Here is a 114,380-nt window from a genome sequence, read left to right on the forward strand (position 1 = left end):
CCCAATTGCCGTTGCACAATCGGCTGAAAAAGCAGCTGGAATCGTCATCAGGGCGGCTCAGGTCGGATCTTTTCAGCATCGATTTTTTTCCAGGCGGCCGGAAACCGAAGGTGAAGGCGGAATTTTCAACACCCTGCTAGAGCGCAGAAAATGCATTAAAAGGCGCTGGCCTTTCCGACTTGCGAAAGATGGCTTGCCGGACGCCGACGCTTCACTTCGTTCATTGGGCGCGGCCCTTGCAAGACGAGTCCGGACGATTCGGCCTCTCTCCGCCACCGCAAAAAAGTCAAACAAGCAATGAGTTACGAAGCCCGGACCTCCGGGCTTTTCCGTCGTTTCGCGGGCTCGGACCGGCGATCGCCTTTGCCCAACGAGTGCGAAAGTACCTGTGCGGCATCCTTGCCTCGGCACATACCCGCTCAACGCCAGCGTCCCCTAAGGCGTCAACAACCCCCACAAGGTGATCAAGCGCAGGCCGCGGCTTCCGCGACTCAGCCGATTTCTTTCTGAAGCGCAAAGCGGCTTTCCCCGCAAAGGCGCAATGACCCTCTTTTTTCGACGATTCAGTGCGCATGGACGCCACCCCAGGCACGCGCGCCCGGTCCCATCGCGGAATGAGCGACTTCCGCCCGAAAGTTTTCCCGTCCCGTTTTCCCGTCCCGAACTCCTTGTAATCCCCGCGGCATCCCCGCTAGGCCGCAGCCGGGCGGGCATTCGGTTTGCACCGCCATGTCCTGCATGAACCACACTTGGCGACGGTTATGACGACGCAGCGGAAGGACGACGACAAGGATCGCAAGGACAAGGAAGAGAAGGAACGTAGGGAAGAGAAGGACCGCAAGGAGAAGGAGGACAAGGAGCGCAAGCAGGAGAAGGAGCGCGCGGAAAAGGAAAGGAAGGACGAGAAGGAGCGCGCGGAAAAGGAAAGGAAGGACGAGAAGGAGCGCAAGGACCGCGACGACAAGGATCGGAAGGCGCACGATCGCAAGGACGAGACGCGCAGCGAGCACGACCACAAGGACGACGACCGCGAGCGCAAGAGCCGGGACCGAGATGACGATGAACGCGAGCGCAAGGGCCGGGAGCGCGATAGCGACGACGAGCGGTCATCCCGCGATCGCGGTGACGAGCGCGGCGCGCGGAATCGTGATGACGAGCGGGCCGGGGCGGGGCGGGGACGCGGTGGAGACGACGACGCGGGCCGCGGAGGCGGCGAACGCACGGTACCGAATCCGATCCAGATCCAGAAGTTTCTCGGCGGCCTCGACTATCCGGTCGCTAAGCAGGATCTGCTCGATCGCGCGCGCAGCAACGGCGCCGACGACAACGTGATGGATGCGCTCGAACGGATTCCGGATCGCGAATACGACAGTCCCACGGCGGTCTCGCGCGAGGTGGCGGATCTGCGCTGAGGGCCCGGCCTTCGATTAATGCCGCACTGGAAAAGCCGCGCGTGATCCAGTATACTGCCCGACTTTCGTGCCCGCGCCGCGGCCCGGGGTGCTTAGCTCAGTTGGTAGAGCGTCGCCCTTACAAGGCGAATGTCGGCGGTTCGAGCCCGTCAGCACCCACCAGTAATACGAACAAAAAGCGCAGTACGCAGCAATCTTGAAGGCCCGCCTCGTGTGGGCCTTTTGTTTTTCTGCTCGCTGCCGATGCTTCGCCCTGACGGGGACGATCCGCAGCGTCTTCCACTGCGCCGGGACAACCGGGCGCGCGACCGAAAATCCTGGCGACGACCACTTCGTACGTAACGATGGCTGTCGGCCGGCAGCAAGTTCCGCTCGGTGAAAAATTCCTGCGACGAACCGTAGCTGCGGGCGAAGTCTCGCGAACTACCGGGGTGGGCTTGCCGCGCGGGTAGCCGTCGCGGCAGTTCCGCAGCTTCCTTCCGCCTTCCCCGATTCTGCTTGTAAAAGTTGCGGCCACGCGTAGGTTTTCCAGCCGCGCCCGACCGGGTGCTTTGCCGCGCCTTGGCCCGGTCGGCGGGCATCGGGTTTGCACCTGTCGGCCTCGCACGACTTCAGGAGGCAGTCATGGCAAGCCAGCAGAAGCGCGAGGATTCGGAGCGTACGGTGCCGAACCCGGTGCAGGTGAGGAAGTTTCTCGGCGGGCCTGATTATCCCGCCGGCAAGCAGGCGCTTCTCGACCGCGCCCGCGAAGAAGACGAAGACGCCGACGAGAACGTGGGGCTCGTATGTGTTCCCGATCACGTGTGCGACAGCCTGACGGCCGGGTCGCCGGAGGTGGGCAGACTTGACTGACATGACCGGAATGCTCGGCTCGGGCATCGCGATCGCGCGCCCGGTGTTCGACGTCGAGGCCCGCCTGATCGTCGGGTTCCACGACCGTTTTCTCGCCGGTGAGGCGTGCGTTCCTCAGACTGGCTCGCCCGACGTCTGGCAATGGATCGAGGCAAATCACCGCAGCAATTCGGCGCTGTGGCGAGAGGAGGACAAGGCTCGCCGCACCGATTTGCCGGACGCGCAGATCGTCGGCTGCAAGCGCAGCATCGACGCGCTGAATCAGCGGCGGAACGATGCCGTCGAGGCGCTCGACAACTGCATCCTGCTCGCGCTTGGCCAGCTCGACGGCGAGGCTAACGGCCGCCAGTCGAGCGAGACCGCGGGCGCGATGGTCGACCGGCTCTCGATCCTTGCGCTGAAGATCCATCACATGCGTTTGCAGACGCAGCGGCAGGATGTGGACGAAGCGCACGTGCAGCGTTGTGCCGACAAGCTCGCGACGCTGATCACGCAGCGCAACGATCTGGCCGCGTGCTTCGACCGGCTGCTGTGGGAGGCTCGCTGCGGCGCCGCGCATTTCAAGACCTACCGGCAGTTCAAGATGTACAACGATCCATCGACGAACCCCGAGCTTTACGGTCGCCGCGATCGCACGTCCGGGAACGCCGCTGCGGGCGCAGTCGACGTGCTGATCCCGACCTGCGACCGTCCGGCGGCGCTCGCGGTGACGCTCACGTCGCTGTTCGCGCAGAGCCACCCCGACCTGCGGATCGTGATCTCGGACCAGGGTGAAGTCCGCCGCGTCGACGAGGCCGCTGAGGTCACCGCGGTGCGACGCCTCCTCGTCGCGAAGGGTTGCGACGTCGAGGTGCACCGTCACCTGCCGCGGCGCGGGCTCGCAGAGCAAAGGCATTTCCTGCTCGCCCAGGCGCGCGCGCCGCATGTGCTTTTCCTCGATGACGATGTCGTGCTGGAGCCGGATCTCGTCGCGCGCCTGCTGAAGGCGATCCGCGAGCAGGACTGCGGTTTCGTCGGCAGCGCGCTGATCGGCATGAGCCATGCGGGCGACAACCGGCCGCAGCAGCAGCGCATCGAGTTCTGGGACGGCCCGGTCGAGCCCGAGGAGATCGCACCCGGCAGCGCGGCGTGGGAGCGCCACCACCTGCACAGCGCCGCGAATCTCTATCACGTGCAGAACCGGCTCGGCTTGCGGCCCGAGGACCAGCGCCTCTACCGCGTCGCGTGGGTCGGCGGCTGCGTGCTGTTCGACACCGAGAAGCTGCGTGCCGCGGGCGGCTTCGACTTCTGGGATGAGCTTCCCGCCGAGCATTGTGGCGAGGACGTGTACGCGCAGTTGCAGGTGATGGCGCGATACGGCGGCTGCGGCGTGATTCCGTCGGGCGCGTATCACCAGGAGCTGCCGACCACGATTCCGCACCGCGAGGTCGACGCTCCGTTCGCGCTGTGTCGGGGAGGGGCGGCGACGTGACCGCACGTGCAGGCAACGGCGCCCGTGATCCGGTTCCGGAGGTCGCATCGATCGCGGTGCTGCGCCCGAACCAGATCGGCGATTTCATGTTCGCGTTGCCGGCGCTCGCGGCGCTGCGCGAAACCTATCCGGCCGCGCGCATCGTTTATCTCGGGCGCGAGTGGCACAAGGCGTTTCTCGACCGGCGCACGCCGCTGGTCGACGAAGTCGTCGTGTTGCCGCCGGTCCCGGGAGTCGGCGCGCCGCCCGACGTCGCCGTCGACGCGGAGCTGATCGAGTCCGCGTGCGCGGCGCTGCGCGAACGGCGCTTCGACATCGCGTGCCAGTTCTATGGTGGCGGGCGCCATTCGAACCCGTTCATCCGGCGGCTCGGCGCGCGGATGACGGTGGGCGTGCGCGCGGCCGACGCCGAACCCCTCGACCGCTGGCTGCCGTACGTGCCGTGGCACAACGAGCGGCTGCGGCTGCTCGAAGCGGTCGGACTGGTCGGGGCGCGCACAGCGGAGCTTCAGCCACTGCTCCCGGTCCTGCCGCGCGACCGCGACGAACTCGCCGCGAAGCTGCAGCTCCCGGGCGACCGGCCGCTCGTCGTGCTGAGTCCGGGTGCGAGCGACCCGCGCAGGCGTTGGCCGGTCGAGAAGTTTGCCGTCGTCGCGGACGTGTTCGCTCGCGAAGGGGCGTGTGTGGTCGTGCAGGGCGGCGGGACGGATGAGCTCGAACTCAGCGCAAACGTCGTCGCGGCGATGCGCGAACCGGCGATCGATTCCGGCGGACTGCTGTCGCTCGACGGCCTCGCGGCGCTGCTTCAGCGCGCGCGCCTCGTCATCGCGAGCGACAGCGGGCCGCTGCAGCTCGCACAGGCGCTCGGGACGCCGACGGTCGGCATTTTCTGGTTCGTCAACCTGCTGATCTCCGGGCCGCTGACCTCGCACCGCAACCGCTGCGCCGCGTCGCTGATGCGCGCGTGCCCGGTCTGCGGGCGCGACAACCTGAAGTCGCGCTGCGAACACGACCCGTCCTTCGTCGCGGACGTCAGCACGGAAGAGGTGACCGAGCTCGCGCTCGACCTGTGGAGGCAGGAGGAGAGCGCTTCATCAGCGTCCGAGCTTCCCGCAATACTTCGCTGAGCCCGCAGTCACCCGGCGCCCAGACCGGCCGGTGTAGCGTCCGGTCGAGCGGCGCCCAGCGCGACATTTCGGATGCACGGAAAACGATCACCGACGGCAGTTTCAGGGCCGCCGCGATGTGCGCGACGCCGGTGTCGTTGCAGACGAGGAGCCGGGCGTCGCCCAGCAGCGCGGCGAGCGCGCCGGCCGAGATCGGCGCCGCCGCGTCGATCGCCGGCGCGCGCATTACCTTCCGCACCGCCGCGGTCAAGTCGGTTTCGAACTGCGAGCCGGTCAGCACCAGCGGCAGTCCGTGCGCTTCGTACAGCCGGTCGCCGACCGCGGCGAAGTGCTCCGGCGGCCAGCGTCGGGCTTCGGAGCGCGCGCCCGCGTGCAGACAGATGTAGCGACCCGGCGCGAGGCCGTTGGCAATCCCGCTGTCGAGCAGCTCGGCATCGTCGGACGTGGTCAGCGGAAATTCCAGGTGATCGCCTTGTGCCGGCGCGCCGAGGAAGTCGGTCAGTGTGAGCAGGCGATGGATCTCGGCGCCGTGCTCCGGATAAGGCAGGAAGCCGTCTGCGCCGCTGCCCGGCGCCGCCTCGAAGCCCGCGGTCCATCCGGCGCCGAACTCCCGCGCCAGACCGTTCGTGATCCGCCCGTCGCCGTGCATCTGGATCGCGAGATCGAAGCCGCGTCCGCGCACATCGGCGAGGAAGCCGGGATACGCCGCGGTGTCCGCAAGCTGCTCCGGCATCCCGGGAAAGCCCGGGAAAGCGATGAAGTCGTCGAGATAACGAGGGAAGCGGGCAACGAGCACTTTCGCCCACGGCAGCCCGATCAGCGTGACTCGGGCATGGGGACATGCGGCGCGCAAGGCGCGCAAGGCAGGGGTCGCGCACAGCATGTCGCCCAATTGCAGCGCGCGGAAAATCGCGATGCTTTTGGGCTGCAGGGTCGGGAGCAGGGGTTTTTCCATGGGCGTCACCGGCAGGGAAGACGGCCGTGACCGCAGCAAACGCGGGACCGGGAGCCCATGCGCGCACCTCGCCGGGACAGAGGGCTGCCGCGACGGTGCATATGCGCGCTTCTTACACGGTTCTTGTATCCGTTTCATGCCTGCGACGTCCTGACCCGTGCGCGGGATCGCCGGGGGCAGGTCTTTCATTTGCTGGCAAAGCGACAAGGGCGACGAATCCGTCGTACCCGCAGCAACAGGAGATCGCCATGAATATCAAGACCAAACGCAAACTGATCGCCGCGATCGCGGTTTCCGTCGTCGGCCTCCCGGGCTATGTCGCGTACGCCGCTAGCACCCCGACCGGTGAATCGGGCAAGGCCCCGCCCGCGGCGGCCGCGAAGAGTACTGCCGAGAAGGCGCATTACTTCGCGCGAGCGAGCAAGTTGATCGGCACCGAAGTCCGCAATCCGCAGAACGAAAAGCTCGGCAAGATCGAAGACCTGATCGTCGACACGAAGGGCCACACCGCGCACTACGCGATCCTTTCCTTCGGCGGCATCGCCGGCATCGGCAGCAAGCTGTTCGCGTATCCGGTCGAAATGTTGCGACGCACCTCGGACAAGGACGAGTTGCTGCTCGACATCGACAAGGCGCGCCTCGAGAAGGCGCCCGGTTTCGAACGGAACAACTGGCCGGATTGGGGCACCGATTCGTATCGCCGGGGCGTCGACAAGTACTTCGGCGTGGACCGCGGCGATAAGGCCGGAGCGCAGCCGGCGCTGATCCGTGCATCGAAACTGATCGGTATGGATGTCGAGGACAACGAGAAACGCAACGTCGGCGAGATCAAGGACGTCATCGTGAGTCTCAGCGACGGGCGGGTGCCGTTCATCGTGATCGACTTCGACAAGGCATGGAGCCCGGACGACAAGCTGCTGCCGGTTTCCCCGTCTTCGCTGACCTTCCCGGCGACGGACAAGGACAAGGCGCTGATCGCGACGTCACGCGACAAGCTCGAGATGAAGTACGGCTTCGACGAGAAGAAGTGGCCGGATTTCAACGACCTGACGTATCAGCGGGAGCACGAATCGCTGTATCGCGACTCCGGTCGAGTGCGAGGCGCGGATTGAGCTTCTGCAGTCCGGTCGGCGGAACGAGGGCGGCGCCGTCGCTCCCGACCGGACAAGGCTTGGTCGCCCGTCTATCGAAAATCGGATTGCGGGTGCAAGGATATGGCTTCGGCACGGAAAGTCGATGAACGCTTCAGCCTCCTCTCGGTTTCGCCCACGGTGCGCACCGCGTCCCGGCAGCCGGCCGGAGGCGGTGCGGAGAAGCGTGCCGAAACCGGCCAGGAGCCGGCCGGGCAGAAGGACCGCGAGGCGCACTTCGACGCGTCGTGGCTCGAAACGGATCTTCCCGAGGACGCGCTCATCCTTCTGCCCGTCCGGGACCTCGTGCTCTTTCCCGGGCTCGTGACGCCGATCGTCGTGCGGCGTCAATTCTCGGTTCTCGGCGCGCAGGTCGCCGTCCGCTCCGAGCGCCTGGTCGGCGTGGTCCTGCAGCGCGACGAGAAGTGCGAAGCGCCGTCGCTGTCCGAGCTCGAACCGGTCGGCACCGTCGCCGCCGTCGTGCGCTACCTGACGACACCGGACGGCGCCCACCACGTCGTGTGCGAGGGGCGACAGCGCTTCCGGCTGCTCGAATTGCTCGACGGCTACCCTTTCTATGCGGCGCGGGTCGAGCGCCTCACCGAGCCCGACGTCTCGTCGCCCGCGATTGAGGCGCGGGTCGCACGGCTGAAGGCGCTCGCCGGCGAGATCCTCGAGCTCCTTCCGCAAACGCTCCCCGAGCTCGCGTCCGTCGTCGAGACGATGGCGTCGCCGTCCTTGCTCGCGGATTTCGTCGCGGCGCTGATGGACCTCGACCTGCAGGAAAAGCAGGACATCCTCGCGACCCTCGAGGTCGAGCCGCGGCTCGACAAGGTCGTCGATGCGCTCGCGCGGCGCGTCGAAGTGGTGCGTCTGTCCGAGGAGCTCAACCGTCAGACCCGCGACCGCATCGACGACCAGCAGCGCGAGTTGCTGCTGCGCGAGCAGCTGAAGACGATCCAGAACGAGCTCGGCGAGGCCGACGACGATGTCGACGGCGTGAAGGCGCTTGAAGACGCGATCACCCGCGCGCGGATGCCCGAGGACGTCGAACGCCACGCACGCAAGGAACTGCGTCGCCTCGCGCGGATGAGCGAAGCGGCGGCGGACTATTCGATGCTGCGCACCTATGTCGAGTGGCTAACCGAGCTGCCGTGGTCGGTCAGGACCGAGGAACGCATCGACATTGCCGAGGCGCGGCGGATTCTCGACGAGGACCACTACGGTCTCGACAAGGTGAAGCGGCGCATCCTCGAATATCTCGCGGTGCGCAAGCTCAAGCCGTCCGGGAAGAGCCCGATTCTGTGTTTCGCCGGTCCTCCGGGCGTCGGCAAGACGTCGCTGGGTCAGAGCATCGCGTGCGCGACCGGACGCAAGTTCGCGCGCGTGAGTCTAGGCGGCGTGCACAGCGAGGCGGAAATCCGCGGCCACCGTAGGACTTACGTCGGCGCGCTGCCCGGGAACGTCATCCACGCGATCCACAAGGCGGGTGCGCGCAACTGCGTGCTGATGCTCGACGAGCTCGACAAGCTCGGCAGCGGCATCCAGGGCGATCCGGCCGCGGCGCTGCTCGAAGTGCTCGACCCGGAGCAGAACGGGAGCTTCACCGACAACTACCTCGGCGTGCCGTTCGACCTGTCCGAAGTGATGTTCCTCGCGACCGTGAACCTCATCGACAGCGTGCCCGCAGCGCTGCGCGATCGGGTGGAGGTCATCCAGTTGCCCGGCTACACTGAGGACGAAAAGGACCGGATCGCCAGTCGCTTCCTCGTGCCGCGCGAGCTCGCGGCGAACGGGTTGACCGACGCGCAATGCGCGCTCGGTGAAGGCACGGTGCGGGCGCTGATCCACGGCTACACGCGCGAAGCGGGCGTGCGCAACCTCGAACGCGAGATCGGGCGGGTTTTCCGCCATGCGGCGATGCAGGTCGCCGAAGGCAGCGCGACGCGGGTCGACATCGGCACCGGCGATCTCGAAGGCATCCTCGGCGCCGCCGAATACGAGAGCGAGATCGCGATGCGCGACAACCTGCCCGGGGTCGCGACCGGTCTCGCGTGGACGCCGACCGGCGGCGACATCCTGTTCATCGAAGCGAGCATGACGCCGGGAAGTGGCAAGCTGATCCTCACCGGTCAGCTCGGCGAAGTGATGAAGGAAAGCGCTCAGGCCGCGCTGACGTTGGTGAAGGCCGAGGCGGCGAAGATCCCGGCCGGCTGCGCGAACTTCGACAGGAGCGACGTCCATGTCCACGTCCCGGCCGGTTCGATCCCGAAAGACGGTCCCAGCGCCGGCGTCGCGATGTTCGTCGCGCTGGTGTCGCTGGTGCGCGAAACGCCGGTGCGCGCCGACCGCGCGATGACCGGGGAAATCAGCCTCCGCGGCCTGGTGCTGCCGGTCGGAGGGATCCGCGAGAAAGTGCTCGCGGCGCTGCAGGCGGGGATCACGACGGTGATGCTGCCCGCGCGCAACCGTCGCGCGCTGGAGGAAATTCCCGAGGACGCCAGGCGAAAACTGCGATTCGTGTGGCTCGAAACCGTCGAAGACGCGCTCAGCGAGGCGCTCGCCCCGCTGGTCGATGAACCCCGCCTGGTGGAGGACGCCCCTTGAATCTCGATCCCGCAAGCATCCTGTCGGTCGCCGCGAGCGAGCCGCCCTTCGAGTCCGACGCCGCCGATTTCGCGCGCGCCCTGGTGTGCGGCCTGCGCGCCGTGCCGAAACGCGTGCCGTGCAAATATCTGTACGACGCCGCAGGGTCCGCGCTGTTCGAGCGCATCTGCGACCTGCCGGAGTACTACCCGACGCGGACCGAACTCGGGCTGCTCGAACATCATGCCGGCGAGATCGCGCGCCACATCGGCGACGACGCGGAGCTGGTCGAATTCGGCGCCGGCTCGGGCGTCAAGGTCCGTCTGCTGCTCGATGCGCTCGCCCGGCCGCGCGCCTACGTGCCGATCGACATCTCGGGGCCGCACGTTCGCGCGGCGGCGGGCCGACTCGCGGCCGATTACCCGGGGCTCGCGGTGCGTCCGGTCGTCGCCGACTACACGCGGCCGTTGCAGCTGCCCGCGGTTGCGGGCGAGGCCAGACGGCGCGTCGGATTCTTTCCGGGCTCGACGATCGGCAATTTCGCGCCCGACGAAGCGGTCCGCTTCCTGCTGATGGCGTCTCGCGTGCTGAAAGGCGGCGGGCTGCTGGTCGGTGTCGATCTCGTCAAGGATCCGGCGGTGCTGCACGCGGCCTACAACGATGCGGCGGGCGTCACCGCGGCGTTCAACCGCAACGTGCTCGACCGCGCGAACCGCGAGCTCGACGCGGATTTCGACCTCGACCGCTTCGCGCATTACGCGTTCTACCACCCGCTCGCGCAGCGCATCGAAATGCATCTCGTCAGTCTCGACCGTCAGCACATTCACGTGGCGGGCGAGCGATTCGTCTTCGCCGCGGGCGAAGCACTGCACACCGAAGACTCGTACAAGTACACCGTGGACGGTTTTCGCGCGCTCGCGGTGCGCGCGGGTTTCGTGCCCGCCGCGGTATGGAGCGATCCGCAGCAGCGGTTCAGCCTGCACTGGCTCGAATCGCTGTAAGGGCGAGGCGGGCGGGAGTCCAAACCGGTCGAGTCGAGCTTGTCGGAGCAACGCCCTTCGACGGACTAGGGGCGGAGGGTTGGATCGGGTTGCCGGGTCGGTAGGGATGGATTGTCGGGCGGGCGGAGCCTCTCCGTCCCACGGCAGGCATTTTTCCGCTTCGCGCCAGGGCATGCCGATTGCTGGCCCGAGCCGGGCGGGAACGCCGGAGCCTGCGGCGGACGACCGCGACGGAAAGCTCATGGAGGGTCAGTCATGTTGTCATCCACGGTAGACCGGGTACCGCAGCACACCGCGGCGCATGTCAATCAGCGCATCCAGCAGCAGACGCGCGAGAACATCGACCGCGCCGCGCTCGGTGGGGCGGAACAGATCGAGCGGCGCCTGCAAGAACTCGACAAGGAGTGGGACGTCGAGCGCGCGCTCGAAGCGAACGCGGCGTCCGTCGTGCTGATCGGCTCCGCGCTCGGCTTCGTCGCGGACCGACGATTCTTCGCGCTGCCGGCCTTCGTCGGCGCCTTCCTGTTGCAGCACGCGCTGCAGGGCTGGTGTCCGCCGCTGCCGATCATGCGCCGCCTCGGCATCCGCACGGCGGCCGAGATCGAGGAAGAGCGCCGCGCGCTGAAGGCGATGCAGGCGCAGCTCGCGACTTTCCACCTCCGGCCGGTCGAGCGCGGCGCGGCGGTGCGTCCGAGTTGAGCCGGCGGGGTGTCCGGGACGATGCCGAACACGAAGAACGCGACGCGCAGTCCGCTGACCGACCACGATATCTACCTGTTTCGTGAAGGCACGCACGGGCGGCTGTACGACAAGCTCGGCTCCCTGCTCGACGCGGACGGCGCGCATTTCGCGGTGTGGGCGCCGAACGCGCGCGCGGTGTCGGTGGTCGGCGAGTTCAACGCGTGGCGTGGCGATGCCGACGCGCTGCGGCCGCGGGACGATCACTCGGGCATCTGGGAAGGCGATGTCGAAGGCGTCGCGCACGGCGACATCTACAAATACCGCGTCGTCCGCCGTGACGGCTCGGTGGTCGACAAGGCGGATCCGTTCGCGGCGTTCGCCGAAGTGCCGCCGTCGACCGGGTCGCGCGCGTGGCGGATGGAATACCGCTGGAACGATGCCGAGTGGATGAAGCGGCGCGCGCGGGCGAACGCGCTCGATGCGCCGACGAGCATCTATGAAGTGCATCTCGGGTCGTGGCGCCGGCCGGACGGCAGGCTGCCCGGCTACCGGCAGATTGCGCCGCTGCTCGCGCAATACGTCGCCGACTGCGGCTTCACCCACGTCGAATTCATGCCGGTCACTGAGCACCCGTTCTACGGTTCGTGGGGCTACCAGACGACCGGTTACTTCGCCCCGACCTCGCGCTACGGCACGCCCGAGGATTTCATGTTCCTCGTCGATACGCTGCACCAGGCCGGCATCGGTGTGATCCTCGACTGGGTGCCGTCGCATTTCCCGAGCGACGCGCATGGCCTCGCCGAGTTCGACGGTACCTCTCTCTACGAGCACGCCGACCCGCGCCAGGGTTACCACCCGGAGTGGCACTCGTGCATCTTCAACTACGGACGGCACGAGGTCTGCGCGTTCCTGCTGTCGTCGGCGCTGTTCTGGCTCGACCGTTACCACGTCGACGGCCTGCGCGTCGATGCCGTGGCGTCGATGCTGTACCTCGACTACGGCCGCAAGCACGGCGAGTGGATCCCGAACTCGCACGGTGGCCGCGAGAACCTCGAAGCGGTCGCGTTCCTGCGGCAACTGAATGAGGCGGTGTACCGCGACCACCCCGACGTGCAGACGATCGCCGAGGAGTCGACCGCATGGCCGATGGTGTCGCGGCCGACCTGGCTCGGCGGCCTCGGCTTCGGCATGAAGTGGAACATGGGCTGGATGCACGACACGCTCGACTACCTGCGCCACGATCCGCTGTACCGCCGCTTCCACCACGGGCGCATCACGTTCTCGCTGGTCTACGCGTTCCACGAGAATTTCGTGCTGCCGCTGTCGCATGACGAGGTCGTCTACGGCAAGGGCTCGCTGATCGGCAAGATGCCCGGCGACAACTGGGTGCAGTTCGCCGGGATGCGCAGCCTGTTCGGCTACATGTGGGCGCATCCGGGCAAGAAGCTGCTGTTCATGGGCGGGGAGTTCGGCCAGCGGCGCGAATGGACGCACGAAGGCGAACTCGAATGGTGGGTCGCGTCGCAGCCGGAGCACGAAGGGCTGCGCCGTTGGGTCGTGGATCTGAACCGTCTCTACCGCCAGGAACCCGCGCTGCACGAGCTCGACTTCGACGGCGGCGGCTTCCAGTGGGTTGACGCCGACGACAGCCAGGGCAGCGTGCTGTCCTTCCTGCGCAAGGCGCGCGACGGCAGGACGGTGCTCGTCGTCTGCAACTTCACGCCGGTGCTGCGCCCGAACTACATCCTCGGCGTGCCGCGGCCGGGCGCATGGCACGAAGTGCTCAACAGCGACGCGACGGTCTACGGCGGCAGCGGCGCCGGCAATCTCGGCGTCGTCGAGGCGACGCCGGTGTCCGCGCACGGCCATTTCCATTCGCTGACGCTGACGCTGCCGCCCCTCGGCGTGCTGTTCCTGGTCCCGGAGGACGGCGATGCGGACCGCTGAACTGCCGCCGGAAGGGCGGGTGCGCGCGGTCATCGAGTCGGTGACGCCCCAGGTCGACGGCGGCCGCTTCGCCGCGAAGCGCGTGGTCGGCGACGAGGTCGTCGTCGAAGCGGACTGCTTCTCGGACGGCCACGACGCGGTCGTCGCGGTCGTCTGCTGGCGGCGCGACGGCGCCGAGAACTGGCACGCGACGGCGATGGTGCCGCTCGGCAACGACCGCTGGCGCGGGCAGTTCAAGGTGGGCGAGATCGGTCGCTGGTGGTACACGGTCAGCGCCTGGGTCGACAACTTCCAGTCGTGGCGGCGCGATCTCGCGCGGCGCGTCGACCCCGAGGACATCCGCATCGCGGCGCTCGTCGGCGCGCAGCTGATCGATGAAATTGCGGCGCGCTCCGACGGCGCCGACCGCGAGGCGCTCGTCGCGTGGGCACAGCGCCTGCGCGACGACGCCGCGCAAGCCGACGGGGATCCGGAGGCGCTGAAGGCAAACGGCCTCGACGCGGCCCTCGGCGAGATTGCCGCGCGCCGCCCGGACCGGCGCTTCGCGACGACGCACGCCGCGCTGCCGCTCGACGTCGACCGGCCGCTCGCGCGCTTCGGCGCGTGGTACGAGCTGTTCCCGCGCTCGGCCGGCCCGGTGCAGGGCGCGCACGGCACGTTCCGCAACCTCATCGACCGCCTGCCGGAAATCGCAGGGATGGGCTTCGACGTGCTGTACCTGCCGCCGATCCACCCGGTCGGGCGCAAGCGCCGCAAGGGGCCGAACAACGCGCTCGTCGCCGGGCCCGACGACGTCGGCAGCCCGTGGGCGATCGGCGCGGCCGAAGGCGGCCATACCGCGATCCATCCGCTGCTCGGCGACGCGGACGACCTGCGCGAGCTGATCGGGCGCGCGAAGGACGCCGGGCTCGAGCTCGCGCTCGACGTCGCGCTGCAGTGCGCGCCCGACCATCCGTGGGTCGAGGAGCACCCCGAGTGGTTCCGGCGGCGGCCCGACGGCTCGGTGCAGTACGCCGAGAATCCGCCGAAGAAGTACCAGGACATCTACCCGTTCGACTTCGAGACCAGCGACTGGCAGGCGATGTGGGCCGCGCTCGCCGGCATCTTCCGCTACTGGATCGGCGAGGGCGTGCGTATCTTCCGCGTCGATAACCCGCACACGAAGGCGTTTCCGTTCTGGGAGTGGGCGATCGCCGACATCCGCCGCGACCATCCCGATGTGATCTTCCTCGCCGAAGCCTTCACGCGGCCGCGCGTGATGCACCGGCTCGCGAAGCTCGGCTACACGCAGTCCTACACGTACTTCACGTGGCGCAACACGCGCCAGGAGCTGACCGAATACTTCATGGAGTTGGCGCACGGCCCCGGCGTCGACTACTTCCGGCCCAACGTGTGGCCGAACACGCCCGACATCCTGCCCGAATACCTGCAGGTCGGCGGCCGGCCGGCGTTCGTCGCGCGGCTCGTGCTCGCCGCGACGCTCGCGGCGAGCTACGGCATCTACGGACCTGCGTTCGAGCTGATGGAACACGTGCCGCGCGAGCCCGGCAGCGAGGAATACCTCGACTCCGAGAAATACCAGCTGCGCCACTGGGACCGCGCCCGCGCCGACAGCCTCGCGCGGCTGATCGGTCGCGTGAACCGGATCCGCCGCGAAAATCCCGCGCTGCACGACAACGTGTCGCTGCGCTTCCTGCCAACCGACAACGACAACCTGATCGCCTACACGAAGACGACGCCGTCGCGCGACAACCAGATCGTCGTCGTCGTGAACCTCGATCCGCACAACCCGCATTCAGGCTGGCTCGAGCTCGACCTCGACGCGCTCGGCGTCGAGCCCGGCACGAGCTTCCAGATGCACGACCTGCTCTCGGATGCGCGCTACCTGTGGAGCGCGGCGCGCAACTACGTGATGCTCGACCCGCAGCGCATGCCGGCGCACATCTTCCGCGTGCGCCGCCGCGTGCGAACCGAGCGCGACTTCGACTACTTCCTCTGAGGCTGCCGACCATGGACCTCCTTCCCGCTTCCGCCGCGCCGGACAAGGAGACCGACGACGAGCTCTGGTACAAGGACGCGGTGATCTACGAGCTGCACGTCAAGGCCTTCTTCGACGGCAACAACGACGGCATCGGCGACTTCAACGGCCTGACGCGCAAGCTCGACTACATCCGCGACCTGGGCGTCAACACGATCTGGCTGCTGCCGTTCTACCCGTCGCCGCTGAAGGACGACGGCTACGACGTCGCCGACTACCACGGCGTGCTGCCGGCCTACGGCACGCGCGCCGACTTCCGGCATTTCGTGCGGGAGGCGCACCGCCGCGGCTTGCGCGTGATCACCGAGCTCGTCATGAACCACACGTCGGACCAGCACGCGTGGTTCCAAGCCGCGCGCCGCGCGCCGCCGGGGTCGGCCAAGCGCGACTACTACGTCTGGAGCGACGACCCGACGCGCTACAGCGGCACGCGCATCATCTTCACCGACACCGAGACGTCGAACTGGACCTGGGACCCGGTCGCCGGCGCGTACTTCTGGCACCGCTTCTTCAGCCATCAGCCGGACCTGAACTTCGAGAACCCGCGGGTGCTGCGCGCGGTGCTGCGGACGATGCGTTTCTGGCTCGACATGGGCGTCGACGGCTTCCGGCTCGACGCAATCCCGTATCTGCGCGAGCGCGAAGGCACGAACAACGAGAACCTGCCCGAGACGCACGAAGTGATCCGCGAGATCCGCAAGGTCATCGACGCGAATTACCGCGGCCGCGTGCTGCTCGCCGAGGCGAACCAGTGGCCCGAGGACGTGCGCGAGTACTTCGGCGACGGCGACGAATGCCACATGTGCTACCACTTCCCGCTGATGCCGCGGCTTTTCATGGCGGTCGCGCAGGAGGACCGCTTCCCGGTCGTCGACATCATGCGGCAGACGCCGGACATCCCCGAGAACAGCCAGTGGGCGATCTTCCTGCGCAACCACGACGAGCTGACGCTCGAGATGGTCACCGACCGCGAGCGCGACTACATGTGGCAGTTCTTCGCGCGCGACCCGCGGATGCGCATCAACGTCGGCATCCGCCGCCGGCTCGCGCCGCTGCTCGAGAACAGCCGCGACCGCATCGAGCTGATGAGCTTTCTGCTGCTGACGATGCCCGGCTCGCCGATCGTCTATTACGGCGACGAACTCGGCATGGGCGACAACGTGTTCCTCGGCGACCGCGACGGCGTGAGGACGCCGATGCAATGGAGCTGGGACCGCAACGCCGGCTTTTCGCGCGCCGACCCGCAGCAGCTCTACCTGCCGCCGATCATGGACCCGGTGTACGGCTTCCAGGCGATCAACGTCGAGGCGCAGGCGCGCAACCCGCATTCGCTGCTGAACTTCACGCGGCGGCTGATCACGATGCGAAACGGCTCGAAGGCATTCGGTCGCGGCACGCTGCGATTCCTCGAACCGGGCAACCGCAAGGTGCTCGCTTATCTGCGCGAGTACCGCGGCCAGAGCGTGCTGTGCGTCGCGAACCTCGCGCGCACACCGCAGGCGGTCGAGCTCGATCTGTCGCGTTTCGAAGGCCGCGTCCCGGTCGAGATGGTCGGCCAGGTGTCGTTCCCGCCGATCGGCAAGCTGCCCTACCTGTTGACGCTCCCCGGGCACGGCTTCTTCGGGTTCGAGCTGTCGACGACGGCGTCGCCGCCCAACTGGCACGAGGAACGGCTGCCGCAGTCGGAGCTGCCGATCCTCGTGCTGACCGAAGGCTGGCGCACCTTCTTCCGCGGCAACCAGGGCGGCAGCGCGGTGCGGCGCGCGATCGCGACACGCAGCCGCGAACAGTTGCAGAGCGAGGTGCTGGTGCCGTACCTGCAGGCAAGGCGCTGGTTCGCTGCGAAGGGCGAGACGATCACGCGCGTCGAGGTGGTGGACGAGCAGGAATGGGCGGCCGGCGGCGGCACCTGGCTGCTGGCGCTGCTCGAAGTCGGCCTTGCGCGCGGTGATGCGCATCAGCCATTGACCGACGCCACGAGCGCCGAGGCGCCGGCCTCGCAGACGTATTTCCTGCCGCTCGCGATCGCGTGGGAAGGTCCCGGGGATGATCCGGCTGACCGCTTCGGCGCGGCCGCGCTCGCCCGCGTGCGCGAGAAGGCGCGGATGGGCATCCTCTACGACGCGTTCATCGACCCCGCGTTCTGTCGCGCGCTCGGCCGCGCGATGCGCGAGAACCGGACCTATCCGCTCGGCAACGGCAGCCTGCGCTTCTCGTCGGCGCCCGACTACGACCGGCTCGCCGACGCGCTCGACGAGGACGTGCGCCAACCGTCGCTGGAGCAGACCAACACCGGCGTGTTCTTCGGTTCGCGGCTCTACCTCAAGGGCTACCGCCGGCTGCAGTACGGCATCAATCCGGAACTCGAGATCGGCTACTTCTTCGCCGCGCGCGGGCATTCGGCGCACGTCGCCGCGATGGCCGGTGCGATCGAGTACGTCGGCCCCGACGGCACGCCGGCGGCGCTCGCGCTGCTGCAGGAATACGTCGATAACCAGGGCAACGGCTGGGAATACACGCTCGATCACCTGAACCGCCTGTTCCCGCAGGACATCCAGCCGGCGGTCGCCGACGACGCGGACGCCGACAGCATGGACCGGGTCTATCTGACGCAGATGGAGACGCTCGGCCGGCGTGTCGGCGAGATGCACGCCGCTTTCGCCGACGGCGGCGAGAATCCGGCGTTCAAGCCCGATCCGCTTGAAGAGCACGAGGTCGCACGCTGGCGCGCGCGCGTCATTGCCGACATCGATCTGACGTTCGGCAGGCTCGAGACCGCGGCCGCGCGAACCGACGAGCCGCGCCTCGATGCGCGCTTCCGCGAAGAGGCGGGGCTGGTGCTCGCGGCGCGCGAAGCGATCGTCGGCGCGATCGAGGCGCTGAACCTCGACCCGCGCGGCGTCGTGAAGACGCGACTGCACGGGGATCTGCATCTCGGGCAGGTGCTGATCGTGCCGAACGATGTCGTGATCGTCGATTTCGAAGGCGAGCCCGCGCGTCCGATCGACGAGCGCCGCGCCAAGCACTCGCCGCTGCGCGACGTCGCCGGGATGCTGCGTTCCTTCGACTACGCCGCGCGCATGGTCGCGAATCGCCACGCCGTCGCGCATCCCGAGCACGGGGCGGCTGCGGCTGCGGCGCTTGCCGAATGGAAGGAGCGCGTCGTCGCCGCCTTCATGAACGCATACGGCGCGGCGGCCGCCGGACTGCGGTCGGTGCCCGCCGACGGCGTGATCGCCGGCGACTTCCTGACGCTCTTCGTGCTCGAAAAGCTGCTCTACGAGCTGCGCTACGAACTCGACAACCGCCCCGACTGGGCGCGCGTGCCGCTCGCGGCGCTGCTCGAGTTCGCGCAACCGGCGCTGCCCGTCGCCTTGCCCGAGTGATACCTGCCGCAAGCCATTCGCGCGCAGAGCGATCGCGGCGGTGGTGCTTCGACAGGCTCGGCCCGAGCGGTTCAGCTGAACGGAGTCGCGGGAACGACAGCGATCCCGCTCTCCGTCGCCGGCTCAGAAGCGGTGCCCCAGCACCAGCTGCAGCGCTTCGAGACCCGGGTTCGGTTTCTTGATGCCCGCGTTCGAGTAATGCGTGAAGCGCAAGCCGACCCAGGTTTCGTTGGTGCCGCCGGTGTTGCCGCCCCACGCGACCCCGATTCCGATGTGCTCGCCGAACTGGAAGCGCGTGCTGAAGTCCTTCGAGCCGAGGTCGCCGCGCGAAAACACGTTCGCGCCGAGGCCGGCTTCGAGGTAGGGGCGCATCCGCGCGTGCGCCGGGTCGACGCGGAAAGTCGCGAACACGCCGCCTTGCCAGAGCTTGTCCCCGTTCAGTTCATGCCGGTTGACCTGCAGCTCCGGATAGCCGACGACCCGCCAGCCGCCCCGTTCGGCGCGAAACCAGTCGTCGAGCACGACTTGCAGGCCGACCGTTTCCACGCTGTCGTATCTCCCCCCCTGGAGCACGACCCCGGGCTCAGCGGCGCAGCCCAGTGCGGCGCCCGCGAGGACCACGCCGCCGAGCGCCCGGGCGCCCGAGAGGGGGCGGCCGGCACTGCGCGGCCCGCGTTTCGGGTCGGGAACGGGCGGAAGGGTGTCGACGTGATCGGCGCCGGGACTCGAACCCCCGCCGGCGACGAAAGGACGACGCAGTGCGACCGCAAAAGTGCGGCCGATCGGGCGGGCGGACGTTCGATGAGCTTTCATGGGCAGGGTCTCCTGTTTGAGGCTGTTTTTTGTCGATGCTGCGGCGAAAGCGAAAAGCGCAGATTCACTCTAGCAATCGGATTGCCGCAGCGCATCCCGCCGGCCTTTCGGTTCCCGGCGCTTGGGGCTGCCTCACGGAAGTACTTCTTACGACTGGCTGTAATTCCTACCGCCGATCGGCGAGTTTTCCCCGGGCTCCGCGCGGGCTGCGGGCGTAACGGGGGTTCGGCGCTGTGGCGTTTTTTCCCACAACGCCGGGCGCTGCGGCGCAGCGAGCCTTGTTGCAGTGCGGTGAAGCTCGCGTGGGCCCGGGAATTGCATCGGACCGCAGGGGAGGGGCGCGCGACAGGGACTTGCGAGTCCTCGACGAGAATTTTTTCCACTGGGGACAGCAGTAATGGATCTTTTCGCGAACAGGGGAGTGCCGCTCGAGAAGCAGGCGTTCACGTGGAAAGAGATGGTCGGCAAGCCGATCAGCAAGCTCGACGACGAGGCCTTCACGCGCGTGCGCGTCATCCTGATGAACGGCCTCGAACGCGACGCGCTGCGGCTGTCCCACATCGGCGCGCGAATGAACGGCGAGCTGCGCCGCCCGCTGGCCGAGCTTCGGCGCGCCGAGCAGCATCAGGCGACGACCGTGAACTCGCTCCTTTCGGCCGACCATTCGCCGCTCGAAACGACGATCGCGCACGAGCAGGTGGCCGTCGAGGTGACTGCCGAAGTCGCGCAGCGCGAACCGGACGCATATCTCGCCCAGGTGTACCGTTTCGGGCTGCTTGAAGACCTCGACCATCTCTACCGTTACTCCGCGCTGCTCGACAGGCTCGAAGGCAAGGATTCGAACAACATTCTGCAGGGGCACACCGACATCGTTCCCGGCCGGCCGGCCGTAGACGAACACCGTGCGCCGTTCGACGACGTGCGGCGGCCGTTCGACGCCGACGCGCCGCTCGCGTCGAAGCTCTTCGCGACGCTGATCACCGCGGCGGAATACCAGACGCACGACTACTACATGACGATCGGGCCGACCTTCGCCGACCCGATCGCGCGCCAGTTGTACGCCGAGATCGCGTCGATCGAGGAGCAGCACGTGACGCAGTACAGCTCGCTGCTGAATCCCCGCCTGAGCTTCCTCGAACTGATGCTGCTGCACGAGGCGACCGAGGTTTACGGCTATTACAGCTGCGCGCAGACGGAGAGCAATCCGCGGCTGCGCGCGCTTTGGGAGCGGTTCTGCGACTACGAGCTCGGCCATCTGCACCTCGTCGGCGACCTGATTCGCAAGTACGAGCGGCGTGATCCGGCCGAGGTCCTCGACGGCGTGCTGCCGGCGCCGCTCGAATTCAAGAGCCAGCGCGACTTCGTCCGCGAGGTGCTCGAAGCCGAGGTGAACCTGCGCGCGAACGGTTACGACTTCGTGCCGCGCGAGCGCGAAAGCGACGCGACGCTCGCATATCGCCTCCGCGTGAACGCCGACGGCTCACCCTCGACGCAGGTCGCGACGGCGTACCACTGGACGTCGGGGACCGAACTCAACCGTTCGATCCGCCGCGTCGCCTGAGGCCGCGACCCCACCGACACGAATCGAACAGGATCCGTTCATGGAAAACACGACCGAACTCGGCTTCAACCGCACCGGCGCGCAGTCGTCCCCGCTGTCGGTGCACAGCATGCAGATCTATGCCGACGAGCAGTCACCGCATGCCGCGCCGACGTCCGATGGAATGCCGGACGGCAAGGCGATCGCGTCGGTGCGCTCGCTTTACGTCGCCGAGGCCGAACGGGTCGGCTCCGTGCCGATGCCGGGGACCGTGACCGGCGCGTTCAACACGGTGCTGTCGCACCTGCGCGGCCGCAACCCCGAAGTGCTCGTCGACAAGCTCGGCGAGCGCCTCGCGTTCGAGCGCACCGGCGTGCGCCTTTACCAGGCGCTGATCGACAAGGCGACGGTGCTCGGCGGGCTCGAGACCTTGCCGTTCACGATCGCCGACCTGCAAAAGATCCGCGGCGAGGAGCTCGAACACATGCATATCGTCGCATCCGCGCTCGATTCGCTTGGCGCCGATCCGACCGCGCAGACACCGTCGGCCGACGTCTCGGCGGTCGCGTCGATGGGCGTGATGCAGGTGCTGACCGATCCGCGGACGACGATCGCGCACGGCCTCGAAGCGATCCTGATGGCCGAGCTCACCGACAGCGACAGCTGGAACCTGCTCGTGGCCCTGACCGAGCAGGCGGGGCAGGACACGCTGCTGCCGGACTTCCGCCGCGCGATGCAGAACGAGAACGCGCATCTGCTGAAAGTGCGCGGCTGGCTGCGCAGCGTCGTGCTCGGAGAAGGGGCTTAAGCCCGTCGACGAGCCGGGCCCGCGGCTTGCAGCCCGGAGGCACCGGACGACTGCAAGGAGACCGAGCATGGCTGACCCGCGCCACGTCGAGCAGATCCCGCCCCAGCACCAGGACACGCAGCCCGGGCGCGTGGCGCCGATGGAGCCGCAGCCCGAGGACTTCATGAGCGGCTATCGCGGCACCGGCAAGCTCGACGGCGAGGTCGCGATCGTCACCGGCGGCGACAGCGGCATCGGCCGTGCCGTCGCGATCGGCTTCGCGAAGGAGGGCGCCGACATCGTCGTCGTCTACCTCGAAGAGCACGACGACGCGCGCCGCACCCGCGAGGAGATCGAGAAGCAGGGGCGCAAGTGCCTGCTCCTCGCCGGCGACGTCGGCGACGAGAGTTTCACGAAGAGCGTCGTCGCGCGGACGATGGAAGCGTTCGGCCGGATCGACGTCCTCGTGAACAACGCCGCCGAGCAGCACCCGCAGGACGATTTTTCGGCCGTCACGCGCGAGCAGCTCGAACGCACTTTCCGCACGAACCTGTTCGCGATGTTCGACCTGACGCGCCATGCGCTGCCGCACCTGAAGGAGGGTGCGCGCATCGTCAATTCGACTTCCGTCACCGCGTATCGCGGCAGCGCACACCTGATCGACTATTCGGCGACGAAGGGCGCGATCGTCTCGTTCACCCGCTCGCTGTCGTCGGCGCTCGCGCCGAAGCGGATCCGCGTCAATGCGGTTGCGCCGGGCCCGATCTGGACACCGCTGATCCCGTCAACCTTCGATGCCGAGCACGTCGGCAAATTCGGCGAGAAACAGCCGCTCGGGCGCGCCGGCCAGCCCGACGAGATCGCGCCGTCCTACATCTTTCTCGCGAGCAGCGATTCGAGCTACATCACGGGGCAGGTGCTGCATCCGAACGGCGGCGAGATCGTCAACGGCTGACGGCCGCCGGCCATACCCGCGACGCGGACCCGCGGGTCCGGCCCGGAAGGAGGAGTCGAGAATGTTCCTGCCCGTCGACCCGAACCTCGCGCCCGAAGCGGCGAGCGCCGATGCGATCCGCGAGCGGCTCGGCGCACTCGGCGACAACTACCGCCGCCGCATGGAAATGCTGCACCGGCTGCAGCGCCGGCGCTGGCAGGAGCGGTTCAACGCGTTGTCGCGCGCGGCGCCGAGGCGTCCGCCGCTGGTCAACGAGATCCGCGACTACCTGCGCGACTCGCTGCGGCGCTGGGCGCTGACGCTCGACGTGCTGAGGCGGCGCGGCAACGAATTCATCGAATACGAGCGCAGCGGCCAGCCGCCGCTGCTCGCGTTCGACTACGAAGTGCTGATCGACGGGCGCGATCTGCCCGAACCGGTCAATTACTGTCTCGTGCGCATCATTCCGCCCGCCGGCGTGACCGTCGATCCGACGAAACGGCCCTACCTGATCGTCGATCCGCGCGCGGGGCACGGCGCGGGCATCGGCGGCTTCAAGCAGGAATCGCAGGTCGGTGTCGCGCTGCGCGAAGGCAACCCCGTTTATTTCACGGTCTTCTATCCGAAGCCCGAACCCGGGCAGACGCTCGCCGCGGTGATCGCGGCCGAGCTGCGCTTCGTACGCGAAGTGGTCGGACGGCACCCGAAGAGCCCGAAACCCGCGCTGGTCGGTAATTGCCAGGGCGGCTGGGCGGTGATGGGCCTCGCCGCGATCGACCCCGAGATCACCGGGCCGCTAGTGCTCAACGGCGCGCCGCTGTCGTACTGGGCGGGCGTGCACGGCAAGAACCCGATGCGCTACCTCGCCGGGCTCGCCGGCGGAAGCTGGCCGGCGTATTTCCTCAGCGATCTCGGCAATGGGCGCTTCGACGGCGCATGGCTCGTGAGGAACTTCGAGAGCCTCAACCCGGCGAACACGTACTGGACGAAGTACTACCGGCTGTTCGCGAACATCGACACCGAAGCCGAGCGCTTCCTCGAGTTCGAAAAGTGGTGGGGCGGCTTCGTGCAGATGAGCGGCGAGGAGATGCGCGCGATCGTCGACGACCTTTTCGTCGGCAACAAGCTCGCGAACGGCGGCTTCGCGACGAGCCGCGGCACGACGCTCGATCTGCGCCGCGTGCGCTCGCCGATCGTCATGTTCTGCTCGCACGGCGACGACATCACGCCGCCGCAGCAGGCGCTGAACTGGATCGCGGACACCTACCTGTCGGCGCGCGAGATCAAGGCGTACGGGCAGACCATCGTCTATGTCATCCACGCCGACGCGGGCCATCTCGGGATTTTCGTGTCGGGCGCGGTCGCGCGGCGCGAGTTCTCGCAGATCGCCGGTACGCTCGCGTCGATCGAGGCGCTGCCGCCCGGGCTGTACGAGCTGACGATCGAGGACACGAAGGTCGACCGGCGCGGGCTGCCGCAATACGCGGTGAGCCTGCACGAGCGCGAGATCGAGGACATCCTCGCGCACGACGACGAACGCGAGGACGAGCGGCCGTTCCGCATCGTCGCCGCCGTGTCGCAGTTCAACGCGCGGATGTACGAGAGCTTCGTGTCGCCGTGGGTGCGCGCGGTGTCGCACGACTGGTCTGCGAGCCTGATGCGGCAGTTCAACCCGCTGCGCTTGCAGCGCTACCTGTGGAGCGACCTTAATCCGCTCACGTGGGCGCTGCCGGTCGTCGCGAAGCAGATCGCCGAGGTCACGCGGCCGGTCCCCGCCGACAATCCGATGCGCTGGCTGCAGGAGCTGTTCTCCGAATCCATCGAAGGGCTGTTCGACAGCGCGCGCGACATGCGCGACGCCACGCTCGAGAACGCCTTTCACTTCGTGTACGGGCTGCTCGACGCGGTGCAGATCGGCGAAAGGCTCGCGCAGCCGGCGCGCGAGGTCGCCGTGGCGAAGGAAGAACCGGCGGCGCGCGCGCTCGCGGCGATCGCCGAAGGCGGGGTGCGCGAGGCCGTGATCCGCATGCTGCTGTTGCTGATGAAGGCGAGCGGATCGGTGCGGCGCGCGACGCTCGATTCGGTGCAGGCGCAGCTCAGCGAGTCGGACGCGTTCGAGGACAGCGACGCGCACGCGCTGCACGCGATCGTCGCGACGCAGAGCGTCATCGTCGCCTACGAGCCGGAGGCGGCGCTGCAGACGCTGGAGAAGCTGCTCCCGACCGCAGAGCAACGCAGCGAAGCGTTGCAGATCCTCTGCTCGGTGCTGCCGCAGGATGTCCTCGACCGTCCGGTGCTGCGCGGCGTGATCGCGCGCTTCGAGGAAATCCTCGCAACGGGAGTGAAGGCCGCCTGAGCCCTGACCCGCGGAACGGCGCTTGCAGCGCCAGTTCGTCGCGGGCCGCGTTCGGGCCGCGTTCACGGAGGTTTCCAGGATGACCCAGGTTGCGCTGTCGCATGAAATGCTCGAATGCATCGAGCTATGCCGGCGATGCCATCTCGTGTGCCTGAACATGGCGACGGGACATTGCCTCGAGAAGGGCGGGCGGCACGTCGAGCCCGAACACCTGAAGACGATGCTCGTCTGCGCCGAGATTTGCCAAACGGCCGCGAACGTGATGATCACCGGCTCCGGATTGCATCGTCAGATGTGCGCGGTGTGCGCCGACGTCTGCGACGCCTGCATCGCAAGCTGCCGCGACCTCGACGAGATCGAGGAATGCGTCTTCGCGTGCGAGCGCTGCAAGAACAGTTGCGAAGCGATGACGACGGTGTGACGCGGCAATGCGCCCACGAAGGCCTGGCCCACGCGCTGCATTCCCGATTTCTCTTGCTTCACTCGCCCGACGGCGCCGGTTCGACGTGCCGCCCAGGACGCAGGCGACGGGCGATCGTCGATGGCGACGCATGCACCGGCTTGGCGGCCGGCAGCCGCACGCCGACACATGCGGCAGGAATTACAGCCGGTCGTAACAAATTCCGGTCCGGGCGGGCTGCGAGCCCCGCGCTGCCCGGATTGGGGCGCGGAACACAATTTGCATCGGCTCGTCACCTTTGCAGGAGGGTATGAATCATGGAAACCGTATCGGAAACACGCGTCACCCACTCACCGGAGATCGAAATGGAGAGCAACCCGCTGTACAGCATCCGCTGGAGCGCGATCTTCGCCGGCCTCGCGGTCGGCCTCGGCATCCATCTGCTGCTGATGCTGATCGGTGTCGCGGCGGGGTTCGCGGTGTTCGGTGCCGGCGAGCGGCCAGGCGGCGGCACGCTGTCGATCGCCGCGGCGGTGTGGAACACGTTGAGCATGCTCGTGTCGGCGCTGATCGGCGGCTACGTCGCGTCGCGCGCATCGGGGCTGCGGCGTACTTCCGACGGCATGCTGCATGGCGTCGTGTCGTGGGGCGCGACGGTGATGGCGTTCGCCTTCATCACCGGCTCGGTCACCGGCAACGCGCTCGGCAGCCTGTTCGGCGTCACGACGACCGCGGCGACGCAGGCGGCGGTCACGCCGGGCGGCCCGGAGGCGAGCATTCCCGAGCTGTTGTCGAGCATCCAGCGGGGTGACCGCGCCGCGACGGTGCGCATGCTGCAGGAACGCTTCGGCATGACGGCCGAGCAGGCCAATCGAGCAGCCGACCAGGCGGCGACGATGATCGGACGCAGCACGGCGCCTCAAGGCACCGAGTCGCCGGCCGTCACCGACACCGCGCAGGCCGCGACCGCCGCGAGCGTGTGGCTCGCCGCCGCAATCCTGCTGTCGCTCCTCGCGGCCGCCGGCGGCGGGCTGATGGGCGCGCACGGTGCGCAGCGGCGTTCGATCCCGCATCTGCAGCGCCGTCACACCGGCGACACGACGCGCGTCGTGCGGCGTCAGATTCCGACCGCGGGCTGATTTCCCGGCCGCCGGCTATTAACGCGGCAAGGAATACCGCCGTTCGCCCGGAGCTTGTCGAAGGGCGGTATTCGGGCTGTGTTTCGACTGGCTCAGCCCGAACGGTAGTTGGCTACCGGCTCAATAGTCGTCCGTCAGCGCCTGTTGCAGCGAGGCGACGACGGCGGCGCGCAGTGCGTGCCACGGCGCTCCGCCTTGCTGGACGTGGCGCTGGTTCACTTCCAGTTCGAGCCCGATGTAGTTGTGCGTGCGCACGCGCCGGCGCATCCCGGCGCAGAAACCGTCCGAGCGCCCGGTGTAGGGGTAGTTGCGCCGCACCTTGAGTTCGGGTGCGGCGAGCCGCAGCGCGGCGTACCAGCGCATCGCCAGTTCCACTTCGCCCGGCCGCCGCGGGTCGTACAGCAAGCCGATGTCGGCGTTGCGTACCTGACCTTCGAAGACCGGCGTGAAGCTGTGGCTGGAAAGATGGAAAACTTTGCGGCCGGCCGCGAGCGAGCGATCGACAAGGGCTTCGACTGGCTCGCGGTAAGGCTGATAGTGGTCGGCGAGCAGTTCCTCGCGAAGCTCCCGCGGCGCGTCCGCGGTGAATTCCGAAAACAGGTCGCGGTTGCCGAGCGAGCGGTTCAGGTCGATCAGCAGCCGCGTCGTCGTGCTGGAGAAGAACGGCGCGCCGAGGGCGTCGGCGAGTTCGCGGCCGAGTTGCAGCGCGCCGGCGTCGTGGCCGCGGTGCGTCTGCAGCACGTCTTCGCGGCCGGCGAAGAGGTTCCGGTAGCGCTCGGGGACCTCGTTGCCGCCGTGTTCGCAGGTGATGACGACATCGAGCGCGCGGCCAGCGGCAGAGGGGGGCGGCGCCGGCCGCGTCAGTCCGTTCCCCGGAACAGCCGGTCGTCGTGCAGGCATTCGGCGAGCTCCCGGTAGACGTCGCGCAGCCGGTGCGCGTCCGGTGCGTCGCCGACCGCGGCGACCAGGCGTCGCGCGAGCGGGCCGCGGTCGAGGATAAGGCGCAGCGGCGCTTCCCAGGTCGCCGCGAGCGCGCCGGTCGCCGCGAGCGGGTCGATCAGGTTCGTCCACACCTCGTCCGCGCGCCAGCGTCCGCCGTCGAGCCCGAGCTGCGACAGGTAGTGGTCGTCGTCGATGATCGCGCGCTCCGCGTCGCGGATGCAGTCGCGGAAGATGCGCGCGAGCGTCGCGGTGTGGTTCGTCGCGTCGACGTCCGGCTCGTCCGGCATCTCGTCGTACAGCCGCCGCACCAGCGCGACCACCGCCGCGGCGATCGCGATGTCCGCGGTCGGGCATTCCTGCACGTCGAGAACGCGGATTTCGATCGCGTTGCGCTCGAAGCGCGGGATCGCCGCGCGCACGTTGAGCCATTCGTGCTGCAGCACGCCGCCGTCGCCGTACTCCGCGATCTCGCGGTACATCGGCGCGAGGATCTGCGCGCGATATTCGGCGGGCGACGCACTCGGCCGCGGGATGCACTCGCCGGCCGACGACGGCAGCAGGTTCTGGTGCTCGCGATAGACTTCGAGGCGGTAGTCCATGAAGCCGGTCGCGCGGCCTTCGGCGAACGGCGAACTCGCCGCGAGCGCCGGCAGCAGCGGCAACACGAGCCGGACCGCGGCGTGCAGCCGCGCGAACTCGGCGTCGTCGCCGAACGGCAGATTCAGGTGGATGCTCTGCAGGTTGCCCCAGCCGTGGCGGCGGCAATCGAAGATGCGGTCGTAGGTGCGGTAGATCTGGCTGTTTTCATGCGTCCACAGCCGCGTCTCCGTCGTCGGGTCCATCCACGGGTGCATCCCGGCGGGCATCAGCCGCGCGCCCATCGGTTCGAGCAGCGCGTCGATCGCGGCGATCTCGTCGCGGAACGCCTGCGGCAGGTCGTCGAGCGACGCGTCCGGCGCGCGGTTCTTGACCTCCAGCAGATGCAGCGCGAGCTCGTTCGACCAGCCCATGCGCCCGCGCTCGACGTCGTTCGCCGGGCGGCCCGCGGCCTGGCACAGCACCTGGTCGGCGAGGGGGCGCACGTCGAGCGTCTCGCGGTCGACGATCATGTATTCGATTTCCACCCCGTAACCTGCGAATGCCGGCAGGACGACAGTATCGGTCATGCGGGATTGCCTCCTCCCCGGCGCTGTTCGAGTCGGCGAAGGAACACGCCCATGACCTCGCGGTACAGAGCGTCCTTCAGCACGCCGTCCTCGTTGCCGGCGTCGACGTTGGGGTTGTCGTTGATTTCGATGATGCAGTAGCGGTTGCCCGTCTGCTTGATGTCGACGCCGTAGAAGCCGTCGCCGATCAGCTTCGCCGCTTCGAGCGCGACGGTGACGACTTCCTCCGGCGCTTCGCCGACCGTGAGCGCCTCGGTCGGCCCTTCGCTGCGGCCGTGCTCGCCGTGGTGGTCGATGACCTGCCAGTGCCCCGTCGCCATGAAGTACTTGCAGACGAAGATCACGCGCCCGTCGAGGATGCCGACACGCCAGTCGAACTCGGTCGGCAGCCACTCCTGCGCGATGATCAGGTCGGATTTCTGCAGCAGCTCGGCGACTTTGGTGCGCAGCTCCCGCTCGTCCTCGACCTTGTCGACCCCGATCGAGAACGAGCTGTCGGGCTGCTTCAGCACGCAGGGCAGCGCGAGCAGCGGGACGATCTGGTCGATGTTGTCGCGGTGGATCAGCAGCGTGCGCGGCGCCGGAAGGTTGTGGTGCGCGAGGAGCTCCGCGAGATAGACCTTGTTGTTGCACTTCAGGATCGAGTCCGGGTCGTCGATGACGACGAGGCCCTCGGCCTTCGCCCGCCGCGCGAAGCGGTAGGTGTAGTGGTGCACGAAAGTCGTGTCGCGGATGAACAGCGCGTCGAATTCGGGCAGGCGTTCGTAATCGGACGGCCGGATGAAATGCGGCCGCATCCCGAGCGCCGTTGCGGCGGCGGCGAACTTCTCGAGTGCGCCGGGGTTCGACGGCTGATCCTCGTCGTCCGGGTTGTGCAGGATCGCGATGTCGTAGTGGCGGTCGCCGCTCTTCGGCCGCGCGCGGCCCGCGAGGTAGCGGTTCGCGGCGTCGAACGCGAAGTCGCGGTGCTCTTCCGGGACTTCGCGCAGGCCGATCAGGTCGATCGCGCGCATCTGCCACTGACCCTGCTCGCGCTCGAACTGCACGCGCAGCAGCGGCGCTTCGAGCAGCTTGAATAGCTGTCCGGCGAGCACGTTGTAGCGCTGCGCGACGTTGAGGCCGAAATACACCGAGAGCTCGAAGTGCTTCGACTTCAACGGCGCAAGCGTTTGCTCGACCAGCTGCGACAGTTCGCTCGTGAGCACCTGCACGAGCGTACGCGATTGCAGGTCCTCGATCGTGCCGGCGCGCGGACGCGGGGAATGGCCGCGCGCCTCGGCGAGCAGCGAGACGTAGTAGCCGAGGCTCTGGTATTCGAACGAGCGGCAGAGGTTCAGCACGCGGGCGGCGCGGTCTTCGCCGTAAGTCGAGTCGGTGAGATAGGTCCGGGCGGGCACGACGGGAAGGCCGAGCCCGCCCAACGGCCAGTCCCCCGGGTCTTCGACGACGATCATCGTGTTCATGGCGCCTCGGTCGGCCGCGACCCCTTGCGGGGCGAGACGATCAGCAGGTTCGCGTCGTGCGTGACGATGCCGAGCAGGATCGCGTTGACGACGCGGTCCATGCGGATCCAGTACTCGCGCGTGCCGCCGTAGGGATGCGGTTCGTACGGGTCGACGACGAGAAGCCGGCGCGCCTTGCGGTCGTAGCCGGAGATGATCACGAAATGCCCCGACGGTGTGCCGCGCACGTCGTCCGGGATGTCCGACGGGCCGTATTCGCGCGCAGCGCGGTACAGGAAAGTCGAGCTGAGGCCGGTGAGGATCGGGTAGCGCCGACGCAGCAGTCCGCGCAGCAGCGGCGGCGACAGGTCGCTGAAGCGCAGGCGTCCGCCGAGACGCAGGAAGTCGAGGTAGCCCTCGGTCGCGTGATGCAGCCGCGGGTCGTCCTTGAGCTCGCGCTGCGCCTGCAGCCGCTCGGCGATGTCCATCCGGCGCCGAAACCACGTCGGGTCGAACATCGTGAGGTTGTATGTGTAGATGGTCGCCTCGTAGCCGTTCGCGAGCGCATCGCATGCGAGGAACACCGCGATCGTGCCGCCGTGCGCCATCGCGCGCGTGCGGGCGATGACGCCATCGAGCGAGATGTCTTCCGACCAGTAGCGATAGACGGCGTGCAGGCAGGTCGGCCCGCACGTCGTCTCGGTCGGCTGCGGGAGCATGTCGACGTTCAGTCGCAGCGAAGCCGGCAGCATCGGCGGCGTCCTGTCGGCCGGTCAGCGCGATTGCGGCGCGGTGGAGAAGCCGCCGCCCGACGCGGCGGTGCCCGATCCGCCCGCGGCAACGCCGTAGGCGCCGGTGCCGGAGGTCGGCGCGCCCGGCGTGCTGATGCCCGACGTGCCCGGGGCCATCTCGCTCGATGCCGCCCGCGCGATCGGCGCGACGGACGAAGTACCGGCGATTTCCTCGATCTCGCCCGGTTCGGCGCTCGCGTCACTGTAGCCGAGCGTCGACGAGCGCCACGACCCGCGACGACCGCCGTCGGTCGCGCGGGCGCGCTTCGGATCGAGGTAGTAGTAGGCGCTTGCCCCGAGGGCGAGCGCACCGAGCGCGAACAATGCCGATTTCATTCTGACCTCCGCTTTGGCGTGTTGACCCGACCTCGGTGTTAGCAAAGCGCGTGCCGCTTGGCACAGCGGAGATCGGGACCGCGGCGCTCCCGCGCGGCTGCCCGCGGCGGGCAGTTCTTACCGGCATCTGAAATCTTTACGAGGCGTTTGCGAGCCGGCCGAAGAGCCCAGACGCAGCTGGCCCGCCTATAGCAGTGGCGGTGCGCTGCCCCCGCGACGCGGGCGCACGCAGGTATGGGTTTTGCAGCGACCCGTGACACAGGTGAACCCTGTGATTCGAAGGAGGTGAAATCATGCAAGTACGCGAAGCAATGACGACCGACGTACGAACGCTCGACCCGGACCAGACGCTGCAGGAAGCCGCCCGACTGATGGCCGAATGCGACGTCGGCTCGCTGCCGATCGACGAAGGCGGGCGCCTCGTCGGCATGGTGACCGACCGAGACATCACGATCCGCGCGGTCGCGCAAGGCAAGGCCCTGGACACGCACGTGCGCGACATCATGACGAAGGACGTGAAGTACTGCTTCGAGGATGAGGACATCGCGCACGTCGCGCGCAACATGGGCGACATCCAGGTGCACCGCCTCGTGGTCCTCGACCGCAACAAGCAGCTCGTCGGCATCGTCGCACTGGCCGACATCGCGAACACCGAGGGTGCCGACCCCGCGGGCGAAGCGGTCTGCGGCATTTCCGAGCCGACCGGTTCGCATACTCATTGACCGACGCGGTCGAGCGGCCGGAAGCGCCGCGCCGCGAGGCGGAGCCGCCGACAATTGCCGGCGGCGATGTGCGTGGTCGGCGCAATCGGCTCCACGCATCCAACAAGCGACCTGCACCAACGGCCGCTACAAAAAAACCGGGCTCTGGCCCGGTTTTTCGTTTCTTCGTCCCGGCAACGTGACGGCACGCTCCGGGACGGGTTCGAGAGAAGCGGCGGTCGTCGAGGCGCTACAGGTATCCGATCAATAGCAGCACGAGAACGATGACCAGCACGAGGCCCAGCAGGCCGCTCGGGCGGTAACCCCACGAGGAACTGTACGGCCACGAGGGGAGCGCGCCGATCAGCAGCAGCACCAGCAGGATGATGAGGATCGTCGATAGCGCCATGATGGTGGTCCTTGGGATGCGGCAGTGCCGCGGTACCGGGTTATCGGCAGCTTTCGTGCCCGGACCCGGGACGCCTGACGGGAGGATGGTGTGAAATATTTACCGCTTCCGCCCGCTTTTCATCGCGCTGCCGGCAGGCGCGGCCGCGTGCATCCCGCAAAACCCCAGCAATTCAGCGCGGCACGGCGTTTGCAGCGAGTCAATCGCTACGAAGGGCTGTTCCATTCAATCGCGCCTGGAGGTGTGCCATGTTGTATTACGCCGCAATATTCCTGGTGATCGCACTGGTCGCCGCGCTGTTCGGTTTTGGCGGGATTGCCAGCGGTGCCGTCGGTATCGCGAAGATCCTGTTCTACATTTTCATCGTCGTTGCGCTCGTGTCGCTGGTCCTCGGGCTGATACAGAGGTAGCGGTGGGAGGTCCCGTGATGGATTTCCCGCGGCTACTGGTTCCGATCGCGATCGGCGCCGCCCTCGCGGCCTGCTCTCCGGAGCCGACAGCGGGGACGACGCCGGAGCGCGCGCAAGGTCCCGCCGCCGACACGGCGGCGACGACCGATCCGACCGCGCAGCACCGGCCGCCGAGCAAGGTCGCGCGCGCCGTCGACGATGCCGCGCTGTCGACGAAGGTGAAATCGGCCCTCGTCGGCGACGCGAGCGTCAACGGCGGCGACATCTCGGTCAGGTCATCTGCCGGCGAAGTCACGCTGAGCGGCACCGTGCCGGCCGAGCAGATCACGAAGGCCGATGCAATCGCGCGACGCGTCGAAGGCGTCACCGAGGTGATCAACTCGCTGACGCCGGCCGAGCCGCTGAACAAACCGCCGTCATGATTCCGCGACGGCTCGCGTCCCGGTCGGTGCGGCACGCGGAGGATTGGCCACGACGGCCGGCGGCGCCCCCGGGATGGGAGCGGCGCCGGCTTTTCCGCGCCATGCGTCCGCGTGCAGCGCCGTCCCAGAATTCCCCCGCGCGATCGTGCGGGGCTGTCCGGAGTCGGACGGGTGCATGATGATTTCGCCGTCGACACCGAGCCGCGCGAACAGCGGAGAGGCGCCGCGCAAGCGGACGTCTGACCGCGGCCGCGCCGAGCTTGCGCGGGTCGTGCCAAGGTTCCCGCGCCTTTCGACGGGCCCGCTTTATTCCCATCATTTTTCCGTCCTCGCGTTGCCAGGGCTAGCGATGCTGCTCGCCGCGTGCGCGACCGGTGGCGTCGTTCATGTGCCGGCCACCGAGAACTCCGCGTCCGGGGGGCAGGTGCGTGTCGTCAACGAGCGCGGCGCGGTGTCTCCCCAAGCCGCGCGGCGGATCGAGCAGGAAGGGCCGACCGATCTGCTCGCGCATCATCTCCGCGAGGTCGAAGGGGTGATCGAGTCGCCGCTCGTGCTCGGCAACGACGCGCACCTGCTGATCGACGGACCGCAGACGTACAGCGCGATGTTCGAGGCCATCGAGCACGCGAAAAGCCGCGTCTTTGTCGAGACCTACATCATCGAAGCCGGCAAGGTCGGCGGTGACCTCGCCGAGCTTCTCGCGAAGAAGCGTGCGCGTGGCGTCGAGGTGCGGGTGCTCTACGACAGCGTCGGCTCGCGTCCGACGCCGGCCGAGTATTTCGATCGGCTGCGCGGGGCCGGCATCGCGGTATGCGAGTTCAACCCGATCAATCCACTGAAGCTCGCGGGCGACGCCGATCTCGGCATCAACAATCGCGACCACCGCAAGGTCCTCGTCGTCGACGGCCGCGTCGCCTTCACCGGCGGGATCAACATCAGCGGCGTCTATAGCGCCGGATCCTTCGGCAGCCGCCGCAAGGCGCCGACACGCGAGGAGGGCTGGCGCGACACTCACGTGATGATGCGCGGGCCGATCGTCGCTCAGTTCGAAGGGCTCTTTGCGAACTCCTGGAACGGGCAGGCGTGCGACGACGACGTGGCGCTGCCGGCTTCGGCGCGCCCCGGTCCGGCCGGCGACATGGCGATGCGCGTCGTCGTCGCCGACCCGGCGTCGCAGCGCAGCGAACTCTATGTCGCGCTGCTGTCCGCGGTCGAGCACGCGAAGGAGCGGATCTGGCTCACCTACGGCTACTTCGTCCCGGACCACCGCGTGCTGGATGCGTTGCAGGACGCCGCGAAGCGGGGCGTCGACGTGCGCCTCGTGCTGCCCGGCTTCAGCGATTTCTGGGCGCCGTTCCACGCCGGGCGCTCGCATTACACCGCGCTGCTACGCGCCGGCGTGCGTGTGTTCGAGCGGCGCGACGCGCTGCTGCATGCGAAGACCGCGGTCATAGACAGCGTCTGGTCGAGCGTCGGGTCGACGAACCTCGACTGGCGCAGCTTCGTGCATAACTACGAAGCCGATCTCCTGGTGCTCGACCGCGACTTCGCCGGCGAGATGGAGGCGCTCTTCAGCATGGACGAAAAAGCGTCGCACGAGGTGAAGATGGTCGAGTGGAAGAACCGCGGCCTGAAAGCGCGCGTGCTCGAATGGTTCGCGCGTCGCTGGGAATATCTGCTGTGAGCCGACGCGCGGGCCCGCGATGCCGCTGCTGAAACTTCTCCACTTCGCGGCGCTGCTCTGCTGGTGCGGAGCGCTGCTCTATCTGCCCGCGCTGGTCGCGGCCGCCGGCGACGAGAACTCGCAGTACCGAGTCGATCGCGCGTGGATGGCGCGCCAACTCTTCATCGTGTTCGCGACGCCGGCTGCGTTGGTCGCGATCGGCACCGGCACGGCGCTGTTCCTGCGCGATGGCATCGTCGCGCCGTGGCTGGTGCTCAAGCTGGTCGCGGTCGCCGGGATGACGATCTGCCACATCGGCTGCGGCGGGCTGATCCTGCGCATCGAACGCCACCTCGAACTCGACCAGCCGCCGGCGGGCATCTGGCTCAGCGTCACCACCGGAATCCTCTCGGCCGTCTTCATCGGGGCAACGCTATGGCTCGTGCTCGCGAAACCGGGGGTTTAGCTGGGAAACGGGCTCACTTCGTCGCGCGCACGCCGACCGCGTGCTCGTACACCAGCTGCCCGCCGATCAGCGCGGTCAGCGCGATCAGCACCGCGGTCAGCACCGACAGCAGCGGGCCGCCGGCGGAGAATTCGGTGACATGGTCGGCATAGCGCACCAGCCAGTTCAGCGTCGCGATCGACAGCATCATCACCGCGAGGATGCTGTGGCACCACGCGGTGATCTTCTGCCGGATGCGCGCGACCGTCAGCAGGTCGACGAGGCCCGCGATGCTCGCGACCCAGCCGCCGATCGAGCCGACGCCCGCGAGCCACAGCCCGGCGCGCGCCCAGAACGGGTCCGCCGTGACCCAGTACGCCGCATCGGTCGCGACGAGGCCGAGCAGCGCCGCGACCGGGAAGTGGATGATCATCGGGTGGATCGGGTGGCCGCCGATCGACGCACGGCTCGCGATTGGTTCGGAGACGGCTGGCTGCATCGAGAGTTCCTCCAGCACAGGTCGGGACGCGGGGCGCGCCCGTCGCGATCGTTCGTCTCGGTGTGGACCGCCCTCGTGGTCGCAGTTCCCGCGCTCGGCGCGTGTGCCGGGCCGCAGTCGATCCTCGACCCGGCGGGGCCGGCGGCGTGCGACGCGGCCGGCCTGTGGTGGGGGATGTTCGCCGTCGCCGTCGTCGTGCTGCTCGGCGTCACCGCGACGTGGATCGTCGGGATGGGGCGGCGGCCGCCGACGCTGGAGGACGCGCGCGAGAAGCGGGTCGTGCGCCGCTGGATCGTGCTCGGCGGCGTGCTGCTGCCGTCCTCGTGCATCGTCGTGCTGCTCGTGTTCGGCATCGCCGCGGGACGCCGGATGCTGCCGCTTCCGCGCGCGGGCGAGGCGCCGCTGCGCATCGACGTGACCGCGCGCCAGTGGCGCTGGGAAGTCCGTTACGGCGGCGGCGCGGCGCTGATCAACGAGCTGCGGCTGCCGGCCGGACGGCCGGTGGACGTGCATGTGCAGAGCCTCGACGTGATCCATTCGTTCTGGGTGCCGCGGCTCGGCGGCAAGATCGACGCGATTCCCGGCCGGACCAACGTCGTGCGCCTGCAGGCCGACGCGGCGGGCGAGTATCGCGGCCAGTGTGCGGAGTTCTGCGGCACGCGCCATGCGCTGATGGTGCTGCGCGTCACCGCGATGGAAGCGGGCGAGTTCGCCGGCTGGCTGGAGGCGGCTTCCCGATGACGCGCCCGCGTACGCCCGAGGCCGACCGCATCCACGCCGACTTCGACGAGGTGTGGGGGACGCCGCCGGGCTGGCGCGCGCTGACGGTCGTCAACCACACGACGATCGGCCTGCGTTTCATGCTGACCGGGATCGCGTTCTTCCTCGTCGGCGGCCTCTTCGCGATGCTCGTGCGCGCGCAGCTCGCGCTGCCCGGGCTCGACGTGCTGACGCCGGAGCTCTACAACCAGGCCTTCACGATGCATGGCACGGTGATGATGTTCCTGTTCGCGGTGCCGATCATGGAAGGGCTCGCGGTGTACCTGCTGCCGAAAATGCTCGGTGCGCGCGACCTCGTCTATCCGCGGCTGTCGGCGTTCGGCTACTGGTGCTATCTCTTCGGCGGGCTGATCCTGATGTCGAGCGTCGTGCTCGGCGTCGCGCCGGACACCGGTTGGTTCATGTACACGCCGCTGTCGTCGGTGCCGCATTCGCCCGGTCCGAACCCCGATTTCTGGCTGATCGGGATCACCTTCGCGGAGATCTCGGCGGTGTCGGCGGGCGTCGAGCTCGTCGTCGCGATTCTGCGCACGCGCGCGCCCGGGATGTCGCTCGACCGCATGCCGCTCTACGCGTGGTACATCCTCGTGATGGCGATGATGATCGTCGTCGGCTTTCCGCCGCTGATCCTCGGCAGCATCCTGCTCGAACTCGAGCGCGCCGCGGACTTCGCGTTCTTCGACGTCGCCCGCGGCGGCGATCCGGTGCTGTGGCAGCACCTCTTCTGGCTGTTCGGCCACCCCGAGGTCTACATCATCTTCCTGCCCGCGGCGGGAATCGTGTCGACGCTGCTGCCGGTGTTCGCGCAGCGGCCGCTCGTCGCCTACACGCCGGTCGTGCTCGCGGTGCTCGCGACCGGCTTCATCAGCTTCGCGCTGTGGGTGCACCACATGTTCACGGTCGGTATCCCGCAGCTCGCGCAGGCGTTCTTCTCCGCGGCGAGCATGCTCGTCGCGGTGCCGACCGGCGTGCAGGTGTTCGCGTGGCTCGCGACGCTGTGGCTCGGGCGGCCGCTGTGGAAAGTGCCGATGCTGTGGCTCGCGGGCTTCCTGTTCGTGTTCGTCGCCGGCGGCCTCACCGGCGTGATGCTCGCGCTGGTGCCGTTCAACTGGCAGGTGCACGACACGCAGTTCGTCGTCGCGCATCTGCATTACGTGCTCGTCGGCGGCATGTTCTTCCCGCTCGTCGCCGGCGTGTATTACTGGCTGCCCCATTTCTCCGGGCGGATGCCGTCGGCGCGGCTCGGCCGCTACGGGTTCTGGCTGGTGTTCGTCGGCTTCAACCTGACCTTCCTGGTGATGCACTGGACCGGGCTCCTCGGGATGCCGCGCCGCGTCTATACGTACGAGGAAGGGCTGGGCTGGGACCTGCCGAACCTCGTGTCGTCGATCGGAAGCTTCGTGATGGCGATCGGCGTCGCGACGGTGCTTATCGACATCGCGCTGCATTTCCGCTTCGGCCGCCGCGCGACCGCGAATCCGTGGCACGCCGACACGCTCGAATGGGCGACCTCGCTGCCGCCGGGTCCGTACAACTTCGCGAGCCTGCCGCAGATCGATTCGCGCCATCCGCTGTGGGAGCGCGACGGCCTCGCCGACGAGATCGCGCATGGCCGTCACGGCTTGCCCGGAATAGCGCACGGGCGGCGCGAGACCTGGGGCGTCGAGCCGCTCTCAGGGCGGGTGCGCGAGATCATCCACCTGCCCGGCAACACCTTGCTGCCGTTCGTCGTCGCGGTGCTGCTCGCCGTGGTCTGCATCGGCCTGCTCGCGAAGATTTACCTCCTCGCCGTGGCGTTCGCGCTCGCGGCGACGGCCGGCGTGCTGCGCTGGTCGTGGGAGAACGGCGCCCATCCTTGCGCGGCCCCCGATGCGACGACCCCGCCCGACCATCCGCCGCTGCATTCGCGGACCCGCGACGGCCCGGGCCTGTGGGGCATGAACCTGACGCTGCTCGCCAACGGCGCGCTCTACCTGTCGCTGCTGTTCAGCTGGTTCTACCTGTGGACGGTTGCGCCGGCGTGGCAGATCCCCGCGAGCGGGGCGGCGCGCGGGGGCGGGCTGCTGCTCGCGAGCACCGTGCTGCTGACCGTTGCGTCGTTCGCGCTGCGACAAATCGTGCTGCGCCTCGCCCGCGGGATAGGCGCTGGAGCCGTCGGAGGCTTTGTCGCCATCACGGCGCTCGGTCTGGCCTCGGCCGGACTGCTGGGCTACGCCTTGCTCGACCCGCGGCTTGCGCCGACGGCTACCGCGCACGACGCGCTGGTCGTGTTCATCCTCGGCTACAGCCTGTTCCACTGCGCGCTCGCCGCCCTCGCGACCGCGCTGCAGGTGGGGCGCCTGCGCGCGGGCTATGTCGGTGCGGGGATGCCATATGAACTGCTTGTCGTCGCGCGGCTCTGGTATTACGCCGCCGCGGTCGGCTGGAGCAGTTACGCGGCGCTGGTGCTGTTTCCGGCGGCGTGGGGTGCCGCATGAAGCCGTCGCCGTTCCATCCGCTGCAGATTCCGCTCGGCCTCGTCGTCTGGAGCGTCTGGTTCGTCGCGCTCTACGCCGGCCTCGCGGTCGCATGCGAGGTCGCGCGACCCGCGCCGGGCGAGGGCGCACCGCTGCTCAACGTCGGCTTCGGCGTCTTCACGCTCGCGACCGCGGGGCTGCTCGCGCTGTCCGCGTCCGCCTGCCTGCGGGCGCTGCGCCGCGAACCGGAGCGTCCGCCGCGCGATCGCTTCGTCGCGCGCGTCGGCGCGGCCGTCCATCTGATCGCGCTCGCGGCGACGCTGTTCATCGGCGTGCCGCTGCTGGGGCTGCCGCCGTGCGTTTGAGGGGTCGGACCATGTGCATGTTGCGCGATGTGAAGTCTCTCGGTGCGAAGCGGCTCATGCCGCGCCGACTTTTGGCGGCCGCGCTCTTGGCGGTCGCCGGCGCCGCGTCCGCGCACGAAGCCGGGGCTCTCGCCGATGCGAGTTTCGCGGCGCTGGCGCCGGCGCTGTTCGGCGCGCTCGTGCTCGCGTTCGGGTGGGCGTCGTACCTGCGCGGCCTGCGTCGCGTCTCCGCGCCGCGCGCGGCGCAGGCGGCCTTCCACGCGGCGATGCTGCTGACGCTCGCCGCGGTGTTCGGCCCGCTCGACCGCTGGGCGGAGACGAACAGCGGACTGCACATGGTGCAGCACATGCTGCTGATCGTCGTCGTCGCGCCGCTCGGCGCGCTCGCCGGTGCGCTGCCGCAGTTCCGCGCGGCGCTGTCTGACCGCTGGCGATGGGGGTGGAACGCGCTCGCCGCCTGCGGGCAGCGGCCGCTCGCGATGGCGGTCGTGCATGGCGTTGCGATCTGGCTGTGGCATGCGCCGGGGCCGTACCGGTTCGCGCTCGACAACGGGTGGTGGCACTGGCTGGAGCATGCGAGCTTCGTCGCGAGCGGCTGGCTGTTCTGGTGGGCGGTGCTGCACGCCGGACGCGAGCGCCTGCCGCAAGCGCTGCTCGCGTTGCTGCTGACGCTGATGCACACGGGACTTCTCGGCGCGCTGCTCAGCTTCGCGCGGGTGCCGCTCTACGGGGAAGCGGGGCTGCAGAACCAGCAGCTCGCGGGCCTCGTCATGTGGGTGCCGGGGGGCGGTTTTTATCTGGCAGCGGGGGTATGGGTCGTGTGGCGATTGCTGGCAGCGTCTCCTCGTCCGCGCGCAGCGTCTGCACCATCACCAGGGCGATAGCGGTCAGCGGCGTCGCGAAGATCACGCCGAGCGCGCCGAGCATCGCGCCGAGGAGCACCTGCGCGCTGATCGTCAGCGCGGGCGGCAGGCTCACGCTGTACTGGTCGATCAGCGGCGTCACGACGTAGTTCTCCGCGGATTGAACCGCTAGGTACAGCAGCAGCACCGAAAACACTTCGCTCGTCCCGCCGGTCATCCCGACGAGCAGCGCCGGGAGGAACGCGAGGACCGGGCCGAAGTACGGGACGAAGTCCAGCACGAACGCGATCAGGCCGAGTGCGAGCGCGAGCGGGATATCCATCAGCCACAGACCGAAGGTGACGAGCAGGCCGACGACGCTCATCCGCGCGAACGTGCCGATCAGCCACCAGCGCATCGTCGTGCCGATCGCGTTGAGCACCGCGCCCGTACGGGGCCGCTCTTCGGGCGGCAGCAGCAGCAGGAAGCCGCGACGATAGACGTGCGGCGTCGCCGCGCCGTACAGGCCGATGAAGATCGCGATCAGGAGGCCGGCGATCGCGCCGATCGTCATCGAGAACGCGCCGGTGACGCGCTCGACCCACTTGTTGTCCTCCGGGAGCAGCGCGCGCAGGTTGGTCTCCGAGAACACGATGCGGCCCCACTCGTAGCGGTATACCTCGTCGAGCATCTTTTCCCATGCCTGGTGCATCCGCGGACCGAGTGCGTCGAACTGCGTCGCGAGCTCGGAGCCGAGGAAGTAGCCGCCGAACCCGAGGATCGCCGCGACCGTCGCGACGACGACCGCATACGAGGTCTTTTCACCGAGACCGAGGTGACGCTGGACGCTGCCCGACAGGCCGGTCAGGAACGCGGCGAAGAGGCCGCCGGCGAAGATCACGAGCAGCACGTTCGCGAACGCCCAGACGAGGAGGCCGATCGCGATCAGCAGGAATACCGTCGCCATCGTGGCGAGGGAGCGCCGGTGGCGTTGCGCGTCGTCGTCGGACTTCCGTTTGCCGGCTTGAGAACGGGCGTCGCGCCCGCGGGCGGACCGCCGCGGGCGGGGCTGGGGAGCAGGGCGCGCGATCAAGCCCGATCTCGTCGCGTGAGGGAGGGATCGACCAGCGCGGCGGTGAAAGCCGCCGAACCGGCTGGGCGCCCGCCCGTGTCCGCCGGGCCGGCGACAGAACTCGTGCCCTGGTCGGCCGCACGCTCGATGCGGACGACGAGCAGCGGCCGGCGCTCTTTTGTTTCCGGCGAAGGCTGCGCGGCCTGCGGCACCGCGCCGCCGCGACCGAGGCCGATCACCCGGCCCTTGAATTCCCGCAGCGGCTCGGCGGGACGCACCGTGATCGAATGCGTGTCGGAGAGACTGTAGGGGTTCATGCGCATCACGCCGTCCGCGCTGATGATCCAGCCCGAGCCGAGGCCGCCGATGTCTCGGGGGGAGCCCGGGCCGAGTTCGCCATCGAGATCGCAGCCGCCGTCGTGCCGATCGATCCCGTCGGTCGGCTCGTCCGGCGCCGCGTTGTTCGGCGCTGCGTTATTCGGCGGCGGCGACGCGTCGTTGCCTGCAAGCAGCACGACTCCGCTGCCGGCGCCGCCGTCGGGACTGACAGGCGCAAACGGCGCGCAGTCGTGCAGCATCGGCGCCACGCGGACGACAGCCTCGGCCGACGGTGCGATCGGCAGCAGATGCGACGCGGGCAGTGCCGCGGAGCGGGACAACATGGCGACGGCGATGGCGCCCGCGAACGCGGCGGCTGCCGTCGCACCGGCGACGCTCGTAGCGGACAATGCGTTCATGACAACGTCTCCCATTCGACCCCGATCGGGTATCCGCGCTGCAAGCGCCGTGCCCAGGCTCTAGGGCGTCCACGGGAACGTGTCTTGCTCGCGGAATGCCGCGAGTCCGGCAGGGACGGGCCGCACTTATGCCGTGGGGACGCCTCGCGAGGCGCGCAGGCGGCATTCTTCGACGATCGACAGGAGGTGCAGCATGAACACACGGCGATTCCTGCTCGCGACGCTGGTGACAGGCGCGACGGCGCTGGTTCTTCCATTCCAACTGAATGCTGCGGAAGGTGGCGGTCCGAGCGAGGGGCAGCCCCAGGGCCAGGTGCATCGCGACGCCGGACGGTCCGGCGAGTACATCAACGATACGATCATCAACGCGCGCGTGACGACGGCGCTCGCGAACGTGAACGGGATCGAACCGGCCGACATCAAGGTCGAAACGCAGAACGGCATGGTCCACATCACCGGCTTCGTCGCGACGCAGTCGGCGAACGAGGAGGCGATGATCGCGGTCCGACAGATCGACGGCGTGCGCGACGTCAAGAACGACATGAAGGTCCGGCCGCCGCGGAAGTGACCGAGGTGGTCACGGAAATGGCGGGTACGGAGGTGACGGTCACCGAAGTGTTACGAAAGTGACGTCACGCACGTGCTACGGAAGTGACGAAGTGGCGGTCATGGAAGTGATGCTTGCGCAAGTGGAGTCACCGAAAATCGCTTACGCGGCAGTTCGGAATGCACGGCCGCCGAGGGACGGGCAGGGCTCCGCGTTTGTGCCGGGAGCCGCGCGTTGATGATGCAGGGTCGGCCGGCGCGCATTGAAAAACTTCCACCCTGAGGTAATTCCTCCCGATTTCACCGGTCGTTCACGCAACAGGAGTCGAAACTATGCTCAAGTGGGCAATCATCTTTTTCGTCATTTCCGTGATCGCCGGAATTTTCGGTTTTACAGGCGTCGCGTCCGGCGCGCGCGGCATCGCGAAGGTGCTGTTCTTCATCGCGCTCGCGATCTTCCTGATCGTCCTCGTGTTCGGCGTGATGCTCGGCGTGCTGGTGTTCTAGCGGCGATGTCCGACTTCCTGTTCTTCGTCGGACTCGCGCTGTTCATCGTCGTCTTCGGGCTGCTACCGGGCTTGCTGCTTGTCCCGTGAATGAGTTCCGCTGCTCGGTCGGGAGTGTCCGGCGCGGGCCGGCGTCAGCCGCCGGAGAAGGCCGACACGGCGGCGGCAAGCCGCGGGTGTCGGAGGTCGATGCGCTCAGTCTGCTCCTGTGCAGAGGTTTGTTGTCATCGACAGACTCGGTGCAGGCGGGCGTGCGTCAAAGGCGACAGCCGATGCGGTGGTGAGCGGCAGTCGCGGTGGGTCGGACATCGCTTCGGCGGCGCCGACCCACGCCTCGGCCGCCCGGCGCGAGCTCCGGGTCAATGCAGCTTCACACGCGGCTGCGAGCGATGGGTCAGCCACTGGCCGACGGTGATCAGCACCGTGCGCAGGCCTCCGAGCAGGACTGCGAGGTGGCGGTGGTACAGCGCCCAGTAGCTGAAGCGCGCGAGGTTGCCGCCAACCCGCAGGCGCTTGCCGCTCCCGGGGGTGTTCAGGCTGCCGACGGCCTCATCCTGGCCGAGCGGAATCAGCGCGCCGCGCTCCTTGTAGCTGAATTCGATCGGCGGCTTGCCGGCCAGGCGGCGGCGCAGCGAGCGGGCGAGGAGCTTCGCTTCCTGCTGCGCGACCTGGGCTTTCGGCGGGACGGGTTTGCCGCCTTCGGGCGTGAAGCTCGCGCAGTCGCCGATCGCGAAGATGTCGGCGTCGCGCGTCGTCTGCAGCGTGGGGCGCACGACGAGCTGGCGCTGCCGGTTGGTCTCGAGCCCGCCGAGGCCGTTCAGCACTTCCGGCCCCTGCACCCCGGCGGCCCACACCGTCACGTCCGCGCCGATCACGTCGCCGTTGCGCAGGATGACGCGGCCGCGTTCGACTTTCGCGACGCTGTGATTGACACGCAGGTCCACGCCGCGGCCGACGAGGTCGTCGTGGACGCGCTCCGCGAGCTCCTGCGGCAGTCCGCCGAGCAGCCGCTTGCCGGCTTCGACGACGCAGATCCGCACCGGCCGCTTCATTTGCTGCAGCTGCGAGCCGTAGGACGCGATCTCCTCGACGGCCTCGGTCAGTTCGGCAGCGAGTTCGACGCCGGTTGCGCCGCCGCCGACGATGACGATGTTCACCGGCGCCCCGGTCGTCAGCTCGGCGCGGGTGCACAGCGACAGCAGGCGGCGGTGGAAATGCTCGGCTTCCGCGGGGCTGTTCAGCGAGATCGCATGTTCGCGCACGCCCGGCGTGCCGAAGTCGTTGTCGGTGCCGCCGATCGCGATGACCAGCGTGTCGTACGACAGCGGTCGCCGCGGCGCGATTTCGAGGCCGTCGTCATCGACGAGCGGCGCGAGCCAGATCTGCTTCGCGCGCCGGTCGACATCCTGCAGCCGGCCCAGATGAAAGCGGAAATGGTGCTGCCGCGCCTGTTGCAGGAAGTCGAGCTCGTTGTCGCGCGGCGCGAGCGTGCCGGCGGCGACTTCGTGCAGCAGCGGCTTCCAAAGGTGGGTCGCGACGACGTCGACGAGCACGATCTCGGCTTCGCGGCGGCGCCCGGCGGTGTTGCCGAGGCGCGCGGCCAGCTCGAGCCCGCCGGCGCCGCCGCCGACGATCAGGATGCGGGGCAGCGTCTCGCTCGCGGTCGCGCCGGCGGGTGCGAGGTCTGACGTCGCCTTGCCGTCGCGCTCCTCGTCCTCCGGCAGGTTGTGGTCGCCGGGGGTGCCGAGAAAGTGCATCAGCGGCGCCGACGGCTGGCGCGGCTCGCGGAGCAGGGGGATCGTGCCGCAGTTCATGAATTCCGTTTGCATCGAAAATGCTCCCTTTCGCAAGTCCTGGCGGGGCCGCGCGCGAGCCCGCGGCTTCGGTGTTCCCGTGCCGGGCTCGCGCGGCCCGGCAGCGCCGCAGGCGGCCGTTAACGTCTGAACCGGTTCCGCGCTTACCCGTTCCCGACCGGGAACAGGCTGTCCCAGCTTTCCTTCACCGACGCGATGACCACTTTCGCCGCGTCGGGGTCGCCGTGAAGCATCGCCGACAGGTACGCGCGCGCCTGCTTCGTGGTGATGTGCGGCGGCAGCGGCGGCACGTTCGGGTCGGTGACCATTTCCAGCACCGTCGGCCGGTCGGCGGCGAGCGCAGCGTCCCACGCGCGCCCGACTTCGGCCGGATCGGCGACGCGGATTCCCCCCAGGCCGAGCATCCGGGCGTACTCGGCGTACGGGAAGTCCGGAACGTCCTGCGCGGTCGAGAACTTCGGGTCGCCTTCCATCGCGCGCTGCTCCCAGGTCACCTGGTTCAGGTCGCCGTTGTTCAGCACCATGACTACGAGCCGCGGGTCGCGCCAGCGCTGCCATTCGCGCGCGACCGTGATCAGCGAGTTGATGCCGATCATCTGCATCGCACCGTCGCCGAGCAGCGCTATCACCGGGCGGCCCGGGTGTGCGAACTTCGCCGCGACCGCGTAAGGCATCGCCGGACCCATCGTCGCGAGCCCGCCAGACAGCGACGCCATCATCCCGCGGCGGATCTTCAGGTCGCGCGCATACCAGTTCGCCGCCGAGCCCGAGTCGCAGGTCAGGATGCAATCGGCCGGCAGCCGCGGCGACAGCTCCCAGAACACCTGCTGCGGGTTGATCGGATCGGCGCGGTTCATCGCGCGGCTCTCGAGCACGCGCCACCAGCGATCGACGCCGCTCTCGATGACCTCGCGCCAGCCGCGCTGCTCCTTGCGCACCAGCAGCGGGATCAGCGCCGCGAGCGTCGCCTTGCTGTCGCCGATCAGCCCGAGCTCGACCGGGTAGCGCAGGCCGAGCATGCGGCCGTCGATGTCGATCTGCACCGCGTGCGCCTGGCCTTCGCGCGGCAGGAATTCGGAGTACGGGAAGCCCGAGCCGACGATCAGCAGCGTGTCGCAGCGCTCCATCAGGTCCCAGCTCGGCTTCGTGCCGAGCAGCCCGATCGAGCCGGTCACGAAGGGCAGATCGTCGGGCACCGCCGCCTTGCCGAGCAGCGCCTTCGCGATGCCGGCGCCGAGCAGCTCGGCCACTTCGATAACCTCGTCGGTCGCCTTCAGCGCGCCGGCGCCGACCAGCATCGCGATGCGCTCGCCGCGGTTCAGGATCTGCGCCGCGCGGCCGAGCTCGTCGGGCGGCGGCACGCTGCGCAGCGACGGGTAGCCGATGCTGGTATGTACGGTGCCGTGCTGGCGCGGCGGTTCGGCGGCCGGCATGTCCTGGATGTCGTTCGGGAAGATGATGCAGGTGACGGTGCGACGGTCGCGCGCGATGCGCATCGCGCGGTCGACGAGGTGTCGCACCTGCTCGGGCGTCGTCGCCATATGGACGTACTCGTGCGCGACGTCCTTGAACAGCGACAGCAGATCGACTTCCTGCTGGTAATCGCCGCCGAGCGCCGTGCGCGCCTGCTGACCGACGATCGCGACGACCGGCTGGTGGTCGAGCTTCGCGTCGTACAGCCCGTTGAGCAGATGGATCGCACCGGGACCGGAGGTCGCGAGACAGACGCCGACTTCGCCGGTGAACTTCGCGTGCGCGCAGGCCATGAAGGCCGCGAGCTCCTCGTGCCGCGCCTGGACGAAGTCAATGCGCCCATTCAGGCGCCCGAACGCGCCCATGGTCCCGTTGATGCCGTCGCCCGGAAAGCCGTAGATGCGCTGTACGCCCCAGCTGGCGAGTCGGTCGAGCAGGAAGTCTCCGACAGTCATCGTCACCGTTGTTACCCCCATCGTCGCAGTGCATTGCGGTGACGGGGCAAACACCATTCCTGCCTCCGGCGCGGGAAAATTTTTCAAAGTGCCACGCAGTGTGACGGAAATGCGACAAGTGTGGCGTAAGTCCTGCCGAGGTCGAGCCTGCAACCGGGCACCGCCCCCGATCGGGCTCAAACCCTTGCGGTGCCTGATGGTTGTGATCTTTTGGAGGGAATCGTCATCCTCGCGCTGCACGTTGGGGAGCGACGCGGCTCGATTCCTGCTTTCATTCCACTGTGAAAAAGTCGCGAATCGTGGCGGATCGCCGAAAGGCGCCCGGCGGAGAGCGGGAGGCGCCCAGCCGCCCACGCGTCGACACTGCGGCCCGGATGCTCCGGGCGAGAGCCTCGAGGACTGTCATGCCCTGTTCTGTTTACTGTCTCGTCAGCCATGCCGAGGAAGTGCAGCCCGCGATGGAGAGGCTCGCGTCGGCGGGTGTGCCGAACGAGGAAGTGACCGTGATCTTCCGCGCCGGCGAATCGTGGCTTGCGCGCGACGCCCCCGAAGTCTCCTTCCTCGCATCCGCGTCCGTCTGGTCCGGCCCATTCACGTCGCTGTCACTATGGTGGGCGCTTGCGTCCGTCGGATTCGGCGCGCCGACAGCGGCGGCGCAGCAAAAAAAACGACGCCAGAGCGTCGTCGTCCCTTCCGCGGTCTTCGAAGCCCGACGCCTGCGGCGGCCGGCGAGCTGATCGTCCGAGCCGACACCCGAGATTCGAATCCTCCTCAAAGTGCCGCGGCTCGACGTCGCGGGCGTCGGCCTACGCCTCCGGGAACCTGGTCCGCGTTGTCGGGCGCTACAACCCGACCGCAAGACGTACCAAACGCCGGGATAGCGGAAGCGCCTGCCCGATCACAGCGGAGCCAGTGCTCTCGGCTCCGGTGTGATCGGGCTTTTGTGCACCGGACCGCCGAGTCCGCGATTTTCCGCGGAGCCGCGGTCCGGGGGGACCTTACGCCGCCCGGTTCGAATGGGCACGATCCGCGCCTTCCGCTACCGCGCCGCGCATTTCCTCGCCGGCTTGCCGCGTCGCCTCGCCGACGCGTTCCGCCTCACGACGGGCTGCTTCGGTCTGGCGGTCGATGACCTCGCGGCTGCGCTCGAAGCCCTGGCGGACCGTCGCGCGGAACTGCTCGCCGCCTTCGCGCAGGGTTTCGCGCGTGACGTCGGTTAGGGACTCGGTCGCCATCGCCATTTCGTCGGCCTGCTGGCGCACCAGCTCCTTGAGCTCGTTGAGGCTCTCGGACCCTTGCGCCTGCAGCTCCTCGAGGCCCTGGCGCCAGGTTTCGGTGATGTCCATCGCCTGCTGCTCCCAAAGGCGTCCAAGGTGTTGCTGGATCTCGCCGTTGGTCCGACCCGCGTGATCGGCCGACTGCAGCATCGTTTCCGTCGCGGTCGAGAAGATCCGCATCGTGCGGTCGTCGGCAATTTCGAACATGCGCGAGTAATCCGGCAGGCCCCAGGCCGAGTACGCCCGCGCCTGCGCTCGCATCACGACGCGGGCGGTGGCCGCCTGCATGTCATACAGCTGGCCGAGATTGCGTAACGCCGTTGCCGTCAGGTTGATGCCCAGCGTCTGCCGGCCCTGGTTCGGACCGGATTGGCGCTGGTTGCCCTGATTTGCTTGAGCACCCTGATTGCTCTGTGTCCGTGGTGCAGCTTGGCGCCCTTGCTCGGGACGTTCCTGGACTTCGCCCTGGGTCCGGTTGCGAACTTCGTCCGCTGCCCGTTCCGTCCCGCGCGTGTCGTGTTCGGTCGTGCGTTCCACGGGTTGTCGTCCTTGTGCCATCGTTCTACTCCTGTCGAGATTTGAAAAAGCAAAAAAGACTGCTTCCCGGCCGATCCGGGTTTCGTCGCAAGTCTCTTGTTGCGCCCTCGGAAAGCCCTCGTGGGGCACTGTTGCATAGCAACATCGGGGCCAGCGGAGCGGCGGGACGGATGTGTCTGGCCGCATCCCGCGAGGGCCGCGGGATCGAGAGAAGGGGGGGACGCTTGAATCTTCCGGTCCGCGCAGGGCGGTGGGGAAAGATTTGCACGCTGCCGAAAAAAGTACGCGTTCTCCCGATTCCGCCTCGCGCGGCCCCTTTTCGGACGGGGAGCGCAGCCCTGGATTGGCCGGGCGGCGGATCGTGTGTGGATCGACGTGTACCCCCGGGAAAGGCCGGCACTGGAGCTTCCGGAAACCGTGAACGTTGGACGTGGCGGCGCTCGGTCCACTCACTCTACGGGTCAGCCCTGCGTTGGCGGGGCGGCCGTCGGGCGGCGCGTGCCGCAGGCGAAGGCCGGCGCGCAGCCTGGCTCCACAGCCGGTTCGGCAACGCATGAGCCGTCACGAATACGGCCGGCAGGCGAGGGCAGCGATCGACGAGGCGCGGGCAAAAGCGGCATCGGCGGTCGGTGCGCACGCGACCGAGGTGGGCGCCCACGCGGTGGTCGGTTCAGTCCTGCTTCTTGCTGATCGCCCGCGCGAGGTCTTCCTTGCTCATCGTCGAGCGGCCGCGGATGCCGAGTTGCTTCGCGCGCTCGTAGAGTTCCTGGCGGGTGTGGCCGAGGACGTCGACGCCGCCGAAGGTTTCGCCCTTGCCGCGGCGCTTGTCGGCGGTCGATTGCAGCGCGCGGGGGTCGGACGGGCCCGGGTGGGCTTTCGCTTCCCAGTGGTCGCCGACCTTTTCGAAGCTGTGCTTGAGCGCGGCGATCGCCGTGCGACTCGCGCGCTCGCCGGGGCCGTATTCCTTTTCGGCGCTTTCGAGCACTTTCGCGTAGGTGCGCTGCGCCTTCGTCGGCGAGCGCTTCAGGGTTCCGGGCAGATTGTCTTGCTGGCGTCTGGGCATGGTGGTGGCGGCCTCAGATTTCCGCAGGTTGTTCGGCGGCGCGGCGTTGCGCGGCGGGGTGCGCAATCACGTCGTGCACGGCGCGCTGATGCGGCGTCGGGTGCGGTCCGGCGGCGATGATCGCCTTCACCGGCAGGTGGTCGGAGGCGATGCGCGAGTCGGCGCTGCGGTGCGTTTCGAACGCGAGCAGGTTGTGGCGCGGCCGGACCCAGACGCGGTCGAGCGCGAACAGCGGCAGCCGCGCCGGGAACGAGCGCTCGGCCGGAGCGTGTCCGAAGATGCCGTGCAGCCATCGCAGCGGCCGGCCGAGCGGCAGCCATTCGTTGATGTCGCCGAGGACGACGACCGTCTGCTCGACTGGGAGATCCCGCAGCAGCGTGAGCATCTTCTGCACCTGGTAGCGGCGTTCGGCGGGCATCAGGCCGAGGTGCATCACGATCACGCGCACGATCTCGTCTTCGACGTCGAGCGCGACGTCGAGCGCCCCGCGGGGTTCACGGCTGCGATAGCTGAGGTCGTGCTGCTGCACCGACAGAATGGGCCGGCGGGTGAGCAGCGCGTTGCCGTAGTGCCCTTCGTGCCGGATGATCGTGTGGCCCGCGATCGGGGTCATTCCGGTCACCGCGGCGATGAAGTCGAGCTGCATCGAGTCGTGTCCGCCTTCGGGCCGGTTGTCGACTTCCTGCAGTCCGACAGTGTCGCAGTTCAGTTCGGCGATCACGCGCGCGACCCGTGAGGCGTCCATCAGTCCGTCGCTGCCCACGCAGCGATGGATGTTGTACGACGCGATTCGCAGGCAATCGGCGCCGAGCACCTGGTCGAGGTTGCGCCAGCTAGCGAGCCCGGTGGTCTGTGTGGCCATGGGGGACGTGTTGCTTTTGCTGTTTCACGAGCCAGCGCCGCACCGCGAGCGTCAGCAGCGTCACCGACAGCACCGCCGCGGCGAGCAGCTTGTAGTCGATCCGCTCGGGGTCGTGCAGCGCCGCTTCGAGCTGGTCGCCGAAGATCGTCGTCGCGAGCGTGCCGGGCAGCATGCCGAGGAAGGTGCCGAACATGAAGTGCCACAGCCGGATGCCGATTGCCGCGGCGACCAAGCCTTCGATCGCGAACGGCGCGAGCGGCACGAGCCGCAGCGCGGTGACCGCGATCAGCCCGCGGCGCCGTAAGGTGTCGATCACGCGGTGCAGGCTGTGGCCGGCGAGGCTGTGCACCCGGTGGCGCGGCAGCCGCAAGCCGGCGACGTAGGACAGGAAGGCTGCCAGCAGGATGCCCGAGATCCCGTACGCGAAGCCGAGATACGGGCCGAACGCGACGACGGCGGCGAGCGTGATCAGCGGGCGCGGGAACATCACGATGCACGCGGGCGTGTAGGCGAGCAGGATCACGAGCGGCGCCCACCAGCGGTTCGCAAACTCGCGCGCCCACGCGGTGACGACCTCGCCGTCGACCCATTCGGCGAGCGGCGTGTAGCGCCACAGCGCGGTCAGCGCGCCGACGACCAGGAAGAAGAGGCCGATCTTCGCCGCGACCCGGCGCACGAGGGCCATCCGGCCGGCTTTCCGCTCGCGGTAGTCGGTTTCCTCGTGCTCGAGTTCCGGACTGAAGTCCTCGATCAGCTGGTCGACGAGCACCGGCCCGCTCGGGTCGCCGACGCTCGCGAGCTCGATGACGGCCTGCGGCCAGTCGGGCAGCTGCTCGATCCGCTTCAGCGTGCGGCACTTGCCGGCGAGCTCGTCGATCGCGCCGTGCAGCGTGCCGTTGCGCTGCACCGCCGCTTCGACCTCCTGCGGCTCGGCGTCGAGGTGCTCGGCGAGCAGGCGATTGCGGAAGTGCCGCATCGCCGCCGCCACGCGCCGATTGCCGCCCGCCTCGATCGCCGCGTCGCACTCGCTGTCGAAGCCCATCGAGCGGTTGCACAGGTTCGCCGAACCGATGCGCAGGATTTCGTCGTCGACAATCATCAGCTTCGAATGCAGGTCGATGCAGATGTTCTCCGCGAGGCCGTCGATGTGCGGGTAGTAGATGTGGAAACGGCCGTAGCGATCGGCCTCGCGCAGGCGCTGGATCAGGCGCGTACGCAGCACGTGCATCGTGTGCTCTTCGAGCCAGCCGTGGCTGAACAGCCGGACGACGACGACGATCTCCGGGCCGTCCGGTTCGGCGAGCCGCTGCGCGAGCGCCTCGCCGATGCCGTACGCGGTGAAATACTGGTTTTCGGCGTAGATGCGGTGTTTTGCCGCCCGGATCATGTCGAGGTACAGCGCCTCGACTTCGTGAATACCGGGGCGGGTCGTCGACTCCGGCAGGGTGCGCGCGAACGCGACGTCCACGTCGGTGAGGTCGCAGTGCAGATGCGGCGGCCACGGATCGCCGGCGAGCGCGGGGATCGGTGGCAACTTGCGGCCGGTCGCCGCCTCCCACCGGGCGCGTGCGATGCCGGACAGCGCCTGCGCGGCTTCGCCGTCGACGGCCATCATCAGGTCGTGGAACGGCGGGTAGGGGGTCTCGCCGCACATCCGCCGCTCGTCGTCGGGCCGATGCGCGCAGGTGTCCCAGCGCCGCTCGGTGAGATCGAAGCCGCCGATAAAGGCCATCGCATCGTCGATGACGACGATCTTCTGGTGGTGCGATCCGCTGACCGGGTGCGTGTTGTCGTATGCGATGTGCACCCGGTGATGCGGCTTCCAGCCGAAGCCGAGGCTGTGCGGCAGCTCGCGGTCGGCGCCGAACACCAGCGGATAGTCCCAGTCCAGGATATGGATCTCGAGGCCGCGGCGGCGCTTTACGAGCCAGTTCAGGAAATCGCCGAGACGATTCGGCGTCCCGTTCGCCGGGCCCTCGTCGAAACGCAGCCGCGCGTTGCTGTTGTAGTCCCAGGCCAGCACGACGATCGAACGCGTCGCGCGCTGGGCCGCATCCATGAACGCGCGGAAATACGCTTCGCCGTCGACGAGGAGCGCGACCCGGCCCGCGTTCGCGACGGTGCAGCAGTTGCGCCCCGGCTCGAAGAGGCTGGGACGGCCGACCCATTCCTCGGTGTGGCCCTCGTCGAGGTCGATCGTTACGGTCGGTTGCAGCGACGAACCCATCAGACTCCCCGGCCGCGGTCCCCGATCTGCTGGATCAGGCTCAGCAGCTCGTCGGCGTGTTCTTCCTCGACCGCGAGCACGCTCTCGAACAGCCGCCGCGTCGTCGGGTCCGACGTGCCGATGTACTGGATCGACTCGCGATAGCTCTCGATCGCGATCCGTTCGGCAACGAGGTCTTCCTTGATCATCTCGATCAGCGATTCGCCGGGGATGTACTCGGCGTGGCTGCGCGTCGTCAGCGTGTCGGGCGAAAAATCCGGCTCGCCGCCGAGTTGCGAGATGCGCTCGGCGAAGAGATCCGCGTGTTCCTCCTCCTCATGCGCGTGCTCGAGGAATTCGTCGGCGATGCCGGCGGATGCAAGGCCCTTGGCGGTGAAGTAGTGGCGCTTGTAGCGCAGCGTGCAGACGATCTCGGTCGCGAGCGCTTCATTGAGCAGGCGCAGGATCGTCTCGCGGTCGGCCGAATAGTTCTCCGTCAGCGCGCCTTCCTCGATGTGGCGCCGCGCCCGTTCGCGCAGCGTGCGGACGTCGGACAGACCCGGCGTGACGGGAGGTTGTGGCGGCTGTGGCTGGATGGTCATGAGCGGCTCCTTGCCGACGATAGGGTTCCCGGACAACAGCAAGCGCTGTGCCGCTCGCGACCGCACCGGGGCTTCCCTTGCGGCATCCGATACGGCTGCAGTTTTGACATTTGCGTGTAAGTTCTTCCGCCGGAGGCCGCGAGCGCCGCGGCTTCCGGTGGAGGTCTGCGGCGCTGCCCGGAGGAACGCCATTACGGGCTCCCGATGAGCCGGTCCGCGCATCTCGAGGGTTCCGCGCCGTCGAACGCCGTGCGACCGGGCGCGGGATGCCGGACCGCAGCAGCCGTGGCGCCCCGAACGCTCATCGGCCTTGTCGGCGCGGTTTCGTCCGCCGACGCCCTCTTAGGGCGAGGGATAAAAAAGCGCCGGCGGGGGGCCGGCGCAAAGGGGGAGATACACGGAGACAAGAATGCAAGGGCGACCGAACGGCGGGAGGACGGCCGGGCTCGTACCGCGTCCGCAGAGCAGATGCGGCATGCCTCGGTGCCGGGCCATCCTCTTCCTTTCGGAGCCCTCGCCGACCTACGTGCGAACGGCGTGCCTGCCTCGTGCCGCGGAGCGCGACGCGCGCGGGAAGCGGCGGGGGATAAGGGCGGAGGTGGCGGCAAGAGGGCGGGGCCGGAGAGCGTCGGAAGGGGGGATGGTGGCGGACGGCCGGAAGGACGCGGAAGGCGGAAGGCGGAAGGCGGAAGGCGGAAGGCGGAAGGCGGAAGGCGGAAGGCGGAAGGCGGAAGGCGACGTAAAGGGACGTAAGGAACGGTAAGGCCGGACGGGGACGGACGGGGACGGACGGGGGACGGACGGGGGACGGGGACTGAGGCGGGAGGAGGCGGGCGGCGGAGGACGGGAGACGACCTGATGGACGGCCGGACCGACACGGCCGGAAGCCATCGGACGATTCATTTGCTACAACACGGATAGTTCCATCTGTTCCCGACACTATCCCATCCGGGCACGCGGCTTGCCCCGTCGCGTCGCTGCCGGGCCGGTTTCGTGCGCGTTGCGCGGGCCGGGAGCGCGGTGAAGGAGCCTTCGAATGACATTGCCGCTGTCCGTCGCCGTGGTTACCGAAACCTATCCGCCGGAGCTGAACGGCGTGTCGCTGACCGTCGAACGCGCCGTGCGCTTCCTGCGCGAGCGCGGGCACCGTGTGTCGCTGGTGCGGCCGCGGCAGGCGGACGACGTGGGCGACGGCACGGACGCTATCGACCGGCGCGACCTGCTGCTGACACGCGGCCTGCCGCTGCCGCGCTATCCCGGGCTTCAGTTCGGGCTGCCGGCGCCGCTGCGGCTCGTGCGGCAGTGGCGGCGTGTTCGGCCGGACGTCGTGCATATCGTCACCGAAGGCCCGCTCGGATGGTCGGCGCTCGTCGCGGCGCGCCATCTCGGCCTGCCGGTCACGAGCGACTACCGCACGCATTTCCAGAAGTACAGCGGCTTCTACCGGCTCGGGCTGTTCGCGGACGTCATCAACGGCGCGCTGCGGCGTTTTCACAATCGCACCGACACGACCTTCGTCGCGACCCCCGCGCTCGCAGCCGAGATGAGCGCGCTCGGCTACCGGAATCTCGCCTGCGTTGGTCGGGGCGTCGATGCGGAGCTGTTCTCCCCGGCCCGGCGCAGCCAGGCGCTGCGTGCGAGCTGGGGCGTCGGCGAGAGCGACCTCGCTGTGCTCTACGTCGGCCGGCTCGCACCCGAGAAGAGCCCGGCCGTCGTACTCGACGCGTTCCGCGCGCTACGCGAAGACTTTCCGACGGCCAAGCTCGTCTGGGTCGGCGACGGCCCGCTGCGCAGCGCGCTCGCTCGCGACGCGGACGGGCAGGTGTTCACCGGCGTGCAGCGCGGCGAAGCGCTTGCCGCGCATTACGCGTCGGCGGATCTTTTCCTGTTCCCGAGCTTGAGCGACACCTTCGGCAACGTCGTCGTCGAAGCGATGGCGAGCGGGCTGCCGATCGTCGCGTTCGACGCCGGTGCGGCGCGCCAGCATCTCATCGACGGCGTCAGCGCGAGCGTCGTGAGGCCGCCGGAACCTCGCACCTTCATCGACGCCGCGCACGCGCTCGCCGGCAACGAAGCGCTGCGGCGATCGTTCGGGCACGCTGCGCGGGAAGAAGCCGAACGGCTCGCGTGGCCGGTGATCCTCGCGCAGTTCGAAGCGCGGCTTGCGCTGCACGTCCACCATCCGCTCGCGACCGCCGATGTCGCCACGGCGGCCTGACTGCGTCGAGCGGCTGCTCGCGTACGACCGCGCGTGCGTCGTCACGCTCAACCGCGCGCTCGCGCATCGGCCCTGCCTGCTGCTCGCGCGTGCGATCAGCCGGCTCGGCGACGGCGAACTGTGGGTGGGGCTGATCCTCGTGCTCGCGCTGCTGCATGACGGCGCCGGCGCGCGCTGCGCGCTGCATCTCGCGGCCGCGGCGGGCGGCGGCCTGCTCGTCTATCTCGCGGCGAAGCGGCGGGCTGGCCGGCACCGGCCGTACGTGCACCTGAAGGAATTGCAGCTGTGCGCGCGGCCGCTCGACGAATTCAGTTTTCCGTCGGGCCACACGCAGCACGCGGTGGCGTTCGCGATCATCGTCTCGGCGTATTTCCCGGCGCTCGCGCTGCTGCTCGTGCCGTTCGCGGTGCTGACCGGTGTCGTGCGCGTCGTGCTCGGGCTTCACTATCCGAGCGATGTGCTCGCCGGCGTCGTGATCGGAAGCGGCGTCGCCGGCCTGTCGCTCATCGCGCTGCCGGTGCCCTGAACGACCTCGGCGTTGCATCGCGCCGATGATGCGAGCGGCCGGAGCGTCCCGCTATTAATCCGCCAAATTGATACAACCGTTCGCCCTGAGCTTGTCGAAGGGCGTTGGCGGCCTTCGACAAACCTCGTCCCGAACGGTATTTGGCTGCCGCGTCGATAGCGCCGCGGTCTGCAGCGACGCGGGTGGCGGGGAGGGCGGCGAAGTCGCGCGCGTGCCCGTGGGTCGCGCGAGGATCGCGGGCGGCCGCAGCGCCGTCGCGAATGCGAGCTTCGTCATCGCCTTGCGCTCGCGCAGCAGCAGTTCGAGCAGGTGCAGCGCCTGGCGGACGACGTCCGGGTACAGCGCGTCGTCCGGGTGGAGCGCGATCCGGACGAGCGGCGGATCGTACGGGACAGGGCGCAGGCCATGCCATGCCAGCGACAGCGCGCGGCGCAGACGGCTGCGCGTGCTCCACGCAATCGCCGGCGCCGGAATGCCCTGCCACGGATGCAGCAGGTGGAAGTGGGTCGAGGTCGTCGTGTAGAGGAAGGGCGAGTTCGACAGCGCGTGCCATGCGCCGCGCCCGAGCAGCCACGCCGGGGCGACGAAGCCGTCGACCGGCCAGGCCTGGCGTTCGAACCACCGGCGTCCGCCGTACAGCCGCCGCCGCGCGATCGGCGCGGGCAGCGCGGAAAACTCGCCTTCGCTCGCGGTCAGGATGCGGCGGCGGCACCAGTCGGCGAGCGTCGTTGCCCGCGGGCCTTCATCGACGTGGAAGAAGCCGTGTAGCGCCAACTCGTCCCCGGCGGCAATGCGGGCGGCGAGCGCGTCGCGGTACCACGTCGGCACGCCGGGGTTGCGGCGGTGATGGTTCGGCACGACGAGCAGCGTCACCGGCACCGGCGCGACGCGCGCGACGGCTTCGAGCAGGCGTTCGCAGCGCGGCCACGTCTCCGGCGCGACGTCGTGCATCGCGACGCACACGGCCGGCGGCGGGAAAGCGGCGGGCTTCAACTTCGGAATTGCGCGGACGAGGCCGGCATCGCGACCGCCGGTCCGCTCGGACGCGTCGGCATCGCGCCGCCGCGCAGCGCCGCATAGCGCGCGACGATCTCGGGCAGCACCCGTTCCCAGTCGTACTGCCGCGCGCGGCGTCGTGCCGCGGCGCGGACCGGTCCGGGGTTACGGGCGAAGAGTTCGGTCACGGCGGCGGCGAGCGCGGCGCCGAAGCCCCGGCCGGGTTCGGCGGCCACCGCCGCACCGACCTCCTCATCGACGAGCTCCGCGAGCCCGCCCGCCTGCGCGGCGATGACCGGCACGCCGCAGGCCATCGCTTCGAGCGCGGCCAACCCGAACGTCTCCTGGTCGCCGGCGTGAACGAAGCAGTCGCAGCTTGCGATCAGGCTCGCAAGCCGCTCGGCGTCCGAGATGAACGGCACGACGCGCACGTCACTGCGGCGGGGCAGCGCCTTGCCGGCGCCGACGAGGACCAGCAGGTGGCCGGGGCCGAGACGGTCCATCGCGTCGTAAAGGTCGGGCAGGTTCTTCTCCGGCGCGAAACGGCCGACGAACACCAGCAGCCGGTCTTCGCGCTTCGCGCCGAGTCTCAGGCGCCACGTCGGGCTGCGGCGCTCGGGATGGAAAGTCCGCGTGTCGACGCCGAGCGCCTGCCGCGCGACGCGCGCAACGCCGAGTCCGCGCAGGCGGTCCGCCATGCACTGGCTGGGCGCGAGGACGAGGTCGAACTGCGAATACAGGCGGCGCACGTAGGATTCCGCGAGCCGTTCGCCGCGCGGACCGCAGAGCTTGCGCACGACGCGCGGCAGATCGGAGTGATAGAAGCCGACGACCGGCACGCCGAGCGCCTGGCCGGCGTCGAGCGCGGCCCACGCGAGGTGGTAAGGGTCGCCTGCCTCGATGATGTCGGGCGCGAGGCCGGCCAGCGCGCGCACCGCCGGACCGCGCGCGAGCGGCAGCCGGTAGCCCTGGGAGAACGGCAGCGGCACGCTCGGCAGCTCGACCGCGGATTCGCCGCGCTCGACCGCGAGCCGCGGCAGCACGAGCGTATGACGGAACGGCGGGCGCGCCTCGAGCCAGCGGCGTTTTTCCTGCAGGTAGCGGCGGATGCCGCCGCTCTGCGAAGCGTAGAACATCGTCACATCCGATACGTGCATCAAGACCCTCCGGATGGCCTGTCGAAGCGCTGCCGTCGCCCTTTGGATGCTGGGGGCGAACGCTAGTTTCATATTCAGTGGCGAGCGTCGCGACAGGGGTTCAGCGCGTACTTTGCGACAGGTGCGGGGCGAACGGCTGTAACTGATTGCCCGCCCCGCTATTACGACTGCGACTGCGCGGCGGCGCTACGGTTCGGCGCGCGGTTGCGGAATCGTCTCCGGCGCGCGCGAGAACAGGATTTCGGCGGGCGTGCGCGCCTCGCAGTCGATGCACTCGCCGTCCGCCCAGGTGCCCTGTTCGCGCTCGATCTGGCGCGCGTTGTGATCCTTCAGCACATCGACCGCGCCCGGCTCGGAGCCGCTGCGGTCGACGCAGACGGCGATCGCCGGTCCGCCGGGCGGCACGACAGGATGTTCGGCCGTCGCGTCCTCGACGCGCGGCTCGTGGGTCTTGCCGAGCGCACCGGCGAGCGATCCGACGTAGGCGCCGACGCCCGCGCCGGCCAGCGCGCCGATCGGTCCGGCAATGCTGCCGATCGCGAGCCCCGCGGCGCCGCCGACCGCGGCCGCGGCGGTTGCGCCCTTGCCGGCGGTGCTCGAGCCCTCGTCGCTCGACGCGTCGCCGCCGAAGCGGCGCAGGCCGTGCTGGCCCGGCGGGTTGAGGTAGAAGGCGCTCACTTCATCGGCCGCAAAGCCCTCGCGCGCCAGCGCGGCGACGGCGCTGTCGCGTTGCTCGACGTGCTCGAAGTGGCCGACGATGATCGTGGACATGGCGGTTCTCCTTGCTCAGGCGTGCCCGACGGTCGCCCTCGGGGCGAGCGGGCGGGTTGCGACCCGGCGCAGCTCGACGCTCGGCACGCGCATCAGGGTCCGGTACTTCGTCACCGTGCGCCGCGCGAGCCGCAGCCCCTGGTCCGCGAGCAGGCGCGCGAGTTCGGCATCGGACAGCGGGTTCTTCGGGTCTTCGGCGCCGATCAGCTCCTTCAGCAGCGCCCGGATCGCCATCGCGGAGCACGTGCCGCCGTCGTCGGTCGCGAGCTGGCGCGAGAAGAAATACTTGAATTCGAAAAGCCCGCGCGGCGTCGACATGTACTTGCCGTTCGTCACGCGGCACACGGTCGATTCGTGCAGGCCGAGTTCGCGCGCGATGTCCTTCAGCGCGAGCGGCTTCATCGCGACCTCGCCATAGCTGAAGAACACGCGTTGGTGATTGACGATGGCGTCGGCGACGCGCTGGATCGTCGAGAAGCGTTGCTCGACGTTGCGCAGCAACCAGCGCGCTTCCTGCAGCAGGCGCGTGAACGACGCGTCGCAGCCGTGCCGGCCGGCGGCGATGTCGGCATACGCGCGGTTCAGGCGCACCTGCGGCTGCACCGCCGGGTTCAGCGTCGCGATCCATTTGCCGCGCGAGGACGACACGATGATGTCGGGGACGACGTAGCGCGTGTTGTCGGGCGCGAAGCAGCGCCCCGGGCGCGGGTCGAGGGTGCGGATCAACGCGCGTGCGGTATGCAGGCCGCGCTCGTCGCAGCCGACGAGTTGCTGCAGGCGCGTGAACTCGCGGCGTGCGAGCACGTCGAGATGCTCGGACACGATCGCGAGCGCGACCGTCCGCCCCTCGGTTTCGTCGGGCAGCGCCGCGAGCTGCAGCATCAGGCACTCCTGCAGGCTGCGGGCGCCGATGCCGGGCGGGTCGAGTTGCTGCACGAGTTTCAGCGCGGCGCTCAGTTCGCGCTCCTCGACGCCTTCCTCCGGCAGGATCAGCGCCGCGAGTTCGGACAGCGGTGTTTCGAGATAGCCGGCGTCTGTGAGCTCGTCGACGATCATGTGCGCGAGCGTGCGGTCTCGATCGCTCATCGGCGACAGCCGCAGCTGCGCGCGCAGGTTCTCGCGCAGGCTGGTCGGCGCTTCGGTCCATTCGGTCCAGTCGCTCTCGCCGTCGCGCGGCGCGCTGCTGCGCGCTTCCTCGTAGATGTGGCTCGGCCCGGGTTCGTCGTTGCCCGCGGACTGGGGCTCGGGCGCTTCCACGGCGGCCGGTTCCGACTCCGGCGGGCCCGAACGGATGGGGGCCGGGTCGGCGTTTTCCTCTAGGAACGGGTTCTTCGAGACCGCTTCTTCGACTTCCTGCGCGAATTCCAGGGAAGACAGTTGCAGCAGGCGCAACGCTTGCTGGATTTGCGGCGTGATCGCCAGGTGCTGGCGAAGTCTTAGCTCCATTCCGACGGTCATCTGATCTCCTTTGGCGCGAAGCCGGCACGCGCGGAGCGGCGAGGCCGGCGTCGCGGTCGGTTGCAGTACCGTCGATCTGTCGCGCAAGAGCCGTGCCAACGGGCGGTCGCCTGTTGCTCAAGGGTTTAGACGTCCGCACGGCATTAGTTTTGCCGGAACGTTTTACATGACGTCAGTAAGAATTGCGCCCGGCGGCACCGCGGGGGCGCCCCTTCGAATGGCGGTCGAAAAGCCCTCGAATGCGCGGCGTACGGCCGCGAAAAGAGACATATGAAGCCGGCGCACCGGAGCGGCCGCCCGCTCTGGGCGCAATCTTGCGGCGTGCGCGGGAGGCGTTGGAAAGCCGCGCGGGCACGTCGACTGCTTGTCGGTGTTCTGCTGGCCGTGCCGGGAAGCCGACACGGCCAGCGGGCGAAGCCGCGGCACCCGCTGCTGCTCCGGCAAGCGCGTGCACTTCCCCGCACGGCAGGTCCCGCCCGCGCAGCGGGGCGCCGCGGCGATCCTTTGCCTTCGGAGTGCAAGCGGACCCCGAGCGCGCGAACTGGAAAAAGGAGCACCCATGCGAACAAGCCCGATTCCCGTCTTGACTGCGACCTTCGCAATCCTCATCGGTATTGCCGGTTGTGGTCGCGACAAAGAAACGCCCCCTCCGCAGCCGACCGAAACTCCGACGGTGCCTACGCCCGCGGTCCCCGAAACCGTGCCCCCGCCGGGCGCCACGAGCGAGCCGGGCGGCACGATCCCGGCACCCCCGCCGACGGACGCGACCGCCGGGCCGGTTGCGGGGGCCGACCGCGCCTTCGTTGCCGAAGCGATGACGAGCGGCCTCGCCGAATCCGAAGCCGGAAAGATGGCGGCGGAAAAGGCCAGCGATCCGCAATTGAAGGCGTACGGCGATCACCTGCAGAAGGATCACGCCGAGGCGAACATGAAGCTCGCGCAACTCGCGAGCACGAAGGGCATCACCGTGTCCTCGACGCTCGAGGGAGACGCGCGCACGCAGCTCGACGAGCTTGCCAAACTGTCCGGCCCCGAGTTCGACCGCGCGTTCATGGAGCGCTTTGGCGTCTCCGCGCACGAGAAAACGATCGCGCTGTTCGAGCGCGAGGCGAAGGAAGGACAAGACCCCGACATCCGCGCGTTTGCCGAGCAGGCGCTTCCGACGCTGCGCACGCATCTCGAGTCCGCACAGCAGCTCGCACAGGGCGCCAAATGAGGGGGAGGCTGTTGAACCGGCAATCCGTTGCAACCACTCGCCCTGGACCTGTCGGAAGCGTTCGCGCCGAGCCTGTCGAAGGGCGGTGGAAGCGCTTCGACAAGCCCGTCCCGAGTTTGCCGAAGGACTCGGCACGGACGGTAACCGGTTGCCGAGTCGAGCGCGGGTGAGCTTGCCGAATGAAGCGGCCGAATCATGCCGTCCGATACATGAGGTGCGAATGACATCGACTTTCCGGCCGCGTCGGCAGCCTTCGGGGCGGCGGTCGGGGCGACGCACAGGGGAAAACGCTGCGGGAAGGAGGGCGACCGGCCGTCCCTCCCGGGGGACCACGGCGACATGACCGAGTTACTCGAAAGATTTCCGTGGCTGAGCGTGGTGCTGCAGTGCGCGGTGGCCGCCGCGATCGGCGTCGCCTTGCATGCGGTACTCCATGCCGTCGCGAAGCGGGCTGCGCGCCGCTTCGCGCTCGCCGACCGCATCGTCGCGCACACGCGCCAGCCGGCGCAGTGGCTGATCCCGCTGCTGCTCGTGCATCTGGCGCTCTCCGATGGGGGCGAGGGCGCGCTGCCGGCCGGCGTGCTCGCGGGGCTGCGTCAGGTGTTGTCGATCGTGATCATCCTGCTCTTCACCTGGCTCGTCGTGCGGCTGATCGCGGCGGCGGCCGACTTCGTGACGATGCGCCATCCGGTGACGGTCGCGGACAACCTGCGCGCCCGCACCGTGCAGACGCAGGTGCGCGTGCTCGCGCGCACCGCGATGTTCGTCGTCGGCCTGCTCGGGGTCGGCTCGGTGCTGATGACCTTCCCGAACGTGCGCCAGATCGGCGCGAGCCTGCTCGCATCGGCCGGTCTCGCCGGCATCGTCGTCGGCTTCGCGGCCCGGCCGGTGCTCGGCAACCTGATCGCCGGCCTGCAGATCGCGCTGACGCAGCCGATCCGCATCGACGACGTGCTAATCGTCGAGAACGAATGGGGCCGCGTCGAGGAGATCACCGAGACCTACGTCGTCGTGCGGATCTGGGACGACCGGCGCCTGATCGTGCCGCTCGAATATTTCATCCAGAACCCGTTCCAGAACTGGACGCGCACGAAGTCCGAGCTGATCGGATCGGTGTTCCTGTGGGTCGATTACCGGATGCCGATCGAGCCGCTGCGCGACGAGCTGAAGCGCGTCGTCGACGGCGCGTCCGAGTGGGACAAGCGGGTGTGCGTGCTGCAGGTGACGGACGTCACCGATCGCGCGATCCAGCTGCGCATTCTCGTCAGCACGCAGGACGCGGGCCTCGGCTGGGATCTGCGTTGCAAGGTGCGCGAGCAGCTGATCGCGTTCATGCAGAACGAATTCCCGCAGTATCTGCCGCAGGTCCGCACGACGCTGATGCACGACGGCGAGCGGCGCGAAGAGGCGGCGGCGCCGCGGCACGCGACACGCGGCGCGGTCGTCCGCACGGAGTCGATCACGCCATGAAGACCTTCTACTGCGGGCATTGCGGCTATCTCGCGTTCTTCGAGAACACGGTCTGCGGCAACTGCGGCAGCACGCTCGGCTTCGTGCCCGAGGAGATGGACTTCGGTGCGTTCGCGATCGAAACCGACGGCCGCTGGCGCCGGCTCGGCGAGCCGCGCGGCGACACCCATGCATGGCGGCCGTGCCGCAACTACGCGGTCGAGCGCGTGTGCAACTGGATGGTCCAGGGCGCGGCCGAGCAGCTGTGCTGCTCGTGCCGGCACACCGAAATCACGCCGGCGCTGCGCGCGCCCGAAAACCGCGAGCGCTGGCGCCGGCTCGAAGGCGCGAAGCGGCGCCTCTTCTATTCGCTGTACCAGCTCGGCCTGCCGGTGCCACGGGGCGGCGGCGGGGGCGACGAGGTCGGCCTGAGCTTCCGCTTCGTCGAGGACGATGCGTGGCCGCCGCACGTCGGAGCGGAACGCGGGTCCGGCGTGATTACGCTGAATCTCGCCGAGGCCGACGGCGCGCGTCCCGCCGGGAGCGTCGCCCACCGGCCCGAGTCGTACCGCACCGTGCTCGGCCACCTGCGCCACGCGGTCGGCCATTTCTATTGGGATCTGCTGATCGCCGACAGCCCACGGCTCGACGCCTTCCGCGCGAAATTTGGCGACGAGCGGCGCGACTACGCCGAGGCCGCCGCCGCGTACGAGCGCGACGGCCCGCCGGCCGATTGGGCGGAGCGGCGGATCAGCGCGTACGCGGCGATGCACCCGCTCGAGGACTGGGCCGAGACCCTGGGGCACTACCTGCACGTGATCGACGCGCTCGACACCGCCGCGCACTGGGGCTTTGCGCTGCATTCGGACCAGGACGACGGCGGCCCGGCCGACCTGCCGGGCCTGGGCGGCACCGACCTGCCGTTCCGCGAAGTGCTGATCGAGCAGTGGCTGCCGCTGTCGCAGTTCCTCGACAGCATGGGGCGCAGCTTCGGCGAGGGCGACATCTATCCGTTCGTGATCGCGCCGGCGGTGCTCGACAAGCTGTGCTTCGTCAATGACGTCGTCGCCGCGTCGCGGGTGGGTGGCACCTGCGGCTACGGCAGCGAAAACGGCGTCGACGCCGAAGGCCCCGCAGCGGCCGAAGTGGCGAAGCGTGCGCTGCCGGGGCCGGAGTCGCCGACCGCGGTGGACGCCGGCAGCGCCATTCCCGGCGCGCCGCCGACGACCGACGAAATGTCCCGCGCCGCGGACCGCGCGGAAGGCAGTGCAGTGGACAGGGAGAAGGGCAGAGACAAGGGCAGCGAGAAGGGGCGAGACAAGGGGGTGGCCGGATGATCTCGGGATCCTCGGGCCTGTCGGCGCTGATCAAGCCGCTCGAAGAAGGGCTGGCGTATCCGCTCGGTGCGACCTGCATGCACGGCGGGATCAACTTCGCGCTGTTCTCGGCGCACGCGAGCCGCGTCGAGCTGTGCCTGTTCGACGAGGCCGGGCGTAGCGAGATCGCGCGACTCGAGTTGCCCGAATTCACCGACGAGGTGTGGCATGGCTTCCTGCCGGGCGCGAAGCCGGGCCTCGTCTACGGTTACCGCGTCCATGGTCCGTACGAGCCCGAAGCGGGCTACCGTTTCAACCCGAACAAGCTGCTGCTCGACCCGTACGCGCGCGAGCTCGTCGGCAAGCTGAAGTGGGGCGCGCCGATCTTCGGCTACGAACTGCGCGGCAAGAAGCCGGGCCAGGGCTTCGACAAGCGCGACAGCGCGCCCTTCGTGTTCAAGGCGCGCGTCGTCGAGCCGCTGCCGGACCTGCCGCTGCCGCGCGGGCCGCGCGTGCCCTGGGATCGCACGATCATCTACGAGGCGCACGTGCGTGGGATGACGCGCCTGCACCCGGCAGTGCCGCCGCGGTTGCGCGGCACCTTCGCCGGCCTCGCCGACGACGCGGTCGTCGAGCACATCCGCTCGCTCGGCGTCACCTCGGTCGAGCTGCTGCCGACGCACGTGTTCGTCGACGACACGCACCTCACCGACAAGGGGATGCGCAACTACTGGGGCTACAACTCGATCGCGTTCTTCGCCGCCGACCCGCGCTATTTCGCCGAAGGCGGCCGTGCCGAATTCCGCGACATGGTCGCGCGGCTGCACGACGCCGGGCTCGAAGTGATCCTCGACGTCGTCTACAACCACACCGCCGAAGGCAACGAGTGCGGCCCGACGCTGTCGTTCAAGGGCATCGACAACAAGTCCTATTACCGGCTCAACCCCGACGACAAGCGCTACTACATCAACGACACCGGCACCGGCAACACCTTCGACCTGACGCACCCGCGCGTGCTGCAGCTCGTGATGGACAGCCTGCGCTACTGGGTGCTGCAGATGGGCGTCGACGGCTTCCGCTTCGACCTCGCGACCATCCTCGGCCGCGAAGCCGCCGGCTTCGACCACAACTCCGGGTTCTTCTACGCGTGCCGGCAGGACCCGGTGCTGTGCCGCGCGAAGATGATCGCCGAGCCGTGGGACTGCGGGCCCGGCGGCTACCGGCTCGGCGGCTTCCCGCCCGGCTGGGCGGAATGGAACGACCGCTTCCGCGACACGGTGCGCGGCTTCTGGAAAGGCGACGAAGGTCAGGCGCCCGAGCTCGCGACGCGGCTCACCGCGTCGGCCGACCGCTTCAACTACTGCGGCCGCCGGCCGTCGGCGAGCGTGAACTTCGTCACCGCGCACGACGGCTTCACGCTGCACGACCTCGTCTCGTACAACGACAAGCACAACGAGGCCAACGGCGAGGACAACCGCGACGGCCACGACGACAACCGCTCGTGGAACTGCGGCGCCGAGGGGCCGACGGACGACCCGGAGGTGATCGCGCTGCGCGAGCTGCAAAAGCGCAATCTCCTCGCGACGCTGCTGTTCGCGCACGGCACCCCGATGCTGCTCGCCGGCGACGAGTTCGGCCGCACGCAGCGAGGCAACAATAACGCCTACTGCCAGGACAACGAGATCAGCTGGATCGACTGGTCCGCGATCGACGCCGACGGCGAGCGCCTGACTGCCTTCGTTCGTCATCTGGTCGAACTGTGCGAGGCGCTGCCGGTGCTGCGTCCGGGGCGCTTCTCGACCGGCGAGATGAACGCGGAGTTCGAGACGCGCGACGTCGCGTGGCTGACCCCGGACGGCCCCGAGCTGCAGCCGGAGCAATGGACCGACCCCGAGTTGCGCTGCTTCGGGATGCTCGCCGACGGCCGCGCCCAGCACTCCGTCGTGCCGCATCGCGGCAGCGACCTCGTCGTGCTGCTGATTCTCAACGCGTGCCATGAGGGGGCGCGCTGGACGCTGCCGCGGGTGTCGGGCTGCGGCCCGTGGACGCGGCTCGTCGACACCGCGCTGCCGCCCGGCGACGCGTTCCCGACGCTCTCGGCCGGCCGGCCCTACATGGTCGGTGGACGATCGCTGGCGCTGTTCAGCGCGGCGCCCGGGCGCGACGCGGCGGCGTTTCTCGACGGCCTCGTCGCACGTCTGGCGATGCATGGTGTGCACGAGCCCGCGGCGCCACCGCCATCTGAAATACACGGGGAGTCCGAAGGCGATGAGCAACCGGACTGAAGAGCTGCAGGCCTACTACTTGCGCCGCATCCCGCTCGACGGCGGCGGTTTCCGCTATGTCTGGCCGGACGGCAAGCCGTACGACGAGCACATCGGCCTCGCGCGCATCGCGTCGCTCGCGGTGCCGCCGGCGTGGACCGACGTGTTCGTCAGCCCCGACGCGGACGAGGAGCTGCAGGCGTTCGGCCGCGATGCGCGCGGCAGGCTGCAATACCGCTACCACCCGGACTTCGTGCAGTCGAACGCGGTGCGCAAGTGGCGGCGGCTCGCGAAGTTCGCCGAATCGCTGCCGGCGATGCGCGACACGACCGCCGCCGACCTGCGGCTCGCCGGGCTGCCGCGCCGCAAGGTGCTCGCGCTGCTGACGCGGCTCCTCGATCGCGTCCATTTCCGCGTCGGCAGCACGAGTTACGTACGTCAGTACCGCAGCTACGGGCTGACGACGCTGTGCAAGCGCCACGTGAAGCTCGAAGGCACGCGGGTCGTGTTCTCGTACCGCGGCAAGCACGGCGTCGCGCAGCAGAAGGTCTTGCGCGACCGCGCCGTCGTCGCGAACGTCGAGCGCCTGCTGGCGCTGCGCGGAGCGGCGCTGTTCCAGTACGAGGACGACGAAGGCGTCGCGCACCCGATCCGCGCGATCGACCTCAACGCCTACATCCGCGACTCGATCGGCCCCTTCACCGCGAAGGATTTCCGCACCTGGGGCGGCACGCTGAAGGCCGCCGAATATCTCGCCGGGGTCGGCCCGGTCGAAGGCGAGCGCGCCGCGGCGCGCGTACTCGTGCAGTGCGTGAAGGCGGTCGCGGCCGAGCTCGGCAACACGGCCGCGGTGACGCGCGGCAGCTACATCTGCCCGGTGATTTTCGACCGCTATCTGGAGGGGCGCGTGCTCGACGATTTCGCGCCGCGGGACGAAAACGATAACGACGGCGACGGCGACGGCCTGTCGCCGAGCGAGCAGGCGCTGTGCCGGATGTTGCGCAGCCGCGGGCGGCGGCCGCGGACCGCGGTGCCCGGCGCGCGCGGCGGCGACGGACCCATTTCAAGCGACTCGACGACTGCGGCGCGCAAGCCGCGCATCCGCCGCAACTTCGCGGTCCGCGCGGCCGATGCCGCCGGACATGCAACCTGGAGGTGAAACATGATCGCCGGCAAATCCGTACTCGCGTTCGTCATGGCGGGCGGTGAAGGCAGCCGACTGCATCCGCTGACGGCGGAGCGATCGAAGCCGTCGGTGCCCTTCAACGGCCGCCACCGGATCGTCGACTTCGTGCTGTCGAACCTCGTCAATTCCGAGATCTTCTCGATCTACCTGCTGGTGCAGTACAAGTCGCAGTCGCTGATCGAGCACATCCGGCGCACCTGGGTCCTGAGCCCGCTGATCCCGCACCATTTCATCACCGTCGTGCCGCCGCAGATGCAGCACGGCCCGGAATGGTTCCAGGGCACCGCGGACTCGGTGTACCAGAACCTCCACCTGATCGATCTGGTGAAGCCGGATCTCGTCGTCGTGTTCGGCGCCGACCACGTCTATCGGATGGATATCCGGCAGATGGTGCAGTTTCACGTCGATACGCGCGCCGACGCGACCGTCGCCGCGCTGCCGGTACCGCTCGACCAGACGCGCTCCTTCGGCATCATCCGCACCGATGCGGCGGGCCGCATTCGCGACTTTCGCGAGAAGCCCGAGACCGCCGAGCCGATGCCGGGGCGTCCGGGCCATGCGCTCGCGTCGATGGGCAACTATATTTTCAGTGCCGACCTGCTCGTCGAGGCGCTGCGGCGTGCGCACAAGAAGGAAGGGCACGACTTCGGCAAGGACCTGCTGCCGGCGATGGCGGAGACGAACCGCGTGATGGCGTACGACTTCGCGACGAACCGCGTGAAGGGTATGCGCGAGTTCGAGGAGGACGCGTACTGGCGCGACGTCGGCACGATCGACGCGTACTACGAGGCGAACTTCGACACGCTCGGCGAGCGGCCGAGGTTCTGCATGCTGAACGGGCAGTGGCCGATTTTCGCGGCGCCCGACCACACGGAGGCAGCGCAGGTGCATGACGGACATATCCGGACGGCGTCGCTCGGCGCCGGCGTCGTGATCCGGCGCGCGGTCATCGAGCGCTGCCTGCTGCGCCGCGACGTCTCCGTTGACGAGGGCGCCGAGGTGAGCCAGTCGATCATCATGGATCGCAGCGTCATCGGCCGCGGCGCGCAGATCCGTCGCGCGATCATCGACCAGTACAACCACGTTCCGCCCGGCATGCGCATCGGCTACGACCTCGATGAGGATCGCGAGCGGGGCTTCCATGTCAGTGAAAACGGCATCGTCGTCGTCGGCAAGGGGCAGCTCCAGCCATGAACAGTCCGTTCCACGAACACCTCGCCGCCCAGGGCGTTCTCGCGCGCGCGCCCGGCATCCAGCGCGGCGAGGCCAGCCGCGGCCACCGCCATCTCCACCGCATGCCGTTCGGCCCGCAGCGGGTCAGCGAGCGCGACCCGGCGGAAGGCTATCGCTTCCGCCTGTGGGCGCCGGTCGAAAAGCGGGTCGAGGTGTGCCTGATCGGCGCCGACGGCGTCAAGCATTACCACCCGTGCGCGAAGTCCGAAGGCTGGCACTGCTGCGAGATCCGCGATGCGAAGCCGGGCGACCTGTACGCGTTCCGGCTCGACGGCCAGCTCGAAGTCCCCGATCCGGCATCGCGCTTCAATCCGCGCGATGTGCATGGCCCGAGCCTGCTCGTCGACCCGACGAGCTTCGAATGGGACGCCGGCTGGCGCGGCCGCCCGTGGGAAGAGGCCGTGATCTACGAACTGCACGTCGGCACCTTCACGCCCGAAGGCCGCTACGACGCCGCCGAGCGACGGCTGCCCGAGCTGGCCGAGCTCGGCATCACCGCGATCGAGCTGATGCCGCTCGCGGATTTCCCCGGTGGACGCGGCTGGGGCTACGACGGCGTGCTGCTCTACGCGCCCGACGCCGCCTACGGCACGCCGGACGAACTCAAGCATTTCATCCAGGCCGCGCACCGGCTCGGGATGATGGTGATGCTCGACGTCGTCTATAACCACTTCGGCCCGGACGGGAACTACCTGCACGTCTATACGCCGCAGTTCTTCACCGCCGCGCACGTGACGCCGTGGGGCGGCGCGATCGACTTCGAGGGGTCCGCGAGCGCGACGGTGCGCGACTTCTACATCCACAACGCGCTGTACTGGCTCGACGAATATCGCTTCGACGGCCTACGCCTGGACGCGGTGCAGACGATCTTCGACGCGTCGCCGCGGCACATCCTCGAAGAGATCTCGATGTGGGTGCGGGCGCGCGCCGCGAAGCGCCATGTGCACCTCGTCCTCGAGAACCTCGACAATCGCGCCTGCCGGCTCGCGGCGCCCGGCACGCCGGGACGCTACGACGCGCAGTGGAACGACGACTTCCACCACGCCGCGCACGTGCTGCTGACGGGCGAGCGCGACGGCTATTACGCCGACTTCGCGGACCGGCCGGCGCATCATCTCGTGCGCTGCCTTGCCGAAGGCTTCGCGTACCAGGGCGAGCATTCGAAGTTCCATGACGCGCCGCGCGGCGAGCCGAGCGCGACGCTGCCGCCGACCGCGTTCGTGAACTTCCTGCAGAACCACGACCAGATCGGCAACCGCGCGTTCGGCGAACGGCTCGTGACCTTGACCGACACGCACAAGCTGCGCGCGCTCGTTGCGATCCAGCTGCTCGCGCCGGCGACGCCGATGCTGTTCATGGGCGAGGAGGCCGGCGCCGAGACGCCGTTCCTGTACTTCTGCGATTACGGCGAACCGCTCGCGAGCGCGGTGCGGGACGGGCGCAAGCGCGAGTTCTCCGCGTTCGAGCGCTTCAGCGGCGGCGGCGACAGCGTCGACGACATCCCGGACCCCTGCGCGCCTGCGACTTTCGACGATAGCAGGCTCGACTGGGACGCGCGCCGCGGAGACAGGCAACGCGAATGGCTGGGGTTCTACCGCGAGTTGCTCGCGCTGCGCCGCGCCGAAGTCGTGCCGCGCGTCGCGCTGCTGGTGCCCGGTCGCGCCGCGCGTACCCTCGTCGGCGACAGCGCGTTCGAGGTCCGCTGGCCCACCGTGGGCGGCGAGGTGCTGATGATGCGTGCGAACCTTGCGGACGAGATGTCGCTGCCGTTCCCCGCCGCGGGTGTCGCGCCGTTTGCGAGCGTCGGCGAAGGCGAGGGTGCCACCCAGCTCGGTCCGTGGTCGGTCCGCGCCTACGTGCTGTCGGCTCCGGAGGTGCGCCGATGAGAGCAGTCCGGCGAATGACTCGCTGCCCGCGCATGGCCGCTCCGACCTTCCGGGAAGGGAGGGCGCTGCGATGAACGGGAGCGCGCTCGACGCGCTGTGCGCACACCTCGGCATCGGGCTCGACTACCACGACGCCTGGGGCACGCGCACCGTCGTGACCGACGACTGCAAGCGCGCGGTGCTCGCGGCGCTCGGCTGCAAGGTCGCCGACGATGAAGCGGCCGCGGACTGCCTCGCGCGGCTGCGCGCCGAGGAGAACGAGCGCGTGATGCCGTCGCTCGTCGTCGCAGACTTCGACGCCGAGCCGCTGGCCGTGCGCGTGATGTTGCCGCCGCGGCTCGCCGGCCGCGTGCTGCCGTGGCGCATCGTGCTCGAGGACGGCGGACTGCGCACCGGCGTCGTGCTGCCGCGGCCGGTGCGCGGCAGCGCTTCGCGGCAGGAGGAGCAATTCTCGGGTGAGGGCGAACAGACCGGAGACGGCGGGGATCGTCGGTGCACGCCGAAGGACGCGCCGGTGCGCGCAGTGCTCGACCTCTGCGTCGACGTGCCGATCGGTATCCACCGCCTCGTGCTGTACGAGCCGGGGCAGCCGCAGCGCGCGTTCGCCGACGCGAGCCTCGCGGTCTGCCCGCGCAAATGCTTCGCGCTACCGCCCGGCGGCGCGGGCTGCAGTCGCGACCGGCTGTGGGGCCCGGCGGTGCAGCTGTACGCACTGCGCTCGTCGCGCAACTGGGGCATGGGCGATTTCGGCGACCTTTTGCGCCTCGTCGATCTCGCGGCCGACGCCGGCGCGCACTTCGTCGGCGTGAATCCGCTGCACGCGCTGTTCCCGCACGACCCGGAGCGCGCAAGCCCGTACAGCCCGTCGAGCCGGGAATGGCTGAACGTGCTGTACATCGAGGTCGAGACGATGCGCGATTTCGGCGAGTGCGCCGAGGCGCGCCAGCACGTCGCCGACGAGGACTTCCAGCAGCGGCTCGAAGCGCTGCGCGCCGCGCCGCTCGTCGACTACGCGGGCGTCGCCGCCGCGAAGTTCGCGGTGCTCGAACTGCTGTACTGCCATTTCCGCGACTTCCACCTCGACCGGAACACGCAGCGCGCGGGCCTTTTCCGCGATTTCCAGCGCGAAGGCGGGCGCAGCCTGCGCGCGCACGCGCTGTTCGATGCGCTGCAGGAGCACTTCCACAACGCGGACCGCAGCGTCTGGGGCTGGACCGTGTGGCCCGAGACCTACCGCGACATCGACGGCGCCGCGGTCGAAGCCTTCGCGCTCGCGAACGAGGAGCGCGTCGAGTTCTTCGAGTACCTGCAGTGGCAAGCCGAAGCCCAGCTGCGGCGGGTCGCGGCGCGCGGGCACGCGCGGGGGATGGCGGTCGGGCTGTACCGCGATCTCGCGGTCGGCGTGAACGAGGGCGGCTCGGAGACGTGGGCGAGGGCCAGCCTGCACGCGCTCGACATCCACGCCGGAGCGCCACCCGACGAGCTGAATCCGAACGGGCAGGACTGGGGTTTTCCGCCCGCGATCCCGCAGCGCCTCGCGGCGGAGGCCTACGCGTCCTTCCTCGCGGTGCTGCGCGCGAACATGCGCCACGCGGGCGCGCTGCGCATCGATCACGTGATGAGCCTGATGCGCCTGTTCTGGCTGCCGCCCGACGGCGAGCCGCGCATCGGCACTTACGTCGCGTATCCGTTCGAAGAGCTGCTCGGCCTCGTCTGCCTCGAAAGTCGCCGCCTGCATTGCACCGTCATCGGCGAGGACCTCGGCATCGTGCCGCCGGAAATCCGCGCGGCGATGGCGCACCACGGGCTGCTGTCGTATCGGCCGCTGTATTTCGAACAGCAATGGGAGGACGTGCGCTTCCGTGCGCCGGCCGAATGGCCCGCGGAGGCGCTCGCGACCGTCGGCACGCACGACCTGCCGACGCTGCGCGGCTACTGGGCGGCGCACGACCTGAAACTGCGCGACGAGCACGGCATGTACCGCGACCCCGAGCTGCGCGAGCGGCAGTACCGCCGGCGGGACGCGGAGCGGCGGGAGCTGCTCGCGGCGCTCGATCGCGAGGGGCTGCTCGCGGACGGGCTCGGCAGCGACCCGGCGACCGTCACCGACCCCGACCTGCGGCTCACGGTCGCGGTGCACCGCTTCATCGCGCGAAGCCCCGCGCAGATGGCGGCGGTGCAGCTCGAAGACGTGCTCGGGCAGCCCGAAGCGGTGAACCTGCCCGGCACCAGCGAGGCCCAGTACCCGAACTGGCGGCGCAAGCTCCCCGTCGGGCTCACCGACCTCGAAGTGGACCCGGCGTGGCGCGCGGTGACGACCGCGATGAATGCCGAGCGTCCGTGCCCGCTGCGGCATGTCAGCGGCGGCCCGCCCGACTTCCACCCCGAGACCGCCGACGTCCCGCGCGCGACCTATCGGTTGCAGTTCCACGCCGATTTCGGTTTTGCCGCCGCCGAAGCGATGCTGCCCTACCTCGCGCAGCTCGGCATCAGCCACGTCTACGCCGCGCCGTTCCTGAAGGCGCGTCCGGGCAGCCGCCACGGCTACGACATCATCGACCACCAGTCGGTGAACCCGGAGATCGGCAGCGAGGAGGATTTCGACCGCTATTGCGCGCGGCTGCGCGAGCTCGGGCTCGGGCAGGTGCTCGACATCGTGCCGAACCACGTCGGCGTGCTCGGCGCCGACAACGAGTGGTGGCTCGACGTGCTCGAGAACGGCGCGGGGTCCGAGCACGCCGAGCACTTCGACATCGACTGGGAGCCGCCTTTCGGGGAGTTGCGCGGCAAGGTGCTGTTGCCGGTGCTCGGCGACCAGTACGGCGCGGTGCTCGAGGCGGGCGAATTGAAGCTCGAGTTCTCGCCCGCGAGCGGGGAATTCTGCGTGCGCTATTTCGAGCACCGCTTCCCGATCGATCCGATCGATTACCCGACGATCCTCGTCGAGCAGGCGCCGGTCGCGAGCGAGTCCGAGATCCTGTCCGACCCGGACCTGATGGAACTCGAAACCCTGCTCGCGGCGCTGCGCCATCTGCCGCCGCGCGACGCGACCGACGCTGCGCTGATCGCCGAACGGCGGCGCAACAAGGAGCTGTTCAAGCAGCAGCTTGCCGCGCTGCACGAGCGCGTGCCGGCGGTGCGCGATCGGGTCGCGCAACGGATCGCGGATTTCAACGGCCGAGTCGGCGAGGCGGTCAGTTTCGACGCGCTCGATGCGCTGCTGTCGCGTCAGGCCTACCGCCTCGCGTCGTGGCGTGTCGCCGCCGACGACATCAACTACCGACGCTTTTTCGACGTCAACGATCTGGCCGCGCTGCGGATGGAGTCGGAAAAGGTATTCGAGGCGACGCACGCGCAGATCTTCCGCTGGATTGCCGCGGGCTGCGTGTCGGGGCTGCGCGTCGACCATCCCGACGGTCTGTCGGACCCGGCCGCGTATTTCGACCGCTTGCAGTCGCGTTACGCCGAAGTGCAGCGCGACGCCGGCGGGAACGACGGGCCCGCGCCGGCGCTGTACGTCGTCGTCGAGAAGATCCTCGATGAATTCGAGGTGCTGCCTTCGGACTGGCGCGTGCACGGCGAGACCGGTTACCGCTTCGCGAACCTGTGCAACGGGCTGTTCGTCGACGCGGCGCAGGAGTCGCGCTTCACGCGCGTCTACCGCTCCTTCACGCACGAGGCGCGCAACTTCAGCCAGGTGATGCGCGAGGCGAAGCGGCTGATCATGACGCACTCGCTGCCCGGCGAGCTCGGCGGGCTGACCTTCATGCTGCACGACATCGCGCAGCGCAACCGGCGCACGCGCGACTTCACGCGCACTCGGCTGCGCGGCGCACTGACGGACTTCGTCGCGGGCTTCCCGGTGTATCGCAGCTACATCGGCCCGAACGGCGTCTCCGACACCGACCGCCGCTATCTCGACCGCGCGCTTGCGTACGCGGTGTCGCGCACGCGCGCCGGCGACGCGTCGGTGCTGCATTTCGTCCGCAACGTCCTCGCCTCGGCGCCGTCCGAGCCGGACGCGGAGCTGCGCCGGATGAAGCTCACGTTCGCGCGGCGCTTCCAGCAATTCACCGCGCCGGTGATGGCGAAATCGCTCGAAGACACCGCGTTCTACCGCTACAACCGGCTGCTGTCGCTGAACGACGTCGGCTCCGATCCGCATACCTTCGGCCTGTCGACCGAGGACTTCCACGGCGCGAACGAACGCATCGCGGCGAGCCATCCATACGGGCTGCTCGGCTCGTCGACGCATGACAGCAAGCGCTCGGAGGACGTGCGCGCGCGCATCGACGTGCTGTCCGAAATCCCCGGCGCGTGGCGGCTCGCGCTGCGTCGCTGGCGGCGGATCAACGAGCGGCTGAAGTCGCGCGTCAATGACGAGCTCGTGCCGTCGGCGAACGACGAATACCTGCTGTACCAGACGCTGCTCGGCATCTGGCCGATGCTCCCGCCCGACCCCGACGAATTCGCCGAACTGATGCGTCGCGTCGACGACTACATGCTGAAGGCGGTGCGCGAAGCGAAGCTGCACACGAGCTGGATCAACCCCGAGCCGGCGTACGAAAAGGCGCTGTCGCGCTTCGTGCGGCGCCTTTTCGCGGGTGGGCTCGACAACGCGTTCTTCACCGACTTCGTCCCGTTCCAGGCGACGCTGTCGCGCTTCGGCGCATGGAACAGCCTCAACATGCTGCTGCTGAAGCTCGGCGCGCCCGGCGTGCCCGACATCTACCAGGGCTGCGAGACCTGGACGTTCACGCTGGTGGACCCGGACAACCGCCGGCCGGTCGACTTCGCGATGCGCCGCGAGCAGCTCCTCGCGCTGCAGCGCGACGTCCCGCCCGACGCCGCGCCCGATCACCTGCAGGCGCGGCTAGCGGCGATGGCAACCGACCTCACCGACGGCCGGCTGAAGCTCTACCTGCTGTGGCGCGGCCTCGCGGTGCGGCGCGAGTTCGAGCGCACGATGCGCGACGGGCGCTACATCGCGCTGAGGACGAACGGCCCGGCCGCGCAGCACGTCGTCGCCTTCGCGCGCGTCTGCGACGACGAAGCGGTGATCTTCGTCGGCTCGCGGCTGCTGCTGAGCCTCACGGCGAGCGACGACGGCTTGACGCTCGACCCGGGCCTGTGGCGACGGACGCGCGTCGAGCTGTCGCGCGCGTGGGAGGGCCGGCTCTGGCGCGACGTGCTTTCGGGCCGCCGCGTGCAGGCCGAGCGGGCAGGAAAGCACTGCTATCTCGATGTCGTCGCGCTGTTCGAATCGCTGCCGTTCGCGTTGCTCGTGCCGGACGTCGCGTCGTGAAAAGGCTCGCGAAGCCGCGCGTCGTCTTCGCGACGCCCGAATGCACGCCATGGGCGAAGACAGGCGGGCTCGGCGACGTCAGCGCCGGCCTGCCCGAAGCGCTGTCGGCGCTCGATCTCGACCTGCGCGTGCTGTTGCCGGGCTATCCGTCGGTGCGAGCCGCAGCCAAAGGGGCGCGGCGGGTCGCGAACCTGCGCGCGGAGTTCGGACTGCCGGCCGCGACCCTGTTGCGCGCGCGGCTGCCGAGCGGCGTCGCGGCGCTGATCCTCGATTGCCCGTCGCTCTATGCGCGCAAGGGCGGACCCTATCTCGACGTCGACGGCAAGGACTACGCCGACAACGCGCTGCGGTTCGGCCTGCTGTCGCGGGTCGCCGCGCGCCTCGCGAGCAACGATTCGCCGCTCGGCTGGCGCGCCGATCTCCTGCACTGCAACGACTGGCACACCGCGCTCGCGCCGGCCTATCTTGCGCACGGCCTGCCGGCGCCGGCGCCGAGCCTCGTCACGGTGCATAACCTCGCGTTCCAGGGGATCTTCGACCTCGGAGTCGCGGACGCGCTCGGACTTCCGCCCGACAGCCTGAAGCCCGACGGGGTCGAGTTCTGGGGGCGGCTGTCGTTCCTGAAGGCCGGGCTCTTCTACGCCGACCGCATCGCGACCGTGAGCCCGACCTACGCGCGCGAGATCCGCAGCAAGGCGTTTGGCTGCGGCCTCGAAGGGCTTCTCGACGCGCGCGCCGACCGCCTCGTCGGCATCCTCAACGGCATCGACACTCGCGTCTGGGACCCGGGCACCGACGTCGCGCTGCGGCGTAATTACGGCGCCGATTCGCTCGACGACAAGGCCGCGAATCGCGTCACGCTGCAGGCGGAAATGGGCCTCGCGGCCGACGAGGGCGCGCTGGTCGTCGGCATGATTACCCGGCTGACGGACCAGAAAGGCATCGATCTCGTGCTCGACGCGCTGCCGGCGCTGCTCGAGCGACCGCTGCAGCTCATCGTGCTCGGCGCCGGCGAGAGCCGCTTCGAACAGGCGCTGCGCGACGCCGCCGCGAACGCGCCCGACCGCGTCGCGGTGGTCGTCGGCTTCGACGAAGTGCTCGCGCATCAGATCGAGGCCGGCGTCGACGCCTTCCTGATGCCGTCGCGCTTCGAACCCTGCGGCCTGAACCAGATGTACAGCCAGCGTTACGGCACGCCGCCGATCGTGCGCGCGACGGGCGGTCTCGCCGATTCGGTCGTCGATCACGCGACGGGCGGCGATGAGGCGACCGGTTTCGCGTTCGCCGACGCGACGTCGGCGGCGCTCGTCGAGGCGGTCGACCGCGCGCTCGCGGTATTCGCCGACCGCGACGCATGGCGCGCGATCTGCCGCAACGGCATGGCACGCGACTTCAGTTGGGGTGCGAGCGCCGGCGCGTATCGCGAGGTCTATCGCGCGATGCTCGCCGCGCGGTGACGCGTCTCGCCACTTTGGAGAACCGATCGATGAAAAACCCGTGGACGAAGAAGAACCCGATTTTGAGCCTGTGGTTGAGCGCCGCGAACAGCGTGCTCGGCAGCGCACGCGGTCACGCCACCGCCGCGGTCCGGCGCGAGACGGCCAAGGCGATTGCTGCATCGAGCGCCGCGGCGGCGAAGCAGCTGCGCGAGCTGGCGGCGCCGACCCGCGCAAAACCGCCGGCAGCCAAACGCCCGAAGCGGAAATCGAGGGCCAAGGCGAAAGCGAAATAGCAGCGGGTCGGCAATCCGAGTCGACCACCGGCCACCGCGCTGGTGGCGCGGCGACATCCAGCGAAAACAGAGGAGTACCGATATGAGCGATGCGAAAGATTCCGGGGCGGGGGCGAAGGGCGGCGGCGACGACGCGCCCCTCGGTTCGGGCGGCGAACTGCATCAGCAGGCCACCGGCGACTGTCCGCTGATGACGACGAATCAGGGCACGGCAATCTCGGACGACCAGAACTCGCTGCGCGCGAATCCGCGCGGCCCCACGCTGCTCGAAGATTTCGTGCTGCGCGAAAAGATCATGCATTTCGATCACGAGCGCATCCCGGAGCGCATCGTGCACGCGCGCGGCAGCGCCGCGCACGGCTACTTCGAGCTCACCGATTCGCTGGCGCAATTTACGACGGCGAAGATCCTGACCGAAGTCGGGCAACGGACGCCGCTGTTCACGCGCATCTCGACGGTGGCCGGCGGCGCAGGCTCGGTCGACACGCCACGGGACGTGCGCGGCTTCGCGGTGAAGTTCTATACGAAGGAAGGCAACTGGGATCTCGTGTCGAACAACATCCCGGTGTTCTTCATCCAGGACGCGATGAAGTTCCCGGACCTCGTCCACGCGGTGAAGATGGAGCCGGACCGCGGATTTCCGCAGGCGGCGAGCGCGCATGACACGTTCTGGGACTTCATCTCGCTGATGCCCGAGTCGATGCACATGATCATGTGGCAGATGTCCGACCGCACGCTGCCGCGCTCGCTGCGGATGATCGAAGGCTTTGGCGTGCATAGCTTCCGGCTCATCAACGCGGATGGCGAATCGACCTTCGTGAAGTTTCACTGGCGGCCGAAGCTCGGCCTGCAATCCACGCTGTGGGACGAGGCGGTGAAGATCGCCGGCGCCGACCCGGACTTCCACCGCCGCGACCTCTTCGAGGCGATCGGCAACGGTGCGTTTCCGGAGTGGGAGTTTGGCGTGCAGCTCTTCAGCGAGCAGGACGCGGAGGCCTTCCCGTTCGACCACCTCGACGCGACCAAGCTGATCCCCGAGGAGCTCGTGCCGCTGCGCATCATAGGGCGCATGGTGCTCGACCGCTGGCCGGACAACTTCTTCGCCGAGACCGAACAGGTCGCGTTCTGCCCGGCGAACGTCGTGCCGGGGATCGACTTCTCGAACGACCCGCTGCTGCAGGGGCGGCTCTTCTCCTACCTCGACACGCAGCTGTCGCGCCTCGGCTCGCCGAATTTCCACCAGATCCCGGTCAACGCGCCGCAGTGCCCGTTCGCGAGCTACCAGCGCGACGGCCACATGCAGAGGGACCGGCCGAAGGGTCGCGTCTCGTACGAGCCGAACACGCTCGACCCCGACGGCCCGCGCGAATCCGAGCAGGCGGGCTTCCGCTCCGCGACGACGCCGGAAAGCGGCGTCAAGGGCCGCATCCGCGCGCAGAGCTTCGGTGACCACTACAGCCAGGCGCGGCAGTTCTACCGCAGCCAGAGCGCGCCCGAGCAGACGCACCTCGTCGCCGCGCTGGTGTTCGAGCTGTCGAAAGTCGAGACGCTGCGGATCCGTGAAGCGATCGTCGGCCACCTGCGCAACATCGACGAATCGCTCGCGTCGCGCGTTGCGGCCGGGCTCGCGATCGACCCGCTGCCCGCGGCGCCGCTGCCGTTCCAGCCGGTGCAGGACTTCGATCCGTCGCCGGCGGTCGCGCTGATCGGCAAGATGAAGGACACGCTCGAAGGCCGCGTGGTCGGGATCCTGGTCAACGATGGTTCGGACGGCGCAGCGGTGTCGGCGCTGCGCAACGCGGCGACCAAGGCCGGGGCGATGGTCAAGATCGTCGCGCCAAAAGTCGGCGGCGCGAAGCTCGGTGGCGGCGCGAAGGAACCCGCCGACGGCCAGCTCGAAGGGACGCCGTCGGTGATGTTCGACGCGGTCGCGGTGCTGCTGTCCGACGACGGCGCCGCCGAGCTCGCGCGCGACGCGAAGGCGCTCGACTTCGTCCGCGATGCGTTTGCGCACCTGAAGGCGATCGCGGTCGACCAGGGCGGGCAAGCGCTGTTGCAGGCGGCCGGGGTTCAGCCGGACGCCGGCGTCGTCGCGGCGACGAACGTCGCCGACTTCATCGCCGCCGCAAAGACGCGGCAGTGGGACCGGGAAGGGAAGGTGAGGGTGTTGCCGTAAGGCAGCGCGCGCGGGGTGGGCCGGAGCCCGCCCCGCGGCCCATCACGCGGTCGCGTCGCGGAACACGTCCAGCCAGTCGCGCACGAAGCGCTCGATGTTGAAGCGTCCCAGCGCGACCGCGCGCGCGCCGTCGCCGAGCCGGCGCGCTTCCTCGGGGTCGTCGATCAGCCTTTGCATGTGCGCGACGAGGCGCGCGGGGTCGGTGTCGAGCCAGCCCGATTCGCCGTTTCGGATCACCGTGACGAGCTCGGTCGTCGCGAGGCCGACGACCGGCAGGCCGATCATCATCGCCTCGATCGCCGCGAGGCCGAGGCTCGTCCAGCGGATCGGGTGGAAGTAGAAGCGATAGCGCGCGATGTAGGCCGGCAGGTCGGTGTTCGCGACTTCGCCAATGCCGCCGCTTTCTTCCGCCGCCATGCCGATGAGATCGAGCGGCACCTCGGCGCGCGCGGCTTCGAACACGTCCGCGCCGAGCCGCCGGCCGCGCCGCGCGAGGTGATTGACGATCGCGATGCCGCGCGGCACGCGGCCGTCGTAGCGCGCGTCGGGCGGCACGATGACGCCGTGCTCGACGATGCGCACCGGCGTGCGGCCGTTGTCCCACATCAGCGCGTTGAATGGCGTCACATGGACGAGCAGCATCGACGGGTCGTCGACCGGATGCGGCGTGTTCGTCGGATGCACCTGCGGCGGGTCGTGTTCGAGGTAGATGCGCGGCAGCTGCTGCTGCGCGCCCGAGAGCAGCCGGAACTGGTCTTCGAGGTAGTTGCTGCGGCACTGGAACAGGATGCAGTCGAACTCGGTCGTGCGCAGCGCCTCGACCGGCACCTCGACGAGGTTGTCGCCCCAAGGCAGCGTCCCGGCGCGGCCGTTGAAGCCGGGCGAGCGCGCCGCGTCGACGGGCAGCAGGAAAGTGTGGGGGACCTGGCTCAGGTAGTAGAGATAGTTGCCGTGCACGTGCCAGGTCAGGATGCGCAGCTTGCGGGGTGGGGACATCGTTCCTCCCGGTGTCGGCTCGGTGTTCGTCGGTATGCGTCGATCGGTTCCATTCATGCGGCTCGCGACGCGCCGACCGGCGTCGCCGGCAGCGGCGCGGACGAACGTTCGGCGCCGAGCGCGAGCAGTTCGTGCGCCGCCGCCGCGACGCGCGCCGGGTCAAGCAGGCGCAGGCAGTGGTGGTGGCCTTGCGGGCAGACGCTCTTGTAGCAGAAGCGGCACGGCACATCCTCGTACAGCACGCGGTGCGGCACCTGCCACGGCGCGTGCTGCGGGTTCGTCAGCGCGTACAGGTCGACGACCGGCGTCCCGAGCGCCGCGGCGAGATGTACCGGGCCGGTGTTGTTCGCGATCAACAGCGCGGCGTCGTCGAGGACCGCGCCGAGCTCGCCGAGGCCGAGCTGCCCGGCCAGCGATCTCGTCGGGTGGGCGATGCCCGCACGGATGCGCTCGACCGCCGGCGTTTCGGAGGCGTCGCCGGTGAAGACGAGCTGCAGGTCGCCGAGGTCCGGCCGGATGTCGAGCACATGCCCGATCGCCGCGGCGAAGAGATCCTCCGGGTAGCGCCGCGACGGCGCGCTCGCGCCGGGATGGATGACGATGAAGCGACGCTCCGGGTCGATGCCGGCGGCGCGCAGCAGCCGGCGCGCCGACACGACGTCCTGCGGCGGCACGCGGAACGACAGCCGCGCGTCGACGGTCGTCGCGCCGACCGCGGCGACGAGGTCGAGCTGCCGGCGCGCCTCGTGGCGCAGCACTTCGTGCGGTTCGGGGTCGGACAGCCAGTCGCTCAGCAGGTGATACGGGTTCTCGCGGCTGTGCGCGAGCCGCAGCGGAATGCCGGCGAGCCAGCACAGCAAGGCCGCGGGCAGCGCGCTCTGGCTGTAGACGGTGAAGATCACCGCCGCGTCGAACTTGCCGGCTCGTAACCGTTCGACGGTGGCGAGCATCGCGTCCGCGGTGGGTTCGGCGCCGGGCATCCACGGGGCGTTCGCGACGAGAACCTCGTCGATCTCGGGCACGTAAGGCGCGGCGGCGACTCCCGAGCCAGCCGCGAGCAGCGTGATGTGGCGCTCCGGCGCCGACACGCGCAGCGCGCGCAGCGCCGGTGTCGTCATCAGCACGTCGCCGAGGTTGTCGAGGCGCACCGCGAGGATGCGGCGGGCGGACTGCCAGCGTGCCGCGTCGATCACGCGGTCCATGCGGACCAGCCGGCTGCGGGGGAAGGGGCCGCAGGCGAATCCGCCTCGGCGAGGATCGCATCGACGGCTTCGGTCAGGCTCTTTGCCACGCGGTCGGGTTCGCGCAGCCGGCCGCCACGCCATTCGGTTTCCGAGCCGACATCGAGCAGCACCGTGCGACAGCCCGCGCGGCGGCCGGCTTCGACGTCGTCGAGGATGTCGCCGATCAGCCACGAGCGGCCGAGGTCGAGTCGATGCTCGTGCGCGGCGCGCAGCAGCAGCCCCGGCTCGGGCTTGCGGCAGTCGCACGCGAGCGCATAGCGCGCGTCGCTGCCCTCGGGGTGGTGGGGGCAGTGGTAGACCGCGTCGAGCACGACGCCGAACGCCGAGAGGTCGAGCGCGATCTTCGCCCACACCGCCTCGAGCGCGTCGTGCTCGAAGAGTTCCAGCGCGACGCCGGGCTGGTTCGTGATCAGGATCAGGTGGAAGCCGTGCCGCTGCAGCCGCGCGAGCGCGGTGCCCGCGTCGTCGCGCAGCCGGATCCGCGCCGGGTCGACGTTGTACGGCACGTCGTGGATCAGCGTCCCGTCCTTGTCGATGAAAACCGCCGCGTTCAGGGCCAAGAAGTCTCTCCCATCGGCAGCACGGTGATTTCCGGTACGACCGTGCCTTCGGGCAGCGACAGCACGTTGACCACCGCGGCGGCGACCGACTCGGGCGGCTGCAGCGTCGCGACGTCGATGTCCGGGAAGCGGTCGAGCAGGAAGGGCGTGCGCATGCCGCCGGCAACGACCGCGGTCACCTTGATCCCGTGCGGTCGCAGCTCCGCATGCAGCGCGTGCGAGAAGCCGAGCAGCCCCCACTTGCTCGCGTGATAGACGGAGGCGTTCGGCCATGCGCGCTTCGCCGCGGTCGAGGTGATGTTGATGATGTGCCCGCTGCGCAGCGGCTTCATCTGCGCGACCACGTGCTTCGAGAACAGGAACGGGCCGCGCAGGTTCACCGCGAGGACGTGGTCCCACTGTTCGATTTCGAGCTCGTCGATCGGCAGCGTGTAATCGACGCCGGCGTTGTTGATCAGGACGTCGAGCGCGCCGAAGCGTTCGCGCGCGCACTGCAGGCACGCGAGCACCTGCTCGTCGTCGGTGACGTCGACCGTGCAGTGGATCGTCTGATAGCCCTTCTTGTTGAGCTCGAACGAGGTCTGTTCGCCGGCGTCCGCGCGGACGTCGCAGACGACGACCTGGGCGCCGGCCGCGCACAGCGCTTCGCACAGCGCCTTGCCGAGGCCGCGGCCGCCGCCGGTGACCAGCGCCGTCTTGTTCAGAAGCGGGGAGGAGTTGTTCGGAGTCATAGGCGCACCGTCCTTTCGTCGAAGCGGATTTCGGGCTGGGGTTGAAGGCTGTGGTAGACGGATTCGAGCGATGCGGCGACGCGCTGCCACGTGAAGGCGCTGCGCACGCGGCGCATCCCGGCGCGCCCGAACATCCGCGCCCGGGCCGGGTTCACCCGCACGCGCGCGAGGCGGTCGGCGAGCGCCGAAGGGTCGTTCGGCGGCACGAGGTAGCCCGTGACGCCATCGACGACGGTGTGCTTGATGCCGCCGACCGACGCGCCGATCACCGGGCAGCCGCAAGCCATCGCTTCGAGCGGCGTGATGCCGAACGGCTCGTACCACGGCGTCGTCACGAACACGTCCGCGGCGCAGTAGAAGTCGCGCAGCGCGGTGCGCGGCCGGCGCCCGGCGAAGATCACGCGATCGGCGACGCCTTCGGCTTCCGCGATGTCCTGCAGCCGGCCGATCTCCGGCGTCGTCGCTGGATCCGGGTCGTCCGACTCGCCGCCGACGACGAGGAGCTTTGCGGTGATGCCGTCCTCGCGCTCGAGCGCCGCGACGCCGCGTATCACGTTATCGATGCCCTTGCGCGGCACGAGCCGGCCGAGCTGCAGCACGAGGTACTCGTCGTCGCCGATGCCGAACTCCTTGCGCAGGTGCCGGCTGCCGGGGCCGAGTTCGGTCGTCTCGACGCCGCAAGGCACGACGTCGACGTCGTCGAGCCGCGCGTCGTAGAGGTTCACGAGGTCGTCGCGGTCCTGCGGGCATTCCGCGATGATCCGGTCCGCGGACGCGACCAGCATTTCCTCGATATCCACGCGCGACGCCGGAAATCCGTCGGCGCTGCCCTGGTGGAGCCGGCGCACTTTGCCGAGCGCATGGAAGGTGATGACGAACGGCGATCCGTACTCGTCGCGCATGCGCTGCGCGGCGAGCCCGGACATGAAGAAGTTCGCGTGGATCACGTCGTACGGCCGCGCACGCGCGCAGCAGGTGACCATGTTGTCGCTGAATTCCTCCATGTGGGGCAGCAGCGATTCCTTCGGGATGAAGCAGGCCGGCCCCGCGGGGACCGGGATCACCCTGACGTTGCGGCCGAAATAGACGACCGGCGGCAACTCGGGGCTGTCGCGGCGCGTGAAGACGTCGACCGTGTGCCCCGCTTGCGCGAGTTCGCGCGCGACATAAGCCACGTAGACGTTCTGCCCGCCGCTGTCGATGCTGCCAAGGGTGGCGAGAGGAGATGCGTGTTCGCTTATCAGTGCGATTTTCATATGTGCGCCGCCTATGGGTTTGTCGGAACGCTGGACTCGGTCCTGCGGAGGTGATGCGTTGTGCTTCGGCAAGCCCTGTGCCCGCACGGGATACTGCCGTTCGCCGCAATCGCCAGCCGTGGCGCGCGATTGACCGTGTAAGTTCGGAGCGGGCGAGGAAAAACTTACTGCCGCAGCCGGCAGCGCGGCCGCGGGCGGCTAGATCGGGCGGTGCTGCTTCGGCGGTTTCGGGTCTTCGCCGCCGCCCTTTTCGCGCTTGATGACGCTGATCGTGCCGTCGCTTTCCATCATCGCGGAGCGGACGTCCTCGAGTTTCTCGATGCCGTTTTCGCGCAGCTTCGCCCACAGTTCGTCTTCGGAGATGAATTCGCGCCGCAGGTTGCGGTGAAGGATTTCGCCGTTGCGCACGAGCCGCAGCACCGGCGGCTGCAGGATCTTGCGCATGCGCGGAAAGCGGAACGAGAGATAGTCGAACAGCACGTTCCAGCCGAGGATCGTCGACACGAGGATCAGCCCGTCGGTGACCGACTTGTATTCGCTCGCCATCGCGTTCTGCGAGGCGTCGGCGATGATCACGAGCAGCAGGACGTCCGCGACGCCGACGGCGCCGATGTCGCGCTGCAACACGGTGCGGAACACGAAAAGCAGAAAGAGATAGACGGCGGTGCCGCGGATCATCAGTTCCACCGGCGACACCGTGAGACCGAAGACTTCGCTCCACGAAATATCCATATCCGATCCTCCGGCAATCGCGACAGCCGCTCCATCCAGGCAAGGGCGGACTCGTCACTTTCTGTTGCACAGCAATCGGGCCTCCCGTCGGCGCGTGTGAAAAAGTCCCACGCAAAACGTCGGAAGTGACTGAAAAAATTACAATTGTTGGCAACGGAGGGGGGTTGAAAGCCGACTAGTATCTACGGGTGGATCAGTCCCGCAGGAGAGAAAATTGCCCAACGTACTGCTTGTCGACGACGATCCCGAAACCGGCGCTTGGCTGTCCGAATTCGTCAAGGCGGAAGGGTTTACGATCGCGGTTGCCGACTCTTTGAGAGGCGCGCGCATCCGGCTCACACGCTCGATGCCCGACGTCGTGCTGACCGACCTGATGCTGCCCGACGGGCTCGGTATGGAGCTGATGGAGGAAATCGGCACCGGCGGCTCGACCGAGGTCGTCGTCATCACCGGCCACGCGAGCGTCGAAAGCGCGATCGAAGCGCTGCGCGGCGGCGCGACCGACTATCTCGTGAAGCCGGTCGACATCGAGCGCCTGCGCGGCGTGCTGCAGCGCATTCCTAAAGTCGAACACTTCCGCGAGGAGATCGGCGAGCTGCGCAACGAGCTGCGCAAGCTCGGCCGCTTCGGCCACATCCTCGGCAGTTCGCCGGCGATGCACCGCCTCTACGACCAGCTCTCGCGCGTCGCGCCGACGTCGGCGTCGGTGCTGCTGGTCGGCGAGAGCGGCAGCGGCAAGGAAGTCGTCGCGCAGACGATTCATGACTTGTCGCGCCGCAAGCGCCAACCCTTCCTGCCGCTGAACTGCGGCGCGGTGTCGCCGCAACTGGTCGAGAGCGAACTCTTCGGCCACGAGAAGGGCAGCTTCACCGGCGCGGACCGGCAGCACCATGGTTTCTTCGAGCGCGCGAACCGTGGCACGCTCTTCCTCGACGAAGTTACCGAAATGCGCCCCGACCTGCAGGTCAAGCTGCTGCGCGTGCTCGAAACCGGGTCCTTCATGCGCGTCGGCACGAACGAGCCGATCGCGACCGACGTGCGTCTGATCGCAGCGACGAACCGCTCGCCCGAGAAGGCGGTCGCCGACGGCAAGCTGCGCGAGGACCTCTACCACCGCCTCAACGTCTTCCCGATCATCCTGCCGCCGCTGCGCGAGCGCGGAACCGACATCGAGCTGCTCGCGGAACATTTCCTCGCCGAACTGAACGAACAGGAGCAGACGAACAAGCGCTTCTCGTCCGACGCGATCGCGGCGCTCTACGCGCATAACTGGCCGGGCAACGTCCGCGAGCTGAAGAACTACGTCCATCGCGCGTACATCCTCGCCGACGAGGTCATCGAGCCCGAACTCGCGCCCGAGAGCTTTCTGCAGAAATCGCACAGCTCGGTGCTGACCATCCGGGTCGGCACGACGCTCGAAGAGGTGAATCGGCGCGTGATGGAGGCGACGCTGGCCGAATGCGGGAACGTTAAGCGCAAGGCCGCCGAAATGCTCGGGATCAGCCTGAAGACGCTCTACAACCGCCTCGCGGTGTACCAGGCGGAAAAGGGCGAGCTCCCGGTGGACGAGGAGGCCGACAGCGACGAAACGGACGACAGCGTGCAGGACGAGCGGGAGCGCGACCCCGAGCGCAGCGCGGCGGAATGAGCGTCCCGCGCCGCGTGTAAGTCCTGCACGCTGGCGTAAGTCTTACTGAGCTTTCGACAGCGTTCGTCCGCAGCACCGGCGCGTTGAAGACGCGTCGGCTTACGCGAGGAGGATCGATTCGATGAGCAAGCAGGACCAGACCGGCGAGCCCGGGAAAAAGCGGCTCGACCCGATGTTCGACGCCGAGGACACGAATATCCGCAAGCCGCCGGGAAAAGGCGAGCTGCCGCTGCCTCACGAGCGCGACGAGGCGCCGCAGAAGCACGAGCCCGGCTTGCACGAGCACCGCGAAGTCATCGAGCAGGCCGCGCGGGACATCGGCCGGGGTTTGCGCGACACCGACCAGCACGGCGTGCCGACCGACGTTCCCGGACCCGGAGACGACCCGGAACGCTCGCCGGGTGCCGACGTGCCGCCGGAGGGCGTGGACGTCGCGCACCCGCCGCGGCAGAAGCGACACGGGAGATGACAAGCGGCTGCGGCAACGCATCCCGCGCGCGCCGCCGACGACATGCGGGTACGACGTTTGCTGCTCCGGGTGCCGCGACATGTTCCGGGCCGGCAAGGGCCCGTTCGGACCAATAACGAGGAGGAATGAAAATGCAGACGACGACATCGGGATCGAACGTAACCGGAACCGCCGACACCGGCGCCGCGAAGATCGAGCAACTGTCGAGCAAGGCGCAGGACGCGATCGACCGCGTCGCGCACGCAGCGTCGAGCCGCTTGCGCAACGCCGGCGAACGCGGCCAGGAATGGATGCATCATCAGGATGAGCTGCTGGAAGGGGCACGCGAGTGCGTGCGTCGGCACCCCGTGGCGTCGGTGATGATCGCCGTGGGTGTGGGAATCCTGTTCAGCCGCTTCACGCAGCACTGACGGGCCGACCGCAACCGATGGCGGCCACGACGAGCGAAGGAATCGGCACCGACCGTTCCCTTTCCGGCCTGCTGCACCGCACCCGGCGCCTCGCGTCGGCATTCGCATCGCTCGTGGTGCTCGATGCGAGGCAGACGTTCCACGAACTGCTGCAGGTGATGTGCGTCGCGATCGCGGCGGTCGTCCTGCTCGTGACGGCGTGGCTCGCGCTCGTCGTCGCGATCGCCGGCTGGCTGATTGCCGATGGCGTGCCGTGGCCGGCGGTGCTCGCGTTTGCGGCGCTGGCGAACGTGGTCGTCGCCGCGGCTGCCGGATGGTGGCTGTGGAAGCGGGTGAAGAAGATGCCGTTCGCGGCAACGCTGCGGCAGCTGCGCGGCGACCCGCCGCCGGCGGCAATGCCGGTTGCCAGTGAGGCCGGCGCAGTCGAAGCGGTCGCGAGGACCGGGCCATGAGGATCATTTCGAGATCGCTGGACGAAACCGAGATGCTGGTCGCGCAGGAGCGAGTCGCGCTCGGGCGCGATTTCGCGCTGTGGCGCGACGAGACGAAGAAGCGGGCGGTCGCGCAGGCGACTTCGCTGCGCGGCATCGGCATTGCCGCGGCCGCCGTCGGCTTGCTCGCGACCGCGCTCGTGAAGCGGCGCCCGCGCGGCTCCGTGCGGCACGACGATCCCGTGATCAAGCCGGAGACAAAACGCAAGGGCATCGCCGCGATTCTCGGCGGCCTCGCGATGACTGGCCTGCGGATGCGTTACGGCAATCCGTGGAACGCGGTGCCGGTGTTCCTGACCTGGGGGCGCGAGCAGTACGCGCGCCGCTACGCGAACCGGACGGTGCGCTCGCGCGCAATGCCGCCCGTGCGGAGGGAGCGCCGCGCGTAGGCCGCTTCGACAATGGAATGGTTCGGCAGGGTGAGAGTCCTATCTTCGACCAGTGCGCGAAGCCGCAGCAGCGCGGGCGGCGAGCAGCGTCCGCCGATCCGGCTTCCCGTGCGATCCGTCTGCGATCCCCGCCCGCAAGCCGGGATGTCTTTCTCCTACCTCTGATCGAACCGCATGGATTCCACCGTTTCCTTGCCGTCGCCGACGTCGCTCCCGCAAGGGGCATGGTCGACGCGACTCGCGAATACTTCGAAATATGCGAGCTGGTTCGTCGCGGCGCTCGCGCTGACGGCGTTCGCCGGCTGGATCGCCGGCATCCCGATGCTCGCGTCGCTCGGCCCCGGGCTACCGCCGGCGACCTTCAGCAGCATCGTGAAGCTGCTGCTGATCGCGATCGCGTTGCGGCGCCTAGAAGCCGCCGACGAACGCCGCAACCGCTACGCGATCTTCTTCCTCGCGTTCGTGATCGCGACGATCTCGGTGCTGACGCTGTTGCTGCAGCTCGAAACCTGGACCGGCCTCGAAAACCGGGTTTTCGAGCGCATCCCGGTGTTCGCCCCAGCACCGAACCCGGTCGGCACCGCGACCTGCTACATCCTCGTCGCGCTCGCGCTGACGCTGGCTGCCGTCGATGACGCCCGTGTGCGCGGATTCGCCCGGCTCCTCGCGATTGCCGCAGGCAGCGTCGCGCTCGTCGCGATCGTCGGACTGACTTTCCGTTTCGTCCGGCTCAGCGTCGTGATCCCGACGGTGGGCATCGCGCTGCCGGTCGCGCTCGGGATGCTCGCCGCGAGCGTCAGCCTGATCGTCAGCCGTCCATCGCCGCGCCTGCTGCGGTTGCTCGAACACGATTCACCCGGCGCGGTGATCTTCCGTCGGCTGCTGCCGCTCGTCGTCGCGGTTCCGCTGCTCGCCGGCTGGGTGCAGGCGCTGGGCCTGCGCCTGGGCTGGTTCGCGGTCGGCGAGAGCGAAGGCGTGATCGCGGTCGGGATGATCGTCGGCTGCGCGGCGCTGATCCTGTGGACCGCGGGCAAGCTCGACGAAATGAACGTCGACCGCTCGATGGCCGAGCTGCGCGCGAACACGCAGCAGCAATGGCTCGAAGTGACGCTCGCGAACATCGGCGACGCGGTCATCGCGGTCGATGACGAGGTCCGGGTCGGCTTCCTTAATCCGGCGGCCGCGCAGCTTCTCGGCGTCGACGTCGCCGGCGCGATCGGGCGCAATCTCCGGGATCTCATGCAGCTCGTCGACGAGCGCACGTACGAGACGATCGAGTCGCCGTTCCGTAAGGCGTTCCACGACCTTCGCCCGGTGACGCTCGACGGCGAGCCGGCGGTGCGACTAGCGGACGGCAGTCTGTGCGGCATCGAGGCGAGCGCGACGCCGATCCGCGCCGCCAGCGGCGGCCTCGTTGGCGGCGTGCTGGTGCTGCGTGACGTCAGCGCACGCCGCGCGCGCGCCCATGCGGAGCGGCAGGCGTTCCAGGCGCTCGACCGGCGGGTCGGCGAGCGCACGCGCGCGCTCGAACGCACGATGACGGTGCTGCGCGAGAGCACGACGCTGCTGCGGACGATCGCGGCGAGCACGCCGGAACTGATCGTCGCGAAGAGCCGCGAAGGCCGGATCATGATGGTCAATCCGGCGGCGGTGCAGGCGATGGGCCTGAGCCGCGCGCAGGTGCTGGGGCAAAAGGAGCAGGAACTCTTCGAGGACACGGAGGAGCTGCGCCGCACCCTCGAGAACGACCGGCGCGTGATCGAGACCCGCCGGCCGATTGCGGTCGAGGAGACGCGCATGACGAAAGCCGGGCTGCGCACCTACCTCGTGACGAAATCCCCGCTGCGCGATTCGCAGGGGCAGGTGTTCGGACTGGTCGGCGTCGCGAAGGACATCACCGACCGCAAGCGTGCGCAGCGCGAGCTCGAGGACCTGCTGGTCGCCGAACATCGACTCCGCGGCGAGGCCGAGCGGGCGAACCGCGCGAAGGACGAGTTTCTCGCGATCGTCTCGCACGAGCTGCGTTCGCCATTGAATGCGCTGAAAGGCTGGAGCCAGGTGCTGTTGTCGATCGGCAACCCGGACCCCGCGCTCGTCGCGCGGGCCGCCGATGCGATCAAGCGCAACATCGATCACCAGACCCGGCTCATCGACGATCTGCTCGACACGTCGCGCATCATCAGCGGCAAGCTCGAGCTCGACAACCGGCCGGTGGACCTCGTCGAGGTGGTGCGCGCGGCGATCGAACTGCTGCGCGACGGCGCCGCGGCGAAGGGCGTCGAGCTGGAATTCGCCGCCGAATGCGCCACGGCCGTCGTCAACGGCGACAGCGACCGCTTGCAGCAGATCGTCATCAACCTGGTGTCGAACGCGATCAAGTTCACGCTGGAAGGCGGGAAGGTGGTGATCCGGCTCGCGCGCCCCGACGATACGGTGCTGCTGTCGGTCAGCGACGACGGCGTCGGCATCGAGGCGGATTTCCTGCCCCACGTGTTCGACCGCTTCAGCCAGGCGGATACCTCGGTGACGCGCCGCTACCTCGGCCTGGGCATCGGCCTCGCGCTCGTGCGCAACCTCGTCGAGCTGCATGGGGGCATGGTGCGCGCGGAGAGCGGCGGCAGTGGCACCGGTTCGGTGTTCACGGTCGAGTTTCCGGCGGCGCAGATGGAAGCCGATGACCGAGCAGACGACGACCGCCATGGCAAGGACGCAAAACCGGCGGTGCCGCGCGATCTGGACGGCGTGCGTGCGCTGCTCGTCGACGACGACCCGGACGCGCGCGAAGTGATGCGCCTCATCCTCACGCAGGCCGGTGCGAGCGTGCGCGAGTTCGACTCCGGCGAAGGTGTCGCGGCGACGCTGCGGATGCTCCATGAAGACGGTGACACGCCCGACGTGCTGCTGCTCGACATCGCGATGCCGACCGAGAGCGGCTTCGACGTGCTGAAGCGACTGCGCGGCGACCCTGCGCTGCCTTTCGTCCCCGCGGTGGCGGTGACGGCGCTCGCGCATCTGGACCGCGGCAAGTTCGCCGTCGAAGGCTTCCAGGGCTGCGTCGGCAAACCGGTCGATGCGCACCTGCTCGTCGGGACGATCCGCGGGATTCTCGAAGTCGCCGAAAACGAGCGCACCGCCGCCGCTCCCTTCGCCTGAAAGGAGCGGACGTCGCGTCGGACGGCGCGCCTTACGCTGCTGACCCGCGCACCGCGCACCGCGCACCGATGAGGTGTCGGCGTCTTCACCACCCGTGTGCCGGATCGCCAACCGCAGGCGCCGAACATCCGACCGACATGCGCCCGATGTCCCCGCGATCCCCGTCCAGCTCGGTCCCGGCCCCTTTGCGCGCCGAAAAGAACTACAGCGGACTGTAAGTTTTTCACGCCCCGCGCGCGCTGATCCGCCTCCCGGCCCCGTCGGGCGGGCGTCGATCGCGGCACGGCGCTTGCCTTCCCCTGAGAGAAGAGGGGCGCGCGGCGACGATCGGCGGCTCGCCCCCGGTACCACGGTTCAGCGATTCAAGAGGAGTCGACGCAATGAAATCACGACATCCACAACCCTCCCAGTTCCAGGGGGAGCGGGACCCGAACCGGAGTGAAAGCATGCGCGGCGGTTACGGGTCCGAGTACGGCCGCCATCGCGGCGGATATCCGGAACACGAGGAAGAGCAGTACGCGCACCAGCAGCGCCGTTCCGGCGGCTTCCAGGATTACGAAGGACGCTCGCAGCCGGGCGGCTTCGGCGGTCAGTCGGATTACGGGCGTCAGAGTGGGGACGACTACACCGGCGAAGAAGGCTTCCGTGGCAGCATGCGCGGCCAGGAAGGGCAGCGCTACAGCGGCGGCCCCCGCGGCGAGGAGCAGGGTTACGGCCGCGGCTCGTACGGCGGCAACTGGGGGCGCGAAGAGCAGGGCGCGCGCCCGAGCGGCGGTCGGGGCTGGAACGCTCCCGACGAATACGACGAGCCCCGGTTCGGCTACCAGGGCGGAATGCGGCGCGGCTTCGGGCGCGAGGACTTCGGCTCCGAGAACCAATGGGCGTCGGATGACGCCTCGCGCTCGACCTACGGCGGCCGCACGTCGAACAGCGCGGCGTCGCAGATGCGCGGCGGGATGAGCCGGGACTACGGCGGCGTCAACCGCGACTACGGCGGCGACGTCGGCGGAAACTTCTCCGCAGGCCGCGCCGGTGAATACGGCGGCAGCTATGGCGGCGGGCTCGGCCGGGCGGGGTACGGTGGCTTCGTCGGGCAGCGCAGCGACTTCGATCATGACATCGGCGAGCGCTTCGGCGGCGCGCCGATGAGCCGCGGCTTCGGCGGCAGCCCGACCGGCGGCGGTCGGACCGGGGGCGGCTACAGCGGTGGCCAGTCGAGCGGCGGCTACAGCGGCGGTCAGCTCGGCGGCGGCTACGCGGGTCAGGATCTCGATCGCAACCGCCAGGGACCGCGCGGCTACCAGCGCTCCGACGAGCGGATCCGCGAGTTCATCTGCGAGCGCCTCGCCCAGCATCACCATCTCGACGTCCACGACGTCAGCGTCGAAGTGCGCGACGGCCGTGTGATGCTCGACGGCACGGTGCCCGAGCGCGGGATGAAGTACCAGATCGAAGACGCCGCGGACAACACCTGGGGGGTCAAGGACGTCGAAAACCGCATCCGTGTCGTCTCGCCGTCCGGGCGCCCCGGTTCCGGGCAGGAAGACCTCAGCTCCGGTCAGCTCAGCTCCGGCGGCACGACCGGCGGCGGCAGCACCGGGCTCACCGGCACGACGGGGTCGACGACCGCGGAAGCGGCCGGCGGTCCGGGATCGAGCAACCAATCGTCTGTCGGCTCGCAAAGCGGCATGACATCACCGAAAACTCGCGAGAAGTCCCATCAGGGCAGGGACAAGGAGTGACCACCCGCCCCTTCGGCTACCCGTCGGAGGGGCTCCACCCGAGACGTTTCCCAACAGGAGGAACCTACTCATGGCAAGCCAATACTCTACCGGTACCACCACCCCTGCGACCGGCGGTTCGGCCGGCATCGTCGGAGCGGAAAACGATGTGCGCAACGGCCCCGGCCCCGAGGTCATGGCCGCGAGCACGCTCGAAGGCAACGATGTGATCAACAACCAGGGCGAGGATCTCGGCAAGATCAAGGAGATCATGCTCGACGTGATGGGTGGCCGCATTGCCTACGCGGTGCTGTCGTCGGGCGGCTTCCTCGGCATGGGCGACAAGCTGTTCGCGATCCCGTGGGGCGCGCTGGTCCTCGACACCGATCGCAAGTGCTTCATCCTCGACGTCGACAAGGACCGGCTGAAGAACGCGCCGGGCTTCGACAAGGACCACTGGCCGACCATGGCCGATACGACGTGGGCGAATGAAATCCACGCCTACTACGGGCAGCGCGGCTACTGGCAGGACCGCGTGCTGTAATGCGGCCCGCGAGGCCGGCGCGGGGAGTTGTCCGCGCCGGCCTCGGCTTTTTCCCCCTGCCGGATTTACATCCCCGCATGCTTTTTCGGACGAACCGCACGGTCGCGGGAAGGTGCTCCGCGCCTAGAGCCCGCTAGACCTTCCTGTCCATGCGAGCCAGTTCGCCCTCGTCGACTTCTTCACCCCCGTCGCCTTCTCCGCCGCCTTCGACGCTGGGCTTCGTCGCGCGACTGCTGACGGCGTCGGTGATGCGCTACCCGAAGCGCACCGCCGCCGCACTCGCGCTGGTCATCCTCGCGAAGCTCGCCGCCGTGTCGGTGCCGATCTCGCTGAAAGCGATCGTCGATGCGCTCGGTCCGACCGCCCAGGTCGCGGTGCTGCCGGTCTTCCTGCTGCTCGGCTACGCGGTGCTGCGCTTTCTGTCCGGCGCGTTCAGCGAGATCCGCGACGTGATCTTCGTGCGCGTGACGCAGACGACGGTCTCCGGTTTCCTGCTCGACGTTTTCGGCCATCTCCACCGGCTGACTTCACGCTTCCACGCCCGCCGCCGGATGGGCGGCGTGACCCGCGACGTCGAGCGTGGCACCGCAGGCATTGGCTTCCTGCTCGGCGTCGGGCTCTTCACGATCCTGCCGACGGTCGTCGAGATCGTCGCGGTCATCGTGATCCTGACGGTGAATTACAGCGACTGGTTCACCGGGGTCATCATCGCGACCTTCGTCGTCTACTCGACCTTCACCGTCGCCTTCACCGAGCGCCGCGCGATCTACCAGCGCGCGCTGAACGAGCTGGACTCGAACGCGAACGGCCGCCTCGTCGACAGCCTGATGAACCACGAGACGGTCAAGTACTACACCAACGAGCGCTACGAGCACGGCCGCTTCGGCAGCATCCTGAAGGACTGGGTCGAAGTCGGCGTGCAGAACCAGAAGGCGCTATCGACGCTGCACATCGGCCAGAGCGGCATCATCGCGATCGGGGTCGCCAGCGTGATGCTGCTCGCGGCGCAGAACGTCGTGCAGGGCACGATGTCGGTCGGCGATCTCGTGCTCGTCAACGCATACGTGATCCAGATCTGCCTGCCGCTGAATTCGCTCGGCTTCGTCTTCCGGCAGGCGCGCGACGCGGTCGTCAACGCCGAGAAGATGCTGCGGCTGCTCGAAGAGAAGCCCGAAATCGATGAAGCGCCGGCGGCGCCCGACCTCGTCGTCGAGCGCGGGGAAGTGAGCTTCGAGCACGTCGAGTTCGGCTACGAGGCGAGCCGGCAGATCCTGTACGACGTCAGCTTCACGATCCCGCCCGGCGGCACCGTCGCCGTCGTCGGCAGCAGCGGGTCGGGGAAATCGACGCTCGCGCGGCTGCTGTTCCGGTTCTACGACGTCGGCGCCGGGCGCGTGACGATCGACGGCGTCGACATCCGCGAAGTGTCGCAGCGCAGCCTGCGCGCGGCGCTCGGCATCGTCCCGCAGGACACGATCCTCTTCAACGACACCATCGCGTACAACATCGCCTACGGCCGCCCCGGCGCGAGCCTGTCCGACGTCATCGAGGCGGCGAAGGCAGCGCATGTGCACGAATTCATTTCGGGCTTGCCCGAGCAGTACGAGACGCAGGTCGGCGAGCGTGGCGTGATGCTGTCGGGCGGCGAGAAGCAGCGCATCGCGATCGCGCGCGCGATCCTGAAGAACCCGCCGATCCTGGTGTTCGACGAAGCCACCTCCGCGCTCGACACGCGCTCGGAGCGCGCGATCCAGGACGAGCTCGACCGCCTCGCGCGCACCCGCACGTCGCTGATCATCGCGCACCGGCTGTCGACGGTCGTCGACGCCGACGAGATCCTGGTGCTCGAACACGGCCGCGTCGTGGAGCGCGGCAGGCACGAAGACCTGCAGAAGAAGGACGGCCTCTATGCGCAGCTGTGGCGGCTGCAACGCCAGCAGCAGGAAATCGAGCACGCCGAGCGCGGCCTCGCGATGCAGCCGATCAACCTCATCGCGCTGCTCGCCGGCATCGTCGATGGCCTGAAATCGACCCTCGACGCGCGCGGCGTCGGCTTCTACAGCACGATCATGACGGACTCCGCGCGCATCACCGGCGACCCCGGCGCGCTACAGCAGGCGATGTGGGCCCTTTCGGAGCAGGCGATCTGGTCGAGCCCCCGCGGCGGGCGGGTCGAATGGCGCATCGAACGCGTCGCCGGCCGACTGCGGGTCAGCGTCATCCATCAAGGGCCGGAGATCGGTGCGCCGCCGCCCAGGCCCGTCTCCGGAACGCCGCTGCCGACGCTCGAATTCAAGGAGATCCGCGCGATCGTCGAGCAGCACGGCGCAACGCTCGAAGTGCGCACCGATGCGAACGGGATGGTGCGTGCGGTCGTCGAATTCGCCGTGCCGGTCCTGGGCGAGACCGCCGCGCCGGCGCTCGAGCACACGCCGCGACCGATGACGGATCTCGTGTTGCCGACGCTATCGATCGCGGGTGCGTGCGTGCTCATCATCGACGACAGCAGCGACGCGCGCGAGGAGATCGAAGCGGCGCTGCACCGGCACGAGGCGCTGTCGCGTGCCTATTCGTCGGGCGCCGCCGCGCTCGAATGGCTGCTGGGGCTGCCGCGCCAGGACTGGCCGGACGTGATGGTGTGCGACGTCGCGCTGCCGGACGAGGACGGCTACCAGATCATCCAGCGGCTGCGCCGCGTCGAAGCCGAACGGGAATTCGATCTCGGCGACCGCCTGCCCGCGATCGCGCTGAGCACGCGCAGCGGCGGCGACGAGCGCATGCGCGCGCTGCTTGCCGGCTTCCAGGTGGACCTGACGAAACCCGTCGATCCGGAGGAGCTCGTCCTGGTGATCGCGAGCCTCGTCCGTCATCGCGTCGGGCCGCGGACGACCGGAGACGGCAGGCCGTCGGACGAACCGCCTCCGCAGGAGGACGCCGGCTAGGCAGACCGTACGTAACACCGCGAGCGCCACGACGCGCAAGCGAGCCCATCACGACAGGAGGACCGCCAATGACGCTCGACCGACTGCAAGCGCCGACGACGCAAAGCGGCAGCCATTACGTCACCACGGAAACCGCGCGGCGCGCGATCGCCCTCGTGTCGCCGATGGTCGAGCACGCGATGCAGGATCGCAGCATCGTCGGCAGCGGCTTTCTTTACGTCGTGGTCATGGATCCCGCGCTCCCGTCCGGGACCGCAACCTTCGAAGAGGCGATCCTGTACGAGCACGCGTTCGGCGACCGCAGCCGCTGGGACGCGGACTACGCTGCGTTCGCGCGCGCGAAGGCGAAGCTCAGCTGGGCGACCGGCAAGGACGGTCGCACGTTGCAGCACACGCTGCCGCACCTCTTGCGCACCGGCGATTGCCTGCTGGCCGGCGGTGTCTGCATCGACGGCATCGTCGTCGCGGCGAGCGGCGCGTTTCCGTGCTATGACGAAGTGTTTGCGGGCGCGGTCGCGCTGTCGCTTCGCGGGCTCGCACGTGAAGCGCGCGAAGCCGAGCAGGCGACGCTTGCCCTCGAGCCGCGCCCGCGAACCTAGCCCGAAGCTACGGCTCGGCATCCAGGCATGTCGATTGTTCGTTCGCAGTCCGGAACAACGCGCGAGGAACGCGGGCGGGCGACAGGAGGTGGGCTTGAACCCGATCGTTGCCGAGCTGGTCGCGGGATTCGGCTCCCCGGACGACCTCGCCCGCCCGCTGGTGCGCTTGGCGGTCGCGCTGATCTGCGGCGCGGTCATCGGCCTGCAGCGCGAACGCGCGGGAAAATCGGCCGGCTTGCGCACGCATATCCTGGTCGCGACCGGCTCGACGCTTTTTATCGTCGGCGCGCTCGAAACTTCGATGCAGGACGACGCCGTGTCACGCGTCGTTCAGGGGCTGATCACCGGCATCGGCTTTCTCGGTGCCGGCGCGATCCTGAAGCGCGAAAAGGAGCGGGACATCCGCGGCCTGACGACCGCCGCGGGCATCTGGATGACCGCGGCGATCGGCGTCAGCGTCGGGCTCGGGCGCTTCGGCGTCGCATTGCTCGCGACCGTCGGCACCTGGGCGGTACTTTCGATATTGAGGCAACTCGAGCGCTGGACGGAGATCAACGATTCAGGCGACGAGTCGTGATGCGGTGAGGCGCGGCAGCGCGACAGCCGAATGAGGTGGCGCGCATATTGGAAAAAGGAGGCAGGCCATGGTTAACAAGACCCAGGACATCGACCCTTCCGTCCCGAAGAAGAAGGAATCGCACGTCGAGGACCTGATCGACGAATCGGTGGACGAAAGCTTCCCGGCGAGCGACCCGCCTGCGATCACGCCAAGAAAGGATCCGGTTGAGCTCCATCCCTGCGACAAACCCGCGAGCACCGGTGGTCAGGACCGCGACCGGAAGGACGTGCCGGACAAACCGTAGCGGGGCGGGTGGCGGTCAGCCGCTTCAACAGCGCAGCTGCTTGGCCCCGCGCCAAGCGGTCGTCGCGCCCGAGGAGTTCCGCTATAGGTCGGCGTGAGCGCAGCGAAGGCCGACGCCACGAAGGGGATCCGCGTCAGGTGCGCTTCGAGTGCTGAACTCGAAGCGCGTAGCTTGGGTGAGCGCAGCGAAGGCCGGCGCGAACTACCCCGGCGCCGCCACGAACCTGCGCGGGCGCGCGGCGCCCGCCCTCAGCACAGCACGCGACAGCGGATCGTCCCTTCGATCGCAGCCAGTTCGTCCACCGCCACCCGGCTCGCCTGCGCGTCCACGTCGATCACGACGTAGCCGATGTCCTTCGTCGTCTGCAGGTATTCGGTCGCGATGTTGATCCCTGCCTCCGAGAAGCGCTCGTTGATCTTCGCCAGCATCCCCGGGACGTTGTGGTGGATGTGCATGATCCGGCACTGGCCGACGTGCGCCGGCAGCGACACTTCGGGAAAATTCACCGCCGACACGGTCGAACCGTTGTTGCCGTAGCGGATGAGCTTCGCGGCGACCTCGCGGCCGATGTTCTCCTGCGCTTCGGCTGTCGATCCGCCGATGTGCGGCGTCAGCAGGACGTTCTCGAAGCGGGTCAGCGGCGACGTGAAGACGTCGTCGTTGCTCTTCGGCTCGACCGGGAACACGTCGATCGCCGCGCCGAGCACACGCTTCGACTCGAGCGCTTCGGCGAGCGCGTCGATGTCGACGACGTTCCCGCGCGACGCGTTGATCAGGAAGCTGCCCGGTTTCATCATCGCGATGCGCCGCGCGCCGAAGAGATTCGCGGTCTGCGGCGTTTCCGGGACGTGCAGGCTGACGACGTCGGATACCGCGAGCAGTTCGTCGAGCGTCGCGAATGCACGCGCGTTGCCGAGCGCGAGCTTCGCCTCGATGTCCTGGAACACGACGTTCATGCCGAGTTGTTCGGCCAACACGCCGACCTGCGTGCCGATGTGGCCGTAGCCGATGATGCCGAGCGTCTTGCCGCGGATTTCCCACGAGTTCGCCGCGCTCTTCGTCCAGCCGCCGCGATGGAGCACCGCGTTTTTCTCCGGGATGCCGCGCATCAGCATGATGATCTCGGCGATCACCAGTTCGGCGACGCTGCGCGTGTTCGAGAACGGCGCGTTGAAGACCGGAATGCCGCGCTTCGCGGCGAAGTCGAGGTCGATCTGGTTCGTGCCGATGCAGAACGCCCCGATGCCGACGAGCTTCGGCGCGCGCTCGAGGACCTCCCGCGTCAGGCGCGTGCGCGAGCGGATGCCGACGAACTCGGCGTCGGCGATCGCTTCGGCCAACGCGTCGCCGACGAGCGCCCCGGGCTGCGCGGAAACGGGCCAGCCGGCTTCGCCGAACGCGTCGATCGCGGTCTGGTGAATGCCTTCGAGCAGCACCGTGCGAAATTGCGAGCGGTGCATCTGTGAAATCGTCATATCGTGTTTCTCCGGTCTGGCCCCGGGCGTCGGCACCGGCGGAATTCCGCGCCGGTTACTCGGCGGTTTCGACGCCGCCGTTGTGCAGGAGCCCGAAATAATGCGGAATCCGGCGCAGCGCGTATTCCGCGGCGGCGTTGCGGATCGCGTTGCGGCTACCCGCGAAGCGCCGCGTCGTCGTGAATATCTTCGTCTTTCCGTCGGGCACCGCGTGGCGGAAGATCCACGCGAAGCACTGCGTGCCGGGCGGGATGTCGTTGTCGACCGGGTCGGTGATGCCGGTGTTCGCGATCGCGAGGTTCGCGCGGCTGCGCGCGAGCGCCCCTTCCGCCATCTCGCGGGCGACTTCCTCGCTCGTCAGGTTGAAGCGCTTGATCGTTTCCTCCCGCACGTCGAGACAGTGCTGCTTCGCGTCGGACGAATACACGACGAAAGCGCAGTCGAGCAGCGAGCCCGCGCCGGGTATGTCGGCGAGCCGCGCCGCGATCAGGCCGGCGGTGCAGGATTCGGCGGTCACGAGCATCAGCTCGTTCTTCTTCATGAATGATGCAATTTCTGCAATGGATCCCATGATTGCGTTTCCTTGTCGCGGCCGGGGATGCCGGCCTCTTCTCGCAGGAAATGAACGGTCCCGCTCGACGGCGTAGCAGCAATCGCCATGCCGGTCGATTTGCTGCGATTCGTCGTGTCGGGCGGAGGTTGCGACGCTCTTCCCGCCTGCGGGAGGCGGCGGGCGAAGCGTGCGGGACGGCCGAAGCGCGGTGCAAGGTCCGGCGCGAAGGGCAGTGGGGCGGCGTTCATCGGCGTATCGCCTTCAGCACTTCGGGCAGCGCAAGGCCGACGCCGAACGCGAGGTATACCCATGCGAGCGACTGGTTGCTCAACCGGCGCTCGAAGCCCGGCGTGAGCCGTTCCGGCGTCATGCGCAGGTCGACGAAGCACGTGATCGCCGCGACGCTCGCGCCGGCGCCGAGGTGCTGCGCGGCGCCCGCCGGGCGTAGCCACGCGACACCTTCTTCGTAGAACAACGCCCAGAACACCGAGGCTGCGTGGTGGATCGCGTAGCCCGGGAGCGTATATCGCAGGGAGCCGTCCTCCTGGCGCAGTGCGCGCCTGGCCCAGATCCAGTGGCTGACCGCGTTGACCGGAGCGAAGGCACTGCGGCAGTCGCGCACGCCGCCGACGGTCAGCGCCGCGAGCGACAAGGTGTTCGCGGCGGTGCCCGAGACGGCCGCACGGCGCAGTGTCTGTAACCAGTTCGTCATCCGGAACTCCAATCGGATCCGCCAGCCCGCGCCGCGATGCACGCATTCGGAATCGGTGTACATAAGAAGCGCCGGCCGGTCGAAAAGTTTGGGATAGGCCATGAAGATTTTGATCACGGGTGTGACAGGGTTCCTCGGCGGGCACATCGCCGACCGGCTCGCCGGCGACGGCCACCGCCTGACCTGCGCGGTACGCAATCCCGATTCCGCGCGCGAGCGCCGCCCGACGTTCGACTTCGTGGCGACCGACTTCAACCGCGCGACCGAGCCCGAACGCTGGCTCCCGCTGCTCGCCGGCATCGACGTCGTCATCAACGCGGTCGGCATCCTGAGGGAAGCGCCGGGCCAGAGTTTCGACGTCCTGCACACGCGTGCGCCGTCGGCGTTGTTCTCGGCGTGCGCGATCGCCGGCGTGCGCCACGTGATCCAGATTTCCGCGCTCGGCGCCGACGAGGACGCCCAAAGCCGCTATCACCTCAGCAAGCGCGCGGCGGACGAGCATCTGCGCAGCCTGCCGCTGCGCTCGACGATCGTGCAGCCGTCGCTCGTGTTCGGTATCGACGGCGCGAGCGCGCGGATGTTCGGCACGATGGCGTCGTTGCCGCTGATTCCATTGCCGGGGCGCGGGGATCAGTGCGTGCAGCCGGTGCATGTCGATGACCTCGTCGATGCGATCGCGCGTCTCGTCGCCACGCCCGACCTGCGGATCGAGTCGGGCACGCGCGTGCCTGTCGTAGGACCGCGGCCGCTGACCTTGCGGGCGTTTCTGGGGGCGCTGCGGACCGTCCTGGGCATTCGCCGCACGCCGCGCTTTCTGCCGCTGCCCGACGGCCTGACGACGCTGGGCGCGAAGCTCGCCGGACATCTCCCGGGTGCGTTCCTCGACACCGAAACGCTGCAGATGCTCCGGCGCGGCAACATCGCCGACCCAGGCGCGATGCGCGAAGTGCTCGGTCACGATCCGCGCCCGGTCGCCGACTTCGTTCCGCCGGCGCTCGTCGAGCCGCTCCGGCTGCGCGCGCAGCTCGGGTGGCTGCTGCCGGTGCTGCGCCTGAGCATCGCGTTCGTCTGGATCCTGACCGCGATCGTGTCGTTCGGCCTCTATCCGGTCGAAGCGAGCCATGCGCTGCTCGCCGAGGCCGGCGTCCCCGCGGCGCTGCGTCCCGCTGCGCTCTACGGCGCGGCCGTGCTCGATCTCGCGCTCGGCGCACTGACACTGTGTTCGTATCGCCGCGCGTGGGTATGGCAGGCGCAAGTCGCGCTGATCGTCGGCTACATGCTGATCATCACGGTGAAGCTGCCCGAGTTCTGGCTGCATCCCTACGGCCCGATTTCGAAGAACCTGCCGATGCTCGCCGCAATCTGGCTGCTGTACGAACTGGAGTCGCGCAATTGGAATACGTGATCGTGAAATGGCTGCATGTGCTGACGTCCACGATCCTGTTCGGAACGGGCATCGGCAGTGCGTTCTATCTCCTCACGGCGACCCTCCGGCGCGATCCGGTCGTCGTTGCCGCGGTCACGCGCACGGTGGTGATCGCGGACTGGCTGTTCACGTCGACGACCGCGGTGTTGCAACCGCTCACCGGCTTCTGGCTCGTCCATCTCGGCGGCCTTGCGCTGTCGAGCTTCTGGCTCAAATGGTCGATCGTGCTGTATGTGCTAGCGATCGCCTGTTGGCTGCCGGTCGTCCATCTGCAGATTCGCCTGCGCGACGTCGCCAACGACGCGGCCCGCAATGGCCATCCGCTGCCGCCGCGCTACTGGCGGCTGTTCCGCATGTGGTTCGCGCTCGGCATCCCGGCATTTCTTGCATTCGTCGGTATCTTTTACCTGATGGTGACGAAGCTCCAATGACGCCATCGTGCGCCCGCGGCCTCCCGGACGGGCATTGCTCTTGCACGAATCGCAGGCCGTTAATTCACCGACGGCCATCCGGCCGCCCGAATGGGAGGTAGGTATCGCGACCTCCCGATGATCACGAACCGTTGGAGTTTCGCATGAACAAGTCGGATTTGCCCACTGGCCAAAAGGACGCGATCGGGTCCCTGCTCAACGATCACCGCAAGGTCGACAAGCTCTTCAAGGATTTCGAGAAGGCGAAGTCGTCGGAGGAAAAGCAGCAGATCGCGATCACCGTCTGCAATGAACTGGCGGTGCACGCGGCGCTCGAGGAGGAATTGTTCTATCCGGCGGTGCGCGAGCTCTCGCCGGAGAAGTTCGGCAAGCTCCTCGATGAAGCCACGGTCGAGCACGCGAGCGCGAAGGACCTGATCACGCAGATCGCGAAGATGGGGCCCGAGGACGAGCTTTTCGACGCCAAGGTCACCGTGCTCGGCGAGTACGTCCGGCATCACGTGAAAGAGGAAGAAGAGCAGTTGTTTCCGAAGATCATCGACGAAAAATGCGATCTGCGGCCGGTCGCGAAGCAAATGGAAGAGCGGCGGCCCGAGCTGTCGAAGGCCGCATGACGGCCGACCCGGCGAGCGCGCGGCGACTTCCCGGTTGTTCCGCATTGAATGGGAGCGGTGATGCTCGCCGCCTTGACGAGCGAATCGACCTCCTTCTACAATTCGGCCTCTTCGCCCGGGGGGCGGTTAGCTCAGCGGTAGAGCACTGCCTTCACACGGCAGGGGTCACTGGTTCGATCCCAGTACCGCCCACCAGTCAGCGTCGAAGATGCCGCAGCCCAAGGGCGGTTAGCTCAGCGGTAGAGCACTGCCTTCACACGGCAGGGGTCACTGGTTCGATCCCAGTACCGCCCACCAGGTCCGAAACCCCGAATGCTCGCGCGTCGGGGTTTTTTGTTTGCGCGTTGCGACCGGCGGATGGCGCCGGAGTAGGGAAGGGCGGGACGATGGCGTAAAATCCGCCGCTTTCGAACCTTCCGAGTCCCGTATTCCGATGGCTTCCAACGTCCGCACCCGTTTCGCTCCGAGCCCGACCGGCTACCTTCATATCGGCGGCGCCCGCACCGCCCTGTTTTCGTGGGCGTATGCGCGCCGGCACGAGGGGACTTTCATCCTGCGCATCGAGGACACGGACGTCGCGCGTTCGACCCCCGAAGCGGTGCAGGCCATCCTTGACGGCATGAGCTGGCTCGGACTCGATGCCGACGAGGGGCCGTTCTACCAGATGCAGCGGATGGATCGCTACAAGGCGGTGATCCAGGAAATGCTCGCTGCCGGTAGCGCCTATCTGTGCTACACCGCGCCCGACGAGCTCGACCGCATGCGCGAGGAGCAGCGCGCGCGCGGCGAGAAGCCGCGCTACGACGGACGCTGGCGTCCCGAACCGGGGAAGGTGCTGCCGGCGCCGCCCGAAGACGTCGCACCGGTCGTCCGCTTCCGCAACCCCGCGGACGGCGTCGTCGCTTGGGACGACCTCGTGAAGGGGCGCATCGAGATCGCGAACACGGAACTCGACGACCTCGTGATCGCGCGCGCCGACGGCACGCCGACGTACAACTTCTGTGTCGTCGTCGACGACCGCGACATGGGGATCACGCACGTGATCCGCGGCGACGACCACGTCAATAACACCCCGCGCCAGATCAACATCCTGAAAGCGCTCGGCGCGGAAGTGCCACTCTATGCGCACCTGTCGATGATCCTCGGCGACGACGGCACGATGCTGTCGAAGCGCCACGGCGCGGTCAGCGTGATGCAGTACTTCGACGATGGCTACCTGCCCGAGGCGGTCATCAACTACCTCGCGCGTCTGGGCTGGAGCCACGGCGACGACGAGATCTTCTCGCGCGAGCAACTCGTCGAGTGGTTCGACCTCGACCACATCACGCCGTCCGCGGCGCAGTTCAACACCGAAAAGCTGAACTGGCTCAACGCGCACTACATCAAGCACGCCGACGATGCGCGGCTCGCGGCCGACGTCGCGAACCGGCTGGCGAAGCGCGGCGTCGACCCGGAGGCGGGGCCTGCGCTGGAGTCGGTCGTCGCGCTATACAAGGAGCGTGTCGCGAACCTCAACGAGCTCGCGGATTGCGCGGAGCTCTTCTGCACCGAAGTCCACCCCGCGGCCGAACTCGTCGCGCAGCACCTCACGGACGCTGCGAAGTCGGCGCTCGCGAGCCTGAAGGCGCGTCTTGCGACGATCACTTGGGAAAAGCCGGCGATCAGCCAGGCGATCAAGGACACGATGGCCGAATGCGGGTTGAAGATGCCGCAGGTCGCGATTCCGCTGCGCGTCGCGACGCTCGGTGTGCCGCAGACGCCGTCGATCGACGCCGTGCTCGAAGTGCTCGGGCGCGACCGCGTGCTCGCGCGCGTCGGACGTTACATCTGAAGCGCGGGGCGGCGTCGGCGGCTGCCGGAGCCTTTCACGTCCGGTTCCGCCTCGCCCAGTCGGTGCAGCCGCGAAGTCCCCGGTGCACCGAGTAAGTCGGGCCGAGCACCGGGCGGTCCACGCGGCCGTCCGAAAACAGGGGCCGGAATAAAAAAACCCCGGGGAGCCCCGGGGTTTCGCACTGAGCCGGCACGACGTCGATCAGGCTGCCTTGCGGGCGGCCTTTCCTGCGGCGACCATCGGCTGCATCGCGTTGCTCGCCGCGGCGAGGTTGTTTTCGGCAACGTCGCGGGACGTCCGGACGAAGCTCTCGTAGGCCGCGGTAGCGTTGCTCATCGCCGTTTTCATCGCGGAGACGAAGTCGGCGGTGCCGGTCGGGCCGGACCTGGCGACGTTGTCGAGCAGCGCCTGGACCGACTCGGTGATCTGGTTGAGGCGGCGGGTGTTCAGTTCCGAGACTTCCGACTGGGTCTGGATGCACAGATCGTTCACGTCGCGGAAGTACTTGGTCGCTTGCTCCAGCGCCTCGCTCTGGACGTCCGCACGGGACGCGAGCTGGGCGCGGAAATCGTCAGCCGACACGGGGACGTTCGATGAGGCGAGCGAGCACGCCATGCGGGCGGCCTCGATGTTGAGCGAAACCAGACGCTCCGAGGCGTTCAGCATGATGTCCGCGTACGACTGGAACATCTGCATGTTTTCGGCGGCGGTCTGGGTCAGTTTCTGTACGGAAGGCAGAGTATTCATCTTTGATTTCCTAATGGCAGAAGTGCGTAAGTCTCATCGAAACGAGCCCGTCCCCTGGGGATTCTCGTTGGGTACGCGGCAGGTCCCCTCTCCCTCTCGCCTCTAACGGATCCGTATTCGCTCATCTACGCGATCCGATCGGGCGGTTCCGCGTGCTCCCGGGGTGACGGAATGCTACGTGTCCCTGTCCTGAGCGCCCATACATTCTTTAGCGTGTTTTGATTCCCCGAAATGGGGTATTCGGAATCAGAACCGTCACATCAGCTCGAAATCGAAGTGATGCCGCTGCGGATGGCATATTTCGTCAATTCCGCGACGCTATGCAGATCGAGTTTTCGCATGATGTTGCGGCGGTGGACCTCGACGGTCGAGGGGGCGAGATGCAGGCGATCGGCGATACGCGCCGAGGTGTGGCCTTCGGCGATCAGCTGCAGGACCTGACGCTCGCGCGCGGTGATCCGCGGCGCCGAGATGTCGTTCGGCGAATTGTCCAGCAGGGCGCTCGTCACCGTCGCCGCGACGTCGGGACACAGGTAGGTCTTTCCGAGCTGCACGGTCTGGATCGCGCGCAGCAGCTCCTCGCCGGCCTCGGCTTTGGTCACATAGCCGGTCGCGCCGGCATTGAGCAGATCGAGCACGAACTGGCGGTCCGAGAACGCCGACAGGCCGATGACCTTGATCTGCGGGCGAAGCGCCATCAGGCGCCGCGTCGCTTCGATGCCGTTCATTCCGGGCATGCCGATGTCGACACAGACGATGTCGACCGGCTGGTGCGTGACGATGTCGATCAGCTCGTCGCCGTTGCTGGCCTCGCCGACGATCTTCATGCCGGGTTGTTTTTCGAGCATCGCGCGCAGCGCGTGCCGGAACATTTGATGGTCGTCGGCGAGTACGAGGCGCGTGGTCATCGTGAGCCCGTCCCAATCAGTCCCGCGCGATCCGTGGCGCGGCGCAAGGGTGTAGCTGTCCACTGTGCATTTACCGTGTAGTTGTCGAAAGTCACTGTAATTTCCGTCCCGCTGCTGGGATGCGATTTGATGGTGAAGCGGCCGCCGGCGAATTCCGCGCGTTCCTTCATCGTGATCAGGCCGAGGCCAGGCGTGTTTCCAGTTTCGCCGAGCTGCTGAGGTTCGAAGCCGATGCCGTCGTCGATGATCGTCATCTCGACGCGTGCGGGAGTGCTCGTCAGCTCTACGCGTATCGTGCCCGCCTGCGCATGCTTCGCGCAGTTCGTCAGCGCTTCCTGCACGATGCGGAAGAGCAGCGACTGGATGTTGGGGGGCAGTTGCGCGTTGAATTCGTCGGTCTTCATATGCACCGCGATGCCGGTGCGGTGGCCGAACTGCTGCGCGTAGTCGTGCAGCGCCGGTATCAGGCCGGCGTAATCGAGGGTCGCGGGGCGCAGATCGGTGCAGATGTCGCGGATGCCGGTCGTGGTGTCGAGCAGCAGGGCCTGGGCGTCGTCGAGCAGCGCTTCGACTTCGTTCAGCACGTCGAACGGCAGAGCCCGTGCGATGTTCGACAAGGTCAACTGGAGCGCGGCGAGGTTCGGGCTCGCGCGGTCGTGGAGTTCGCCGGCGAGCTTGCGGCGCTCGTTCTCCTGCACGTCCACCATGTGGCGCGACAGGTCGGCGAGTCGCGCCGAATGCGTGCTGCGCTCGCGCTCGAGCTGCTTCCGCGCCGAGTTGTCGGACACGACCGTGCGGCTCGCGACGAAGTTGCCGTGGACATCAAAAACGGCGGTGGAGGTAAGCAGCACCGGGAACGTGCTTCCGTCCTTGCGAACGAAATCGAGTTCGACGTTGTTCAGAATGCTGCCTTGCTTGAAGAGCGGGAAATTCCCTTCAAACGCCGCGCGGGATTCAGGGGTCAGGAGGTCCGCCACAAGGATCTTGCCGACGACTTCGTCGCGCGTGTAGCCGAGCCACTTCAATTCGGTGTCGTTGATCTGGACGATGCGTCCCTCTCCGTCGAGGGAGTGATAGCCGCAGGGCGCGTTCTGGTACAGGTCCTCGATTTCGCGCGTTTTCTTCAGCAGTTCCTGCTCGGCGAGCTTGCGCTCGGTAATGTCCTGAACAGTGCCGAAGAGTTTGAACACGCGCCCGTCGTCATCCTTGAGCGGGACGATTTCGGTCACGTGGTAGCGAGTCGAACCCGAGGGCAGCCGCACGATCTGCTCGAGCTTGCAGCGTTCGCCGCTGTCGATCGCGTGCTGGAACTGTTCGCGCGTCTGCTCGACGCATTCGGCGCCGTAATACCCGAGCGCGTCGTCCAGGTCGGGGGCGCCGAGCGCGAGAGGTCGTTCGAAAAGATGGAACAGCTGCGGCGACCAGGTCATGGCGCAGCTGTCGCGGTCGAGCTCCCAGTCACCGATGCGGCCCACCGCCTGAGCCTCGTGCAGGCGCGCCTCGCTGGCGCGCAGCGCGAGCTCGGCCTGCTGCCGCAGCGCGTCGCGATCGAAGTGGTCGAGCGCAAACGAAATGTTGTCCGCCATCTCCTCGAGCAATTTGACCGCTTCTTCGTCGAGGAACTGGTCGTCGTCGCCATACACCGCGAGCGTTCCGAACGGCGCTCCCCCCCGTCGTAGCGGAAGCGCGATCGCATACGTCAGGCCGCGGGCGACGAGCGAGCTCTGCCACGGCGCGAGGTCCATCGCGCTGCGCAGATCCGTCACCTGGCACACCTGCTGCTCGCGATAAGCCGTGCTGCACGGCCCCTGGCCTTCGGTGCAGCTGATGTCGGTGCTGATGACGGCGCCTTCGAGCCAGGAAGTCGCGCGACCCGCGGACTCGACCGGCACGATGCGATTGCTGACCGGGTCGCAGATACCGACCCACGCCAGCCAGTAGCCGCAATGCTTGACGCACGCCGCGCACACCGTGCGGTAGACGTCTTCCGGGCCGGCGCTTCGCAGCATCGCCGCATTGGTTTCGGAGATCGCGGAATAGAGTCTCGATAGACGCGACACCCGCGCGTCGGCGACCTCGCATGCGACGACGTCGAGAAGGCCGATTACCGTGATCCAGGTGCCACCGCCGGGAGCGGGTACGCGCTTGAACGTCAGCTCGATGCTGCGTTCGGGGCCGGCCTTGTCGTCGAGCTGCACGCGAAGGCGGGCTTTGCCGTCGCGCCCGGCGTCCTCGATTGCATGCCGGATGAATTCGGTGCCGAGATTGCAGCGGTCGCGCCAGAATGACTCGAACCAGAAAGGTTTGCCCGCGAGGGCGGATACCGGAAGATCGAAGAGCGCCCCCAGCGACGGGTTGGCGCGGAGCACTGTCCCCGCCGCGTCGAGCAGGGCGAGGAGTTGGTCGTTGCTTTCAACGAGCATCGAGTCGAACACGACGTCCGACGATGCGCCACGCGGGGACGCCTCATCGGGTCGCGCGGTTGCGACCCGCTCCCTCTCGTATGTCATTAAATCCCCATTTGCCGTGCGCCGTGCGTGGCGCACGAAAACCGGACCCGTGCCAGGATGGCGAGCCAACCGCAATATGCAAGGCCCGTAAGCAACTGTCCAGTGGGCAGGGCTGCCCGGCTGATAAATTCGAAGGCGCGTTCGGCTTTGCCGATACGCGCCTTCGCGGAATAGGGCTGTCTCCTCCGACCCGCTTTTCGATCCATCAGACCCGTATCGTCGCGGACCACGTTCTTATTGGACGACGACTCTCTGCCGGTTTTTTATCTTGCCGTCCCTGTCGCGCTTGCTCGTCTTTTGCGATTCGCGCGTTTTCGAATGGGCGAATCATACCGACGGCTACCGGGAGCGAAAATACCGTGATCTTTGTACTTGATTTACTGATTCCGGTATTTGGGCAATGCGGGTGCTCAGTTCTCGGTATCGAAGCGGCGAACCGGTTTGAGGAGGAAGCGCCCGGGGTCGAGCGCGTCGACCAGGTCGCGTTCGAGCGGCAGCGGATCGCCGTCGAGTTCGCTCGCGAGAAGCTCGCCGGCGAGACTGGCCCAGACGAGTCCGCGCGCACCGAAGCCGCTCACCGCGTATAGGCCGGGCAGGCGCGGGATCGCGGCCAGCGGCGTTTCGCGACTTGGGGGCGAATCCGGCGTGCCCGCAGGAACCGCGCCGATCATCGGCAGCCGATCGGGGGATGCGGGGCGAAAGCCGACTCGACCGCCGATGTCGCCGGGGGCGAGACCTGCCGCGTAGCCGGGAAGGATGAAATCGAGCTTCGCCAGGTTCTCGCGATGGTCCCCGTCGCGCAATGCCGGCTCTTCGTCGTTCATCGCGAAAGTCGCGCCCGCGCTGCGAATTCCGTCGACCGACGGGCTCACATAGCCGAGCCGGCAAACGACGATGTCCGGGGCGCTTCCGCTCGCGGCGGGGAGATGGGTCACCTGGCCGCGTGCGGCGCGAACCGGTAGCGCGCGCGCTTCGGGGACGGCGGTGATCGCAGCGCCATTCGCGAGGATCGCGACGGGCGCGCTGGCGATCGGATTCCCTTCGTCGTCGAAGGCCGTCCAGCCGTCCCCGGCGGGTTCGATGCGCTGCATCCGCCGTCCGAAGTGGGTCCGGATGCGCTCCGGCCAGGCGGCGAGGTTCGCCGCGCACAGGGTCGGAGGACTTACCCAGGCGCCTTGCGGAAACCACCAGCCGCCGAGCGGCAATGGCCAGCCTGCGAGCGCCGAGGCTTCGTCGCGATCGACGAAGCGCAGGAATTCGGCCGGCGGCTGCTGCGCTTCCACGACGCGCCGCTGCTTGCCTTCATGGACAGGATCGCGGGCGAGGTGCAGCACGCCGCACGCGTCCCATCGCACCGGTAGCCCGAGATCGCTGAGGTGCCGCAGATGATGCAGCCCATACAGTGCGCCGGCACGGGTGATTCGCGCGAGGCGGTTGTCGTCGAGGCTCGGCAGCGGCCGAAGCACGCCGGTGAGATTCCCCGACGCCCCTTGTCCGGGTCCGGCCGCCTCGTCGATCACGTCGACGCGCCAGCCTCGTGCAGCGAGACGTTCGGCGACGCTCGTGCCGGCGAGTCCCGCGCCGATGACGATCGCGTGACGCGCGCCGCGGCGGGATGGGGCGTCAGCTTGCAGGGAGGCGTTCGTCGCACGTTGGCCGCGGCACATCTCGCGTTTGCCGCCGAAACCCTCGATTTTTTCGCAGTCGAAGCCGGCTTGCGCGAGCCCGCGACGCACCGCTCCGGAGACCGACCAGGTCGCGAGCGTCGCGTCGGGCGACGCCAGCCGGCCGAGTTCCGCGAGCAATGCGTCCGACCAAAGTTCGGGATTGCGCGCCGGCGAGAAGCCGTCGAGATAGAACGCGTCGGCGCGGCAGCGAAGTTGTGGCAGCAGATCGCGCGCGTCGCCGAAGAGCAGCGTCAGGACGACGCAGCCGTCGTCGAGGTGCAGGCGGTGGACGCCGGGCGTCAGCGGCGGCCACTGCGCGCGCAGTTCATCGGCAAGCGCTCCGAGCTCGGGCCAGCGCGCGTGCAGCGTCGCGAGGTCGTTGCGCGTGAATGGATGGAGCTCCGCGGAGACGAAGTGCAGGCGTCCGCACCGTTCGGGATCGGCGCGCCACGCAGACCATGTCGCGAGAAAGTTCAGCCCGAGGCCGAAGCCGGTCTCGACGATCGTGAAGCGCTCACGATGTCGCAAGCGCTCGGGCAGACCGTTGCCGCCGAGGAACACGAAGCGCGCCTGGTCGAGGCCGCCGTCGCGGGTGTGGTACACGTCGCCGAAGGCTTCGGAGCGCGGCGTGCCGTCATCGGAAAACGAAAGGCGGGCGGGTTCGATCGGCACGGCGGGGCTCCGGAAACGACGAGGCGCCTTTCGGCGCCTCGATTGCAGCAGCGGTGGCCGGGTGTCACTCCGGTCGCATTTGCGGGAAGAGGATCACGTCGCGGATGCTCGGGCTGTCGGTCAGCAGCATGACGAGACGGTCGATGCCGATGCCGCAGCCGCCGGTCGGCGGCAAGCCGTATTCGAGCGCGCGGATGTAGTCGGCGTCGAAGAACATCGCTTCCTCGTCGCCGGCTTCCTTCGCCTTGACCTGCTCGAGGAAGCGCGCGGCCTGGTCTTCTGGGTCGTTCAGCTCGGAGAAGCCGTTCGCGATCTCGCGGCCGACGATGAAGAGTTCGAACCGTTCGGTGATCTCCGGGTTCGCGTCGTTGCGGCGCGCGAGCGGCGACACTTCGGCGGGGTAGTCGACGATGAAGGTCGGCTCCCACAGCTCGGCCTCGGTGGTCTCCTCGAACAGCATCAGCTGCAGCGACCCCAGCCCGGCGCCGGCCCGCGGGGCGGCCTTCAGGTCGGCGAGCTTCGCCCGCAGCCAGTCGGCGTCGTTCAGCTGCGCGATCGAGAAACCCGGCTGGTATTTGTGGATCGCCTCGACGATCGTCAGTCGCGCGAACGGCTTCGAAAGATCGAGTTCGCGTCCCTGGTAGACGAACACCTCGGTACCGAGCGCTTCGCGCGCGGCCTGACGCAGCAGGCCTTCGGTGAAGTTCATCAGGCTCTTGTAGTTCGCGTACGCCTCGTAGAACTCCATCATCGTGAACTCGGGGTTGTGCCGCGGACTCAGCCCCTCGTTGCGGAAGTTGCGGTTCACCTCGAAAACCTTCTCGAAGCCGCCGACGACGAGGCGCTTGAGGTAGAGCTCCGGCGCGATGCGCAGGAAGAGCTCCATGTCGAGCGCGTTGTGATGGGTCGTGAAAGGTTTGGCCGCAGCGCCGCCCGGGATCGGGTGCATCATCGGCGTTTCGACTTCGAGGAAGCCGTGGCTGACCATGTAGTTGCGGATTGACTGCACCATGCGGCTGCGGGCGACGAACGTGAAGCGCGCCTGCTCGTTCATGATCAGGTCGACGTGGCGCTGGCGGTACTTCTGCTCGACGTCGGTCAGGCCGTGGAACTTGTCGGGCAGCGGCCGCAGGCTCTTCGTCAGCAGCCGGATTTCGTTCGTCTTGACGGACAGTTCGCCGGTTCGAGTCTTGAACAGCGTGCCCACCGCGCCGACGATGTCGCCGATGTCCCAGTGCTTGAAATCGGCATAGACCTCGTCGCCGACCGCGTCGCGCGTGACGTACAACTGGATCTGGCCGGACAGGTCCTGGATCGTCACGAAGCTCGCCTTGCCCATCACGCGCTTGAGCATGACGCGGCCCGCGACCTTCACTTCGATCGCCGTCGCTTCGAGTTCTTCCCCTTCCTTGTCGCCGTAGAGTTCGTCGAGCTTGCCGGCGGTGTTCTCGCGCGAGAAGTCGTTGGGAAAGGCGCGACCCGACGCGCGCCAGGCCGCCAGTTTCTCGCGCCGCTCGGCCATGAGGTGGTTCTCGTCCTGCGGGGCGGCGGGGCTATTGTTCTGGTCGCTCATGGCTGGGTCGGGGAAAGAAAAGAAAGAATTGTGGCATGCGCAGGCGAGGCCGGCAAATGCGGGGCGTGCGCAGACCGCCTTGCGCGAGGCGGGTTTCGAGCACTTTTTCGCCCGCCCGGGAGCTATCTGTTCTGCTCGGGCAGAACGATATTGACTTCGAGGACTTCGACGTTGTCCTGCTTGTCGAGATGCACCTTGATGTCATCGGCATTAACCGACACGTATTTCGAGATCACTTCGATCAGCTCGC

The 114,380-nt window shown here is 68.4% G+C and carries 96 protein-coding genes and 3 tRNA genes (1 of these 99 running past the window's edge); 62 read left to right on the forward strand and 37 right to left on the reverse strand.

Annotated elements, in window-relative coordinates:
* From ROZ37_RS12210 to ROZ37_RS12235, 6 genes are all read left to right on the forward strand, one after another.
* A partial coding sequence (locus ROZ37_RS12210) for a hypothetical protein (RefSeq protein WP_312659700.1) occupies positions 1-301 on the forward strand: 301 nt, incomplete at its 5' end.
* 460 nt (positions 302-761) lie between these two features.
* Positions 762-1,412, forward strand: coding sequence for a DUF2795 domain-containing protein (locus tag ROZ37_RS12215; RefSeq protein WP_312659702.1), 651 nt, complete (start codon positions 762-764; stop codon positions 1,410-1,412).
* Between the two features lie 86 nt (positions 1,413-1,498).
* A tRNA-Val gene (locus ROZ37_RS12220) sits at positions 1,499-1,574 on the forward strand.
* Positions 1,575-2,036: 462 nt separating this feature from the next.
* Positions 2,037-2,264, forward strand: a complete 228-nt coding sequence (locus tag ROZ37_RS12225) for a hypothetical protein (protein ID WP_312659704.1) — start codon at positions 2,037-2,039, stop codon at positions 2,262-2,264.
* A gap of 1 nt (position 2,265) precedes the next feature.
* Positions 2,266-3,735 (forward strand): DUF4254 domain-containing protein, encoded by a 1,470-nt coding sequence (locus ROZ37_RS12230; RefSeq protein ID WP_312659896.1) that lies wholly within the window; start codon positions 2,266-2,268, stop codon positions 3,733-3,735.
* On the forward strand, positions 3,732-4,862 hold the full coding sequence (locus ROZ37_RS12235; protein ID WP_312659706.1) for a glycosyltransferase family 9 protein: 1,131 nt from the start codon (positions 3,732-3,734) through the stop codon (positions 4,860-4,862). The genes ROZ37_RS12230 and ROZ37_RS12235 overlap by 4 nt, the downstream gene beginning before the upstream one ends.
* Here the strand turns inward: ROZ37_RS12235 and ROZ37_RS12240 are convergent.
* Entirely contained in the window at positions 4,768-5,817 is a 1,050-nt protein-coding gene (locus tag ROZ37_RS12240; protein WP_312659707.1) for a glycosyltransferase family 9 protein, read from the reverse strand. The two genes, ROZ37_RS12235 and ROZ37_RS12240, sit on opposite strands and share 95 nt — an antisense overlap.
* Positions 5,818-6,065: 248 nt before the next feature.
* Between ROZ37_RS12240 and ROZ37_RS12245 the strand changes: the two genes are divergently transcribed.
* The 7 genes from ROZ37_RS12245 (at position 6,066) to treS (ending at position 18,586) form a co-directional block, all read left to right on the forward strand.
* Positions 6,066-6,929, forward strand: a complete 864-nt coding sequence (locus tag ROZ37_RS12245) for a PRC-barrel domain-containing protein (protein WP_312659708.1) — start codon at positions 6,066-6,068, stop codon at positions 6,927-6,929.
* Positions 6,930-7,031: 102 nt separating this feature from the next.
* Positions 7,032-9,554 carry an endopeptidase La gene (gene lon / locus ROZ37_RS12250; protein WP_312659710.1) on the forward strand — a complete coding sequence of 841 codons (2,523 nt, stop codon included), beginning with the start codon at positions 7,032-7,034 and terminating at the stop codon, positions 9,552-9,554.
* Positions 9,551-10,534: an L-histidine N(alpha)-methyltransferase gene (gene egtD, locus ROZ37_RS12255; RefSeq protein WP_312659711.1), complete on the forward strand. Its 984-nt coding sequence runs from the start codon at positions 9,551-9,553 to the stop codon at positions 10,532-10,534. The genes lon and egtD overlap by 4 nt, the downstream gene beginning before the upstream one ends.
* Before the next feature lie 255 nt (positions 10,535-10,789).
* Positions 10,790-11,233, forward strand: a complete 444-nt coding sequence (locus ROZ37_RS12260; RefSeq protein ID WP_312659712.1) for a DUF2892 domain-containing protein — start codon at positions 10,790-10,792, stop codon at positions 11,231-11,233.
* A gap of 21 nt (positions 11,234-11,254) precedes the next feature.
* Positions 11,255-13,162, forward strand: coding sequence for a 1,4-alpha-glucan branching protein GlgB (gene glgB, locus ROZ37_RS12265; protein WP_312659713.1), 1,908 nt, complete (start codon positions 11,255-11,257; stop codon positions 13,160-13,162).
* Positions 13,149-15,161, forward strand: coding sequence for an alpha-1,4-glucan--maltose-1-phosphate maltosyltransferase (locus ROZ37_RS12270; protein ID WP_312659714.1), 2,013 nt, complete (start codon positions 13,149-13,151; stop codon positions 15,159-15,161). The genes glgB and ROZ37_RS12270 overlap by 14 nt, the downstream gene beginning before the upstream one ends.
* Before the next feature lie 11 nt (positions 15,162-15,172).
* A complete protein-coding gene (treS, locus tag ROZ37_RS12275) occupies positions 15,173-18,586 on the forward strand; it encodes a maltose alpha-D-glucosyltransferase (protein ID WP_312659716.1) in 3,414 nt (1,137 codons plus the stop codon).
* 123 nt (positions 18,587-18,709) lie between these two features.
* Here the strand turns inward: treS and ROZ37_RS12280 are convergent, their stop codons facing one another.
* Entirely contained in the window at positions 18,710-19,399 is a 690-nt protein-coding gene (locus ROZ37_RS12280; protein ID WP_312659718.1) for an acyloxyacyl hydrolase, read from the reverse strand.
* Positions 19,400-19,796: 397 nt separating this feature from the next.
* On the opposite strand from ROZ37_RS12280, the gene ROZ37_RS12285 reads away from it, so the two are divergent.
* The 6 genes from ROZ37_RS12285 to ROZ37_RS12310 all read left to right on the forward strand — a co-directional run bounded on the left by ROZ37_RS12285 (position 19,797) and on the right by ROZ37_RS12310 (position 26,555).
* On the forward strand, positions 19,797-20,960 hold the full coding sequence (locus ROZ37_RS12285) for a hypothetical protein (protein ID WP_312659720.1): 1,164 nt from the start codon (positions 19,797-19,799) through the stop codon (positions 20,958-20,960).
* Between the two features lie 40 nt (positions 20,961-21,000).
* A complete protein-coding gene (locus ROZ37_RS12290) occupies positions 21,001-21,747 on the forward strand; it encodes a ferritin-like domain-containing protein (protein ID WP_312659721.1) in 747 nt (248 codons plus the stop codon).
* Between the two features lie 67 nt (positions 21,748-21,814).
* Complete coding sequence (locus ROZ37_RS12295; protein ID WP_312659722.1) at positions 21,815-22,681, forward strand: SDR family oxidoreductase; 867 nt, start codon at positions 21,815-21,817, stop codon at positions 22,679-22,681.
* 61 nt (positions 22,682-22,742) lie between these two features.
* Positions 22,743-25,016 (forward strand): DUF3141 domain-containing protein, encoded by a 2,274-nt coding sequence (locus ROZ37_RS12300; RefSeq protein WP_312659723.1) that lies wholly within the window; start codon positions 22,743-22,745, stop codon positions 25,014-25,016.
* A gap of 79 nt (positions 25,017-25,095) precedes the next feature.
* Positions 25,096-25,437, forward strand: a complete 342-nt coding sequence (locus ROZ37_RS12305; protein ID WP_312659724.1) for a four-helix bundle copper-binding protein — start codon at positions 25,096-25,098, stop codon at positions 25,435-25,437.
* 296 nt (positions 25,438-25,733) lie between these two features.
* Complete coding sequence (locus ROZ37_RS12310; protein ID WP_312659725.1) at positions 25,734-26,555, forward strand: hypothetical protein; 822 nt, start codon at positions 25,734-25,736, stop codon at positions 26,553-26,555.
* A 120-nt stretch (positions 26,556-26,675) separates the two neighbouring features.
* Here ROZ37_RS12310 and ROZ37_RS12315 read toward each other — a convergent pair whose 3' ends face one another.
* Genes ROZ37_RS12315 through ROZ37_RS12335 form a run of 5 tightly spaced genes read right to left on the reverse strand, consistent with a single transcriptional unit; the run spans position 26,676 to position 31,232 of the window.
* Positions 26,676-27,455 carry an N-formylglutamate amidohydrolase gene (locus ROZ37_RS12315; protein ID WP_312659727.1) on the reverse strand — a complete coding sequence of 260 codons (780 nt, stop codon included), beginning with the start codon at positions 27,453-27,455 and terminating at the stop codon, positions 26,676-26,678.
* Positions 27,416-28,663 carry a glutamate-cysteine ligase family protein gene (locus ROZ37_RS12320; RefSeq protein WP_312659728.1) on the reverse strand — a complete coding sequence of 416 codons (1,248 nt, stop codon included), beginning with the start codon at positions 28,661-28,663 and terminating at the stop codon, positions 27,416-27,418. Before ROZ37_RS12320 ends, ROZ37_RS12315 begins: the two co-directional genes overlap by 40 nt.
* The gene (locus ROZ37_RS12325) at positions 28,660-30,126 is read right to left on the reverse strand and encodes a RimK family protein (RefSeq protein WP_312659729.1); all 1,467 of its coding nucleotides are present in this window, start codon (positions 30,124-30,126) and stop codon (positions 28,660-28,662) included. The genes ROZ37_RS12320 and ROZ37_RS12325 overlap by 4 nt, the downstream gene beginning before the upstream one ends.
* Positions 30,123-30,857 carry a hypothetical protein gene (locus tag ROZ37_RS12330; protein WP_312659731.1) on the reverse strand — a complete coding sequence of 245 codons (735 nt, stop codon included), beginning with the start codon at positions 30,855-30,857 and terminating at the stop codon, positions 30,123-30,125. The genes ROZ37_RS12325 and ROZ37_RS12330 overlap by 4 nt, the downstream gene beginning before the upstream one ends.
* A 21-nt stretch (positions 30,858-30,878) precedes the next feature.
* Positions 30,879-31,232: a hypothetical protein gene (locus tag ROZ37_RS12335; protein WP_312659733.1), complete on the reverse strand. Its 354-nt coding sequence runs from the start codon at positions 31,230-31,232 to the stop codon at positions 30,879-30,881.
* Positions 31,233-31,525: 293 nt separating this feature from the next.
* Between ROZ37_RS12335 and ROZ37_RS12340 the strand changes: the two genes are divergently transcribed.
* Entirely contained in the window at positions 31,526-31,954 is a 429-nt protein-coding gene (locus ROZ37_RS12340) for a CBS domain-containing protein (RefSeq protein WP_312659735.1), read from the forward strand.
* A gap of 229 nt (positions 31,955-32,183) precedes the next feature.
* On the opposite strand, the gene ROZ37_RS12345 is transcribed toward ROZ37_RS12340, so the two are convergent.
* Positions 32,184-32,342 (reverse strand): DUF3309 family protein, encoded by a 159-nt coding sequence (locus ROZ37_RS12345; RefSeq protein ID WP_312659737.1) that lies wholly within the window; start codon positions 32,340-32,342, stop codon positions 32,184-32,186.
* 248 nt (positions 32,343-32,590) lie between these two features.
* Between ROZ37_RS12345 and ROZ37_RS12350 the strand changes: the two genes are divergently transcribed.
* The 4 genes from ROZ37_RS12350 to ROZ37_RS12365 all read left to right on the forward strand — a co-directional run bounded on the left by ROZ37_RS12350 (position 32,591) and on the right by ROZ37_RS12365 (position 35,303).
* Positions 32,591-32,752 carry a DUF1328 domain-containing protein gene (locus tag ROZ37_RS12350; RefSeq protein WP_312659738.1) on the forward strand — a complete coding sequence of 54 codons (162 nt, stop codon included), beginning with the start codon at positions 32,591-32,593 and terminating at the stop codon, positions 32,750-32,752.
* A 17-nt stretch (positions 32,753-32,769) separates the two neighbouring features.
* Positions 32,770-33,174, forward strand: a complete 405-nt coding sequence (locus tag ROZ37_RS12355; protein ID WP_312659739.1) for a BON domain-containing protein — start codon at positions 32,770-32,772, stop codon at positions 33,172-33,174.
* 349 nt (positions 33,175-33,523) lie between these two features.
* Entirely contained in the window at positions 33,524-34,858 is a 1,335-nt protein-coding gene (locus ROZ37_RS12360) for a phospholipase D-like domain-containing protein (RefSeq protein ID WP_312659740.1), read from the forward strand.
* 19 nt (positions 34,859-34,877) lie between these two features.
* Positions 34,878-35,303 (forward strand): CopD family protein, encoded by a 426-nt coding sequence (locus ROZ37_RS12365; RefSeq protein WP_312659741.1) that lies wholly within the window; start codon positions 34,878-34,880, stop codon positions 35,301-35,303.
* 13 nt (positions 35,304-35,316) lie between these two features.
* Here ROZ37_RS12365 and ROZ37_RS12370 read toward each other — a convergent pair whose 3' ends face one another.
* A complete protein-coding gene (locus ROZ37_RS12370) occupies positions 35,317-35,781 on the reverse strand; it encodes a DUF2231 domain-containing protein (RefSeq protein WP_312659742.1) in 465 nt (154 codons plus the stop codon).
* 75 nt (positions 35,782-35,856) lie between these two features.
* On the opposite strand from ROZ37_RS12370, the gene coxB reads away from it, so the two are divergent.
* The 4 genes from coxB to ROZ37_RS12390 are packed head-to-tail and all read left to right on the forward strand — an operon-like array spanning position 35,857 to position 40,266.
* Complete coding sequence (gene coxB / locus ROZ37_RS12375) at positions 35,857-36,522, forward strand: cytochrome c oxidase subunit II (protein WP_312659743.1); 666 nt, start codon at positions 35,857-35,859, stop codon at positions 36,520-36,522.
* Positions 36,519-39,038: a cytochrome c oxidase subunit I gene (gene ctaD / locus ROZ37_RS12380; protein WP_312659744.1), complete on the forward strand. Its 2,520-nt coding sequence runs from the start codon at positions 36,519-36,521 to the stop codon at positions 39,036-39,038. Before coxB ends, ctaD begins: the two co-directional genes overlap by 4 nt.
* Entirely contained in the window at positions 39,035-39,382 is a 348-nt protein-coding gene (locus ROZ37_RS12385; protein ID WP_312659745.1) for a hypothetical protein, read from the forward strand. Before ctaD ends, ROZ37_RS12385 begins: the two co-directional genes overlap by 4 nt.
* A gap of 56 nt (positions 39,383-39,438) precedes the next feature.
* Complete coding sequence (locus tag ROZ37_RS12390) at positions 39,439-40,266, forward strand: cytochrome c oxidase assembly protein (RefSeq protein WP_312659746.1); 828 nt, start codon at positions 39,439-39,441, stop codon at positions 40,264-40,266.
* Here ROZ37_RS12390 and ROZ37_RS12395 read toward each other — a convergent pair.
* Together ROZ37_RS12395 and ROZ37_RS12400 are read right to left on the reverse strand one after the other, a co-directional pair.
* Positions 40,151-41,191, reverse strand: a complete 1,041-nt coding sequence (locus tag ROZ37_RS12395) for an AI-2E family transporter (RefSeq protein ID WP_312659748.1) — start codon at positions 41,189-41,191, stop codon at positions 40,151-40,153. The genes ROZ37_RS12390 and ROZ37_RS12395 overlap by 116 nt on opposite strands.
* Positions 41,192-41,313: 122 nt before the next feature.
* On the reverse strand, positions 41,314-42,033 hold the full coding sequence (locus ROZ37_RS12400) for a hypothetical protein (protein ID WP_312659749.1): 720 nt from the start codon (positions 42,031-42,033) through the stop codon (positions 41,314-41,316).
* A gap of 193 nt (positions 42,034-42,226) precedes the next feature.
* Between ROZ37_RS12400 and ROZ37_RS12405 the strand changes: the two genes are divergently transcribed.
* Together ROZ37_RS12405 and ROZ37_RS12410 are read left to right on the forward strand one after the other, a co-directional pair.
* Positions 42,227-42,601, forward strand: a complete 375-nt coding sequence (locus ROZ37_RS12405; RefSeq protein WP_312659751.1) for a BON domain-containing protein — start codon at positions 42,227-42,229, stop codon at positions 42,599-42,601.
* A gap of 311 nt (positions 42,602-42,912) precedes the next feature.
* A complete protein-coding gene (locus ROZ37_RS12410) occupies positions 42,913-43,086 on the forward strand; it encodes a DUF1328 domain-containing protein (protein WP_312659752.1) in 174 nt (57 codons plus the stop codon).
* A 358-nt stretch (positions 43,087-43,444) separates the two neighbouring features.
* Here the strand turns inward: ROZ37_RS12410 and ROZ37_RS12415 are convergent, their stop codons facing one another.
* Together ROZ37_RS12415 and ROZ37_RS12420 are read right to left on the reverse strand one after the other, a co-directional pair.
* Positions 43,445-44,914, reverse strand: a complete 1,470-nt coding sequence (locus ROZ37_RS12415; protein WP_312659754.1) for an NAD(P)/FAD-dependent oxidoreductase — start codon at positions 44,912-44,914, stop codon at positions 43,445-43,447.
* Between the two features lie 128 nt (positions 44,915-45,042).
* Positions 45,043-46,827 carry a thiamine pyrophosphate-requiring protein gene (locus tag ROZ37_RS12420; protein ID WP_312659897.1) on the reverse strand — a complete coding sequence of 595 codons (1,785 nt, stop codon included), beginning with the start codon at positions 46,825-46,827 and terminating at the stop codon, positions 45,043-45,045.
* Positions 46,828-47,231: 404 nt separating this feature from the next.
* Between ROZ37_RS12420 and ROZ37_RS12425 the strand changes: the two genes are divergently transcribed.
* Positions 47,232-47,564: a hypothetical protein gene (locus ROZ37_RS12425; RefSeq protein ID WP_312659755.1), complete on the forward strand. Its 333-nt coding sequence runs from the start codon at positions 47,232-47,234 to the stop codon at positions 47,562-47,564.
* 261 nt (positions 47,565-47,825) lie between these two features.
* On the opposite strand, the gene ROZ37_RS12430 is transcribed toward ROZ37_RS12425, so the two are convergent.
* The 5 genes from ROZ37_RS12430 to ROZ37_RS12455 all read right to left on the reverse strand — a co-directional run bounded on the left by ROZ37_RS12430 (position 47,826) and on the right by ROZ37_RS12455 (position 53,374).
* Positions 47,826-48,662, reverse strand: a complete 837-nt coding sequence (locus ROZ37_RS12430; RefSeq protein WP_312659757.1) for a hypothetical protein — start codon at positions 48,660-48,662, stop codon at positions 47,826-47,828.
* Between the two features lie 649 nt (positions 48,663-49,311).
* Entirely contained in the window at positions 49,312-49,704 is a 393-nt protein-coding gene (locus tag ROZ37_RS12440) for a ChaB family protein (RefSeq protein WP_312659759.1), read from the reverse strand.
* Between the two features lie 13 nt (positions 49,705-49,717).
* Positions 49,718-50,566, reverse strand: coding sequence for an endonuclease/exonuclease/phosphatase family protein (locus ROZ37_RS12445; protein ID WP_312659761.1), 849 nt, complete (start codon positions 50,564-50,566; stop codon positions 49,718-49,720).
* A complete protein-coding gene (locus tag ROZ37_RS12450; RefSeq protein WP_312659763.1) occupies positions 50,538-52,793 on the reverse strand; it encodes a VTT domain-containing protein in 2,256 nt (751 codons plus the stop codon). Before ROZ37_RS12450 ends, ROZ37_RS12445 begins: the two co-directional genes overlap by 29 nt.
* Positions 52,793-53,374 carry a ferritin-like domain-containing protein gene (locus ROZ37_RS12455; protein WP_312659766.1) on the reverse strand — a complete coding sequence of 194 codons (582 nt, stop codon included), beginning with the start codon at positions 53,372-53,374 and terminating at the stop codon, positions 52,793-52,795. The genes ROZ37_RS12450 and ROZ37_RS12455 overlap by 1 nt, the downstream gene beginning before the upstream one ends.
* 1,036 nt (positions 53,375-54,410) lie before the next feature.
* On the opposite strand from ROZ37_RS12455, the gene ROZ37_RS12460 reads away from it, so the two are divergent.
* Positions 54,411-55,592 carry a glycosyltransferase family 1 protein gene (locus ROZ37_RS12460; protein WP_312659768.1) on the forward strand — a complete coding sequence of 394 codons (1,182 nt, stop codon included), beginning with the start codon at positions 54,411-54,413 and terminating at the stop codon, positions 55,590-55,592.
* Complete coding sequence (locus tag ROZ37_RS12465; protein ID WP_312659769.1) at positions 55,573-56,118, forward strand: phosphatase PAP2 family protein; 546 nt, start codon at positions 55,573-55,575, stop codon at positions 56,116-56,118. Before ROZ37_RS12460 ends, ROZ37_RS12465 begins: the two co-directional genes overlap by 20 nt.
* Before the next feature lie 54 nt (positions 56,119-56,172).
* On the opposite strand, the gene ROZ37_RS12470 is transcribed toward ROZ37_RS12465, so the two are convergent.
* From ROZ37_RS12470 to ROZ37_RS12485, 4 genes are all read right to left on the reverse strand, one after another.
* Positions 56,173-57,111 carry a polysaccharide deacetylase family protein gene (locus tag ROZ37_RS12470; RefSeq protein WP_312659771.1) on the reverse strand — a complete coding sequence of 313 codons (939 nt, stop codon included), beginning with the start codon at positions 57,109-57,111 and terminating at the stop codon, positions 56,173-56,175.
* Positions 57,108-58,271 carry a glycosyltransferase family 1 protein gene (locus ROZ37_RS12475; protein ID WP_312659773.1) on the reverse strand — a complete coding sequence of 388 codons (1,164 nt, stop codon included), beginning with the start codon at positions 58,269-58,271 and terminating at the stop codon, positions 57,108-57,110. The genes ROZ37_RS12470 and ROZ37_RS12475 overlap by 4 nt, the downstream gene beginning before the upstream one ends.
* A gap of 186 nt (positions 58,272-58,457) precedes the next feature.
* The gene (locus ROZ37_RS12480; protein WP_312659774.1) at positions 58,458-59,042 is read right to left on the reverse strand and encodes a hypothetical protein; all 585 of its coding nucleotides are present in this window, start codon (positions 59,040-59,042) and stop codon (positions 58,458-58,460) included.
* A 15-nt stretch (positions 59,043-59,057) separates the two neighbouring features.
* Positions 59,058-60,500: an RNA polymerase factor sigma-54 gene (locus tag ROZ37_RS12485; RefSeq protein WP_312659775.1), complete on the reverse strand. Its 1,443-nt coding sequence runs from the start codon at positions 60,498-60,500 to the stop codon at positions 59,058-59,060.
* A 673-nt stretch (positions 60,501-61,173) separates the two neighbouring features.
* Between ROZ37_RS12485 and ROZ37_RS12490 the strand changes: the two genes are divergently transcribed.
* The 11 genes from ROZ37_RS12490 (at position 61,174) to ROZ37_RS12540 (ending at position 80,263) form a co-directional block, all read left to right on the forward strand.
* Positions 61,174-61,716, forward strand: coding sequence for a DUF4142 domain-containing protein (locus ROZ37_RS12490; RefSeq protein ID WP_312659776.1), 543 nt, complete (start codon positions 61,174-61,176; stop codon positions 61,714-61,716).
* A gap of 339 nt (positions 61,717-62,055) precedes the next feature.
* Positions 62,056-63,186 carry a mechanosensitive ion channel domain-containing protein gene (locus tag ROZ37_RS12495; RefSeq protein WP_312659777.1) on the forward strand — a complete coding sequence of 377 codons (1,131 nt, stop codon included), beginning with the start codon at positions 62,056-62,058 and terminating at the stop codon, positions 63,184-63,186.
* Positions 63,183-64,502, forward strand: a complete 1,320-nt coding sequence (locus ROZ37_RS12500; RefSeq protein WP_312659778.1) for a putative zinc-binding metallopeptidase — start codon at positions 63,183-63,185, stop codon at positions 64,500-64,502. Before ROZ37_RS12495 ends, ROZ37_RS12500 begins: the two co-directional genes overlap by 4 nt.
* Entirely contained in the window at positions 64,499-66,766 is a 2,268-nt protein-coding gene (glgX, locus tag ROZ37_RS12505; protein ID WP_312659781.1) for a glycogen debranching protein GlgX, read from the forward strand. The genes ROZ37_RS12500 and glgX overlap by 4 nt, the downstream gene beginning before the upstream one ends.
* Positions 66,750-67,904, forward strand: coding sequence for a DNA topoisomerase IB (locus tag ROZ37_RS12510; protein WP_312659782.1), 1,155 nt, complete (start codon positions 66,750-66,752; stop codon positions 67,902-67,904). Before glgX ends, ROZ37_RS12510 begins: the two co-directional genes overlap by 17 nt.
* A 3-nt stretch (positions 67,905-67,907) precedes the next feature.
* A complete protein-coding gene (locus ROZ37_RS12515) occupies positions 67,908-69,125 on the forward strand; it encodes a glucose-1-phosphate adenylyltransferase (RefSeq protein ID WP_312659783.1) in 1,218 nt (405 codons plus the stop codon).
* Positions 69,122-71,050, forward strand: a complete 1,929-nt coding sequence (gene treZ, locus ROZ37_RS12520) for a malto-oligosyltrehalose trehalohydrolase (RefSeq protein WP_312659785.1) — start codon at positions 69,122-69,124, stop codon at positions 71,048-71,050. The genes ROZ37_RS12515 and treZ overlap by 4 nt, the downstream gene beginning before the upstream one ends.
* A 70-nt stretch (positions 71,051-71,120) precedes the next feature.
* Complete coding sequence (locus ROZ37_RS12525; RefSeq protein ID WP_312659786.1) at positions 71,121-76,355, forward strand: malto-oligosyltrehalose synthase; 5,235 nt, start codon at positions 71,121-71,123, stop codon at positions 76,353-76,355.
* Positions 76,352-77,812 (forward strand): glycogen synthase GlgA, encoded by a 1,461-nt coding sequence (glgA, locus tag ROZ37_RS12530; RefSeq protein WP_312659787.1) that lies wholly within the window; start codon positions 76,352-76,354, stop codon positions 77,810-77,812. Before ROZ37_RS12525 ends, glgA begins: the two co-directional genes overlap by 4 nt.
* Complete coding sequence (locus tag ROZ37_RS12535) at positions 77,809-78,087, forward strand: hypothetical protein (protein ID WP_312659788.1); 279 nt, start codon at positions 77,809-77,811, stop codon at positions 78,085-78,087. The genes glgA and ROZ37_RS12535 overlap by 4 nt, the downstream gene beginning before the upstream one ends.
* Positions 78,088-78,169: 82 nt before the next feature.
* Positions 78,170-80,263, forward strand: a complete 2,094-nt coding sequence (locus ROZ37_RS12540) for a catalase (protein WP_312659790.1) — start codon at positions 78,170-78,172, stop codon at positions 80,261-80,263.
* A gap of 42 nt (positions 80,264-80,305) precedes the next feature.
* Here ROZ37_RS12540 and ROZ37_RS12545 read toward each other — a convergent pair whose 3' ends face one another.
* The 6 genes from ROZ37_RS12545 to ROZ37_RS12570 all read right to left on the reverse strand — a co-directional run bounded on the left by ROZ37_RS12545 (position 80,306) and on the right by ROZ37_RS12570 (position 85,782).
* Complete coding sequence (locus ROZ37_RS12545; protein ID WP_312659792.1) at positions 80,306-81,259, reverse strand: glycosyltransferase family 4 protein; 954 nt, start codon at positions 81,257-81,259, stop codon at positions 80,306-80,308.
* A gap of 53 nt (positions 81,260-81,312) precedes the next feature.
* Positions 81,313-82,461 carry a glycosyltransferase family 9 protein gene (locus tag ROZ37_RS12550; protein ID WP_312659794.1) on the reverse strand — a complete coding sequence of 383 codons (1,149 nt, stop codon included), beginning with the start codon at positions 82,459-82,461 and terminating at the stop codon, positions 81,313-81,315.
* On the reverse strand, positions 82,449-83,063 hold the full coding sequence (locus ROZ37_RS12555; protein ID WP_312659796.1) for an HAD family hydrolase: 615 nt from the start codon (positions 83,061-83,063) through the stop codon (positions 82,449-82,451). Before ROZ37_RS12555 ends, ROZ37_RS12550 begins: the two co-directional genes overlap by 13 nt.
* Positions 83,054-83,794, reverse strand: coding sequence for an SDR family oxidoreductase (locus ROZ37_RS12560; protein WP_312659798.1), 741 nt, complete (start codon positions 83,792-83,794; stop codon positions 83,054-83,056). The genes ROZ37_RS12555 and ROZ37_RS12560 overlap by 10 nt, the downstream gene beginning before the upstream one ends.
* Complete coding sequence (locus tag ROZ37_RS12565) at positions 83,791-85,050, reverse strand: glycosyltransferase (protein ID WP_312659799.1); 1,260 nt, start codon at positions 85,048-85,050, stop codon at positions 83,791-83,793. Before ROZ37_RS12565 ends, ROZ37_RS12560 begins: the two co-directional genes overlap by 4 nt.
* Before the next feature lie 198 nt (positions 85,051-85,248).
* Positions 85,249-85,782 (reverse strand): YetF domain-containing protein, encoded by a 534-nt coding sequence (locus ROZ37_RS12570; protein WP_312659800.1) that lies wholly within the window; start codon positions 85,780-85,782, stop codon positions 85,249-85,251.
* A 214-nt stretch (positions 85,783-85,996) separates the two neighbouring features.
* Between ROZ37_RS12570 and ROZ37_RS12575 the strand changes: the two genes are divergently transcribed.
* From ROZ37_RS12575 to ROZ37_RS12630, 12 genes are all read left to right on the forward strand, one after another.
* Positions 85,997-87,430 carry a sigma-54 dependent transcriptional regulator gene (locus ROZ37_RS12575; protein ID WP_312659802.1) on the forward strand — a complete coding sequence of 478 codons (1,434 nt, stop codon included), beginning with the start codon at positions 85,997-85,999 and terminating at the stop codon, positions 87,428-87,430.
* A 121-nt stretch (positions 87,431-87,551) separates the two neighbouring features.
* A complete protein-coding gene (locus ROZ37_RS12580; RefSeq protein WP_312659803.1) occupies positions 87,552-87,899 on the forward strand; it encodes a hypothetical protein in 348 nt (115 codons plus the stop codon).
* Between the two features lie 131 nt (positions 87,900-88,030).
* Positions 88,031-88,309, forward strand: coding sequence for a hypothetical protein (locus tag ROZ37_RS12585; RefSeq protein WP_312659805.1), 279 nt, complete (start codon positions 88,031-88,033; stop codon positions 88,307-88,309).
* 17 nt (positions 88,310-88,326) lie between these two features.
* Positions 88,327-88,761: a phage holin family protein gene (locus ROZ37_RS12590; RefSeq protein ID WP_312659806.1), complete on the forward strand. Its 435-nt coding sequence runs from the start codon at positions 88,327-88,329 to the stop codon at positions 88,759-88,761.
* The gene (locus ROZ37_RS12595) at positions 88,758-89,189 is read left to right on the forward strand and encodes a hypothetical protein (RefSeq protein ID WP_312659807.1); all 432 of its coding nucleotides are present in this window, start codon (positions 88,758-88,760) and stop codon (positions 89,187-89,189) included. Before ROZ37_RS12590 ends, ROZ37_RS12595 begins: the two co-directional genes overlap by 4 nt.
* Positions 89,190-89,363: 174 nt before the next feature.
* Positions 89,364-92,342, forward strand: a complete 2,979-nt coding sequence (locus ROZ37_RS12600; protein ID WP_312659808.1) for a PAS domain-containing protein — start codon at positions 89,364-89,366, stop codon at positions 92,340-92,342.
* A gap of 380 nt (positions 92,343-92,722) precedes the next feature.
* On the forward strand, positions 92,723-94,084 hold the full coding sequence (locus ROZ37_RS12605) for a BON domain-containing protein (protein ID WP_312659810.1): 1,362 nt from the start codon (positions 92,723-92,725) through the stop codon (positions 94,082-94,084).
* Positions 94,085-94,154: 70 nt separating this feature from the next.
* Complete coding sequence (locus tag ROZ37_RS12610) at positions 94,155-94,607, forward strand: PRC-barrel domain-containing protein (RefSeq protein WP_312659812.1); 453 nt, start codon at positions 94,155-94,157, stop codon at positions 94,605-94,607.
* A gap of 149 nt (positions 94,608-94,756) precedes the next feature.
* The gene (locus tag ROZ37_RS12615; RefSeq protein ID WP_409449959.1) at positions 94,757-97,549 is read left to right on the forward strand and encodes an ABC transporter transmembrane domain-containing protein; all 2,793 of its coding nucleotides are present in this window, start codon (positions 94,757-94,759) and stop codon (positions 97,547-97,549) included.
* A 68-nt stretch (positions 97,550-97,617) separates the two neighbouring features.
* Entirely contained in the window at positions 97,618-98,148 is a 531-nt protein-coding gene (locus tag ROZ37_RS12620) for a hypothetical protein (RefSeq protein ID WP_312659815.1), read from the forward strand.
* Positions 98,149-98,242: 94 nt separating this feature from the next.
* Positions 98,243-98,725 carry an MgtC/SapB family protein gene (locus ROZ37_RS12625; protein WP_312659817.1) on the forward strand — a complete coding sequence of 161 codons (483 nt, stop codon included), beginning with the start codon at positions 98,243-98,245 and terminating at the stop codon, positions 98,723-98,725.
* Positions 98,726-98,792: 67 nt separating this feature from the next.
* The gene (locus ROZ37_RS12630) at positions 98,793-99,011 is read left to right on the forward strand and encodes a hypothetical protein (protein ID WP_312659818.1); all 219 of its coding nucleotides are present in this window, start codon (positions 98,793-98,795) and stop codon (positions 99,009-99,011) included.
* 248 nt (positions 99,012-99,259) lie between these two features.
* On the opposite strand, the gene serA is transcribed toward ROZ37_RS12630, so the two are convergent.
* The 3 genes from serA to ROZ37_RS12645 form a co-directional block, all read right to left on the reverse strand.
* Complete coding sequence (serA, locus tag ROZ37_RS12635; protein ID WP_312659819.1) at positions 99,260-100,486, reverse strand: phosphoglycerate dehydrogenase; 1,227 nt, start codon at positions 100,484-100,486, stop codon at positions 99,260-99,262.
* A gap of 55 nt (positions 100,487-100,541) precedes the next feature.
* Positions 100,542-101,057, reverse strand: coding sequence for a CinA family protein (locus ROZ37_RS12640; RefSeq protein ID WP_312659821.1), 516 nt, complete (start codon positions 101,055-101,057; stop codon positions 100,542-100,544).
* A gap of 226 nt (positions 101,058-101,283) precedes the next feature.
* Complete coding sequence (locus tag ROZ37_RS12645) at positions 101,284-101,751, reverse strand: hypothetical protein (protein WP_312659822.1); 468 nt, start codon at positions 101,749-101,751, stop codon at positions 101,284-101,286.
* Positions 101,752-101,851: 100 nt separating this feature from the next.
* Between ROZ37_RS12645 and ROZ37_RS12650 the strand changes: the two genes are divergently transcribed.
* The 6 genes from ROZ37_RS12650 (at position 101,852) to gltX (ending at position 106,053) form a co-directional block, all read left to right on the forward strand.
* Positions 101,852-103,156, forward strand: a complete 1,305-nt coding sequence (locus tag ROZ37_RS12650) for an SDR family oxidoreductase (RefSeq protein WP_312659823.1) — start codon at positions 101,852-101,854, stop codon at positions 103,154-103,156.
* Positions 103,153-103,608, forward strand: a complete 456-nt coding sequence (locus tag ROZ37_RS12655) for a DUF2269 domain-containing protein (protein ID WP_312659898.1) — start codon at positions 103,153-103,155, stop codon at positions 103,606-103,608. The genes ROZ37_RS12650 and ROZ37_RS12655 overlap by 4 nt, the downstream gene beginning before the upstream one ends.
* A 143-nt stretch (positions 103,609-103,751) precedes the next feature.
* The gene (locus ROZ37_RS12660; protein ID WP_312659824.1) at positions 103,752-104,222 is read left to right on the forward strand and encodes a hemerythrin domain-containing protein; all 471 of its coding nucleotides are present in this window, start codon (positions 103,752-103,754) and stop codon (positions 104,220-104,222) included.
* Between the two features lie 120 nt (positions 104,223-104,342).
* Positions 104,343-104,417: transfer RNA gene (locus ROZ37_RS12665), tRNA-Val, on the forward strand.
* A 27-nt stretch (positions 104,418-104,444) separates the two neighbouring features.
* Positions 104,445-104,519, forward strand: a tRNA-Val gene (locus tag ROZ37_RS12670).
* Positions 104,520-104,655: 136 nt separating this feature from the next.
* Positions 104,656-106,053 (forward strand): glutamate--tRNA ligase, encoded by a 1,398-nt coding sequence (gene gltX / locus ROZ37_RS12675; protein ID WP_312659825.1) that lies wholly within the window; start codon positions 104,656-104,658, stop codon positions 106,051-106,053.
* A 201-nt stretch (positions 106,054-106,254) separates the two neighbouring features.
* On the opposite strand, the gene ROZ37_RS12680 is transcribed toward gltX, so the two are convergent.
* From ROZ37_RS12680 to minE, 6 genes are all read right to left on the reverse strand, one after another.
* The gene (locus tag ROZ37_RS12680) at positions 106,255-106,800 is read right to left on the reverse strand and encodes a phasin family protein (protein ID WP_312659826.1); all 546 of its coding nucleotides are present in this window, start codon (positions 106,798-106,800) and stop codon (positions 106,255-106,257) included.
* A gap of 260 nt (positions 106,801-107,060) precedes the next feature.
* A complete protein-coding gene (locus ROZ37_RS12685; protein ID WP_312659827.1) occupies positions 107,061-107,708 on the reverse strand; it encodes a response regulator transcription factor in 648 nt (215 codons plus the stop codon).
* Complete coding sequence (locus tag ROZ37_RS12690; RefSeq protein WP_312659829.1) at positions 107,705-110,218, reverse strand: PAS domain S-box protein; 2,514 nt, start codon at positions 110,216-110,218, stop codon at positions 107,705-107,707. The genes ROZ37_RS12685 and ROZ37_RS12690 overlap by 4 nt, the downstream gene beginning before the upstream one ends.
* A 410-nt stretch (positions 110,219-110,628) precedes the next feature.
* Positions 110,629-112,557: a bifunctional tRNA (5-methylaminomethyl-2-thiouridine)(34)-methyltransferase MnmD/FAD-dependent 5-carboxymethylaminomethyl-2-thiouridine(34) oxidoreductase MnmC gene (gene mnmC, locus ROZ37_RS12695; RefSeq protein WP_312659831.1), complete on the reverse strand. Its 1,929-nt coding sequence runs from the start codon at positions 112,555-112,557 to the stop codon at positions 110,629-110,631.
* Between the two features lie 64 nt (positions 112,558-112,621).
* Positions 112,622-114,130, reverse strand: coding sequence for a lysine--tRNA ligase (lysS, locus tag ROZ37_RS12700; protein WP_312659834.1), 1,509 nt, complete (start codon positions 114,128-114,130; stop codon positions 112,622-112,624).
* Between the two features lie 122 nt (positions 114,131-114,252).
* Positions 114,253-114,380, reverse strand: the 3' portion of a protein-coding gene (gene minE / locus ROZ37_RS12705; RefSeq protein WP_312659836.1) for a cell division topological specificity factor MinE. The gene runs 133 nt beyond the window's last position; the window shows 128 of its 261 coding nt (coding positions 134-261); its start codon lies off the right edge, out of view — the gene reads right to left on this strand; its stop codon occupies positions 114,253-114,255.

It is taken from the genome of Aromatoleum sp., assembly GCF_032027225.1.
Taxonomy (GTDB): Bacteria; Pseudomonadota; Gammaproteobacteria; order Burkholderiales; family Rhodocyclaceae; genus Aromatoleum.

Excerpts from the sequence above, each read along its gene's own strand:
- ROZ37_RS12560 (WP_312659798.1), bottom strand. The coding sequence starts at position 83,794 with ATGACTCCGAACAACTCCTCCCCGCTTCTGAACAAGACGGCGCTGGTC.
- ROZ37_RS12225 (WP_312659704.1), top strand. The coding sequence starts at position 2,037 with ATGGCAAGCCAGCAGAAGCGCGAGGATTCGGAGCGTACGGTGCCGAAC.
- ROZ37_RS12340 (WP_312659735.1), top strand. The coding sequence starts at position 31,526 with ATGCAAGTACGCGAAGCAATGACGACCGACGTACGAACGCTCGACCCG.
- ROZ37_RS12390 (WP_312659746.1), top strand. The coding sequence starts at position 39,439 with ATGCCGCGCCGACTTTTGGCGGCCGCGCTCTTGGCGGTCGCCGGCGCC.
- glgX (WP_312659781.1), top strand. The coding sequence starts at position 64,499 with ATGATCTCGGGATCCTCGGGCCTGTCGGCGCTGATCAAGCCGCTCGAA.
- ROZ37_RS12215 (WP_312659702.1), top strand. The coding sequence starts at position 762 with ATGACGACGCAGCGGAAGGACGACGACAAGGATCGCAAGGACAAGGAA.
- ROZ37_RS12525 (WP_312659786.1), top strand. The coding sequence starts at position 71,121 with ATGAACGGGAGCGCGCTCGACGCGCTGTGCGCACACCTCGGCATCGGG.
- ROZ37_RS12615 (WP_409449959.1), top strand. The coding sequence starts at position 94,757 with ATGCGAGCCAGTTCGCCCTCGTCGACTTCTTCACCCCCGTCGCCTTCT.
- ROZ37_RS12285 (WP_312659720.1), top strand. The coding sequence starts at position 19,797 with ATGGATCTTTTCGCGAACAGGGGAGTGCCGCTCGAGAAGCAGGCGTTC.
- serA (WP_312659819.1), bottom strand. The coding sequence starts at position 100,486 with ATGACGATTTCACAGATGCACCGCTCGCAATTTCGCACGGTGCTGCTC.
- ROZ37_RS12350 (WP_312659738.1), top strand. The coding sequence starts at position 32,591 with ATGTTGTATTACGCCGCAATATTCCTGGTGATCGCACTGGTCGCCGCG.
- ROZ37_RS12595 (WP_312659807.1), top strand. The coding sequence starts at position 88,758 with ATGAGGATCATTTCGAGATCGCTGGACGAAACCGAGATGCTGGTCGCG.
- ROZ37_RS12280 (WP_312659718.1), bottom strand. The coding sequence starts at position 19,399 with ATGAAAGCTCATCGAACGTCCGCCCGCCCGATCGGCCGCACTTTTGCG.
- ROZ37_RS12650 (WP_312659823.1), top strand. The coding sequence starts at position 101,852 with ATGAAGATTTTGATCACGGGTGTGACAGGGTTCCTCGGCGGGCACATC.
- ROZ37_RS12365 (WP_312659741.1), top strand. The coding sequence starts at position 34,878 with ATGCCGCTGCTGAAACTTCTCCACTTCGCGGCGCTGCTCTGCTGGTGC.
- ROZ37_RS12405 (WP_312659751.1), top strand. The coding sequence starts at position 42,227 with ATGAACACACGGCGATTCCTGCTCGCGACGCTGGTGACAGGCGCGACG.
- ROZ37_RS12620 (WP_312659815.1), top strand. The coding sequence starts at position 97,618 with ATGACGCTCGACCGACTGCAAGCGCCGACGACGCAAAGCGGCAGCCAT.
- ROZ37_RS12315 (WP_312659727.1), bottom strand. The coding sequence starts at position 27,455 with ATGCCTGCACGACGACCGGCTGTTCCGGGGAACGGACTGACGCGGCCG.
- ROZ37_RS12630 (WP_312659818.1), top strand. The coding sequence starts at position 98,793 with ATGGTTAACAAGACCCAGGACATCGACCCTTCCGTCCCGAAGAAGAAG.
- treZ (WP_312659785.1), top strand. The coding sequence starts at position 69,122 with ATGAACAGTCCGTTCCACGAACACCTCGCCGCCCAGGGCGTTCTCGCG.
- ROZ37_RS12465 (WP_312659769.1), top strand. The coding sequence starts at position 55,573 with ATGTCGCCACGGCGGCCTGACTGCGTCGAGCGGCTGCTCGCGTACGAC.
- ROZ37_RS12425 (WP_312659755.1), top strand. The coding sequence starts at position 47,232 with ATGCCCTGTTCTGTTTACTGTCTCGTCAGCCATGCCGAGGAAGTGCAG.
- treS (WP_312659716.1), top strand. The coding sequence starts at position 15,173 with ATGGACCTCCTTCCCGCTTCCGCCGCGCCGGACAAGGAGACCGACGAC.
- ROZ37_RS12325 (WP_312659729.1), bottom strand. The coding sequence starts at position 30,126 with ATGAACACGATGATCGTCGTCGAAGACCCGGGGGACTGGCCGTTGGGC.
- ROZ37_RS12310 (WP_312659725.1), top strand. The coding sequence starts at position 25,734 with ATGGAAACCGTATCGGAAACACGCGTCACCCACTCACCGGAGATCGAA.
- ROZ37_RS12355 (WP_312659739.1), top strand. The coding sequence starts at position 32,770 with ATGGATTTCCCGCGGCTACTGGTTCCGATCGCGATCGGCGCCGCCCTC.
- ROZ37_RS12570 (WP_312659800.1), bottom strand. The coding sequence starts at position 85,782 with ATGGATATTTCGTGGAGCGAAGTCTTCGGTCTCACGGTGTCGCCGGTG.
- ROZ37_RS12475 (WP_312659773.1), bottom strand. The coding sequence starts at position 58,271 with ATGCACGTATCGGATGTGACGATGTTCTACGCTTCGCAGAGCGGCGGC.
- ROZ37_RS12580 (WP_312659803.1), top strand. The coding sequence starts at position 87,552 with ATGAGCAAGCAGGACCAGACCGGCGAGCCCGGGAAAAAGCGGCTCGAC.
- ROZ37_RS12295 (WP_312659722.1), top strand. The coding sequence starts at position 21,815 with ATGGCTGACCCGCGCCACGTCGAGCAGATCCCGCCCCAGCACCAGGAC.
- ROZ37_RS12685 (WP_312659827.1), bottom strand. The coding sequence starts at position 107,708 with ATGACCACGCGCCTCGTACTCGCCGACGACCATCAAATGTTCCGGCAC.
- ROZ37_RS12610 (WP_312659812.1), top strand. The coding sequence starts at position 94,155 with ATGGCAAGCCAATACTCTACCGGTACCACCACCCCTGCGACCGGCGGT.
- ROZ37_RS12680 (WP_312659826.1), bottom strand. The coding sequence starts at position 106,800 with ATGAATACTCTGCCTTCCGTACAGAAACTGACCCAGACCGCCGCCGAA.
- ROZ37_RS12230 (WP_312659896.1), top strand. The coding sequence starts at position 2,266 with ATGACCGGAATGCTCGGCTCGGGCATCGCGATCGCGCGCCCGGTGTTC.
- ROZ37_RS12485 (WP_312659775.1), bottom strand. The coding sequence starts at position 60,500 with ATGACCGTCGGAATGGAGCTAAGACTTCGCCAGCACCTGGCGATCACG.
- ROZ37_RS12550 (WP_312659794.1), bottom strand. The coding sequence starts at position 82,461 with ATGGACCGCGTGATCGACGCGGCACGCTGGCAGTCCGCCCGCCGCATC.
- ROZ37_RS12370 (WP_312659742.1), bottom strand. The coding sequence starts at position 35,781 with ATGCAGCCAGCCGTCTCCGAACCAATCGCGAGCCGTGCGTCGATCGGC.
- ROZ37_RS12515 (WP_312659783.1), top strand. The coding sequence starts at position 67,908 with ATGATCGCCGGCAAATCCGTACTCGCGTTCGTCATGGCGGGCGGTGAA.
- ROZ37_RS12480 (WP_312659774.1), bottom strand. The coding sequence starts at position 59,042 with ATGTCCACGATCATCGTCGGCCACTTCGAGCACGTCGAGCAACGCGAC.
- ROZ37_RS12290 (WP_312659721.1), top strand. The coding sequence starts at position 21,001 with ATGGAAAACACGACCGAACTCGGCTTCAACCGCACCGGCGCGCAGTCG.
- ROZ37_RS12345 (WP_312659737.1), bottom strand. The coding sequence starts at position 32,342 with ATGGCGCTATCGACGATCCTCATCATCCTGCTGGTGCTGCTGCTGATC.
- ROZ37_RS12640 (WP_312659821.1), bottom strand. The coding sequence starts at position 101,057 with ATGGGATCCATTGCAGAAATTGCATCATTCATGAAGAAGAACGAGCTG.
- ROZ37_RS12545 (WP_312659792.1), bottom strand. The coding sequence starts at position 81,259 with ATGTCCCCACCCCGCAAGCTGCGCATCCTGACCTGGCACGTGCACGGC.
- ROZ37_RS12565 (WP_312659799.1), bottom strand. The coding sequence starts at position 85,050 with ATGAAAATCGCACTGATAAGCGAACACGCATCTCCTCTCGCCACCCTT.
- lon (WP_312659710.1), top strand. The coding sequence starts at position 7,032 with ATGGCTTCGGCACGGAAAGTCGATGAACGCTTCAGCCTCCTCTCGGTT.
- ROZ37_RS12260 (WP_312659712.1), top strand. The coding sequence starts at position 10,790 with ATGTTGTCATCCACGGTAGACCGGGTACCGCAGCACACCGCGGCGCAT.
- ROZ37_RS12245 (WP_312659708.1), top strand. The coding sequence starts at position 6,066 with ATGAATATCAAGACCAAACGCAAACTGATCGCCGCGATCGCGGTTTCC.
- ROZ37_RS12305 (WP_312659724.1), top strand. The coding sequence starts at position 25,096 with ATGACCCAGGTTGCGCTGTCGCATGAAATGCTCGAATGCATCGAGCTA.
- ROZ37_RS12660 (WP_312659824.1), top strand. The coding sequence starts at position 103,752 with ATGAACAAGTCGGATTTGCCCACTGGCCAAAAGGACGCGATCGGGTCC.
- ROZ37_RS12590 (WP_312659806.1), top strand. The coding sequence starts at position 88,327 with ATGGCGGCCACGACGAGCGAAGGAATCGGCACCGACCGTTCCCTTTCC.
- ROZ37_RS12270 (WP_312659714.1), top strand. The coding sequence starts at position 13,149 with ATGCGGACCGCTGAACTGCCGCCGGAAGGGCGGGTGCGCGCGGTCATC.
- ROZ37_RS12320 (WP_312659728.1), bottom strand. The coding sequence starts at position 28,663 with ATGACCGATACTGTCGTCCTGCCGGCATTCGCAGGTTACGGGGTGGAA.
- ROZ37_RS12415 (WP_312659754.1), bottom strand. The coding sequence starts at position 44,914 with ATGCAAACGGAATTCATGAACTGCGGCACGATCCCCCTGCTCCGCGAG.
- lysS (WP_312659834.1), bottom strand. The coding sequence starts at position 114,130 with ATGAGCGACCAGAACAATAGCCCCGCCGCCCCGCAGGACGAGAACCAC.
- gltX (WP_312659825.1), top strand. The coding sequence starts at position 104,656 with ATGGCTTCCAACGTCCGCACCCGTTTCGCTCCGAGCCCGACCGGCTAC.
- ROZ37_RS12600 (WP_312659808.1), top strand. The coding sequence starts at position 89,364 with ATGGATTCCACCGTTTCCTTGCCGTCGCCGACGTCGCTCCCGCAAGGG.
- ROZ37_RS12500 (WP_312659778.1), top strand. The coding sequence starts at position 63,183 with ATGAAGACCTTCTACTGCGGGCATTGCGGCTATCTCGCGTTCTTCGAG.
- ROZ37_RS12455 (WP_312659766.1), bottom strand. The coding sequence starts at position 53,374 with ATGACCATCCAGCCACAGCCGCCACAACCTCCCGTCACGCCGGGTCTG.
- ROZ37_RS12605 (WP_312659810.1), top strand. The coding sequence starts at position 92,723 with ATGAAATCACGACATCCACAACCCTCCCAGTTCCAGGGGGAGCGGGAC.
- ROZ37_RS12360 (WP_312659740.1), top strand. The coding sequence starts at position 33,524 with ATGCTGCTCGCCGCGTGCGCGACCGGTGGCGTCGTTCATGTGCCGGCC.
- glgB (WP_312659713.1), top strand. The coding sequence starts at position 11,255 with ATGCCGAACACGAAGAACGCGACGCGCAGTCCGCTGACCGACCACGAT.
- ROZ37_RS12460 (WP_312659768.1), top strand. The coding sequence starts at position 54,411 with ATGACATTGCCGCTGTCCGTCGCCGTGGTTACCGAAACCTATCCGCCG.
- ROZ37_RS12690 (WP_312659829.1), bottom strand. The coding sequence starts at position 110,218 with ATGACATACGAGAGGGAGCGGGTCGCAACCGCGCGACCCGATGAGGCG.
- ROZ37_RS12450 (WP_312659763.1), bottom strand. The coding sequence starts at position 52,793 with ATGGGTTCGTCGCTGCAACCGACCGTAACGATCGACCTCGACGAGGGC.
- ROZ37_RS12335 (WP_312659733.1), bottom strand. The coding sequence starts at position 31,232 with ATGAAATCGGCATTGTTCGCGCTCGGTGCGCTCGCCCTCGGGGCAAGC.
- ROZ37_RS12330 (WP_312659731.1), bottom strand. The coding sequence starts at position 30,857 with ATGCTGCCGGCTTCGCTGCGACTGAACGTCGACATGCTCCCGCAGCCG.
- ROZ37_RS12430 (WP_312659757.1), bottom strand. The coding sequence starts at position 48,662 with ATGGCACAAGGACGACAACCCGTGGAACGCACGACCGAACACGACACG.
- ROZ37_RS12495 (WP_312659777.1), top strand. The coding sequence starts at position 62,056 with ATGACCGAGTTACTCGAAAGATTTCCGTGGCTGAGCGTGGTGCTGCAG.
- ROZ37_RS12645 (WP_312659822.1), bottom strand. The coding sequence starts at position 101,751 with ATGACGAACTGGTTACAGACACTGCGCCGTGCGGCCGTCTCGGGCACC.
- ROZ37_RS12540 (WP_312659790.1), top strand. The coding sequence starts at position 78,170 with ATGAGCGATGCGAAAGATTCCGGGGCGGGGGCGAAGGGCGGCGGCGAC.
- ROZ37_RS12385 (WP_312659745.1), top strand. The coding sequence starts at position 39,035 with ATGAAGCCGTCGCCGTTCCATCCGCTGCAGATTCCGCTCGGCCTCGTC.
- ROZ37_RS12300 (WP_312659723.1), top strand. The coding sequence starts at position 22,743 with ATGTTCCTGCCCGTCGACCCGAACCTCGCGCCCGAAGCGGCGAGCGCC.
- ROZ37_RS12445 (WP_312659761.1), bottom strand. The coding sequence starts at position 50,566 with ATGGCCACACAGACCACCGGGCTCGCTAGCTGGCGCAACCTCGACCAG.
- ROZ37_RS12440 (WP_312659759.1), bottom strand. The coding sequence starts at position 49,704 with ATGCCCAGACGCCAGCAAGACAATCTGCCCGGAACCCTGAAGCGCTCG.
- ROZ37_RS12420 (WP_312659897.1), bottom strand. The coding sequence starts at position 46,827 with ATGACTGTCGGAGACTTCCTGCTCGACCGACTCGCCAGCTGGGGCGTA.
- ROZ37_RS12395 (WP_312659748.1), bottom strand. The coding sequence starts at position 41,191 with ATGGCGACGGTATTCCTGCTGATCGCGATCGGCCTCCTCGTCTGGGCG.
- ROZ37_RS12400 (WP_312659749.1), bottom strand. The coding sequence starts at position 42,033 with ATGAACGCATTGTCCGCTACGAGCGTCGCCGGTGCGACGGCAGCCGCC.
- ctaD (WP_312659744.1), top strand. The coding sequence starts at position 36,519 with ATGACGCGCCCGCGTACGCCCGAGGCCGACCGCATCCACGCCGACTTC.
- ROZ37_RS12240 (WP_312659707.1), bottom strand. The coding sequence starts at position 5,817 with ATGGAAAAACCCCTGCTCCCGACCCTGCAGCCCAAAAGCATCGCGATT.
- ROZ37_RS12585 (WP_312659805.1), top strand. The coding sequence starts at position 88,031 with ATGCAGACGACGACATCGGGATCGAACGTAACCGGAACCGCCGACACC.
- ROZ37_RS12410 (WP_312659752.1), top strand. The coding sequence starts at position 42,913 with ATGCTCAAGTGGGCAATCATCTTTTTCGTCATTTCCGTGATCGCCGGA.
- ROZ37_RS12510 (WP_312659782.1), top strand. The coding sequence starts at position 66,750 with ATGAGCAACCGGACTGAAGAGCTGCAGGCCTACTACTTGCGCCGCATC.